Genomic DNA, 114433 nt, shown 5'->3' with positions numbered 1-114433 from the left:
GAAGGCCGCTGGACCGTCGATGCCGCCGTCGAGCAGGGCGTTGCCGTGCCGGTGCTGGCAAACGCGCTGTTCTCGCGCTTCAGCTCGCGCAAGGAAAACACCTACGCCAACCGTCTGCTGTCCGCGATGCGCTTCGGCTTCGGTGGCCATGTCGAGCCGCCCAAGCAGGACTGATCTTCCGCTGACGCGTCAGACGTGAAACGCCCCGCTCATGGTCTCCCATGAGCGGGGCGTTTCACGTCTGACTATCTGGCCGGCCTTTCCTGCCCGGCAGTCTCGTCAGCCGCCACGCCCCGCAACCGGCGTGAGTGTCATCTGCTGCCCCCGCATGTTGATATCGAACTCCCCCAGAAAGCTCATTCCCAGCAGCACCACCTCATCATGCATGCCCGGCACGATGGCCCCGCGCACCTCGCGCTGGTTGAGCCCCGCCAGACTGACGACATCCAGCGTGGTCAGTGCGCCATGGCTCACCCCATTGGCGGTGGTGAAGCGGGCATCGCGCCCGCGCGGCAACGCCAGACGCTCGGCCAGTGATTCGGACACCGAGACATAGGTGGCGCCGGTATCCAGCAGGAAGGTCACCGGCTCACCATTGATCTCGCCGGGGGCCACGAAGTGCCCTGAGCGGTTGCGCGTCAGGGTCAGCGGCTCCCCCTGGGACAATGCCTGACCGGCCAGCGAGGCATTCGGGCGGGTACGCTCCTCGAGCTGCCCCTGGAACCACCACACCAGCATGCCAAGTATCAGCCCCCAGCACAGCACCAGCATGCCGATACCGTAACGCCGGGTTGTCCCCTGGCCTTCAGAATCCTTCATTCACCCTCACCTCTGACAGCCGGTTGCCAACATGCGTCCCCCTCCATGCCACCGGCCCTCTTAATGCTACCGGTCTTATTCATGCTACCGGCCCTCTCAACAACAGACGCAGCGCCACCAGACACAGCGCGACCCCCAGCGCCAATGGGACGCCGATCAACCAGCCGCGCGTGCCAGGCAGACTGGCCTCGTGAGGCGCACTGCGTCGATAGTTCACGGCCACGGTCTCGCCGACCGCAGGTGTCGGCGTCTGTACCGCCAGCGGTGATACATATTCATGCCAACCGCCACGCCTGTCCTGGTAACGCACGATGGGCGCGTACTGGATCGACTCGACATTGAAGCGCCCCCCCGGCGGCAAGCCTGCCATCGCCAGGGCCTCGTCCTCACTCAACTCACCGCCCTTGGGCAGATGGATACGGCCGCGCCCTTCCACGTTCAGGGCGCGATCATGACTGATCACCTCTCCCATCACCTGGACGCTTTCCCGTGCGAGTGATTGTGCGTACTGCCAGCGAAGCGCACCCAGCAACAGCAGCGCCACGCCGATGATCAACAGCCCCCAGGGTAATACCATGCGCTGCCTCCTGCGTAGGTTGGCCATCATGTCTGGCGAGAACTCGCCGAGCGGGCTGCCTGAAGCGTCTCGTCCGACACGACATGCGCTACGCCCTGCTCCCGACCACCAGCCGCTTCCAGCATGTCACTCAAGGTCTCGAACTTGCGCCAGCGTGCGTGCGCCAGAGGTGTCACTCCCTCGGCATCCGCGAGATTGACGTCAGCGCCGTGATCCAGCAGCTGCTTGACCACCTGTTGATAGGCATCCCCGCCGTCCCCCAGCAATACGGCTTCGATCAGCGCCGTCCAGCCAAGGCGATTCTGATGATCAGGCGGCACGTCCGTCTGCTCCAGCAACACGCGACAGATATCCGCATGGCCGCGCTCGCTGGCGGACATCAGGGCCGTGGAGGAGAAACGATTGAGCACCGTGGCCGAGGCACCGTGCTCAAGCAGGCAGGTCAGGCAATTGCCATATCCCAGCGCCGCGGCAGCCAGCAATGGCGTGTCATGCAGGGCATCGGTCTGCTCGCTGTCAGCTCCCGCGGCCAACAGAGCCGCCACCGCTTCGGGCTGATTGGCCTGCACGGCCACCATCAACGGCGAGCGTCCGCGATAATCGACATCATTGAGGCGCTCACGCGCCCCGGGCTCGGCAAGCGCTTCCCTGAGCCCTTCCAGATCCCCACGCTGAGCGCACATCGTCATGTCCTTCATGCCCACCTCCTGACGCCTGAGAATTCACACGACTCCTGTCTGACAGCCTATGCGATCCTGAAGACGACCGTTAGCCTCCCTGCGTTCAATCTCCGCCTTGTACAGCCGTCAACCCTCTCCCGGGGTCACTGTCACGCGCGCATCTCGCTGCCGGAACAGGGAGATAGCAGGCATAAAAAAAGCGCCCCCGAAGGAGCGCCAGTTCGTCATCACCGCAGGGCGCGGCAGACGAGACTCAGAAACGAAGCCCGTCCGGCTGCCAGCCGAACCCCCTCAGAATACGGTGCGGCTGGCGTGACGCCCAATCATCTCTCGGGATCGAGGTGATAGCCAAGCCCTATGAGTTGATATCTTTCAATAGGCTAATATCAAAGGACTGCAGGACACCCCTCTTCCCATCAGGCCGTGGGCTTGGTCCCCACCAGCGGTGAGCTGGGCAGCCAGACATGCGCCGCCAGGCCGCCCAGAGCGGAGCGCTCCAGCCTCAGCTCGCCGCCATACAGCGCCATCAGGTCGTCCACGATCGCAAGCCCGAGCCCTGAACCGGAGCGCCCCTCATCGAGACGTGCACCACGCCCCAGCGCGGCGGCGCTCTGCTCGTCGCTCATGCCCGGGCCATCATCCTCGATGACCAGCAGCACACCGCCATCGCGGGACTCGCTGGTCACACGTACCTGCTGCTGCGCCCATTGCAGCGCGTTCTCGAGCAGATTGCCGACCATCTCCTGCAGGTCCTGCGGGTCGACGCGCACACCGGCATCATCCTCCAGCGCGAGACTGAGGGTGATGCCACGCCGGCTCGCCAGGCGCCCAAGGCCATCGAACACCGGCCCGGCGGCCTCGCGCAGACTGACTCGCCCACTGAGATGCGCACCGCCCGCGGCACTCGCCCGCGCCAGATGGTGACGCACGGCCTCATCGATACGTCGCAATTCGGCATCGATGCGGGCGCGGTCCTCGCCATCAAAGCGCTCGGACTGGGCCTTGAGCACACTGACTGGCGTCTTGAGCGCATGCGCCAGATTGCCCGCCGCGGCACGCCCACGCTCGATCAGGCGTTGATCTCGCTCCAGCACTGCATTGATCGCGCGCGTCAGCTCAGTCAGCTCAGGTGGCAGGCGTGTTTCCTCCAGCCTGTCCGCCTCCCCCTCCGCGACCCGCTTGAGGCGTGCCCGCAACCGCCGAAGCGGTGCCAACCCCCAGCTGATCTGCGCGGCGGAGCCACACACCAGCAACGACGCCAGCGCGACAAGCGCTCCCGCCAGCAACCACTCGAAACGCGCGACCTCGGCGTCCACCTCGCTGCGACTCGCCGCCACCATCACATGCAGTGGCTGGCTGCGGCCCGGCAGGCGAATATCACGCTCGATGGCGCGCAACGACTGATGGCGCGGCCCGTCGAGATCCCGGCTCAGGAACCCGTCGGCACTGATCTCATCGCGAATCGGCAGGCGTTGATCCCACAGCGAGCGCGAGGTCAGCACATTGCCGTGGCGATCGGAAATCTGCCAATACCAGCCGGAGTAGGCCTGATCGAAACGCGGATCACCCAACGAGCGCGTAAGCCCCGGGCGGCCCTTCTCGCGATCGAACTGGATCGCGGCGATCAACACCTTCGACAGCGACAGCAGCCGCTGGTCAAAGGCCGTCGTCACCGCATCCCGAAAGCTCCACGCCAGCCCCAGACCGGTCAACGGCATGACGATCAAGGCGATGACCAGCGAGCCACCCAGCAGTCGCCGCCCGACGGACAATGGCTTCATGCGTCGCGGCCGTCCGCTCCCGCTGCGCCGGCCCCGTCTGCGCCACCCGATTCGACATCCGGGTCGCGCAGGCGATAACCGCGGCCGCGCAGGGTCTCGATACGCTCAGCCCCCAGCTTGCGACGCAGGCGGCTGATCTGGACATCGATGACATTCGAGTCGGGTTCGTGGTCGCGATCATAGACATGCTCGACCAGCTCCGAACGGCTCACCACGCCGGGCACGGCATGCATCAGGTGCATCAGCAACCGCGTCTCCTGTGCCGTCAGTGACACGGGGCGCCCCGCCAGGCTGACGGTGCCGCCATGCGTATCACAGGCCAGATCCCCCAGCTTGAGCACCGGATGGGCATGCCCGCGCGAGCGACGCACCAGCGCGCGCAGGCGGAAGATGACCTCGGCCGTCTCGAAGGGCTTGGTCACGTAATCATCCGCACCGGCAGAGAAACCGGCCGCCTTGTCCGACCAGCGCTCGCGCGCCGTCAGCACCAGCACCGGGACTTCGATGCCGGCCTCACGCCACTGGGCCAGCCAGCGGGTGCCATCACCATCCGGCAGGCCAAGGTCCAGCACCACCGCATCATAGCGCTCGGTCTGCACCAGAAAATCGGCATCGGCACCATTGACGGCATGCTCGACCAGCACATCTGCCTCACTGAGGCGTGCCATCAGCGCTTCGGCCAACGGCATGTCATCTTCCACCAACAATATCTTCATGAATTCTGGGCACTCCTGGGCAGTCGCTATCCGGTGACGGATACCGCGTCACGGCATCACACGAGGACACTGCTGCAAGCATAACGGTCCTCAGGGGTCTTCGGCACCCTCAAGACCGCCCGTTGGCTGACGCTCGCTCAGGGATGGCGACGGGCCTGCCGGGCTCTCGGGAGCATGACGGCGCATCGCGTCCAGATTGACGCCACGCACCTCACGCAGCTCTCCATCCGCGGCCCGTACGGTGAACTTGGCCATCTGGCCCTGCGGTCCGAGCATCTCGACCTCGTAGATCAGCTCGCCATGGATGTCTTCAAGCTCCACCTCGACCACCTGCCCCAGCCAGTCACGCTCGAGACTGTCCAGCAATTCAGACAGTGAAATGACACGACCGGCAGCCACCTCATCGTGCAGGCTACGCCAGCGCTCACTGTCACACAGCGCATGCGGCGGCATGGCCAGGACACCGATCAGCAAGCCGCCCAGCCCCAGGCACAACCATCCATAGCGTTGCCGCCATTGGCTGACGCGGGATGCGCTGGCGCCTGTCTGGGCCTTGCGGGGAGTCGGCATGACGGAAAACCTCTTGAATTGCGGCGGGTCTGGTGCGCCGCGACGGGCGCTGATGCTCGACAAGCATCCTGGCAATGGAATGTGCAAGCAAACCTGCGTTGGAACAGCGCGGACGCCAGCGGATGCGCACGGATGACCGCATGCCGCAAAGACTGACAGGCAGCAATGAACCTCAGATGAATCCCCCTCTCAGTGTCATGCAAGGTCGCATGTCTCACAGTGAGGCCATGTTCCACTGCCTTGAGGAGGCATCCATGCCGTCATCTCCTGCCTCTACCAGTGTGAAGGAGGCTCGCTCTCGGGCCATCAGCATCCGGCTGGCGGGGCGCTCCATCGTGAACCTTCGCCAGCGACTGGGAGCGGGCGCTCTCGGCCTGATACTGGGCTCGGTGCCCGCCTATGCCAATGGCATCGAGGATCTCCCTCCCCAGCATCGGCTGAGCGCTTCCACGCTGGGCACGGGGTTGGATGACACTCGTCGCGAGGTGGCCGCGCTCGCCACGGCGAGCGGGCACAGTCCCGATAGCTCTGGCAGTCCTGACAGCTCTGGCAGCCCTGACAGGCGTGCTGCGGGGATGGGCGATGACAATGGCGATGCCACGTCAGGGCAAGCGGCACCGGGCTCGCAGCGCGATCACGAAAGCTCTCACGAAAGCTCTCGCCTCCTGTCCACGGGGCTGGCCCCGGAACTGCTGACCCAGCTGATGATGCGAGCCAGCCACAGTGGGATGCGTCAATTCAGTGGCATGGACATCGTGGCGAATCAGGTCCGTTTCACCGGCTGGGGGCGAGACGGCTGGGAGATGGAACTGTCCATCAATCGCGCGGATGGCGAGCTGATCGATGAGGCGCTACGCCGCCAGACCCACCAGACGGAGGAAGGGGCAATGGGGAGAAACAGCCTGCGTCAGACCTTGAATTTTGCCGCCAGCGACGGCATTGAAAGAATACGCAGTGTCGACGTGGAGGCGCATGCCATCCGAATCGTCGGACTGGACGGGCAAGGCCGACAGCAGACCCTGTCCTTGAGCCTGCCCACCCTCGCCAGCACGATGCCGGGCGGATGACGCTCGGACCTGACGGCCTCCACCGCGCCCCTGCGGACACGACAATCGCCTTGACGACAACGCTGCCAACCTCGATGCTGAGATCATGAGGCAGCCAAAGGCATGACGAATCTCGCAGGGGCCTGCAGTACCGCCCTGGCTCAGGTGCTTCAGGCGCTGACAGCCAAATGAGACACCCCACTTTCCAGACCCGATACCCCCGACCATCCACCTTCACACATCGGGTCTTCCCTGCCCGGCCCATCGGCCCGGCAACCATTGCGGAGAATCAACATGCAAGGCCAACAGCACAACACTCTCTGGAACCAGGCTCGCCAATGGCAGGCCAACGCCGGCAACCAGCGTCCTTCTCAAGGCCTGTCAGGCCTCAAGCTGGTCGCTGCCTGGCTGATCGGCGGTGTCGTCATGATCTTCAGCCTGTTCGCGGCACTGATCATGATGGTACTGGGCATCATCATGCTGCCCTTCATCCGCCGGCGCATGAAGAAGCGCATGAGCGAGATGCAACAGCGCATGCAGGAAGCCCAGGACAAGGCCAACGGCCGCCAGAACTATTCGCGGGATGCGACACGCGAAGACGGCACCAGCACCGCGACGCTGGATGGTGAGTACCAGGTCAAGGAATAAGCCCCGACACCGATGACCGATTCAGGGTCACACGACGCAAGAAGGCCGCCCCACGGGGCGGCCTTCTTCGTTTCAGCGACCTGTCGCTACACAGGCAAGCTCAGATGCCTGACCCTCACACGCGATAGACGCTGGCGGTCATCACCTTGGACATCAGCCGCATGGCGCTCTTCAGCGGCCCCGGGAAGCGATGTCCTCCGGCCTCCAGCGCCCATTGCTCATGATGCGCTTCATCGATCTCCATCTGCCGCAGCACCGCGCGTGAACGCTGATCGCCCTCGGGCAGTGTCTGCTGGTGCTTCGACAGGTGCTCGCCTACCAGCTCCTCGGTCGCGGCCACGAACCCGAGGCTGACCTTGTCGTTGATGGCGCCGGCCGCTGCCCCGAGCGCAAAGCTCGTCATGTAGAACAGTGGATTGAGCAGGCTGGTATTGGCATCCAGCTCGACGAGACGTGCATCGCACCAGGCGAGATGGTCGATCTCCTCCTGAGCGGCAAGCTCCATCTGGCTGCGCGTTTCCGGCAGACGCGCCGTGAACCCCTGGCCCTGGTACAGCGCCTGGGCGCAGACTTCACCGGTATGATTGATGCGCATCAGACCGGCAGCATGCTGACGCTCCGCATCACTGATCTCGCTGTCCACGATATCGCCTGCCGGGGTAGGTCGTGACGGCTGAGCCGCATGAGGGACCAGCGTGCGCAGAACGGTATCGAACTGATGGATCAACTGGTCGGCGCGACTGTGGTGACGTTGTGCCTGACTGGCGGTGGGGTGCGTCATGTAAGAACTCCTGCACGGCGTGAGCAATGCCACCATCTTACGCAAGGCCCCCACTCACGGTAAGGGGCAGAGTGACGCTGTCGTCGTCGGCACGTCTGAGTCTCGCATCGCTCCGACATCTCCTGCCTGCAGCCTGCAGAACAAGACCGGGCATGACGCTTTCACGTCATGCCCGGTATGCGCCCGTGTGCCGCACGCTTGTATATCGCTAGCCGCTACCTGCCCGCGAACCGCCGGTACAGGCGCCTGCTCTACGCCGGCTCAGCCAGCCGGCCAGGTGAAGCGGCGACCACCCATCAGGTGCATGTGAATATGATAGACCGTCTGGCCGCCATCTTCATTGCAGTTCATCACCACACGGTAGCCATCGTCGGCGAAGCCGTATTCCTTCGCCAGTCTGGCGGCGGTGTACTGCAGGCGTCCCACCGTAGCCAGCTGGCTTTCCTCGATATCATTGAGCGTGGCGATGTGCTGCTTGGGAATGATCAGCACATGGGTCGGCGCCTGAGGGTTGATGTCATTGAAGGCCAGCACCTCCTCATCCTCATAGACGATATCGGCGGGAATCTCGCGATTGATGATCTTGCAGAACAGACAGTCCATGACACCTTCTCCCTCGACAATGACGTCGCCGCCAACGGCAGCGCAAGGTGCAAGCGTAGCGTCAGCACCGCAATGGGCCAAGCCCCGAGACAATGATCACCAAGACAGTGATCACCGAGACGCCCCCGATACCGACAGGCTTCTGCGCATGAGACGAGTGTCGCTGGATGGGCAACAGAATGATTCACTCACGACGGTGGGCGGACTCGCTAAATGATAGGATAATCATTGTTACCTCGCTAACAAGAAGCCTGCCGTCATGCGCCTGCAAACCTCCTTGATCCCCTCCCTGCACAAGGCGACTCACGAGCTGGACGCCTCCGGCAGGGCAACCACGGGTACAGTGACACCCAAGGCATCAGTGGCCACGCCTGACGCGGACACTGCCGGGACGCTGTCACGCGAACCGGCGGCAGAGGACTTTCTGCAGCGCGCCAAGGGCTTTCTCAAGGCGGAAGTCTATCTCACGCACCTCGATGGCCAGACGGTGGTATGCAAGGACTATCGTCGTTATGCCGGCACCCCGGCGGCACTGGTCGCGCGCTGGCTGGTCCGTCGAGAACTGAAGATGCTGAGCCGCCTGGCCGGCTGGACGCATGCACCGCGCGCCATTGCACGCGTCTCCCCGCTGGCACTGGCCATGGAATACATTCCCGGCCCTCTGCTGAGCGATGCACAGCTGGATCCCGCGGCGCATCCAGGACTCTGCCAGCAGCTGATTCTCGTCGTGCAGCAGCTGCATCAGCGCCGCATGGCACACAACGACATCCGCGGCTCCAACGTCATACTGCGCGATGGCATACCGGTACTGATCGATTTCACCTCGGCGGTGCGGCTGCCGCGACTGCCGGGCACGGCCGGTGTGATGCGCATGATGCGTCGCTTCGACCTGCGCCACTCCCTCAAGCTCAAGCAACGTACGCTGGGGCTGCCGCTGCGGCCACGCGAGGCTCGCCTGCTGATGCGTAGCGGTCGCCTGAATCAGGTATTGCGCCTGTGGAAGAAACGCATCCTGCCGCGTCTCAAGGGTCGGTGACGCGTCCTGCTCTCGCCGACCTCACGTCTCAGCGGAAGCGGCGCTGGGCCAGCAGACTCCTGACCAGCGGCGTGATGATCAGCTCGATGGCCAGCGCCATCAGGGCACCCGGCACCACCAGCGTATGCGGGCGCGACATGAAGGAGCCCTGGATCATCGCCAGCAGATAGGGGAAATCGACGCTGCCCGGATCACGGAAGTGCACGACGACCATCGACTCGGCATCGGTGGGAATGTCCTGCGGCTCGAAGGGGTTGGAGGTGTCCACCGTCGGTACGCGCTGGAAGTTGATATGGGTACGCGAGAACTGGGGCTGGATATAGCGGACGTAGTCATCCATGCGGCTCAGGATGGTATCGACCACCGCTTCCTGGGAGTGCCCGCGCAGCTTGGTGTCCCGGTCGATCTTCTGGATCCACTCGAGGTTCATGGTCGGTGCCACGCCGATCAGCAGATCCACATGACGCGCGATGTCATGCTCGGGCGTCACCAGCCCGCCATGCAGGCCCTCGTAGAACAGCAGGTCCGTGCAATCCGGCAGCGACTGCCATTCGGTGAAGGTCCCGACCTTGTAGCCCGCCTCGATCATGCGCTTGTCTTCGGCATGGATGTAGTGACGGTGCGTGCCGGAGCCCTGCTCGCCATACTCCAGAAACAGCGCTTCCAGTCGATCAAGCTGGTTGGCCTCGACCGCGAAGTGAGACAGCTCGCGCTTGCGCTCCGGCGCCTCCTGGAACATGCGTACCAGTTCATCACGGGTATAGCGGTGAAAGGCATCGCCATCCACATAGGCGGCATGGATCGACTCACGCGAGAACATGCGCTCGAAGGTCCGCATGACCGTGGTCGTCCCCGCACCGGAGGAGCCCGTCACGGCGATGATCGGATACTCCCGCGACATCAGCGCGCCACCTCGCAGGCCAGCGCCGCGACCGTACGCTCGATCTCGTCACTGACACGTGCACTCGGCACGGCCAGTCCGTCGGGGCCGGCAAACACCAGCCCGACCCTGACGGTGGCCAGCACACTGCCGTCACCGACCCGCACCAGACGATGATGGACACCCAGTCCCTTGCCGGACACGGGGTCCATGGCGGTCTCCACCACCAGCGCATCGCCCAGCTTGCCTTCCCCCTGATACTGCACGGCCAGATCGGAGACGATGCTCATGAGGCCATCGACATCCCACTCCGGGAAGCCGAGTGCCTGCCAGGCCTGGCCACGTGCCTCGTGCGCCAGGCTGACCACGCTATCGTGACCGAGATGCTGGCCATAATTGATATCACTGACACGAATCGTCATCGCATGACGATGCACCAGGCGCTGCTCTGGGAACTCGAGCCGAATACGCTCCATGAGGACTCCTCGTCGGCGAGACGGAAATGGACGATGACGGCGGAGTCGCCATGCTTCCCCGATGCCATGCTCAAGGCCGGGGAGACCCATGGGCCGCCGTTCATGCGTGAACAAGTGATGATGAAGGTTATCGCACGGCCGACACCGACATGACCAGACTCTCGACACGATGGTCGTAGAATGGCCGACGCGAGAATCACGGTGCGATAACGACAAGACCCGGCCAGAGGCCGGGTCTTGCAGACAATGCGATGATGCCGGACAGGCTCAGGCGTCGCCACGCTCACGGGCGATGGCACGCCAGGCGATGTCACGTCGCACGAGCACGTCCTGCCAGTCGATGGCGTCCACACCCTCGTAGGCACGCTCGGTGGCGGCGGCCACGCTGTCGCCCAGCGCGGTGACGCACAGCACGCGACCGCCACTGGTGACCACCTGCCCGTCCTTTTCGGCGGTGCCGGCGTGGAAGACCTTGCAACCGGTCGCCTCGGCAGCATCTAACCCGGTGATGACATCGCCCTTGCGGTAGCTGGCCGGATAGCCGCCTGCCGCCAGCACCACGCCGACCGCCGCGCGGGAATCCCACTCGCAGGTCTGGGTATCGAGGCGCCCGTCTTCGGCGGCCAGACACAGCGCCACCAGATCGGACTTCAGACGTACCATGATCGGCTGGGTCTCCGGATCACCGAAGCGGCAATTGTATTCGATGATCTTCGGCGCGCCCTGGGCATCGATCATCAGGCCGGCGTACAGGAAGCCGGTGTAGGGATGTCCCTCTGCCGCCATGCCACGCACGGTGGGCAGAATGATCTCGTCCATCACGCGCTGGTGCACATCGGCGGTGACCACCGGTGCCGGAGAATAGGCCCCCATGCCACCGGTGTTGGGGCCGGTATCGCCTTCACCGACCCGCTTGTGGTCCTGACTGGTGGCCATCGGCAGCACGTTCTCGCCATCGACCATCACGATGAAGCTGGCTTCCTCGCCGTCGAGGAACTCCTCGATCACCACGCGTGCACCGGCATCACCGAAGGCGTTGTCCTCGAGCATGTCACGCACGGCGGCGCGAGCTTCCTCGTCGGTCATCGCGACCACCACTCCCTTGCCCGCCGCCAGGCCATCGGCCTTGATGACGATCGGTGCCGGGTGGGCGGCCAGATACTCAAGCGCCGCATCGACCTCGGCGAAGGTGGCGTAGTCGCCAGTCGGGATGGCGTGACGCGCCAGGAAGTCCTTGGTGAAGGCCTTGGAGCCTTCCAGCTGGGCAGCGCCGGCCGTCGGACCGAAGCACTTGAGCCCCGCCTCGCGGAAGCGATCGACCACGCCGATCACCAGCGGCGCTTCCGGGCCGACGATGGTCAGCTCGATGGCGTTGTCCCGCGCGAAGGCGACCAGAGCATCGAGATCGTCAGCGGCAATCGCCAGATTGGTCAGCTTGGACTCGCGCGCCGTGCCCGCATTGCCGGGGGCCACGAAGACCTCCTCGACACGGGAGGACTGGGCGGCTTTCCAGGCCAGCGCATGTTCGCGGCCACCGCCGCCGATGATCAGGACCTTCATCTTTTCAACCTTCATGAGCCAGTGAGGATCAAGGCTGCCCGCAAGACACGGGCGACCGAGGAAATGTCAGGCTGCGCATTATGGCAGAAAGGGGCTCCCCTCGGGACGCCCCTTTTCACATCAACGCGATTTCATGTGATTTTCATGCCGGCCGACCAGGCATCACTCAGCGTGTGCCCTCGGGGTCGTGAGCCTCGCCGTCGTCGTTCGTCCCGCCCTCCTGGGCATCATCGGCAGAGCGTGAGCTCGTCCGGCCCCGGTTGATGCCGCCCCCCATGGCCTGCTGCCAGAAGCGCAGATTCTCTTCGGCGACTTCGCGCATCATCTCCATGGGCGAGTGGCGCATGGCCTGGGACCATTGCTCCTGCATGCGCTGCTGTTGCTCCATCATCAGCCGCGTGCCCTGTTCCAGATACCCCGCCAGCGGCAATGGCTTGGCCATCGCATAGATGCGGATGAACTGCTCCAGCAGCTCGTTGGAGAAGACTTCGGCCTCACCATCGCCCTGCTCCTGCTCGATGATGATGGTCAGCAGGATGGTACGCGTGAGGTCCTCGCCGCTCTTGGCGTCCTCGACCTTGAAGACCTCTTCCGCCAGCACCAGGCTGCGCAGGTCCTCGAGGGTCACATAACGGCTCTGCTCGGTATCGTAGAGACGCCGATTGGCGTATTTGCGGATGACTCTCACGGATCAAGCTCCTGTCGATTTTTCTTCATTGTGCACTCAAGGGGGGGCACTGCAAGGAAAGCCGCTTCCACGCGGCTGATCCACTCCCGCCACGCCTCGGGCAATCGCCCCCTTCGCTGTCATTTCGCCGGAGCCGAGCCATCTGGCGTCCATGCTAGAATGCCGCCTCTTTTCCTCCTGTCTGTCTACGGTATCGCCATGAACCTTATCCTGCTCGGCGCTGATGACCTGCTCGCCTCCGACCATGCACGCGTGACGGACCCGCGCAGACTGCGCCATCTGCGCGAGGTGCATCGTGCCGCTGTCGGTGACGAGATGACCCTGGGAATCGAGGGCGGGCTGATCGGTCGTGGACGCCTGGAGCGGCTGGACACCGAGGTGGCCGAATTCAGTCTGCGTCTGGAGCGTCAGCCGCCGGCACCACTCGATGTCCATCTGCTGCTGGCGCTGCCACGCCCGCGGATGCTGGCGCGCTCGCTGGAACACGTCACGGCGCTGGGCGTGAAGCACATCACCCTGCTGCATACACGGCGCGTGGAGAAGAGCTACTGGCAGTCGCCGGAGCTGAAAGAGGAAAAGATTCACCAGCATCTGGTGCTGGGACTGGAGCAGGCGCGCGACACCATCATGCCGACGGTCACGCAGGAGACATTGTTCAAGCCATTCGTGGAGGACAGACTGCCGGGCCTGATGGCCCCGGAGAGCGCCGTGAAGCCGCGCGGCATCATCGCGCACCCGGGCATGCCGCAGGAGTGCCCGCGCGCGGTGAGTGAGCCGGTGATCCTGGCCATCGGCCCGGAGGGTGGATTCGTGGACTATGAGGTAGAGCAGTTCATGAAGGCCGGCTTCGAGGGCGTGCACCTCGGCGAGCGCATCCTGCGCGTCGAGACGGCGGTCACGGCGCTGCTGGCGCGACTGGGCTGAGACCTCACACCGGCTGACCCGCCAGATGCCGCCACTCCCCCCAGTGGACGGCGGCATCGAAATCCAGCAGACAGTGCTCGAACCAGCGCGCCCCGAGTCGCCAGTCTCCCCCGGCGGCAAGCCATGCACGGGCCAGATGCTGGCGCTCATCCCACGGCAACCAGCCTTCCCGAGTCAGCCTGTGCATGGCCCGGTCCACCCGTACGTCGCCCGTGCGCCCTTCGCGCCAGCGCTGGAATGCCACATCGCAGGCCGCCTCCTTCTCAAGCGCCTCGCCATACCAGCCCATCAGCGATTCCTCGGGCTGCGCTTGCAGGACCCGCTGCCAGTACTCGCGCTGGAGCAGCACGGCCATCAGCTGATGCGCCGCGAGAGACTCCCCCATTTCCCGTCGATGTTCCGCCAGTGCCTGCAGGATGCGCCGCGGACTGATGCAGCCCTGCGCCAACCAGGCGGACAGGCGCCAGGCAGCCTGCACCTCGGCATCCTCTGATTCCGGACGCGACCAGACGAGGGAAGACAGCTGCTCGCGCGCCGGCTCCTCTCCGCCTTGAAGCGTGGCGATCTCCCCCACCGGTTGCCAGGCGCTGGCCGTGGCGCACACTGCCTCCAGCGGCGGGAAACCGCGTGATGCCGATTCCGGCCATGGCGGCAAGGAACACGGCAGCCCCTGCAAGGGATTTCGCGAGGCATGACGCGTCCACCATTGGGCATCATCGAGACGCAGAGACATCGCCCCGCGTGACGCCAGCGCTGGCGAAAGCCGCGAGGAAGCGGGCAATTCCGGGGCGGCGAGAGACATCGCCTTCGCACCATGGGCCGGGCTTTCCATCACCTGCGGAGGCGTCCACAGGGCCGCGGGCTCCTGCGTCGCATCCCGCTCGTCCAGCGGCTCCAGCACGAGCCCTTCACGTGGGTGGCAATGCAGCCGGGTACTGGCAGGAAGTTGCGCGGCAAGACGCTGAAGATTGCCGGCATCATCCGGGGTTCGGGAATGACTGACTTCCAGGCAGTCCACGTCATGCTGGCGGACCTGGGCCAGCACCTCGCTGACGGGATCCCCCACTCGCACCAGCAGATCACTGCCGCGGCGCAGCAACATGCCACGCAGGTTCATCAGGCTCTGCCAGAGGAGGCGAAGGCGGGCAGGTCCCAGGCGAGGCAGACCCTCGACAGGCGTCAACCAGCGCTGGTCCAGCACGTACATGACCAGAAGTTGATAGGGGCGACGGACACTGGGCAGCGCGAATACCGGGTTGTCTTCCAGACGCAGGTCATGACGCAGCCAGACAAGTGACGTCTCCGGTGGGCCGCCCGAATTCGTGCTGATGGCCTCTCGCATGCGAGCTCCAAAGCGTTATCGGCGTATAATATTTGTACAATAAATAGCCCACTCTGTACAACACGCTGTCCGATCAGGGACCTCATCCGACCTGCCGCCCGTGCGCTGGCGAGGGGTGCAAGTGCGTGATACATTCGAGAGGTTAGGTCACGATCCACCAATGTTTTCAACAAGATCGCGCAAGTGTCTCTACCCGCAAACACACTTGTCATCCAGGGGCTTCAGGAGGAATACGGCCATGCTCGCAAGACATGACATGACCGCACCAACCCGGCATCTTCGCCGTCTGCCCATCGCGGGCAGCCGGGGGCGCGCTGCGGACCTCATCCCCACCTGGATGCTGGCACCTCGTGCCGTGCGCCTCCCCTTTCTGACCGATCCGCCCGCGGCGGTGACGTCTCATCCCGAGGTACCTGCGTCCCTGCCGGGCGCCTGAACCTCTGAGCCGCCATCGGCTGCCACTGCCACCCATTCCCGCCACTTGATGGCGGCACGCACCTTCCAAGCAGGCGTCGACCTGACACGGAAGCGTGATCCAGAGGTGGCAACCTCGGCAGCCTGCAATGCGCTCGCCTATCCTATCGGCACCCAGTGGCCGAAATCCGCGTCCCGACCTCGAAGCTGGTGGCCTGGCCCTGAGCCCGTGTCCGCTCCGCTGACGACAGAGGGACAACGCCCTACAACGACTGGAGCGAGTCTTCCATGACCCTGCTGTTGATCGTGCTACTGCCATTGCTCGGTGCCCTGGTGCCGTTGATGGCCAGAGACCTGCCCCGCGGCCGCCTTGCCTGGCTGACGGCGGTTGCCCCTGCCCTGGCACTTGGTATCGCCGTCTTCCATCTCGGCGATGTCTTCGCCGGCCAGATAGCCCAGTTCCACCTGCCGTGGATCACCGAACTGGGGCTGGATCTGGCGCTACGCTTCGATGGCCTGTCAGCTCTGTTCGTCCTGCTGATTCTCGGCATCGGACTGCTGATCATCCTCTATTCTCGCTACTACCTGTCGAGCGAGGACTCGCTGGCACGCCTCTACAGCTTCCTGATGCTGTTCATGACCGCGATGCTCGGCATCGTCATGGCGGACAACCTGCTGTTGATGTGGGTGTTCTGGGAACTGACCAGTCTCAGCTCCTTCCTGCTGATCGGTTACTGGTATCAGCTGAGCGAGGCGCGCAAGGGCGCCCGCATGGCGCTGACCGTCACCGGTGCGGGCGGGCTGGCGCTGCTGGCCGGCATCCTGGTCATCGGTCATATCGTCGGCAGCTACCAGTTCGATGACGTCCTCGCGGCGGCAGACCAGATCCGCTCCCACGAGCTGTATCCTGTCGCACTGGTACTGGTGCTGCTGGGCGCCTTCACCAAGTCCGCGCAGTTCCCGTTCCAGTTCTGGCTGCCCCACGCGATGTCGGCGCCGACACCGGTGTCCGCCTTCCTGCACTCCGCCACCATGGTCAAGGCCGGGGTCTTTCTGCTGGCGCGCATGCACCCGGTGCTCTCGGGGACTGATCTCTGGTTCTACATCGTCAGCCTCACGGGCCTTGCCACCCTGCTGTATGGCGCCTGGTTCGCCTTGATGAAGCAGGACCTCAAGGGTGTGCTGGCCTTCTCGACCATCAGTCATCTGGGCCTGATCACGCTGCTGTTCGGCTTCAACAGCCAGATGGCCGCCGTCGCGGGCCTGCTGCACATCATCAATCACGCGACCTTCAAGGCCTCGCTGTTCATGGCAGCCGGCATCGTCGACCACGAATGTGGCACGCGTGACATCCGCAAGCTCAACGGCCTGTACCGTTACATGCCGCATACCACGGTGCTGGCGATGGTCGCCTCGGCCTCGATGGCCGGCGTGCCGCTGCTCAACGGCTTCCTGTCCAAGGAAATGTTCTTCGCCGAGAGCCTCGATGCCCAGCTGCTGGGCGGTCTTTCCTGGCTGATTCCGGCGCTGGCGACTCTCGGTGGCATCCTGTCGGTGGCCTACTCGCTGCGCTTCATCCACGACGTCTTCTTCAATGGCGAGCCGAAGGACCTGCCCAAGACCCCGCATGAGCCGCCGCGCTACATGAAGCTGCCCATCGAGGTGCTGGTGCTGATCTGCCTGCTGGTGGGCATCCTGCCGTCACTGGTGATCAAGGACCTGCTGGTGAGCGCCTCCGCCAGCGTGCTGGCAGCGCCGGTGCCGGACTTCAGTCTCGCCATCTGGCACGGCTTCAACCTGCCGCTGCTGATGAGCGTCATCGCGCTGGGTGGCGGTGTCGCCGTCTACGCCCTGCGCCATCATCTGTACGCCTTCCAGCGCCAGTTCCGGGCCCGCAACGCCCTGCTGGTCTTCGAGGCCAACGTCCAGCGAGTCGTGAAACTGTCCGAGCGCTTCATGGACAGCTTCGAGAACGGTTCGCTGCAGCGCTACATGCTGTGGCTGCTGCTGACCGCGCTGGTCTTCGTCGGCATCGGCCTGCTGGCCGTGCCGCGTCTGGGTGGAGAGCTTGAGCAGCAGCCCTTCGATGGCATGCTGCTGACGGGTGCCGTGATCACCGGCCTGGCCGGCCTGGGCACCGCGATCACTCACCGCAAGCGCCTGATCTCCCTGCTGATGCTGTCAGTGGTCGGCCTGATGACCTCGCTGGCGTTTGCACGCTTTGCCGCCCCGGACCTGGCACTGACCCAGCTGGCGGTGGAGGTGGTGACGATGATCCTGCTGATGCTGGCACTGTTCTTCCTGCCACAGCGCACACCCAAGGAATCCAGCGCGCGACGCATCATGCGTGACGTCCTGCTCGCCAGCGCCTTCGGCGTGGTGGTCGCAAGCCTCAACTTCGCCATCCTGACCCGCCCGGTCGAATCGATCTCCGACTTCTTCATGGCCAATGCGGTCTCCGGCGGTGGGGGCCACAACGTGGTCAACGTGATTCTTGTCGACTTCCGTGGCTTCGATACGCTGGGCGAGATCACCGTACTCGGGATTGCCGGACTGGCGATCTTCAAGCTGCTCAACCGCCTGCGCCTGTTCATGCCGTCCACTGACCTGGATGGCCGCAACTGGTCGCCGGACCGCCACCCGATGATTCTGGCCACCGTGTCCCAGACCCTGCTGCCACTGGCGCTGCTGGTCTCGGTCTACATCTTCCTGCGCGGCCACAACGAACCCGGCGGCGGTTTCATCGCCGGTCTGGTGACCGCCGTGGCCATCATCCTGCTCTACATCGCGCGCGGCGTGGACTGGACACAGCGCTGGCTGCGCTTCCCCTACCAGCCGGTCGCGGCGGCCGGGGTGTTGATCGCCGGCCTGACGGGCGCGGGCAGCTGGGTCTTCGGCTATCCGTTCCTGACGTCATCGTTCGGCCACTTCACGATTCCCGTGATCGGTGAGATAGAGCTGGCCACCGCGCTGCTGTTCGACCTCGGGGTCTATCTGACCGTGGTCGGCGCGACCCTGATGATTCTCGCCAACCTCGGCAAGCTGACGACACCGCACCGCCCGACCAAGGAGAAGAGCTGATGGAAGCCCTCTACGCCACTACCACCGGCCTGCTGGCCGCCTGCGGTGTCTACCTGACCCTGCGCGGGCGCACCTTCCCTGTCGTGGTCGGACTGACGCTATTGTCCTACGCGGTCAACCTGTTCCTGTTCTCCATGGGGGGGCTTGCCATGCACGGCACCCCCGCCGTGGTCGGCTCAGGCTCGCCCACGGCGGACCCGCTGCCCCAGGCACTGGTGCTGACCGCCATCGTGATCGGCTTCGCCATGACGGCCTTCGTGGTCATCCTCGCCATGCGCGCGCGCGGTGACCTGGGCAGTGACCACGTCAACGGCAACCGTCTGGACGACTCGAAAGAGGATGGCAAGTGATGCTGCAACACCTGATTGTCCTTCCGATCGTCCTGCCGCTGCTGGTGGGCGCCTGCCTGCTGCTGAGTCGCGGCTCATCGCCGGTACTGCGCCGCAGCATCAGCCTGATCACCCAGGCCATCATGGTGGCCATCGCCATCGCGCTGGTCGTTCAGGCCAACGACGACACCATTCGCTACTACGCGCTGGGCGACTGGCAGCCTCCCTTCGGGATCGTGCTGGTGCTGGATCGCCTGTCGGCGACCATGGTGCTGCTCAGCTCGGTGCTGGGCCTGCTGGCCTGCCTGTATGCCACGGCGGGCATCGATGAGACAGGCTCCAACTTCCATGGCCTGTTCCTGCTGCAGCTGATGGGGATCAACGGCGCCTTCCTGACCGGTGACCTCTTCAACCTGTTCGTGTTCTTCGAGGTCCTGCTGATCGCCTCCTACGCCCTGCTGCTGCACGGCGGCAGCAAGGCTCGCACGCTGTCGGCCCTGCATTACGTGGTGCTGAACCTGATGGGGTCGGCGTTCTTCCTGATCGCGCTGGGCATCCTCTACGGCGTGACCGGTACGCTGAACATGGCCGACATGGCCGTCATCGTCACCACGCTGGACCCGGGACGGGCCGGCCTGATGGAAGCCGGCGGTCTGCTGCTGCTGGTGGTATTCGGCCTCAAGGCCGCGATGCTGCCGCTGTATTTCTGGCTGCCCCGCGCCTACGCCGCGGCCTCGGCGCCGGTGGCGGCGCTGTTCGCGATCATGACCAAGGTCGGCATCTATTCCATCCTGCGCGTCTACTCGCTGATCTTCACCGACAACGCCGGCACCCTGGCAGATCTTGGTCGCGACTGGCTGTGGTGGGCAGGGCTCGCCACGCTGGTCGTGTCGATGCTCGGCGTGCTCTCGGCACGTGACCTGCGCACCCTGGTGGCCTATCTGGTGATGATCTCGGTCGGTACGCTGCTGACGGCGCTGGGCATGAACAGCATCGCGGCGGACAGCGCCCTGCTGTTCTACCTGATCCACTCCACCCTGGTCACCGGCGGCCTCTTCCTGCTGGTGGATGTGATGGCAGGCCAGCGTGGCAAGGCCGGTGCCCGTATCGTGCGCTCACGGCCACTGCTGCAGGCGGGCCTGCTGGGCGGACTGTTCCTGATCGGCACGGCGGCCGCGGCGGGCCTGCCGCCCTTCTCGGGCGCCATCGGCAAGGCGCTGATCCTGTCGTCCGCCTCACTGGAGCAGCAGGTATGGCTGTGGCCAGTACTGCTGCTGGCCGGGCTATGCTCGATCGTGGCCTGTTCGCGTGCCGGTTCCAGCGTGTTCTGGCGCACCGGCAACAGTGAACCCAGCGGTGAACGACTCGGTGTCGCGCGCGGAATAGCGACCTGCGGCCTGATCTCCGCCGCACTGGCACTGGTCGTCTTCGCCGGTCCCGTCTCGCAGTGGACCAAGGCCACTGCACAGCAACTGTCGGACCCGGCACCCTATCTCGATGCCCTTCTGGGCAAGGACGCCGCACCGGAAACCGCTCTGCCGCTCAAGGGAGACGCTCAATGATCAAGTCTCGTTCTCGCGTTCTGCCCACCCCGATGCTCTCGACCCTGCTGCTGGTCGTGTGGCTGATGCTGCAGAACAGCGTCTCGCCCGGGCAGATATTGCTCGGTGCGGTGCTGGCCATCGCCATCCCGGCACTGACCTATCGTTTCTGGGAGCCGCAGCCGGACCTCCAGAAACCGTGGCGACTGATCGGCTACCTGCTGCGCGTCATCCTGGACATCATCATCGCCAACCTGCAGGTCTCGCGACTCATCCTGAATCCGCGTGCGAAATTCCGCCCGGCCTTCGTGCGCTATCCGCTGGAGCTCGAGCAGAAGTTCCCGATCACCCTGCTGTCGAGCACCATCACGCTGACACCGGGGACGGTCTCTGCCTATCTCACGCTGGATGGTCGCCATCTGATCATCCATGCACTGGATGTCGAGGATGAACAGGCATTGATCGACGAGATCCGCCAGCGCTACGAGCGCCCGCTGAAGGAGATCTACGAATGCTAGACATCGCCCTGTGGATCAGCATCGCGCTGTTCGCGGCGTCCCTGATGCTCAACGTCTTCCGGCTGGCCATCGGCCCGGACCTGCCGGACCGCATCCTCGCCGTGGACACCATGTACGTGAACTCCATCGCGCTGATCGTGCTGTTCAGCATCCAGCTCAACAGCAAGGCCTACTTCGAGGCGGCGCTGCTGATCGCCATGCTGGGCTTCGTCAGCACCGTGGCAGTCTGCAAGTATCTGCTGCGCGGCGACATCATCGAATGACCTGAGCGGAGAGTCTCCATGCCCACCTGGTTCTATCCTGTCCTGGAAGGCGTCATCGCCTTCTTCCTGATCGCCGGCGGCCTGTTCGCCTTCATCGGGTCGCTGGGGCTGACGCACCTCAAGGACTTCTACATGCGTCTGCACGGTCCCAGCAAGACCACCACCCTGGGGGTCGGCTGCGTACTGATGGCGTCGATGATCTATTTCCGTGCCACTACCGGTCACTTCAGCTTCCAGGAGATGCTGATCACCATCTTCCTGTTCATCACCGCCCCGGTGACCGCGCACCTGCTGTCCAAGGCCGCGCTGCATCAGAAGCTGGTGGCGGACATCCGTACCCGCAACGTGCCGGAACGTCTGGAAGTATCAGACGAACCGGATGAGGCAAATGCCGAGGCCTCGGAATCGCGCCTGCCCTGAGCGATCGTGTTCGCCTGACGCTCTGACCTGCCCCGGTCGGCCCCACTCCTCTCGCGAGGCGAGACGGCAGACCAACGCAAAGCGCCCCCACCAGGAGACTGGTGGGGGCGCTGTCTTTCCAGCGTTTCACTGCGCATCTGTCACTCGGACTGCGGTGCTCAGATCATTCAGGCGGGCCTCATGCCTGCCCTGCTCGTCACCAGCCCTGAGCATGCTGGCGGCACAGTGCCTCTAGCAGATCGATATGCTCACGACGGTCATTGAGCGCCGGAATGTAGCGGAACTCGCCCCCGCCGGACTCGGTGAAGTAGCCGCGATTCTCCTCTTCCAGCTCCTCCAGCGTCTCGAGACAGTCGGCCGCGAAGGCCGGCGAGATAACGTCGACGCTTTCCAAACCTTCAGCCCCCCAGGCCTTGAGCGTCTCATCGGTATACGGCTTGAGCCACTCGGCCTTGCCGAAGCGGGACTGGTAGGTCATCGCCCACTCATCGTCCCCAAGCCCCAACGCCTCGGCCAGCAGCTGGCTGGTGCGCTCGCACTGGCGTGGGTAGGGGTCGCCCGCCGTCGCATAGCGCTTGGGGATGCCGTGATAGCTCATCAACAGACGCTTGCCGCGATGCCCTGCCTTTTCCCAGTGCTCACGGACACTGGCGGCCAGCGCGGCGATGTAGTCGGGATGATCATGATAGTCACGCACGAAGCGCAGTTCCGGCAGGTGCGGACACGGCTTGAGCGCGCGCGCCAGGCGATCGAACACTGCGGCAGTCGTGGTCCGCGAGAACTGCGGATAGAGCGGCAGCACCAGGATGCGATCTGCCCCACGACTGGCCAGCTTGCGCCCCACCTCTTCCATGGTCGGCTTGCCGTAGGTCATCGCAAGCTCTACCGGAATCTCCTCGCCCAGCGATTCGGCCAGACGCGCCTCCAGCGCGGCACGCTGACGCTTGCCGATCGCCATCAGCGGCGAGCCGTCTTCCGTCCACACCGAGGCATAGGCCTCGGCGACCTTCTTGGGGCGAGTCGTCAGCACCAGGCCATGCAGGATCGGCAGCCAGAGCAGGCGCGGCAGGTCGATCACGCGTACATCACCGAGAAACTCCGCGAGGTAGCGACGCACCGCCTTGGGTGTCGGGGCTTCAGGGGTGCCGAGATTGACCAGCATGACGCCGAAACGCGGGGTGCTCATGGGCGATGAACTCCTGACAAGAGGCAAGAAAAGAGGTGAAGCGGCAACCAGCCACCCTCACCGACAGCGCAGCCATGTTACCAGCTCGCCCTGTGCGTGAGGGATGAAGTTATACTATCATCACGATTTGTACAGCTTTACGACAATTATTGTCACAACCTGACGCAAGCCGTGCTTGCGCCCCGCCGCAGGAGTCAGCGTGCCCGAAACCTCCACTCTGCAACTTGCCACCCGTCACGACTTCGCACGCCCGCTGGTGCTGATTCTCGGTGACCAGCTCAGTCACGAGCTTGCGAGCCTCAAGCAGGCACCTGCCGAGAGTCTGATCGCCTTCTGCGAGGTCGAGGAGGAAGGCCGCTACGTGCCACACCATCCGCACAAGATCGCGATGATGCTGGCCGCGATGCGCCATCACGCACAGGAGCTGCGCGACTGCGGCTGGCAGGTGCATGAAAGCCGCCTGGATGACCCGGACAATCGTCAATCGCTGATCCTGGAAGCCGAGCGGCTGGCCGCGCTCCATCAGTGTGACGGCATTCTGGTGACTCGCCCCGGGGAATGGCGACTGCTGGAGGCCTTCCTCGCACGCCGTGAGGAAGGCGAGATCCCCTGGGTGGTGCTGGAAGATCACCGCTTCTTCACCACACCGGCACAGTTCGCGACCTGGGCCGACGGACGCAAGCAATTGCGCATGGAATACTTCTACCGTGAACAGCGTCGTGACACGGACCTGTTGATGGAAGGCAGCGAGCCCGCCGGCGGCAAGTTCAATCATGATCATGACAATCGCGAACCGATTCCCGCCGACTTCCAGTCACCGCCACCACCGCAGCATGACCACCGCCAGGATGCGCTGACGCGCGAAGTGCTGACGCTGGTGGACACCCGCTTCGGCGAGGGAGCCGAGGGTGAGCTGCGTCATTTCGGCAATCTGGACAACTTCAACTGGGCCGTGACCCGCGCCCAGGCGCTCGACGATCTCGCTCACTTCCTCGCGCACTGCCTGGCAGACTTCGGCTGCCATCAGGATGCCATCGATGACAGTGACCCCTTCCTGTTCCACTCCCGACTTTCCGCGGCGCTCAATATCGGGCTTCTGAGTCCCCACGAAGTCTGTGCTGCCGTCGATGATGCCTGGCGACGTGGCGAGGTACCGGTCAACTCCGCCGAGGGCTTCATCCGGCAGATTCTCGGTTGGCGAGAGTATGTGCGTGGGATCTACTGGACACGCATGCCCGGCTACAAGCAGGAGAATCGCCTGAGTGCGACACGGGGTCTACCGGAGGTCTTCTGGCGCGGCGACAGCGGCATGCGCTGTGTGGATCAAGCCATCCTCAGTACGCGTGATCATGCCTATGCCCACCATATCCGCCGCCTGATGGTCACCGGCAATTTCGCCCTGCTGTGCGGCGTGAAGCCCGAGGCGCTATGCGACTGGTATCTGGCGGTCTACGTCGATGCCTGCGAGTGGGTGGAGCTGCCCAATACCCTGGGCATGGTGCTGCACGCCGATGGCGGCCTGATGGGCTCCAAGCCCTATTGTGCCTCGGGCAAGTACATCGATCGCATGTCCAATCACTGCGACAGGTGCCAGTACTCGCCGAAGAAGGTCACCGGCACGCATGCCTGCCCCTTCAACAGTCTCTATTGGCACTTCATCGAGCGCCATCGCGAATCACTGTCACGCAACCCGCGCATGTCGCTGGTCTATGGCAGCTGGCGACGCATGAAGGACGAAAAGCGCGAGGCATTGCTGCAACAGGCCGAGGCCTTTCTCGCCCGACTCGACAGCGCCGCTGACTATGGTAGCGGTGCCCATCGCGCGGGTTACTATCCCGCGCCCTCCAGTTCCACGACCGACAAGGAATCCTCATGAGCCGCATCTGGCAGGCCAGTGCACCGGTCACGCTCTATCACGATGGCAAGTGCCCCCTGTGCCAGCGGGAGGTCGCCTGGCTGGCGAGACACCCGAGGCGGGAACGGGTCAGGACGGTCGACATTCGTGCAAAGGACTTTTCCCCAGATGCTCTGGGGCTGAGCTTCGAGACGATGATGGGGCGCCTGCACGTGCAGGATGCGCGCGGGGAGTGGTATGTCGGCATGGACGCCAGCCGAGCCCTCTATGCGGTACTCGGCTATCGGCGCCTGGTGAGGCTGTCATTGCTGCCGGGGCTGCGTCCGATGCTGGATGTCGGCTATCGGGTCTTTGCCCGCCACCGTGAGCGTATCGGCCGCTGGGTCCCCCAGAGGAGACGCTGACTCAGAAGCTCAAGGGGATGCGCGAGCTCAACGGTTGATGGTACTGAGGCGGTCGGCCGATCATCTCGTCGTTGGCCACCTGGGATACCAGCCAGGCGCGTGACAGACCGGCGCGCCTGAGCTCGCAGTAGACATCCTCCAGCGAGCGGAACAGCATCGGCTTGCCACGCTTCATCAACAGTTCACTGCGCTCATCGTCTTCATCGGCACCCGCTTCCAGTACCAGCTGGACCTGATAGAAGCGGCTGGCGGCATGACTGATCACACGCGCCTCCAGTGCCGGATACTCGGCGATCAGCGCATTCAGGTTGCTGACCAGCAGGCCAGTAGGTGTGAAGGCAGCGGCAATTCTGGACATGGTGTCGGCTCCTGGACCTCTGTTGTCTGAGGTATCCATCATCGTGAAGGTGGCGTCAAGGCTTCACGCCAGCTTGCGGGGGGACGATGACGATTGCACGGCACCACCATGACGATTGGATGACGTCATGTTCAAGGCCGCTGACCCGGAGAGGCTCACGGACACTGAGCACGAACCGCCAGCTGACGTTCCGCGAGGATGCGCAGCAGATCCAGAGGACGCCCAAGGCCGCGATAGCATCCCCCTCGCATGATGATGAAGTCCTCGTCACGATGAATGTCCCGGCGCCCGAGCAGCTTGGCCGACAGACGCTCGAGCGGCTCATCTTCCTCGACACGCAGTGAATGGGTCTGCATGACCTCATGAATCGCCCGTCGTCCATGCAGCTCCGGTCCGAAGCGCTGATTCAGCAATCCCAGCAGTCGATGGCGGATGATCATGCCGACCGGCCGCTGCTGCGCGTCCACCACTGCCAGCGCCATCAATTCCGGCTCGGCATGCAGACGCTCGGCCACCTCCTCGAGACAGGTATCCTGCAGTACCGGCGCCACCTGCCGCAGCAGGCTGCCGGCACCGAGTGCCAGAGGCGCGGCATGCCGGCGGCGACTCAGACGACGCAGGCGCTGCTCGAGGCCGGCACGCTGGCGAGCAGGGTCCACCTCGGCGCTCGCAAACAGCCAGCCTTGCAGATACTCGGCCCCCAGCTGAGACACGCATTCCATCTCGCCTTCCTGCTCGATGCCTTCCGCGATCACCTGACTGCCACTGCCGTGGGCGATGTCGATGATCGAGCGCACGAAACGCCGCTTGAGTGAACCCTGATGAATACCGCTGATGAAGTGTCGGTCGATCTTGACGAAGTCAGGCTGAACCGCCGACCACAGCTTGAGGCTGGCGTACCCTTCACCGAGGTCATCCAGCGCGATGGCGAAGCCCATCGACTGGTAATGGCAGACGGCCTCACGCATCAGTGCCGGGTCCAGCCCCGGGGTCTGCTCAGTCAACTCGATGACGACCTGATGCGGATGCAGCCCATGGCGATGCAGGAGATGACGCGTCAGTCCCCGAGAATGCGCACTGTCCAACAGCACCTCCGGCGACACGTTCAGGAACAGGCGTTCACTCAGGCCCTGCTCAGCCCATTGCTCAAGCGCCAGCTCACGACAGAGGCCGTCCAGCTCGGCGAGGCGCCGATGCTGGCGAGCCGCCTCGAACATCGCCATCGGTGAGCGCAAGCTGCATCCCGCAGCAGCGCGCGCGAGTGCCTCGTAGGCGAAGACCTCACGGCCATCTGCCGCCACGATGGGCTGGAAATGCATCCGCAACTGGCGAAGACGCAGCAACGCCTCCAGCGCCTGGCCGGATTCGGGAGTGGATGCCTCAGCTAAAGCGGGATGCGGGGATGGCAGCATGCCAGAATCAAAGCATGCTGATATGACAGGAAAATGACACGGGGCGGTGATGTGTCAGCGAAGGGTCGGGCACATCACCGCGGTGCTGCCGTGCAAGGACGCCTTGCGACGAGCCTGCCCGGTCGCGGCTGGCCAATACGCTCATGCCACGCCGGAGGTGGACGCCTTACAGCGAGTTGGGGTCGATGGCCTTGCCGAGGGAATTGCGGTCGATCCACTTGCCGGCCTTGGTTTCCTTGTAACGGAAGACCACCATGTCGCCCGCGACGACCGGCACTTCACTGTCTTCAGTCTGATAGCTGTAGCTCTCGCCCTCCACGACCAGCGTGAAGCGATAGAGATCCGGCATGCCCAGCCATTCCTTGAAAGGCCCTTCGCGCTCAAGGCTCTCCAGCGTACCGCGTCCCTGAAGCTTGGGAGTGCGTGCGCGTCCGCGCCCAAATCCACCTGCCATGCTATCTCCTCCCCGTCAGTGCGGGTCTTGCGGGGCGACGTCGCTGCCGCCGCCCGGGTACATGTTTGATGCGCATGCGCATCACGTCATTCAGCGAAGGCCTGGCCATAACTGTCTGGCGCCAGGTCCTCGAAACGGGTGTACTTGCCGATGAAGGCCATGTGCACGGTGCCGATGGGGCCGTTACGCTGCTTGCCGATGATCAGCTCGGCCAAGCCCTTGTTGTCGGGATTGTCCTTGTTGTAGACCTCATCACGGTAGACGAAGGCGATGACATCGGCGTCCTGCTCGATGGCGCCGGATTCACGTAGATCCGACATCACGGGGCGCTTGTTGGGACGCTGCTCAAGCGAGCGGTTCAGCTGCGAGAGCGCCACCACCGGGCAAGCGAATTCCTTGGCCAGCCCCTTGAGCGAGCGCGAGATCTCGGAGATCTCGGCAGTACGGTTCTCGGACAGCCCCGGCACCTGCATCAATTGCAGGTAATCGATCATGATCAGGCCGATGCCGCCGTGTTCGCGCGCCATGCGGCGACAGCGTGAGCGCATCTCGTTGGGCGACAGGGCCGCCGTGTCATCGACGAACAGCTGCTTGTCCTTGAGCAGGTTGACCGCCGAGGTCAGCCGCGGCCAATCCTCGTCATCCAGCTGACCGGTACGCACCTTGGTCTGATCGATGCGGCCCAGCGAGGAGATCATGCGCAGCATCAGCGATTCGGCCGGCATCTCCATCGAGAACACGGCCACTGGCTTGTCGCCGGAGACCACGGCATGCTCGACCAGGTTCATGGCGAAGGTGGTCTTGCCCATCGAGGGGCGCCCCGCGATGATCACCAGGTCCGATGGCTGCAGACCGGAGGTCATGTCATCCAGGTCCCGGAAGCCGGTCGAGAGGCCGGTCATCTGGCCCTTGAGATTGAACAGCTCATCGATCCGGTCCACCGCGCCGGTCAGCAGCTGACTCATGCCCTTGGGGCCGCCGCTCTTGGGGCGTGATTCGCTGATCTGGAACACCAGACGCTCGGCCTCGTTGACCAGCTCGTCGGCGTCTCGCCCCTGAGGGCTGAAGGAGCTCTCGGCGATCTGGTTGGCCGCCTGGATCAGCTTGCGCAGCGTCGCGCGCTCGCGAACGATGTCGGCATAGGCCTTGATGTTGCTGGCCGAGGGCGTATTGCGCGCAAGCTCGGCGAGGGTCGCAAGCCCGCCGACCGACTCCAGCTGGTCACGGCTTTCCAGCAACTCGGACAACGTGACCACATCCAGCGGCCGGCTGCTGCCCACCAGCTGGGACATGGCGTTGTAGACCAGACGATGCTCGTAGCGATAGAAGTCGTCGGCCACCAGTCGCTCGGACACCGTGTCCCAAGCGCTGTTGTCCAGCATCAAACCGCCGAGGACCGATTGCTCGGCCTCCAGCGAATTGGGGGGCACCTTGAGCGCCGCCGTCTCGCGATCCTGATCCTGCATCTCGCTCATGCCTGGCTGACTCCTGCTGATGACTGACACGCCCGCGGGAACCTCCATTTTCGTGCATCGCCGCGAGCCTGCCAACCATCGCGACCGCACATGATGCTCTACCTCACGGGGGCAGGCATTCTACCGGATTTTGCCTGTCACCGCCCTGCCCGCGTGCAGAGGATTTTCCCTGTCACGCCCGACAAAGAAACGCCAGACACAAAAAAACCGCCCCCGCATCCAGGATGCGAGGGCGGTTCGAGTACCACCTGTGGTGGCAGCGCCGGATCACCGGGCAGCCACCACGGATCAGCGATTACTCGCCGACCACGACCACACGAACAGTGGCAGTCACTTCAGCGTGCAGCTGCAGCACGATGTCGTATTCGCCAGTGTTGCGCAGCGGGCCTTCCGGCATGCGGACTTCGCTCTTGGCGATGTCGATGCCGGACTGGGCGATGGCTTCGGCCAGATCACGCGGACCGATGGAACCGAACAGCTTGCCTTCTTCGCCAGCCTTGGCGACCAGGGACAGTTCGATTTCGTTCAGCTGAGCGGCACGCGCTTCAGCTTCGGCCTTGCGCTCTGCAACCTGTGCTTCCAGCTCAGCGCGCTGAGCTTCGAAAGCCGCCTGGTTTTCGGCAGTGGCCGGAACAGCCAGACCGTACGGCAGCAGATAGTTGCGACCGAAACCAGCCTTGACGGACACCTGGTCACCCAGGTTGCCCAGCTTGCCAATCTTGTCGAGCAGAATGACTTGCATCTCGTAAACCTCTTATCGATGACTGCCAGCAAGACGTGCGCGAAGATCCGCAAAGACGTCAACAAGAGCCAGCAGCAGCAAAATCAGAATCGTGGGCCAGGTCGTCAGCAGCAGAAAGTAGACGCCGACCAGCCATAACCCGCTCATCCCCTTTAACCCGATATAGCCATGCACCAGGGCAATGCCGGCCACGAACAACGGTATCCAGATCAGCAGGAGCACTGCAGGCACATCGAGGAAGACCCCGATGATGCCGCAGGCTGCCAGTATCAGGATTTCTCGCGGGCTCAGCCGGAAGGCATGAAACTCGTGACGAAATCCCCCCGGATTGTAGAGCCCGGACTGCCAGCTGCGCGCCAGGGCCAGACAGGCCGTGGCGGCCAGCAGGACCACCAACCCGGTAATACCGCCGATGACCAACCCTGCGAGCTGTTCAGTCGGCACACCTTGAGCGGCAAAGTCGCTCAAGCGTGCATCAAGCTCAGGGGCATTCTGACGAATGCTCTCAAGCAGTGGACCAGCCCCGCCTGGTGGCAGGAATATCCCGGACTGCACCATCATTGCCGCTGTCAGGCTGGCGCCAATCAGCGCCTCCCCCCATCGCATGCGAGCACGCAGCAGGGTTGCCATCAACGTGACCAGCAACACGGTCGCCAATGGCACCGGGTCGCCTTGTGTCCACCACCAGCCTGCCGGAATGGCAGCGGCGATGAACACGGGTGCGGCTGGCGCAAGGCCACGCCGAAGCGTGACCAGCGCACTGATGGAGGCACTGAACCAGAAGAACCAGGGCAGAAGACCCGTCAGCAGTGCAATCGCGATGCACTGCAACGGTCCGCGCATGGCCCAACGTGCCAATGCCAGCATCATGGTGTCGCCTTACTGGTGGCTGTCGCTGTACGGCAGCAGTGCCAGGTAGCGCGCACGCTTGATGGCAGTCGCCAGCTGACGCTGATAACGCGCCTTGGTGCCGGTGATGCGGCTCGGGACGATCTTGCCGGTCTCGGTGATGTAAGACTTCAGGACTTCGATGTCCTTGTAGTCGATCTGCTTCACGCCTTCAGCGGTGAAGCGGCAGAACTTGCGACGACGGAAAAAACGTGCCATTGCAATGACCTCCTGGGGGTGCGGTATCAGTTAGCGTCTTGAGTTTCGGCTTCGTCACGCTTGTCTTCGCGACGCGGACGCTTCTCTTCAGCCGGCTTCATCATCGGAGACGGCTCGATGGCCGCTTCCTTTGCACGCACAACCAGGTTACGGATGACGGCGTCGTTGAAACGGAAGATGGTCTCGAGTTCCTCGACCACTTCACCGGTAGTTTCGACGTTCATCAGCACGTAGTGGGCCTTGTGGATCTTGTTGATCGGGTAGGCCAGGTGACGGCGACCCCAATCTTCCAGACGATGCACAGTACCGCCGGCTTCGGTCACGATGGAGGTGTAACGCTCGATCATGGCCGGAACCTGTTCGCTCTGGTCCGGGTGGACCATGAACACGATCTCGTAGTGACGCATGGCTTGGCTCCTTTCGGTTTGACAGCCTCCACGGCGCGTCTCGGGCCGGGAAGCAAGGAGTGGAGTGATTACTACGGTTGTGTCATTCGGGCTCGAAAGCCACGTACAACGCGCGCGGGCGAGGACAGGTGCCCCCATGCCGCGCATTCACTGCAGACTGCACTTCACAGAACCGCAGTATTGTAGAGAGGTGTCAAGGGCTTGGCAAGCGACACGTCGCGAGGCACGCCTCATGCCCTGACACCCCCATTCTCGCTGTCAGCCGTTGCGGCGCTGACGAACGGCTTCAAACAGGCAGATACCGGCCGCGACCGAGACATTCAGACTCGAGACACTGCCCGCCATCGGCAGCTTGATCAGGCTGTCGCAGTGCTCGCGCGTCAGACGACGCATGCCCTTGCCCTCAGCGCCCATCACGATGGCCACCGGCCCGGTGAAATCGGCCTCGAAGGCCATGGCCTCGGCTTCGCCAGCCGTACCCAGCACCCAGACACCGGCTTCCTTCATGGCATCCAGCGTGCGGGCCAGGTTGGTGACCTGATAGACAGGCACCACTTCCGCTGCCCCACAGGCGACCTTGCGCACGGTCGCGTTCAGGGAGGCGGACTTGTCCTTGGGCACGATGACACCATGGGCACCGGCGGCATCGGCGCTGCGCAGACAGGCCCCGAGGTTGTGCGGATCCGTGACCGAATCCAGCACCAGAAACAGCGGGGCTTCCTCATGGGACCAGCCATCGAGGCGCAGCTTGAGGCCAGTCTCGTTCTCGGTGGCAAGCGGCGCGCACAGAGCGACCAGCCCCTGATGGGCACCACCGCCGGTGGACAGCGCATCCAGCTCCTCACGCGCCTTCAAGGTGACGCGTGAACCAGCGGCACGCGCCTGCTCGACGATCTCGTTCAGACGCAGCTCGGCCTCGCCTGCCTGCACCCACAGCTCGCTCGGCGCGCGGCCGCGTGCCAGCAAGGCTTCCACGGCGTGTACACCATAGACGGCTTCCAGGCCACCGGGGATCTTCGGTGCGCCAGTGCGAGCGCCACCTCTGCGGGCCCCGCCACGTTCCTGGCGCTGAGCGCCACCACGCTCCCCCCTTGAGTGCTCGCCTCGAGAGTGCTCACTTCGAGAATGGCTACCGCGCTCGCCAGCGGGCTTGCCGCGGCCGGGCTTGCGCCCCTTGTCCTGACTCATAGTGCCTTCCTGCCTGATGGCCCTGACAGGGCCCTGTCACTTGGACGGAAACTGAGCTGTCGCCATGGCGACAGCCATGAAATCCTGCGAACTCACGGCCGTGCAACGCATCAGCCCCGACCATGGCCGGGGCTGATGAATGCTGCGCGGTGAATCTTGCCGGCGGTCAGCTGCGGCCGTTGCCGCGACGCCCGCGAGAACGGGAGCCGCGCTTGCGCGACGGATCATCCTTGCCAGCGGCACCCATCGGCGCGACTGCCGCGAACGGACTGTCAGCAGATTCCGGACCGCTCGGCACCGCCGGGCGCGCCGCTGCCGGAGACTCAGGCGCGGACGGACGCTCATTGCCGGTGGAGGGCTTGCGCTCGCCGCGACCGGAACGCTCATCACGCTCGCTGCGCGGCTTGCGGGCAGGACTCTCCTGCGCAGGCGTCTCGGACGCTCCGTCCGTACCGCCACCCTGGCCTTCCTGACTGACTTCTTCCGTCAGGGACTTGAGACGCTCGCGCTCCCGCTTGCCGGGACGACCCTTGGGGGCAGATTCCTTGCCGGAGGCTGCACCGCTCTTGCCGCTTGCGGGCTTGTCAGCATCACGTTCGCTGCTGCGTGCCTTGCGCGGCTTGCGCTTGGGACGCGGCGTCGGGTCACTGAGCATGAAGTCGATCTTGCGCTCATCCATGTCGACGCGAGCCACCTGGACGGTGACGCCATCGCCGAGACCATAGCTGACGCCGGCACGCTCACCCTTGAGACGATGCTTCTCGGCCTCGTAGTGATAGTAGTCGGACGGCAGCGAGGAGATGTGCAGCAGACCTTCGACGTAGTAGGCATCCAGACGCACGAACAGGCCGAACTGGGTGACCGCCGCGACGGTACCCTCCAGCACTTCACCGACCTTGTCCTTCATGAATTCGCACTTGAGCCAGTCGTTGACGTCACGCGTCGCCTCATCGGCGCGGCGCTCAGTCATCGAGCAGTGCTCACCCAGCTCGAGCATCTGCTCGAAGGTGTACGGGCACCATTTGGTCGGACGCTCGGTCACGGCATCTTCGGCGCGCAGCACGGTGTCGGTCTTGCGCGGACCACGGATGACGGAACGGATCGCACGATGCACCAGCAGATCGGGATAACGACGGATCGGCGAGGTGAAGTGGGCGTAGGCATCGTAGGCCAGACCGAAGTGACCTTCGTTCTGCGGCGAGTAGACCGCCTGGGTCATGCTGCGCAGCATCACGGTCTGGATGATGTCGAGGTCCGGGCGCTCGGCGATCGAGGCACGCAGTGCCTGGAAGTCCTTCGGCTGTGGCTCATCGCCACCTTCCAGCGTCAGACCCAGCTCACCCAGGAAGGCGCGCAGGTTGTTGAGACGCTCAGGTGCCGGCTGCTTGTGGACACGATAGAGGGCCGGCAGATCGTGCAGATCCAGGAAGCGCGCCGTGGCGACGTTGGCCGCCAGCATGCATTCCTCGATGAGCTTGTGCGCGTCATTGCGCGTACGCGGCACGATCTGTTCGATCTTGCGCTCATCGTTGAACAGGATCTGCGTCTCGGTGGTCTCGAAGTCGATGGCACCACGCTTGTCGCGCGCCTTGCGCAACACACCGTACAGCGCGTGCAGGTTGTGCAGCGACGGCAGCAATTCGTTGTACTGCTGACACAGTGCCTGACCTTCCTCACTTTCCGGGTCCGTCAGCATGGTGCCGACCTTCTCGTAGGTCAGGCGCGCATGGGAACGGATCACGGCTTCGAAGAAGCGGTAGTCGAGCATCTCGCCATCGGCGGCGGAAATGGTCAGCTCACAGACCAGCGTCAGACGATCGACATGCGGGTTGAGCGAGCACAGACCATTGGAGAGCAGCTCCGGCAGCATCGGCACGACCTGACCCGGGAAATAGACCGAGTTGCCGCGCACGTAGCCTTCCTGATCCAGCGGACTGCCGCCACGCACGTAATGCGATACATCGGCGATGGCGACCAGCAGCTTCCAGTTGCCGTTGTCGTCCTGCCAGGCACAGACGGCGTCATCGAAGTCCTTCGCGTCTTCGCCATCGATGGTGACCAGTGGCGTCTCGCGCAGGTCGATACGCCCCTTCTTGTCCTCTTCCAGCACTTCGGCGGAGATGGTCGAGATCTGATCCTCGACTTCCGGCGGGAATTCGCTGGGGATGTCATGCGAGCGGATCGCGATGTCGATCTCCATGCCCGGGTCCATGCGCTCACCGAGCACCTCGACCACTTCCCCCACCGGCTGCACGCGTGTCGCGGGCTGCTGGGTAATGCGCACGGACACCACCTGACCGTCCTTGGCACCATTGGCCACACGGTTGGGGATGATCACTTCCTGCGCGATGCGCGAATTCTCCGGAATCAGTACCCCGAAGTCCGGCTCGGATTGGCGATAGATGCCGACGAGCGTCTGGGTATTGTGAGCCAGCACCTCGACGATGGTGACTTCATCACGACCACGGCGATCACGGCCGCTGACGCGCGCCAGCACCTGATCACCATGGAAGACGCGACGCATCTGGCGCGGCGGCACGGCAAGATCCGGCTTGACGCCATCTTCGCGCGCCAGGAAACCGAAACCATCGCGATGGCCGACGATACGGCCACGAATCAGGTCCAGCTTGTCGATCAGTGCATAGGCACCACGACGATTGCGCAGCACCTGGCCATCACGCTCCATGGCATTGAGGCGACGGCGCACGGCTTCCTGCTGCTCGTCGTCCTCGAAACCGAGCATGCGGCTCATGTTCTCGTGGGTAATGGGCTTGCCATACTCTTCCAGCTTGTCGAGAAGATACTCGCGACTGGGGATGGGCTTGTCGTACTTATGGGCTTCGCGTTCCGCGTGCGGGTCGTCGCTGAGCGTCCATTGGGTCATTAATCAGGATTCCTTGACGATGAATTCGAGACGGGCAGCGGGCGCGGCACGGAATGACTGGTTGTCTCTCATGCGCGCATTATAGCCCCTACCATTGGGCCGACCCAACCATTCCCCAACCTTCCGACTCCCGGAAGCTCGTCAGAGTGATGCAGGAGGCCTCATTTCATGGCTTTCTTTCATGGCTTTGCCAAGCGCTTGTTTTTCCATCGGGTCTTCCAAAGCTTGCACCATCTCGAAGTTCCGGCCAGCAAGGCAGACGACCGAGATGCGTCATGCAGCCCCTGACGTCATAAATAAAACAGAAACCTCTTGCATTCCCTCAGAAGATCCGTATTATTCGGCACCACTTGCCCAGATGGCGGAATTGGTAGACGCGCTAGCTTCAGGTGCTAGTGTCCGTATGGACGTGGAGGTTCAAGTCCTCTTCTGGGCACCAATTTCAGGTTTCATGTTGACGTGACACACGTTAGGATGGATACCGGAGAACGGGTAAAGCATTCAAGTTTCAACAACTTGGACTGCTGATCCGGGTCCTTGGACCAAAACGAGTTCTGATGTCTGCCCAGGTGGCGGAATTGGTAGACGCGCTAGCTTCAGGTGCTAGTATCCGTAAGGATGTGGAGGTTCAAGTCCTCTCCTGGGCACCACGGACGTCAGACTCACGATGAACGACCCCTGTATCGCGCTTCGCCCAGATGGCGGAATTGGTAGACGCGCTAGCTTCAGGTGCTAGTATCCGTAAGGATGTGGAGGTTCAAGTCCTCTTCTGGGCACCACGATGCGCACTCGAACAGGGAACATGGTATCCACTACCAAGGATGTCATGGTCGTTCCGCTGCAAGGCTCTGCTCTAGAGACTTCAGCACACAACTTGATGCCCAGATGGCGGAATTGGTAGACGCGCTAGCTTCAGGTGCTAGTGTCCGTATGGACGTGGAGGTTCAAGTCCTCTTCTGGGCACCATCAAGTTGTCATCCGATGTACTTTCTCGCAGCGCCCGCTGCTCACATCGCGATACTCTCCCCCCTGCTATCAGCTTCATTGCTTTATCCAGACCTGCAGCGCCCTGCGTTGTCTTTCGCGTGCTCCCAGAAACACAGATCCCCCCCCGACGCCTGCTGACTTGTCCACACCCGCTTCCACTGCCTGGCCTGTGGATGGATTTCCTGCGACTGCGCGACGAATATCCCCGGACGCATCCTTCTGCACGACCCATTGCCTCCCCTGCGCCATCAGAGTCATCAGACACTCAATAGCGTGACGGGATGCGGCTGAAACTCTCGACCTGCCATCCATCACGACGTACCGAGGCTTCCAGGCGCTGCTCGATATCGTCCGGCAACTCATGGAAGAAATCGAAACCGGTGAGAGATTCGATTCTATCAATGCTGACCAGAAAGCGATCCAATGGCTCATCCCCTCTTACCTGCTGAGGAAAGAGAAACGCCAGGGCGCGAGGCGCCTGCCGAGCATTGCCGGGCGAGACGATGATCTTGTAGAAACCATCCGGAATCTCGATCAGATTCGGCAGACGCTCGATCTCTCCCGTGAAGACCGGGCCTGCGGTGATCCACAGCGCCTCTTCCCGCGGCAGAATCCTGTCCATGATGGCCGCCTCGAGTCGCTGCCACAGCTTGCGATTGAGCGCCGGTGTCTGTGGCGAGATATTGGTCATGCGAAACGTCTGATGCTGGGCCTTGACCCCGTAGATCTTGCCGATGGCGTAGTTGGGCGCCAGGTGTCCGCGGTCGTAGCCACTGTTGCCATAGCTGTCCGGTGTGACGGGCCATAGCGAGCGCCAGTCGCGCTCGAACTCGTCAGGACGCTCCCCCAGCCGCGACCCCTGGGTATTCTCGAGACGCCATGTCACCCATAACGGGTTGGCGCGCAGATCCGACCACCCCACCAGATAGGCATCGCTGCGCAAGCCACGCGCCAGCGTCTTCCAGTCAAGTTCACGTGCCTCAGGCACTCCCTGCCAGGCGTAGAACTGCTGGTAATCACGCTCCTGCCACCACCACAGCCCGCCTCCCACCAGCGCGAATGCCACGCTGACGCCAAACCCTCGCCACAGCTTGCGACCGGCCGAGCGAATATCATCCATCACATCCAGCATCCCGCCATTTCCTTCTTGTCGTTGCCATTGCCTCGGCAAGGCATGCGCTCGTCATTCCGTCACGACCCGCAAGCCGCAGCAACTTCATTCACGTTCTACCGTAGCATTCCATCATGCCAGAGTTCCGTTCGCGAGGCTGACGGCCGCCCCAACTCAAGCCACAATAAGCAGGCAGCACTTGCTTCATGCACCATCAGCGAGCAGATATCCACGAGGGGGATCATCCCGACGGCGGATACCGCAGAATCTGACCGCATGATCAGCATCTGGCATGCCACCTGCATCTTCCCGTACCAGGATGCTTGCGACCAGCCGCGCCACACAGAGCGCTCATCAAGACGCCCGTGGCACGAGTGACACTGCAACGATCGACATGAAAGCGCCTCCTGACAGGCGAGCCGTGACCGCAGCACATCCCACCGGCTGTGCTCCAACGATGAGAAGGAACCTGACCATGGCTGATCAAAGCCGTCGTAACTTCATGCGCAACAGCCTGCTGGGGCTTGCCGCCCTGCCACTGGGCGCTGCCGTGCTCTCGCCGCGCGCCCTTGCCGCCGACCTGCCCCCACTGGATACCGACAACCCGCAGGCAAAGGCGCTCCACTATGTGGAAGATGCCAGCGAAGCCAGTGATCACCCCGCCTTCAAGCCCGGCTCCGACTGCACCAACTGCATGTTCTACAAGCCGGAGAACAAGGGCTGTCAGCTATTCCCCAGCAATAGCGTGGCACCCGAAGGCTGGTGCCAGTCCTGGACCAAGCGCCCGGCATGATACCGGCGGCGCCACGGACCTGATACGAGAAGACCGCCTCGGGAGCCAATCCCGAGGCGGTCTTTTTCATGGCTGTGTTACCGGGACCAGACGTCAGCTCGCAGTGGAGCCGGAAGCATCCTCCGGCAACGGCCATTGGTAGCGGCGCGCGATCTCATCCTGCTCCAATGATTCGAGATGCACCGGGAACCCCCACAACTGGTGCAGATAGCGCATCACGGGATAGACGCTGCGTGACAGCGGGCGACGATCATCCTGGACATGGCGCAGCGTCAGCGAGCGATCTCCCCGGATATTCGCGGCCCACACCTGGATGTTCGGCTCGCGATGGCTAAGCGCATATTGCACCGACAGCGCCTCTCGAATGCGCTTGTAGCCTCGACTATCGTGAATGGCATCGATGAGAAGATGCTCATCACTGTCGTCATCCACCAGCGAGAACAGCTTGAGATCACGGATCACCTTGGGCGACAGGAACTGCTGGATGAAGGACTCGTCCTTGAAGTTGCGCATTGCGAAATGCACCGTCTCCAACCAGTCACTGCCGGCGATGTCGGGGAACCACTCACGGTCCTCGTCGTCAGGATTCTCGCAGATGCGCTTGATGTCCATGAACATCGCGAAGCCCAGCGCATAGGGGTTGATGCCATTGTAATGCGGGTGATCGAAGCCCGGCTGCTGCACCACCGAGGTGTGCGACTGCAGGAACTCGAGAATCACCCCCTCGCCGATCAGCTGCTCATCATAGAGTTGATTCATGATGGTGTAGTGCCAGAAGCAGGCCCAGCCTTCGTTCATCACCTGGGTCTGGCGCTGCGGGTAGAAGTATTGCGCCAGCTTGCGCACGATACGCACCAGCTCCCGCTGCCAGGGCTCCAGCAACGGTGCATTCTTCTCGATGAAGTAGAGCAGGTTCTCCTGAGGCTCCGGCGGGTAGCGACCACGACGATGCAGACCCAGTGGGTCGTTGACCTCATCGATCAACTCATCCTCCTCCTCGGCCTGCGGAATGGTGGTCCACAGCGCATTCACCTGAGCCTGCAGATAGGCCTCACGCTCCTGCTGACGCTGGATCTCCTCTTCCGGCGAGATGGGCGAGGGACGCTTGTAGCGATCGACGCCATAATTCTGGAGCGCATGACAGGCGTCCAGCAGCTGCTCAACCGCATCGACACCATGGCGCTCCTCGCATTCGGACACGTACTTCCGGGCGAAGACGAGGTAATCGATGATCGCCGAGGCATCCGTCCAGGCACGAAACAGGTAATTGCCCTTGAAGAAGCTGTTGTGGCCATAACAGGCATGCGCCATGACCAGAATCTGCATCATCAGGGTGTTCTCTTCCATGAGATAGGCGATGCAGGGATCGGAATTGATCACCAGCTCATAGGCCAGTCCCATCTGTCCGCGCCGATAGGCCTGCTCCACCGAGAGAAACTGCTTGCCGAACGACCAATGGTGATAGCCCACCGGCATGCCGATGCTGGCATAGGCATCCATCATCTGTTCGGAAGTGATGACTTCAATCTGATTGGGGTAGATATCCAGTCGATACTGCGCAGCGATACGCGCGATCTCGTGCTCGAAATGCTCCAGAAGCTCGAAGGTCCAATCGGAGCCACTGGCCGGTTGCTGATTTTCCAGTCGATTATCACGTCTCTGGCTCATGGGGCCTCCCGGCCCGGCAGATGGCCGGGCGCGTCACATGATGCGATCAGGCGCTGATGCGGCGCTTGAACAGCTCTCGAAATACCGGGTAGATATCGCCCGCCTCGACAATCTGCTGCATGGCGAAACGATCCGGAAATTCGGCTTCGACTCGCTCATATTCTTCCCACAATGCCTGGTGTGCATGCGGGGTGATCTCCACGTAGGCGTAATATTGCAGACGCGGCATCAGCTTCTTGATCATCAGCTCGCGACAATTGGTGGAATCGTCATCCCAGTTGTCACCATCGGACGCCTGGGCCACGTAGAGATTCCATTCACCCGCCGGATAGCGGGATTCGATCACTTCATCCAGCAAGGTCAGAGCACTGGAGACGATGGTGCCGCCGGTCTCTCGGGAGTAGAAGAACTCTTCCTCATCCACCTCCTTGGCGGCGGTGTGGTGGCGAATGAACACCAGCTCGACCTTCTCGTAGTTGCGTTCCAGAAACAGATAGAGCAACAGGAAGAAGCGCTTGCCAATATCCTTGTGCGCCTGGGTCATCGACCCCGAGACATCCATCACGCAGAACATCACTGCCTTGTTGGACGGCATCGGCTGATTGATGAGGTGGTTGTAGCGCAGATCATAGGTATCGAGAAACGGCACCGCCTTGAGGCGCGCTTCAAGACGCTCGATTTCCGCCTTGAGCTCGGCAATGCGCACCTTGTTGCGCAGCACCGGATCCTTGCGCTCCTCAAGCTCCAGCGCGTCAGTGGCCTCCTTCAGCGCCCGCTTGATGGGGGATCGCATGGCGATACGCCGCGCCTGGGCTGAACGCATCGAGCGCACGATATTGATCCTGGCGGGAGTGCCATCGCGAGCGATACCCGCCCGCACCGGACGTACTTCATCCATGTCCGCGATCTGCTTGCGCTCCAGATGCGGAAGCTCCAGACCATCGAACACGAATTCGAGAAACTCCTCGCGCGACAGGGTGAAGGCAAAATCATCCTCGCCCTCGCCCTGGTTGGAGGCCTGACCTTCTCCGCTGCCGCCGCCACCGCCGCCACCACTCGGGCGGCGCATGCGATCACCTTCCACGAACTCCTTGTTGCCCGGGTTGATGACACGCCGCTTGCCGCCTTGGCCATGCTGGAAGACCGGCTCCGAGATATCGCGAGTCGGAATGGAGACTTCCTCGCCACGCTCCATGTCGGTGATGGAGCGCCGATTGACGGCATCCTCCACCGCCCGTTTGATATGGCTGCGGTAGCGCCGGATGAAGCGCTGGCGATTCACCGCACTCTTGTTGCGCGCATTGCTGCGTCGATCAATGAAGTAACTCATTCGCCCTCCTTGCCGGCCTCGCGTTCAGCGAAAGACCGGATGGCAAGTGCCGGCGGCAATCACGCCCGCCGGCAGGCCTGTCGTCAGTCGGCAGGGCTTACTGCGACTTGCGCACTCGCAGATACCACTCGGACAGCAGACGCACCTGCTTCTCGGTATATCCGCGATCCACCATGCGCGCCACGAAATCCTCATGCTTGCGCTGATCCGATGCCGATGCCTTGGCATTGAAGGAGATGACCGGCAGCAACTCTTCGGTATTCGCGAACATCTTCTTCTCGATCACCGCACGCAGCTTCTCGTAGGACTGCCAGCCCGGATTCATCCCGTTGTTCTGCGCGCGAGCGCGCAGCACGAAGTTGACCACTTCATGACGGAAGTCCTTGGGATTGGAGATGCCTGCCGGCTTCTCGATCTTCTCCAGCTCCTCATTGAGCGACTGACGATTGAGCAGCTCGCCAGTCTCGGGGTCACGGTATTCCTGATCCTGAATCCAGAAATCAGCGTAGGTCACGTAACGATCGAAGATGTTCTGGCCATACTCGGAGTAGGACTCGAGATAGGCGGTCTGGATCTCCTTGCCGATGAAATCGACATAACGTGGGGCCAGATACTCCTTGATGAAGCGCAGGTAACGCTCGTGGGTCTCCTTGGGCAGCTGCTCCTGCTCGAGGCGCTGCTCCAGCACATAGAGCAGGTGCACCGGGTTGGCAGCCACCTCGCTGGCATCGAAGTTGAAGACCTTGGAGAGGATCTTGAAGGCAAAGCGCGTGGACAGACCATCCATGCCCTCATCGACCCCCGCACTGTCACGGTACTCCTGGATCGACTTGGCGCGAGGGTCGGTATCCTTGAGGTTCTCGCCATCGTAGATGCGCATCTTGGAATAGATACTGGAGTTCTCAGGTTCCTGCAGGCGCGACAGCACGATGAACTGGGACAGCATGCGCAAGGTGTCTGGCGCACAGGGCGCATGATTGAGCGACGAGTGCTCCAGCAGCTTGGCGTAGATCTTCACCTCCTCCGAGGCTCGCAGGCAGTAGGGCACCTTGACAATGAACACGCGGTCCAGGAAGGCCTCGTTGTTGCGATTGTTGCGGAAGGCCTGCCACTCGCTCTCATTGGAGTGCGCCAGCACCACGCCATCGAAGGGAATCGCCCCCATGCCTTCGGTCGGGTTGTAGTTGCCTTCCTGAGTCGCGGTCAGCAGCGGGTGAAGCACCTTGATCGGCGCCTTGAACATCTCGACGAATTCCATCAACCCCTGGTTGGCCTTGCACAGCCCGCCGGAGAAGCTGTAGGCATCCGGATCATCCTGGGCATAGAGCTCAAGCTGACGGATATCGACCTTGCCGACCAGCGCGGAAATGTCCTGGTTGTTGTCATCGCCCGGCTCCGTCTTGGAGATGGCGATCTGGTTCAGGCGGGATGGGTAGAGCTTGACGACACGGAACTGACTGAGATCTCCGCCATATTCCTTGAGACGCTTGGCCGCCCAGGGCGACATGGCGCTGCGCATGCAGCGGCGCGGGATGCCATATTCCTTCTCGAGCACCTCGCCATCCTCTTCCAGCGAGAACAGCCCCAGCGGCGACTCGTATACCGGTGACCCCTTGATGGCATAGAAGGGAATCTGCTCCATCAACAGCTTGAGTCGTTCGGCCAGCGATGACTTGCCGCCGCCGACTGGCCCCAGCAGATAGAGAATCTGCTTGCGCTCCTCAAGCCCCTGAGCCGCATGACGGAAGTAGGACACGATCTGCTCGATGGCTTCCTCCATGCCATAGAACTCGGCGAAGCTGGGGTAGCGTCGAATCAGCTTGTTGGAAAAAATCCGGGAAAGACTGGGATCCTTGGCGGTATCGATGACCTCCGGTTCACCGATGGCCGCCAGCATTCTCTCGGCAGCGCTGGCGTAGGCAGAACGATCCTGCCGACATAACTCCAGGTACTCCTGGAGACTCATCTCTTCTTGCTGGACCCGCTCGTAGCGGCTCTGCACGTGATCGAAGATGCTCATGGAAGCCTCCTTGTCGCGACTCGGGGTCGCTGGGACCATCGCCGGGGCCACTCCTGTACGATGACAGTGGTACCAGGTCACTTGATGCCCCGCGCTGCTGGCGCTCAGGTGACTGCCTCGGCGTGTTTATCAGCATAGATCGATATAGGTAGCGAGTGTCCAATACATGGACCCACCGCATTCAACGAACTTTCGCCACCCGAATGGACAACCTCGTCCCTGCATGACAAGCGCGATCTGGAACGAGGCAGGAGTGACGCCTCCTCGAGCGCACCGTTGCGCAAGAATTGCCTCGCCTCGTGGCCGTTGAAGCCCCTCCTCCTGAAAGGCACCATGTCTGCCACGTCGCACTGCAGCACACGTTCAGAATAGGGACAGAGCGGCGAGTCTCGCCAGCCAGTCCTTGCACATATCCGGCCCCACGAGGTGTCGCCAGCGACTCGATGGCGGCCCGAAGTCGAATCGATGACATGCGAAACCGCCAGCATGGGCGGCCACGAGGCGACTGCTGACAGAAGCCTTGGCCGTAGCGATCACTGACCTTGTCACACCCCCGCAAGGGCATGGACGCATCGCAACGTCCTGAAAAATCTTCATGAAAAAAAAACCCACCGGATGGCCGATGGGCTTTTTTACACTTTCAGTACGCGCTACGAGAGTGTCACTCTCAGTCCCCTTTCTTACAGGGCGCTCTGGATATCAGAGAGCAGAGCATCCAGAAGATCCGTACTGGTATTCCAGGAACATACGAAGCGTGCGCCGCCTGCGCCGATGAAGGTGTAGAAGGTCCAGCCACGCTCACGCAGTGCCGTCAGCACATGCTCGGGGAAGCTGGCAAAGACGCTGTTGGCCTCACAGGGGAACAGCAGTTCGATGCCGTCCAATGCCTCGAGTCGCTCGGCCAGATACTGCGCCATGGTGTTGGCATGACGTGCGTTGTCCAGCCAGATGTCATTCTCGAGCAGCCCCATCCACGGCGCGGCGATGAAACGCATCTTAGAGGCAAGCTGACCGGCCTGCTTGCAGCGATAGTCGAAGTCACGGGCCTGCTCGCGATCAAAGAATATCACCGCCTCCCCCATCGCCAGCCCATTCTTGGTACCGGAGAAGCACAGCACGTCCACGCCGGCCTTCCAGGTAAGCTCGGCCGGAGAGACGCCCAGCGAGGCACAGGCATTGGCAAAGCGCGCGCCGTCCATGTGGATCTGAAGATCATGACGGTCGGCCACTTCGCGAATCGCCTGAAGCTCTTCCAGGCTATAGACGGTGCCGACTTCGGTGCACTGGGTCAGCGAGATGACACGCGGACGCGGATAATGGATATCACTGCGCTTGGTGACCAGTCGCTCGATGCCTTCAGGCGTCAGCTTGCCATTCGGACCCGGCGCATTGAGCAGCTTGGAGCCATTGGAGAAGAACTCCGGCCCTCCGCATTCGTCAGTCTCGATATGGGCCAGTTCATGGCAGATGACGCTGTGATAGGACTGACACAGATGCGCCAGCGACAGGGAATTCGCCGCCGTGCCATTGAAGACGAAGAATACCTCGCACTCGGTCTCGAACAGCTGACGGAAGCTGTCCGTCACCTGTTGAGTCCAGCGGTCGTTGCCATAGGCGAGATCATCATCCTGATTGGCTCGCATCATGTATGCCATCGCCTCGGGGCAGATACCGGACGTGTTGTCACTGGCCAGAAAACGTGATGTACAGGTGTCATCGATGTCAGTGGCCGCGGAGCGGGTCGTGGCGAGGGCGTCAGTCGTCATGGGAGTATCCAGAGCAGAGCAAGGGGTCACCTTGCCCGATGAAACGAACGCGGTACCCGGGATGGCAGGCACCACAGTAGAAATCCCATCATAACAGCGCTGCATGCCGCCGCCAGCCATGATCCGACGCGACCATCACGACGGGACGGCCATGCAGGAAAATCCCTCAGGCAGCATCGAGAGCCGGGTACCCTCTGCGCCCCTGCAGACCGCCCGTATGCAGAACCCGTACACGAGTCCCGGGGGCGATCATCCCGTTGGCGAGGTGGTGGGCCAGTGAGGCAAACAACTTGCCGGTATACACCGGCTCGACCTGCAACCCGGTCTCGGCCTCGAATCGTTGGATGAAGTCGATCAACCAGGCGGGTGCCTTGGCGAAGCCGCCCGCCTGCGCTCCCAACCACAGCCCCCACTCCGGTGTCTTCTGCTCACTGCCGCCGCTCCGGGCCAGCAGACGACGCACACGGTGATAGAGCTGATCTCCGTGATTCATGGTAGGGACGCCAATCACACGCAGACCATCACGCTCTCCCAGCGCGCTCAGAACACCCGCCAGCGTGGTCCCGCTGCCGCAGGCCATCAGTACCAGCTGGGGCGCTGGCCCTCCGTTGCAAGGTGTCACCAGCGCCTGTGCCAACGGCTCGAGCCCCGCCACCCCCTCCACGCTGCCCCCACCTTCCGGCACCCACAGCGCATCACTGAAGCGGGCGGAGAACCCGGGCTGGTCGCGCTGTTTGTATTCCGCCCGTGAGATGAAGTTCAGGTGCATACCGTTGGCCATGGCATCCTTCAGCGTCGGCGTCAGCGGAGCTTCCGGATGCCCACGCACCAAGCCATGCGTCGCCACCCCCAGACGCGCCCCGGCAGCCGCCAGAGCATGCAGGTGATTCGACCAGCCGCCGCCACAGCTGATGATGCCTCGCCCCTCGCTGAGCGCTCGCGCCAGTGGCAGGCGCAGCTTCCATGCCTTGTTGCCGGATATCTCGGCATCCAGGGTATCGGCCCGCAGGCATTCGACCACCACCCCGGCCTCGCGGGCCACGCGCCAGTCAAGACGCTCCACCCGTGGCAGGGTGAACAGCTCGAGCAGTGCTTCCAGGCCGCCCTCTGCCGATGAGGAGTCGGCCTCGAGCGAGGCGATCGGCGAGGCCGTGACCGTCGCTGAAGACGCGACAGCAGCAGGAGAGGAGAGCGCGCCTTGAGGCGCGGACAGGACCGTGGCGCCATCCGGCGGCAGAGTCTCGTCGGTGGATTGGCGAGAAGCGGCTGCGTGCGATGACATGAGCGAGTCCCATCGTGGTGATGCGCCGTGAGAACGGCAGAAGGCGGAGAGACGACAAGGCCATCACGGCCGTCATTGTCACGCAGACACGACGGCCGTGATGGCCACTCTCAGTCTAGGCAGAGCTTCGGCTCAACTCAACGCTGAATATCCCCATCTCGCCGACACTCGCTCCGCCACGAAAGGCGCCCCGGCCAGCCAAGACTCCCGGGAGCGGGCTAGAGGGCTGCGGCCGCCATGGTGCCCTGCGCGATGGCGCGCTTGGCATCCAGCTCAGCGGCTTCATCGGCGCCACCGATGATGTGCAGCTCGATCCCTGCCGCCTCCAGGGGCGCCTTGAGCTCCAGCACCGACTCCTGGCCGGCACACAGCACGATACTGTCGAGCGCCAGATGCTGGACCTTGCCATCAATGCTGACGGTCATCCCCTCGGCATCGATGGACTGATAATCGCAGCCCGCCACCATCTTGACTCCGCGCTGCTTGAGGGTGGCCCGGTGCACCCAGCCGGTCGTCTTGCCCAGATGCTTGCCCGGCTTGGAGGTCTTGCGCTGCAGCAGCCATACCTCACGAGGGCTCTCGCCGGGCGTCGGTGTCTTGAGGCCGCCGGCGGTGCTGACCGAGAGATCCACCCCCCACTCCTCGCACCACAGCTCGCCATCCAGCGAGGGTGACGGCTCACGATGCGTCATCAACTCCGCCACATCGAACCCGATGCCTCCCGCACCGACCAGCGCCACACGTCGCCCCACTCGCTCCGGAGCACGAATCGCCTCGCCATAACTGAGCACCTGGCCACGCGAGATGCCCTCCTCGATACCGGGAATCGCGGGCGTACGCGCACGCACGCCACTGGCCAGGATCACGGCATCGAACGCTGCCAGCATCTCCGCGGTGGCACGCGTATTGAGCCGAACCTCGACACCATTGCGTGCCAGCGCCTCGTTGAAGTAGCGCAGCGTCTCGTCAAACTCCTCCTTGCCCGGAATGCGGCGCGCGAAATTGAACTGCCCGCCGACTTCCGCCTGCGCCTCGAACAGCACCACCTCATGACCACGCTCTGCCGCGGTGACGGCCGCCGACAGACCTGCTGGACCACCTCCTACAACGGCGACACGCCGCACGCGGCGGGCAGGCTCGATCACCATCTCGGTCTCGTGGCAGGCTCGCGGGTTGACCAGACACGAGGTCAGCTTCATCTGGAAGGTGTGATCAAGACACGCCTGGTTGCAGGCGATGCAGGTGTTGATGATCGCGGCATCATCCGCCTGCGCCTTGCTGACCCACGCCGGGTCAGCGAGGAACGGACGCGCCATCGACACCATGTCGGCATGCCCCTCCGCCAGTACCGACTCGGCCACGTCCGGCATGTTGATGCGATTGGTGGTGATCAGCGGCAGACTGAGCTCCGCCTTCATGCGCTGGGTCAGTCCGGTGAAGACGGCACGCGGCACACTGGTGACGATGGTGGGCACTCGTGCCTCATGCCAGCCGATCCCGGTATTGATGAGGCTGGCACCGGCCGCCTCGATGGCCTTGCCCAACGCGACCACCTCGCTCCAGGTGCTGCCCTCATCGACAAGATCCAGCATCGACAGCCGATAGATGATCAGGAAATCCTCACCCAGCGCCGCGCGGATGCCCGCGACGATCTCCACCGCCAGACGGATGCGATTCTCGAAGCTGCCACCGTATTCATCCTCACGCTGGTTGGTCCGTCGACAGATGAACTGGTTGATGAAGTACCCTTCGGACCCCATCACCTCGACACCGTCATAGCCCGCTTCGCGTGCCAGGGCGGCACAGCGCACATAATCCGCGATCTGGCCTTTCACTTCCTCGGTGCTCAGCGCCCGCGGCATGAAGGGGTTGATCGGGGCCTGAATGGCAGAAGGCGCGACCTGATCCGGAGAATAGGCATAGCGACCGGCATGCAGGATCTGCAGGCATATCCGCCCGTCCTCGGCATGCACGGCATCGGTCACTTCACGATGACGCTGCGCCTCCTGCGAGGTGGTCAGCTTGGCCGCCCCCTGCATGACCGCGCCCTCCGGGTTCGGGGCGATCCCTCCCGTGACGATCAGGGCGACACCATGACGGGCACGCTCGCGATAGAAGGCCGCCAGGCGCGTGAAGCCATTGGGAGCTTCCTCGAGCCCGGTATGCATCGACCCCATCAGCACGCGATTCTTCAGCGTGATGTGTCCCAGCTTCAGCGGACGGAAGATATTCGGATAGGCAGTCATGGCGCTTGCTCCTTGCCGTCGCACTGGCGTGGCCGTCAACCGGACCCCGGGACACCAGCACGCGGAACTCATCAGGTCGTCATTGTCATCTTGTTGCCTTGCGCTACTCGTGCACGTTGGCGGTAGACACGTCAGGGCGACGCACACCCAAGGCAAACAGTCGTATGAATCTCGATACGCTCAGTGTAGTGCATCATCGCTTGCACTCAATGCGCCTGGAGGACACATTGATATCCTTGCAGGACATGCCCTGAGCAATATCCGGCCGACGGCGAGCCTCGCGCTTGTCTCCCCGACCTCTCGACACGAGCCAGCCCCATGCAATTAGGAGAAGTCTCGGTCAGCCTGGCGCACCTCGTTGCACGTGCCCTGGACGCGCGCAACGTGCACGCCGAGCCCATCATGCAGCCCTACACGGGCTGGCCGCTGCCGGACGACGGAGATGCCCGGATCGGCATCGCTCGCTACATGCGTCTGGGCCACGCCGCCATCACTGCCAGCGGTGATGAACTGTTCGGCCTGGAGATGGCCGCTCAGATTCGCCCGGGAGACTTTCTGCTCCCCGGACTTGCGTGTGCCTGCGCCCCCACTCTGGCGGCAGGGCTGACGCTGCTGTGCGAGGCTGAGGCACTTTACAGCGACAACAGTCGTGGCCATGGCCATTTCGAGCGCCAGGCCACCGGCGGCTGGCTGAACTTCTACTCCCTCGCTCCCTACAATGCCTACAACCGCTTCGTGGTCGACAGCGTGCTGGGAGGCTGGTGGCATCTGGCTCGCCAGCTGAGCGGCGATGCCTTGAGCGATGCATCGCTCGAGATCGATTACACGATCCCCCGCTCGCCGGAGGACAGCTCTCCGCTCCCCCCCTCACCAGGCGATATGCATGAGCAGACGGAGAAGCGCTGGCGCTGGCGATATGCCCGACGCCTGGGCCTGCCTGCGAGCCAGTTGCACTTCGCGACAGGGCGCAATCGGCTGTGGCTGCCAGACAGGGTATTGAACGCCCCTACCGTGCAGGCAGCACCGGTCGCCTTTGCCCAGCTTCGTCAACAGATCACGGAGCGACTGGAGAGCCGTCAGGGCCCTCATGACACGCTGTCACGCACACGACGTGCCATTGCCATGCGGCTTTCGGGGCGCGCACCCGGACGCGACGAGATCGCAGCGGCCCTCAATCTGCACCCGCGCACCCTGGCCAGACGACTCGCCGCCGAAGGCTGGCACTACGAGGGGCTGCTGGATGACACACGCCGCGCGCTGGCCGAGCGTTATCTGCGCGACACCCATCTGAGCCTGAAGGAAATCAGCTGGGTACTGGGATTTGCCGGTCCGGAAAGCTTCCAGCACGCCTGCAAGCGCTGGCACGCCAAACCACCGGGCGCATGGCGCAGACAGCACCGCGCATCCAGCCGAACGGGTAGCTCACGGACCTGAAACACGAAGAAACGTCGAACGGGGGATGATGGGACGAGGGGACGATGGGACGTCCAGAAGGAAGGCATTAACGAGGAAGGCAACAACGAGCATCTTGCTGGCCAGAAACGCGAAAACCCGAGCACGAGGGCTCGGGTTTCACGAATTCTGTAGATCGAGTGGCGGACTGGACGGGACTCGAACCCGCGACCTCCGGCGTGACAGGCCGGCATTCTAACCAACTGAACTACCAGTCCACATTGGTGGGTGATACTGGATTCGAACCAGTGACCCCAAGCATGTGAAGCTTGTGCTCTAACCAACTGAGCTAATCACCCAACACAGACGATCCTTGCTGCAAGCAGCGGTGACATCGCGTCATTCTGAATGGCGGACTGGACGGGACTCGAACCCGCGACCTCCGGCGTGACAGGCCGGCATTCTAACCAACTGAACTACCAGTCCATTCAGAACAACTCAACATCGGGCGCATGACAAACGGTAGTGGCGGACTGGACGGGACTCGAACCCGCGACCTCCGGCGTGACAGGCCGGCATTCTAACCAACTGAACTACCAGTCCACTGCAACGTTTGCTTCTGCTGACGAACCAGGCCATTTAATCAAGTAACGCTTTGATAAGCAATAACTTTTTTCAAATGGTGGGTGGTACTGGGTTCGAACCAGTGACCCCCAGCTTGTAAGGCTGGTGCTCTACCAACTGAGCTAACCACCCCTGTCTCGTTGGCGCTGCATTCTACGGAATCCGCCCCATGAGTCAATACTTTTTTTACAGGAAGTTTCAGAATACTCCTCGACAGGGTCTTGATAAGACTGGATTTTCCCAGCACCACTCACCTGTAGCCCAGCAACCATCAGCATTGTGTCAACATTCTGACATCAGGATGCCACGAGGGAGAAAATTCGTGTCGCTCATGGATTGACACCCATCAGCGCAATGCAGGGTGTGCAAGGATCGCTGCCACCGCTGAGCGAATCAGTCCCTCACGCGTCTTGCCGCTCGCCTTGCGAGGCTTGAAATCATGCTCGCCATCCTCCAGCCAATGCAGGCTGATAGTGCATGGCAATCCGTAACCTTCGACTTCCTCGCGATGACCAAAGGGATCTCGCGTGCCCTGGCAGATCACGCCCGGGGCATCAATGGCCGCCAGATGCTCGGTTCGCAGCGTGTCCGGCTTGCCGGTCGGGTGAAAGGGATAGCCCAGCGCATACCAGCCCAGGGGCGACATTCGACGTGGGCCTGATGAGGGGGCTGGCATGCCTCGCCCCTCCAGCTCCTGCATCACATGCGAGGCCACGCGACTCCCCATGGACTTGCCACCAAGCAATACCGGGCATGTCGCCAGAGACGCCCTGGCGGCAAGACTGGCGGCCAGCGCCTCATGCCAGCGCGTCATTTCCTCGATCAGCCCGGGCAGCCGCGGCGGCGGACGACGGCGTGCCTCGCAGCGCATCTTGACGAGGTAGGCGAAGTCGAATCCCAGCCATGCCGCCCCCTGGTGTGCACAGGCCTTGCCGAACTGCTGATGGAAATCGGTCTCGCGTCCGGCGCCCGCCCCATGGGCATGCAGCAGAATCACCTGCCGAGGGCTGCCATGAATCTCCAGCGGACCGAACGAGGCCACCCAGCCTCGCCAGGGGCCGCGCGCCGCCAACGCCTCCTCTGACAGCTCCAGACGCTTTTCCAGCTCATCGGCGATGGCGTCAAAGGAAGCGACCTTGAAACCTTCCTCGGCGTAGGGGGTGGGAACGGCCGCCACATTGGACGCATCCCGATCTTCGTCCGATGATGAAGTGACAAGAGACACTCAGTGTCCTCCCTGGTAGCTGAAATGAATGCTGAATCGTCTCGTGAGTCGTGCTCTCTTCAGGAGAGCACATCGCTGTTCACTGCATGATGAGGTCATGACATGGGCACAGCACCTGATGGAGCAGGCGCCTCTCACGAGGTGATTCGCCAATTTGGCACGACGGCCATTCTTTCAGGCGCCGTCAGTCTATTGCTGGCGGCATGGCTGACCGCCGTGCAGTTGTGGCCAACCCTGGCCCCGCCCATCGCCTGGCTGAGCCATGGCCGTCTCGCCATTGTGCAACAGCATCTGCTGCTCTTCGGCCTCGGCGGCTCGGCATTGATTGCCAGCCTGTATTCACTGGTCAATCATGACACGCAAGCCCGGCCAGGCCAGCGGCGTCTCCAGCGGTTCACGCTGCAGGCCTGGCAGACGATTCTCGTGCTTGGCAGCATATCGATTGCCGCGGGCTTCGCGTCGGGGCATGGCCAATCCGAATATCCCTGGCCACTCAACCTGCTGATGCTGGCAGTGTGGATCGCGGTCGCGTGGCTCTTCCATGTCAACTGGAAGGCAGGACCGACAGCGCGCCTGCCCGTGGCTGGCTGGTGCTTCATTGGCTGTCTGGTGATGATACTGATGCAGCATACCCTGCTGTCACTGGCGGTGCCCCTGGGCCCGCTGACATCGTTACCCATGTTCTCAGGCAGTCTGGACGCGCTGCTGCAGAGCTGGCAGAAGGGAATGCTGCCCGGCGGCATGCTGGCACTGGGCTTCATTGCCATGGCGTATCAGGCACTCTCGGGACTGACCCGCCAGCCCCTTCACTCTCACCGTCTGGCCATCATCAGCTTCTGGCTGCTGGTATTGCTGCTGCCCTGGAGCGGCGCGGCGCTGCTGCATGCCAGCGCCCTGCCCCAGTGGAGCCAGGCGCTGGGAATGGCGATGGGGCTCCTGCTGCTGGCGCCGGGACTGGCCATTCCTCTCAACGGCCTGCTGACCCTCAAGGCGGACTGGCCCTCCCTGCGCCATCATCCTCAGACCTGCCTGCTCGGCGCGGCCCTGCTCTTTCTGGCCATCAGCGTGATGGAGCATGTGGCACTGTCCATCGCCCCGCTCAACGACATGACCTTCAGCGCCGCCGGCAGCCTCTCGCCGGCCGGCACACTGGGCGTCATCGGTCTGGTCAGCGTGCTCATGCTCTACCGTCTGCGGCTGCCTGAAGCACCCTCGGCGCTGATCATGACCCACGCCTGGCTGGCCATCGCCGGCACGTTGCTCTGCATCGCTGCCAGCTGGACCACCACCCTGCTGCAAGGCAGCCTGTGGCATGCCGTAGACGCAGAGGGACAACCGCTGCACTCCCTCGCCGACGTCCTGGCGGTGGCTCGCCCGCCGATGCTGATGACGCTGGCGGGGCTGAGTTGCTGGGCACTCGGCCTGCTGCTGATGGCAGCGTATCTCCTGCGCGCCTCCCGCCGTCCCATCACGCGCCCCTCTACCCAGCGCGCTCATCACCACATCGGGGATTCACACGCTCGGGGGAGGACACCGGCATGAGACACGTACTGCTCGAACGGCATCCGGGCCTGATGGCCGCGCTCTGCGTGATGGCGGCAAGTGTCGGCGCGCTGGCCCAGTTGCTGCCTCTGGGGTTTCAGGAGGCAGGGCAAGAAGTGACACCGCTGGATGCGCTGGCGCTGGAGGGACAGCGCCTTTACCTGCGGGAAGGCTGCCAACAATGCCATACCCGAATGGTGCGGGATCTACCGGGAGACCAGGCACGCCATGCAAGCCGGGACGCCGCCTCCCGCCACCTCATGGAGCGACCGGCCCTGTGGGGCAACGCTCGTCATGGCCCTGACCTGAGCCGCCTCCCGGCGGAACATGATGAGGCCTGGCAACGCCTGCACCTGTACTCGCCGCGCCACAAGGTGGCGGATTCCAGCATGCCGGCCTACCCCTGGCTGTTCGAGCACGCCCTGAGCGGCGAGGGTGTCGCCGAGCGAATGCGGGCCCTGCAGGCGCTTGGCGTGCCCTACCGAGACGACGAGATCCTCGCGGCGCCCGCCCGGGTACGCGGCAAGGCCGAGGCGACCGCTCTGCTGGCCTATCTTCAACAGACGGATCCCCTTCGGCACTCATCCGCGACAGCACCCGACCCGACAGGGGAGACACTCGCCACACTGACACTGACGACAGGAGCTGCACCATGAACCTGCTGGCAAACGTCGATCTGCCACTGTTCTGGCAAGCATGGATCAGCATGCTCACGCTGGGCAGCCTGGCCTTCTGCACGCTGTTGCTTGTCGGGCTTCGCTCGCGCAGCACCTCACCCGATGATGACCTGCAGGGAGATGGGCCAGGCGACGAACACCGCATTGACGGCACCCCTCAGCCGGACAGACCGCTGCCGCTGGTCTGGAGTCTGCTGTTTCTGCTCACGCTGCTGGTCAGCATGGGGCAGATCGTCATGTCCTTGAGTGGATGATGTCACCTGGCTCTCCCGAGGCGGATGAGGCAGGGCGTCGCAACCTGCCCCTTCGGGAGGTTCTGCGTCTAGAGTCATGCAGGACATCACGACACAATCAGAATTATCTAATATAATGCGCGCGATTCACGGAGCACTTCACATCCCGCCCCACAGGACGGGAACCCGTTCTGGGAAGTGCGCCTGACAGGTATCATTGACGGACAGCACCGACAGGCAGCAGCGACTCAGTCCATGAGGATGCTGCCTCTCCGTACAGGACCATGGAATCGCCCTGTACCAGGTGTCGCACCCGGACACCCCCACCCGAAACCCGCTCCCCACGAGTTTCGGCGTAATGCCCCAGGAGAGTCACCATGACGGCCCAGACAACGGCATCCCATCGATTGCGTGCGCATGAAGCACGCTGTCAGACCTGCTCGCTCAGCTCACTGTGTCTGCCGCTGGCACTGAACATGGAAGCCATCGACCAGTTCGACTCCATCATTCGGCGCCGCGCGCCGCTCAGAAAGGGCGAGGTTCTCTTCACCCAGGGCGAGCCCTTCGACTGCGTCTTCACGGTGCGCTCGGGCAGCCTGAAACAGATCAACACCGAGAACAGTGGCACGGAGCAGCTCACCGGTTTCTTCCTGCCCAGCGAGCTGGCTGGACTGGATGCCATCGACAGCAATGCCTACCCCGGCAGCGCCGTGGCACTCGAGACCACGACCGTGTGCGAGATTCCCTTCGATCGCCTCGATGCGCTTTCCGCCCAACTGCCGGAACTGCGCACCCAGCTGTTCAAGAGCCTGAGCAAGGAGCTGCATGAGGATCGTCGGATGATGATGCTGCTGTCGCGCAAGACGGCAGATGAGCGCCTGGCCAGCTTCCTGGTCAACCTCTCTCAGCGCTTCCGTCGCCGCGGCTATTCGCCATACAGTTTCCGTCTTTCCATGTCCCGCGCCGACATCGGCAATTACCTGGGACTGGCCGTGGAAACCATCAGCCGTATCCTGACGCGTTTCCAGGCTCAGGGGCTGGTGGATATCCAGGCCCGCGAGGTCCATATCCTGCACCTGGATGGCCTGATCGAGCTGGCAGAAGGAGAGTGTCAGGGCGGTCGCTGAACGCCCGTGATGCCATCTCTCTCACCACGAAGGCCCGCCACATCCTCATGTGGCGGGCCTTCGTGTGTTCCAGACAGCGCCAGGCGGCTCGGAGACGCTCAGCGATTCTGCAGACGGTTGTAATCCAGCAACCCGGCCTCGACGGGACGATCCGCATAATTGGCACGCAGCACGCTGTCCGAGAACTGCCAGAAGCGTGGGTCGGTGCGCCGCACTCCGATATCGGCCATCAGCTGTCGATAGTCCGCCTCATCCTTGAGCACGGCGACCCGCCGTGCCAATCCCTGCAGCGACTCGGGTGTCAGATGCCAGAAGGCATTCGGATAATCCCCGGCCACGCCGCGCAGCACATCCAGCGTATCGCGCTCAGAACGCCGATTGGCTTCCTCGTCGAACAGACTGGTGATGTTGGCATGAGCCGAGTTGCGCAGCACGCTGAACAACTGTGGGTGCTCGCTTCCCTCCCGTTCCAGCGCAATGATGGTGACTTCCGGCAGCAGGCTGGCCGCCAGACCACTCACCTCGCTCAAGGCCTTCAATTCGCGGCGCACGGCATCATCCTCCAGCGTCTCCAGGCTACGCTCGTGGACAAGTTCCGGCGCCAGGCGCTCGCGCAGGCGGCGCATCAGCCCAATGCGCGCCTTCTCCGGTGAGGAAAGCTCTCCCGGTGTCCAGACGATATCGCTCGGGGCATCAAACTGGGGCGGCTTCTTGAACAGCAGCTTTTCCAGCCCCGAATCCACATCCTGATACCAGCTGTCATGCACTGCCTGACGCTCGCCGGCAGGCAGAAGCGCCAGCAGGTTGTTCTCGCCTTCCATGCGCAGGAAGTCCATGTACAGGCGCGTGGTCAGCTGGTGGCCGAGGTTGCCATAGACATCGAAGCCGGCCACCAGCAGGTAATGGATGCGCTCAAGCATCGGGTAATCGATCACCCAGGCCGTCTTGGGCACATTGCCGACCAGCCCTTTCATCACGGCAGCGTTGTCGAAGTGACGATAGACCGTCAGGGCGGCATTGGGGTTGTGATCGCCACCCTCGCCCCCTTGCCAGCCGCTGCCGTCCCACAACAGCTGCATGTCGAGACGCAGATTGCCGTCCTCGTAGGCCTGCATCATCAGCTTTTGCTTGGCCTGCAGATAGGCCTGCTGCTTGCGCTCGAACTTGATCCACGAGGAGATGGGCAATGCATTGCTGCTCTGCTCGGCAGGCAGGCTGAGATTCTCGCCCTCCCGTGCCAGGGTGCGCTCGACCTGCGGCAGGCTGAACAGTGATGGATCGGTGAAACTGACCCAGAAGTGGTCATTGATGACGTCCACGGCCACCTGGCCACGACAGACCGGCCCCTTGATGAAGCCCATGATGGTGTTCTGCGATTCATCCAGCATGAAGCGGTAACGTGACTCGGCAGGGATCGCCTCGAACGTCAGGAAGGGATTGGACGCCGTCTTGAGGTCATAGCCAGGCAGGTCATCCACCGTATAGTCCGGCGCGAGGAACAGCGACTGCCAGCGCTCCAGGCGCGCGTCACTCAGCGAATAGGGCAGATGATTCTTGGCCAGGATCGTCGAGCGCTCCTGCCATAGACGGTAATAGACGCGAGGACGCCCGGCCTCGTCATGCGGCATGACGTCACGACCATCTCCGGGATAGGCGGCGTAGGGAGCGTCATAGGGGCGGCGCGAGGAGATACGCTGGATGGGCTCGCCGGGCGGCGTACTGGAGCGCACCAGCGAGAAGAAGATCGGCCGGCCATTGGCTCCCTTCGCTTCCGGGAAATACAGGTGGGTCAGGAAGAGGTGCTCGTAGATGTAGCGACTCATCAGACGCTGCTTGAGGCTGTCACCATTGAGGAAGGCTTCCACCTGCTGAATCCGTGGCACCAGGGCCTCAGACACCGGGCGCACCTTGGTCATCGGGGAGCCCTGCGCCAACCAGTTGACCAGCGTACGGTGCTCCTCATCACTGATCTGCGGCAGCGCATACGGCATGCCCCAGTCCGGGTGATCTTCCGCGAAGGCATCATAGCGCTCGATGGGCGCGCACACCTGACTGCGATTGAGCGACAGATCGAAGCGGTCTTCCGGCAGCAGGCCTTCCTCCGTCACCGGCAGGGGTTGCTTGCGCTTCTGGCTCAGCGAGCGGAACAGCACACTGCCTTCCAGATTGGCGAGCGCCGAGTCGTTGCGCTCGTTGAGCACCGGCGAGAAGTTCATGTCACGCCATTCAGCGGTGCTGTCGGCATCCTCGAACAGACGCGTCAGATTGGCCGCCAGCAAGCGGGTGCCGTCATAGACAGGAGCGGGATTGATACCGCGGTCGATCCCGGCCGCCGAGGACATCTTGAGCTGGCACGGGGCGTCATAGCAGCCATGGCAGACCACGCAACGCGTCTCGAGGATCGGCTTGACCTCATCTTCCCAATGCCTCCCCGCCAGACTATCGCCGGACACGACGCGATCGCGTGGCTCGGGCGTCCCGAAACGCGCATCCAGCTGATGCACGGTGACGGCGCTACATCCTCCCAGCAACAGGATGACGAGGATGCTCCAGCGCCAGCGCGGGGTATGCCACAGGCGTCGAAGGGAGTTCAGCATGCAAGGCTCCATAAGCAGAATACGAGACCGATGGACGGATCGGCCATGAGGCAGGCGGGGCCCGCTGCACACTGCTTCGACAGAGCACAGAAGACATGACAGGCACACAGTATGCCACGAGCAGAATAGCGTCTTTCAGAGGGTTTTCGCGCTCCCGGTCAAATTCTCGAGCCGCGGTGCATCCACCTTCACGCCGGCGACGTAAGACTCAATGACCCGGCAACGAGACCTGACTGGCCGGGTGGATATCTGCATCGAACCTTGCTCAACAACCAGAAAAAACGGGCTCGCCCGAAAGGAAACCATCATGACCATGAAGAAGACCGTGACTGCCGCCACCTTTGCCGCTGCTGCCGCTGCACTGTTCTCCACCGCCGCCCTGACCTCCATGTCCGTGCAGGCGGCTGACAACGCCGTGAAGTGCTCCGGGATCAACTCCTGCAAGGGCACCTCCGAGTGCGCCACCGCCACCAGCGCCTGCAAGGGCCACAATGCCTGCAAGGGTCAGGGCTGGTCCTACACCGCAAGTGCCGAATCCTGTGTCGGCGCTGGCGGCGAAGTCATCTCCGGCAAGAGCTGAGCACTCGAGATGAGGGCACCGTCACCCAGGTAACGGTGTCGCCAGGAGTCCCTGGACGCAACGGGAGGACGGCATGCCGTCCTCCCGTTGTTGCATCAGGTCTACACTGCCAATGCAGGCACTGCCTGCCATGCCATGGAAAAGGAGTCACTCATGACGACAGCTTCCCGGAGTCACCAGCCTGCCACTGCCACCTCGGGTGCCGGTCAAGGGCTAGGGCTACGTCCTGAGTACTACCACGAGATTCTGACGACGCTGCCGGATATCGATTGGTTCGAGGCCATCAGCGAGAACTACATGGGCCCCGGATTCATCGACTCCGACGGCGTCAGTGCCGGCGGCAAGCCGCTGCACTTTCTTGAGCGAGTCCGCGAGCACTACCCCATCGCCCTGCATGGCGTCTCGCTATCCATCGGTGGCAGCAATCCCATCGACACCCGCTATCTGCGCGAGCTGCGCGCACTGTGTGAGCGCATCGAACCGATGTGGGTCTCCGACCACCTGTGCTGGACCCGCACCGGCGCGCATCAATTCCATGACCTGCTGCCTCTGCCCTATACCGAGGCCACCATCACGCACCTGGCCGAGCGCATCGACCAGGTCCAGAACGCGCTCGGGCGCCAGCTATTGCTGGAAAACGTCTCCAGCTACCTGACCTGGCAGCCCGACGAGATGAGCGAATGGGAGTTTCTGGCCGAGGTCAGCCGCCGCGCCGATTGCCTGATCCTGCTCGACCTGAACAACGTCATCGTCTCCAGCCACAATCATGACTTCGATCCGCTGGCCTATCTGGATGCCATGCCGGCGGAGCGTGTCTGGCAGCACCATCTCGCCGGGCACATCAGGCAGGACGTGTCTGGCGGTGAGCTGTGCATCGACACCCACGACCAACCCGTCCCGGATGCCGTGTGGTCGCTGTATGACGCCGCACGCGAGCGCTTCGGCGATGTCGCCACCATGATCGAGCGCGATGACAACTTCCCGCCATGGTCGGAGCTGATGGAAGAATATGCCGAGCTGCGTCGCCGCAGTGGTCGCCCGCTGGCCGACGATCAACCGACCCGGACTGTCGCGGCGGCAATGAATGGGGGGCTGCACGCATGACGCATGCATCGACCACAGCGACGACAGCATCACAGTTCGATCGCCGCGCCTTGACCCAGCTTCAGGACGCCACCGCCGCCTATCTGGCCGCGCCGTCACCCGACACCCGCAGCATCGCGGCACAGGCTGTCATCAGTGATGAGCTGGCCAGTGCCGAGGAGCGCCTTGGCATCTATGCCACGGCTTACCGCCTGCGCCTGTTCGATGTCTTCGGCGGTGATTTCGAGGCCGTGCACACCTTGATTGGCGATGATGCCTTCGGCTTGCTGTGTCGCGAGTACCTCAATGCCCATCCGCCGAGCCACTACTCGATCCGCTGGGCAGGCCAGCACTTTCCGGCCTTCGTGGCCGCGCGCGAACCCCGGCGTTCGCTGGTCACCGAGATGGCGGCCTTCGAATGGGCACTGGGGCTGGCACTGGATGCCGAGGAGATCGCGACGCTCAGCGTCGAGACCCTGCAAGGGCTCGCCCCGCAAGACTGGCCGACGCTGAGACTGGCAGCCCATCCGTCACTGCATCACTTCGCCTTTCATTTCGATACGCCGGCCATCTGGAAATCCATCGACAATGACGAGCCGCCACGTGCGCCGGTCGAGAGCGAGATCCCCACGCCATGGATCGTCTGGCGTCAGCCGACCGAGGGCGCACCCGAGGTGCACTATCGCTCTCTCGAGCCATTGGAAGCGCTGGTGCTCGACGCCATTCTCTCCGCCGGTGATGACGGCCTGAGCTTCGCCTCACTGGGAGAGTTGCTGGCCCCCGAAGTCGGCGCCGAGGCAGCGCCGGGCGCCGCCATCAACCTGCTGGTGCAATGGATACCGGCAGGCATGCTGATACATCCCGAAGACACCGGACGAGCCAGCCGCCATACCTCAGACCGTATTGCCTGAGGCGGCGCCCCCTCCTGCAACAGACCGGACATGACAGCCAGCCAGGAAAGCCGGACAATACACGCCGATCACCCCCTTGGTGATCGGCTTTCGTCTTCCTGCTGCCGTGATGCCCATGCCCCCTTCTTCCCATGATCTGCCCTCTTCTCCCGATGGCCTGCCCTGCGACGCGTCAGTGACGTCTCGACCACTCGTGTCGGCGCCCCTCGATGCTGACCCGGCTCACGAGGCCGAGCCCATCTTGCCACTCGACATCCTGTTTCAGGATGACGTGCTGGTGGTGGTGCAGAAGCCTTCTGGCCTGCTGGTGCATCGCAGCCCCATCGACAAGCATGAGACGGAATTTCTGCTGCAGCGCCTGCGTGACCAGATCGGCATGCACGTCTTCCCGGTGCATCGTCTCGATCGCCCGACCTCCGGGCTGATGGTCTTCGGCCTCTCACCGGAAGCCGCCCGCAAGCTGAGCGCCGCCTTCGAGGAACAGCAGGTCAGCAAACGCTATCTGGCCGTGGTGCGTGGCGTCGCTCCCGAACAGGAGCGCCTGGACTACGGCCTGCGCAAGGAAGAGGGTCGCCTGCCCAAGGCCCAGATGCCGGAGCAGGAAGCCATCACCGACATCCGCCGACTGGCGCAGGTCGAGCTGCCCGTCGCGATCGACCGCTACCCCCAGTCACGCTTCTCGCTGGTGGAGGCACGTCCCTTGACCGGCCGTCGACACCAGATTCGTCGGCACCTGTCGCGCCGTGGCTACCCCATCATCGGAGATGCCAGGCACGGCAAGGGCAACTACAATCGTTACTTCGCCTCGACCCTGGAATGTCCGCGTCTGCTGCTGGCGGCGGTCGGACTGGAACTGCCGCACCCCGAGGGTGGCTGGTTGCGTCTTTCATGCCCACCGGATGGCGCCTACGCTGCCCTGCTGGCGCGCTTTGGCTGGCTGGGGCATCTGCCGGAGCGCCATGCCATCCACCAGGCCGAACGCCCCGAAAGCGACCTGGCTGGCCGGCCCACAGACGACTTGCCCGAATGACGACCGGGCACCCGCGAACACGCTTCGCCATCTGCATTCAACGTCCCTGGAAAGCATGAGCTGCGCATGACCACTACCCCTGACGACATTCCGCTGAATGAGCCAGCGGCCCACACGGCCTCTCTCTCGGACGCCGCGCCCTCTGCCAGCGAACGCATGCTGGCGGATTTCTTCGCCACCGATGCCGAGGCACCGGCGGCGGACGATTACGACTTCCGTTTCGGCGGCATTCGTCGCCTCTACGGCGCCAGCGCCTTCGCCCACTTCCGTCACGCGCATGTCGCGGTGGTCGGGGTCGGCGGGGTCGGCAGCTGGAGCGCCGAGGCGCTGGCACGCTCCGGCATCGGCGAGATGACGCTGATCGACCTCGACGACGTCTGCGTCTCCAACGTCAATCGTCAGCTGCATGCGCTGGATGGCCAGATCGGCCGCCCCAAGGTCGAGGTGCTGGCCGAGCGCTGCCAGTTGATCGCGCCACAGATGAAGATTCACGCCATCTCGGCCTTCGTCACCCCGGACAACCTGGCCGAGCTGATCCACGATGAGCTGGATCACGTCATCGATGCCATCGACAGCGTACCCGCCAAGACGGCGCTGATCGCCTGGTGCAAGCGTCGCAAGCTGGGGCTGACCGTGACGGGCGGTGCCGGTGGCCAGCTCGACCCGACACGCATCCAGATCGCGGATCTTGCCCGTACCGAGCAGGACCCGCTGCTGGCGCGCGTTCGCTCCCTGCTGCGCCGCGACTACCATTTCAGTCGCAATCTCAAGCGCCGTTTCGATGTCGAGTGCGTCTACTCCGACGAGCAGCTGACCTACCCCGGTGCCGATGGCGAGGTCTGCGCCACCAAACCCGGCGACAGCGCCACGCGTCTGGATTGCACCGGCGGCTTCGGCGCCGCCACCTTCGTCACCGGAAGCTTCGGCTTCACCGCCAGTGCGCGCGCCCTGGCGCGCATCGCACGCCGCGGTGCCAAGGCCACGCCGGCCAACGCTCTCAAGCCCGCACCCGACGCCTGATCGCGCCGGGCGACCGCGCCAACTGTCTTGCCCATCAAGGAAATCATCATGTCAGAGCTGCCTCCCATGCCGCCGCTGCCCGAGAATCGCCCCGTGCCGGGGCTCTACCGCCACTACAAGGGCGCGCAATACGAGGTGATCGGCACCAGTCGTCATAGCGAGACGGAAGAGCTGCTGGTGGTCTACCGCGCCCTCTACGGCGAATGTGGTCTGTGGGTGCGCCCACTGAGCATGTTCATGGAGAATGTCGAGATCCAGGGCGAGCCAGTGCCGCGTTTCGCGCTGGTCACGCAATGGTCCTGCTGAGCCTCGCCGGCCGGTGGCGCCCATAAGCTGACCGACCGGACAGGTGCATGCCGCCTCTCAGGCTCGGTGCTATACTGCGCCGCTTGTTTTTCCAGACATACGCATTGAGGTGGGACTGGCCATCACGGCCCGGCCACCTCGACCACGCCCACACAGCGGGCCGCCCAGCATGCGCTGGCGGTGGCTGTGAGCTGGTTCATACCACGTCAAGAGCGGAGGAAGCATGAGCGCACTGGTTGGTGTCATCATGGGATCAAAATCGGATTGGGCGACCATGTGCCATACGGTCGAGACCCTGGAAGCCCTGGGGATCGAACACGAGGTCAAGGTCGTCTCTGCCCATCGCACGCCTGACCTGCTGTTCGATTATGCCGACACCGCTGCGGAGCGTGGTCTCGAGGTCATCATCGCCGGAGCCGGTGGCGCCGCCCACCTGCCGGGCATGTGTGCCGCCAAGACCTGGCTGCCGGTGCTGGGCGTGCCGGTGCAGTCCAGCATGCTGTCTGGCGTCGACTCTCTGCTCTCCATCGTGCAGATGCCCGCCGGCATCCCCACCGGCACCCTGGCCATCGGTCGTGCCGGTGCCGTGAATGCGGCGCTGCTGGCTGCCAGCCAGCTGGCCAACAAGTATCCGGCCATCCGCACGGCGCTCATCAACTTCCGCGCCGAGCAGACCGACCGCGTGCTGGACAATCCGGACCCGCGTCCCGATGCTCCCAGCCTGTCGCATGGAGGCCAGTGAATCATGAGCGAGCCGATCCGCTTCGGTATCGTCGGTGGTGGTCAGCTGGGTCGCATGCTGGCTCAGGCTGGTGCCGCCCTCAATGCCCGCTTCACCTTTCTTGATCCCGCCGACTCGCCCTGTGGCCGCGTGCATGGCCATCATCTGCGCGCCGACTGGCAGGATGACGCCGCTCTGACACAGCTGGTGGCGGCCTCCGATGCCATCACCTTCGAGTTCGAGAACGTGCCCGCCGACGCCGTCGAGCGCCTGGCGGCAGAGCGTCCGACCTATCCCCCGGCCGGCGCGCTGGATACCGCACGGGATCGCTGGAACGAGAAGTCGCTGTTCATGCGTCTGGGCATCGAGGTGCCGCCGCTGGCGCTGGTCGACAGCCAGGCCGATCTGGAAAGCGCGGTGGCCACCATCGGCCTGCCTGCCGTCCTCAAGACACGTACGCTGGGCTACGACGGCAAGGGTCAGAAGGTGCTGCGCGAGATGGCGGACGTGGCCGACACCTTCGCCGAACTCGGCAGCGTGCCGCTGATTCTCGAAGGCTTCATCGCCTTCGATCACGAGGTCTCGGTGATCGCGGTACGCGGTCGTGACGGTGAGACACGCGCCTGGCCGCTGTCCCGCAATGAGCACCGCAGCGGCATCCTGCACTGCGCCACACCGCTGGCCGCGCATGACCTGCAGGCCGAGGCCGAAGCGGCTGCCTTCAAGGTGATGCACGAACTCGACTACGTGGGCGTGATGGCCTTCGAGTTCTTCGTGGTCAAGGAAGCGGACGGCAGCGAGCGCCTGCTGGCCAACGAGATCGCCCCGCGCGTGCACAACTCCGGTCACTGGAGTATCGAGGGCGCGGTCACCAGCCAGTTCGAGAACCATCTGCGCGCCGTCGCCGGCCTGCCGCTGGGCGAGACAGCCCTGCTGGCCCCCTGCGCGATGCTCAACATCATCGGGCGCATGCCAGAGCGCGATGCCGTGCTGGCCATTCCCGGTGCTCGCCTGCATGACTACGGCAAGGCACCGCGAGCCGGCCGCAAGATCGGTCACATCACGGTGCTGGCCGCCGACCAGGCCAGTCTCGACGCGCGCATCGCAGCCGTCGAGGCGCTGCTGGTCAATGACCTGGGCAAGTAAGCCGGTTCTGCGCCACTGAAGACAAAACGCCCCCGCTGCCGATGGCAGCGGGGGCGTTTTCGTTCCTGTCACGACCTGGAAAGCCGCGCCTGGAATCAGTCGATCTCGTGATGGATCTGCTTCTGCAGGTAGAGCTCGATACCGACCTTCTCGATCAGACCCAGCTCGGTCTCCAGGTGATCGATATGCTCTTCCTCGTCGTCGAGGATCTTGCGGAACAGATCACGTGAGGTGTAATCGCGAACCTGCTCGGCATAGGCGATCGCTTCTTTCAGATCACCATGTGCCTGGTGCTCCAGCGCCAGATCGCACTCGAGCATTTCCTTGGTGTTCTCGCCGATACGCAGCTTGCCGAGGTCCTGCAGGTTGGGCAGGCCTTCCATGAACAGGATGCGCTCGATCAGGGTGTCCGCATGACGCATCTCTTCGATGGACTCGTCATATTCCCACTTGGCCAGGCGCTTGAGCCCCCAGTCCTTGTACATGCGCGCATGCAGGAAGTACTGATTGATGGCTACCAGCTCGTTGCCCAGTATGGTGTTGAGATGCTCGATGATCTTGGGATCGCCTTTCATGTCGCCATTCCTCTCTTGTCCGGTGCGGTCTCGTTGTCGTCGGCGACCGGCATGCATGCCGGTGTCAGGGGCCGTCGGGGGTGAGGCGTCTCAGGCACTCGCCCCGCTTCGTCAGGTCCGGCAAGTATGGCGCAAAACCATGAATTTTTCGAGACATGACAACAAGTTATCGACTTTTAGGCGCAAATGGGAAAGATTGGTATCCGCGTTGTCATATGCAGACGGACACCGGTGAGCGTACAAGCGATGAAAGCCCGGGAGAGGAAAGCACGAGAAAGGAAAGTGCGAGAAAGGAAAGTGCGAGAGAGGATAGCTGGAAAGATGAGCTCTCCCGGCAAGGAGCGGCATGCGAAAACGCCAGAGGCCCGATCATGTGATCGGGCCTCTGGCGTTTGAATGACATGGACTCGTGGCGCTGTGCTGCATCGACAGGGCAATCCAGGCCAGGAGAGGCAAGCCCCCCTGACATCAGACCGCGTAGGCGAGGTCGTCAGCCGGCATCATTTCGCGTGCCACGGCTTCACGGGTGATCGTCTTGGCCATGCAGGCACATTTTCCACATTGGGTCGCACACCCGGTCTGCTCGCGGACCTCACGGAAGCTGCGCGCCCCCTGCCCCACGACTTCACGGATCTTGTGGTCTGATACACCCTTGCACAGACAGACGTACATGGCTCACCTCGCTCACTCCAAGTGAGACAAATGTAAATGATTCGCAGAAAGATGCGCAACACCTGACTGCAAAAAATTCTCATTTGCATGACATATCAACCACTTGCATTACCCCGTCTTCCACCGTCGGCGCCATGAATTGCTGCTGCGGGATGTGAACGTCCGACCAGAGCCGCGTGACGGTTCTCGACCCGCCGTTCTCCCCGCTTTCCTCAACCCGCTGTTCTCAAACCATTGCTTTCAAATCCACTGCTCTCAAATCCGTTGCATCGATGAAAGCGCCCACCGTATAAAGAAGGGAGTCACCTGCCTAAGGCAGGGGTTGCGATTTGGGTCAGGGACGCTAAGATGTATAACGTTTTATTATGCAGACAAGAATCAAGTCGCAACAAAAAATAATGAGCCATCGACATCCAATGGTTCAGGCAGGTCACTCGCCTCCTGCTAGCGTCACTTCGCCAGAACGCTGCCGTTCATGACGATGACCCACACGCAGCAAGGCGACGGCAAATGACTGCCACGACCTGCCAGGCAATCAGGAAAAGCACATGAACAGGACACTGCAAGAGATTCCGTCGACGCCCTCCATCCTGACTCGGCCCATCGGCATGCCGATGATGGGCGACATGATGATGCCGTGACCGGCCCGAATCCGTCTGCTGTCCGTTCGTTTCGCCTACTGCCAAACTGCAAGGAGTCCTGACCCAATGTCCGCATCCATCGCTACCGCCGAACATCATGCCGCCTCCCACCTGCCGCTCAATCTCGACGCCGTTCGCGATGCCGGCAGCTGCTTCGGGGACCATCACCGCCTGCCGCTCAATCCGCTGCTGCGCAATCTCTATCGCGAGGCGCGTCGCGAGGGCCTGGTGGACGAGAGCTGCAACGCACGTGAGTTGATGAGTCACATCGCACTGCCGCACGATCACGTCGTCACCCAGGAAATCTCCGATCGTGTCTGGCGCTACAACGTCGGTTACGCCAACAGTGAAAGCAGTGCCGAACAGGGCGACCTGAATGCTGCACTGGACTCGCTCAACGAGCGTACCCTCGATGAGCCACTGCCGGGTGCGCTGCATCGCCTCACCGAGGCCTGGCTGTACCTGCCCGGCGAGCTGGAAAGTCCGCGTCAGGCCAGCGCCGACGTCCTGTGGCTGGACAAGCAGGGCCGTGCCCGCTATCGCCTGGATCAGGCCCGTCACTGGTTCGCCACCCTGCGTGACGAAGCCGTCGAAGTGGACGACTGGCTGGCATGGCGCCTGACCCACCTGCCGCTGACCAGCGCACCGGTGCTGGACACGGTCAGTGCCTTCACACGCCTGGCCCGCCTCGACCACGACGGTCAGCGCCCCATCGGCCAGCTGCCCTTCGTGCGCTATCGTGATGGCGTGCGCTTCGAGGGCATGGGCAACGCGGTACTCGACCTGCCACGTGAGCTGCCGGAAACCGCGGCACAGGAAGACAGCCTGGTCGTGTCACGCGCCACGGTCGACCGCATCATCACGCGCCTCGATGGCCTGCTGGGCGTCTGATTCACGTCCTGCACCCCTGACAGACACAACGCCCCGCCAGTCGATGACTGGCGGGGCGTTGTGTTTTCCGGCATTCGGCATGCCTTTCACGGCGATTCCTGCACGCCGCCCTTGCACGACACCCGCAAGGCGGCGCCTACCGGGCCGTCACTCTCGGCTGGGCCTCGGCACCACCACCACGCGCGTGCCTGAGGCGATGTCGTGCCAGCTGCGGTGTTCAGGGTCCCATAGCTGCCAGAGATACCCTAGCCCACCGCATCCCAGCGAGAGACCGGCAACCAGAAAACGCAGCAGACACTGAGGCAGTGTCGGTGCGCAGCCTTCCGGCGTCTGCAGCCTCAGCCGCCAGGCCTGCATGCCCAACGTCATGCCACTTCGGCTCCAGAAGTAGGCAAAGAAGGCGAACACCGCCACCAGCAGAAGCGAGCGGAACAATGGCGACTGATTGGCCTCACCGCCATTCGCGGCCACCCCCACGAACCCCAGCACGATCAACAGCGCCACTACCAGAAAGGTGTCATACACCAATCCGCCCAGACGCCGCATCAGCCCGGCTGGGCGCACGCCCTGCTGCGCGAAGCAGCGCCGGGCCACCGGGCACCGTGCCCTAGCCACTGCGACGAATCAGCAGCAGGCCGATCACGTAACAGGCGATCGTGGGGGCCAGTACTGCCCAGATGGGCGCGAACCCGAAGACCACCGAGGCCGGTGCCAGCAGGTCCTGCAGGTATTTGAACAGTAGACCGACGATGATCCCGTAGAACACGCGCGTCCCGGCTGCCACGGTGCGCAACGGCCCGAACACGAAGGACGCTGCCACCAGCACCAGCGCTGCCAGCGTCAGCGGTTGCAGGATCTTCTGCCAGAAGTACAGCAATGGCTGGTTGGCAGACAGACCCTGCCCCTTCAGATAGCTGGCGTAGCGCCACAGATCAGAGGCGGATTGCTGCTTGGGTTCGGTGATCACCAGCTTGAGCAGGTCCGGCGTCAATCGGGTGTCCCACTGGCGCGAGTCCTGCTGCTCGACACGCGTGGAGGCCACCTCGCCGCCCTCACGCTCGAAGACCGTGGTTTCCACCGCCTCCAGCGTCCAATGGTCGTCCTCCCAGACGGCACGCCGGGCGTACATGGCCTGCTTGAGCTCCTGATCATCATCGAATTGATAGCGGGTCACGTTGAGCACCACATCATCACTGCGGATCGAACCGAAGCGATAGAAGTTGTTGCCCTCACGCTGCCAGCCACCGCCTTCGGCATAGACGGCACCCGCCCCCTGCTGCTTCTCGGCGCGCCAGGCATCGGCCTGCATCTCGGTGACAGGCGCCACGTACTCTCCCACGGCCATGGTGATGGCGATCACCAGCCCGAGCGGCTTCATCACGCCCCACAGGATGCGCGTCAAGGAGCGGCCCGCCGCACGCATGATGGTCAGCTCATTGCTGGATGCCATGCTGCCCAGGCCGATCAAGGCCCCCAGCAGCACCCCTACCGGCACGAATTCGTAGAAACGTGACGGTAGCCTCATCAACAGGTAGAGCAAGACCTCAAGGGCACCGTAATCCCCCTCGACATCGCCCAGGTCATTGATATAGGTGATCATCAGGTCAAGCCCGAGGATCAGTACCTGTACCACCAGCATGGCCAGCAGCACGTTGCGCGCGATGTAACGGTCGAGACGATCAAGCAGCATCAGCGGCCACCTCCGCGGTTGTCGCGCCAGCTCAGCCAGAGGCCAAGCGCCAGATAGACGCCGTGAATGGGCCACAGGCCGATCGCGGCCGGATATTTGCCGGACGCGACGGCATTCTGAGCCGCGATCAGCAAGCTGAGGTAGGTGATATGCACGAAGATGGCCGGCAGCAGACGCGCGAAGCGGCCCTGGCGCGGATTGACGCGCGCCAGTGGCAGACCGATCAGCATCAGGATCGGCACCATCAACGGCAGGGAGATACGCCATTGCAGCTGGGCCTGGGCTTCGGGCGTCTGCGTGGCCAACAGCTCTCGGGTGGAGACGAGTTCGATGTCATCCTTGAGGCTTGCCTCGCTCTGCCCCTCGCTGACCCGCACCGCATAACGCTCGAAGCCCAGTCGCTGTGAAGCCGACTTGCCCGGCTCCACCGCGTAGCGTGAGCCATCCGCCAGCACCAGATAGCGACTGCCGGTCTCCTCGCTGACGTCCTGGAAGGCGCGCTCGGCGCGCACCACCGACTGACTCGGTTCGCTGTCATCGCGGCGGGTGGCCCCGTCATTGCCACGCTCGGCGATGAAGACGTGCTTCAGTTCGCTGTTGTCGTCACTCATGCTCTCGGCATAGACGGTGCGATCGCCGATTTGCTGAAAACGTCCCGCGCCCAGCACCGAGAAGTCGGTCTTCTGCTTCTGAAGCTCCAGCAACATCTCGTTCTTCAGCGCGCCAGCCGGCGTCAGATAGAGGCTGCAGGCCGCCACCAGCGCCGTGATCAGCAGTGCCGGCAGCAAGGTGACGCGCAGCAGGCGCTCCGGGCCGACACCGCAGGCCACCAGCACGGTGATCTCACTGTTCATGTACAGCTGACCGAAGGCCAGCAGCACGGCCAGGAAGAAGGACAGCGGCAACAGCAGCTCGAAGAACCCCGGCAGGTGATAGAGCATCAGGCTGCCGAGAATCGAGGCCGGGAAGTCCCCCTCTGCCGCGTCACTGAAATAGCGGATGAATCGGCTGCCCATGATGACAAGCATCAACACCCCGGCCACCGCGGCCATGGTGGTGAGAATCTCGCGTGTCAGGTAGCGGAAGATGATCAAATGAAACTCCTGTTTCCCACTCGCAATCGAGCGTGTTGACCAGAACGATGATAGCCGGTGAAGACACGATACGGGACACATGAAGATGCACCATCCCTCATGCATGCCGAACCGCCTTTGCGTACACTGGGCATCCGGCCTGCACTTGCGCCTCGGCCCGGTGCGATCGAGTGTCGATGACACTGGGCGTACCGAGCCCCGCAAGGGCATGCTCGAGCATTATCCAGAAAGCATGCAGCCTTGTCGCGGCCATGCCTTGCGACAGGCACATGATCTTCCGCATGATGGACGGCACCGGGGGATGCTTGCCATCAGCGGCCAGTGTCCCCATTCAAAGGTCATGCTCGGTCAGACACCGACGGACGGCAGAGCCTCTTCACATCCGCCCCTGCCGGACCTGGATGCCTGACCCCGGATATCGCGACACGTCCGACCCGCTTCGGTCTGACGCTATCCTCATTTTCGTATCCCTTACTCGCCCGCGTGGAGTTGTCATGGAATTTCCTGTTGTCACTGTCAATCCGGCCCAGCTAGAGACCGCCTGCCTGGTGGTTCCCGTCATTGAAGGCGAACTCGATGGCGCCGCGGCACGTCTGGACGATGCCAGCGAAAAGCTGATTTCCCAGCTGATCGAACGCGGCGACTTCAAGGCCGAACTGGGCAACACCCTGCTGCTGCCTTTCGCCCCGGGGCTCGGCGCACAGCGCCTGCTGCTGGCCGGGTTCGGCAAGGCCGAGAAACTCGACGAGAGCCGCTACAAGCGCGGGCTGGACGCCGCCATGGCGGCACTGCTCAAGCTGCCGGTGGAAGACGCCGCCTTCGCGGGAGTCGGCCTCGATATCGAGCTGCGCGACGCCGCATGGAAGGCACGCATGATCGCCGAGAGCGCGCTGCGCAACGCTTACCGTTTCACCGAGATGAAGAGTCAGCCGGGCGAGCCTGCCTCTCTGACCCGTCTGAGCGTGGTAAGTGCCGACAAGAGTCAGCAGGCAGAACTGGAAGCGGGTCTGCGTATTGGCGCGGCCATCGGCGAAGGGGTCAACGAAGCCCGCACCCTGGGCAATCTGCCGGGCAACATCTGCACCCCGACCTATCTGGGCGAGCGTGCCGAGCAACTGGGCAGCACCTCCGAAGGCGCACTGAAGGTGACCGTGCTGGGTGAGGAAGAACTCGAGAAGCTTGGCGCCCTGTCACTGCTCTCGGTCGGCCGTGGCAGTGAAGAGCCGAGCCGTCTGATCGTGATGGAATACCGCGGCGCGGAAGACGAGAACGAGGCACCGCACGTGCTGGTCGGCAAGGGCATCACCTTCGATACCGGTGGCATCTCGCTGAAGCCGGGCGCCGGCATGGACGAGATGAAGTACGACATGGGCGGCGCGGCGAGCGTCTTCGGCACCATGCGCACCGTGCTGACACTCAAGCCCAAGCTCAACGTGGTCGCCATCGTGGCCAGCGCCGAGAACATGCCGGACGGCCGTGCCACCAAGCCGGGCGACATCATCAAGACCCTGAAGGGCCTGACCGTCGAAGTCCTCAACACCGACGCCGAAGGCCGCCTGGTGCTGTGCGACGCCCTGACGTACGCCGAGCGCTTCGAGCCGGCCAGCGTCGTCGACATCGCCACCCTGACCGGCGCCTGCGTCATCGCGCTGGGCAATCACGCCACCGGCCTGATCTCCAACGATGATGACCTGGCGCTGGATCTGCTGGATGCCGGGGAAGAAGCCTGGGACCGCGCATGGCACATGCCGTTGTGGGACGAGTATCAGGCACAGCTGGATTCCAACTTCGCCGACATCGCCAACATCGGTGGCCGTGAAGCCGGCATGATCACCGCAGGTTGCTTCCTGTCCCGCTTCGCGGACACCTTCCCGTGGGCGCACCTGGACATCGCCGGCACCGCCTGGCAGTCCGGCAAGCAGAAAGGTGCCAGCGGCCGCCCGGTGGGCCTGCTGACCCAGTATCTGCTGGATCGCGAAGCGGAACTCAATGCCGCCCAGGAAGAGACGCTCTGAGGCTTCGCATGCTCTCGATGGCGTGCTAGCGTTGAGACACGCGGGTCGGCACGCCACTCGGCACCGCTGACCCCAGAGGTCCTATAAAAATGATTCGACCCCCGGCGTTTCGCGCCGGGGGTCTCGCTGCTACGGAGACACCCACGTGACCAAAGGCTTCGACGTCCGCGCGTCCACGCAACCGGCGGATGCTGCCATTCGCGACACCATCCTGGCCAATCCCGGCTTCGGCCGTCACTTCAGCGACCACATGGCACACGTCCGCTGGACCACCGATGGCGGCTGGCACGGCCATGAAGTCCGCCCCTATGGCCCGCTGAGCCTCGACCCCGCCGCCTCGGTACTGCACTACGCCCAGGAAATCTTCGAAGGCATCAAGGCCTATCGTCATGAAGACGGCTCGGTGTGGACCTTCCGCCCCGAGAAGAACGCGGCACGCTTCCGCAATTCCGCCCGCCGCCTGGCACTGCCGGAGCTCTCCGACGAGGACTTCGTCGGCTCGCTCAAGGCCCTGCTCGCCCAGGACAGCGCCTGGGTACCGACCCCCGCCAGCGCCAGCGATGAGTGCAGCCTCTACCTTCGCCCGTTCATGATCGCCAGCGAAGCCTTCCTCGGTGTGCGTCCGTCACGTGAAGTCGATTACTACGTGATCGCCTCGCCGGTGGCCGCCTACTTCAAGGGTGGCATCAAGCCCGTCTCCATCTGGCTGTCCTCGCATTACAACCGTGCGGCGGCCGGTGGCACCGGTTTTGCCAAGTGTGGCGGCAACTATGCCGGTTCCCTGGCGGCCCAGAGCGAAGCTACCGCCAATGGCTGCGATCAGGTCGTCTTCCTGGATGCCGCCGAGAACAAGTGGGTCGAGGAACTGGGTGGCATGAACCTGTTCTTCGTCTTCAAGGATGGTCGTCTGGTCACGCCGCGTCTGACCGGCACCATTCTGGAAGGTGTCACCCGTGACTCCATCCTGACCATGGCGGGTGATCTCGGCCTGACGCCGGAAGAGCGCCCGGTCAGCATCGACGAGTGGCGCGAAGGTATCGCCTCCGGTGAGATCACCGAGGTGTTCGCCTGCGGTACCGCCGCCGTCATCACCCCGGTGGGCGAGCTGGTCAGCGAAGACGCGCGTCTGGATCTGACTGCCAATGCCGGCGACGTGGCCATGCGTCTGCGTCGCCAGCTGCTGGACCTTCAATACGGCCGCGCCGAAGACACGCGTGGCTGGATGACCCGCCTGGCGTAAGCCCTGTGGCCCATGCCAGACGACAACATGAAGGCCCGCCTCGCAAGAGGCGGGCCTTCATGTTTGCAGACGCGAAGATATCGCGCTTTCCGATGCGTACCGAGTCCCTCCTGCATCGAAGCCGCGTGGCGAGTGCGGTATCCTGAGCGCTCGCGAACTCTTGCCACGAGCGGTGCCCATGACCCAGATCGACTTCTACATCCTGCCCGATACCACGCTGGAAGCCCGGCTGGAATTCGCCTGCCGTCTGGCCGAGACCATCCATGCCAAGGGGTTCCGCCTGCACGTGCATGTCGAGGATGAGGCGATGGCGCGTCAGTTCGATGAGCACCTGTGGCAGTTCCGCCCCGAGAGCTTCGTACCCCATGCGCTGGATATCGATCTGGATCTCGCGGCGCGCGAGGCAGAACACGCCGATGACGTGCCACGTCCGCCCGTGACCATCGGTTGGCAGGACGCGCCGGCACCGGGCATCGAGGCACTGCTCAACCTGCACCCCGAGATCCCCGAGTGGTTCTCGCGTTTCGAGCGCGTCGCCGAGATCATCAACCAGCATCAGGATGTGCTGGTCACCAAGCGCGAATGCTGGCGTACCTACAAGTCACGCGGCTATGCGGTGCGTTCGCATCAGCTCAAGGGCGTGAGCTGACGCCGGCAGGTGCCGGTGGTGCTGTCAGCCGACTCAGCGCTCGCGTTCCTCGTCTTGCTCCCGAGCCTCGAGAAACTCGCGAAAACGCACGATCAGCCACTCGATCCAGTGCTCGACGTCCAGCATGCCGGGGGGACTCTCCCCCACCGCAAAGAATTCCGGCGGCAGGCCATCGGCTTCCGCACCCGTTCGTTCGCCGATACGCACAGCCCACAACGGCGCCTCACGCGGCAGACGCTGGATCTCGCTGAACAGCGACGCCACGCTCATGTCGGCGACGTCTCCGAAGATCACCATGCAGGGACTGACATCACGCACCAGGCGCAAGGCCTGAGCCGCGCTGCTGGCAGTGATGATGTCCAGATTGGCGACATGGCTGCCGATCACTTCCAGGCGCAGTCTGTCCTCCGCGCGCGTGCTGATCACCAGCCAGCGACACGCCACTGGCAGCGCCTGATCTGCCGACCATGCCGCCTTCACGACCTGTTCATGGGCACTGACATCCGCCAACGGCAGCCATACCCGGAAACAGGCCCCCTCGCCCAGTACGCTCTGCGCGGTGATCTCCCCCTGCATCCGCCGCGCCAGCTCACGCGACAGCGCAAGCCCGAGGCCCGTGCCCTCGATTCCCGAATCCTCACGGCCCAGACGCGAGAAAGGCTGGAACAGCTGAGCCGCCTGATTCGGGTCAAACCCGAAGCCACCATCCTCGACATCCACCCAGGCCATCTCCTGGCCGTGGGAGTCGATACCGCGTCCGAGAGCGAGACGTATCCAGCCGCCCGCGCGGTTGTACTTGATGGCATTCCCCATCAGGTTGCCGAGAATCTGGTCCAGACGACGGCGATCGGCATTCAGCCACAGCGACGCCTCTTCCAGCGCCAGTGACAGCGTCAGTTCCGCCTGGTCCAGCCGCGGCTGGTACTGACTGACGAGGCGAATCAGGTGCTGGCCGATCGACAGAGGCTGGCAATCGAGGGGCAGTTCTCCCGCTTCAAGGCTCGACATCTGCAGCACGTCCTCGATCAGCGCCGAGAGCTGGCTTGCCGCGTGGCCCGCTTCATCCACATAGCGACGCTGTTCGCGCGTCAGGGACGATTCGTCCGCCAGCAGGTCAGTGAAGCCCAGGATGGCATTGAGGGGCGTGCGGATCTCGTGACTGAAGCTCGAGAAGAACCGCGACTTGGACTGACTTGCCTCGGTGGCGCTGTCACGTGCCGCTTCCAGCACCTGCAGCGTCTGCTTGTGACGCTGGATGTCCAGCACCACCCCCGTGGCACGCAGCGGTCGTCCGTCACCATCGCGGCGGGTCACCTGACCTCGCACCTGCATCCACACCCAGCTGCCGTCGGCATGGCGGTAACGCACGTCACGCGCCTCGGCCCAGCTGTCGCCATGCAACACGCGCCAGCGGGATTCCAGCATCCCCGCCAGATCCTCCGGGTGAGTCATGGCATCGAGATCGGCCAGATGCATGCTGGCCTGGATGGGGAGCCCCATCATCAGGAAGAAGTTCTCGTGGAAGTGGAGATCATCACGCTCGAAGTCATACCGCCAGGTCGCATCACCGGAGGCCGCCATCACCATCTCGACATGCCGGGCATCCTCGGCGCGTTCGAGCTCGATCTGATCACGCCGCAATGCGGCTTCCCGCAGGGCTTCCCCCGCCTGGTCAAGCTCTTGCAAGGCAAAACGCTGACGCACCACCGGCTGTCCGCGACCGATGCGCAGCGCCATGTCACTCAAGCGTTCCAGGGCTTCGGAAAGCGTGGTGGCCATGGACTCCGCCCGCCAGCGCATCACCACCAGCAGGACCAGGAAGAAGGCGATCAGGCCGACCAGCATCACGTAACCCAACTGATTGAAACGCGTATTCCAGTGCTGGATGCCGCTTTCCACCTGCTGCGGGTCCACCACGGCCAGCAGCCGCCAGTCCGTCCCCTCCACCGGATACCACGCCACCAGCCGCTCACCGGCGAGCAGCGGTATCTTGCGCATGCCATGGGGAGCATCGTCGATACCATGCAGCAGGCGCACCATCTCCGGCGACTTGCTCTGATCACGTGCCGTTTCCAGGAAGCGGTCATGCGTCAACGGGGTCGGCTCGATCCGCGGAGTGACATGCACCCCGAAATCCTTCTGACCGGCCTCGGGCATGGCCAGTACGCTGTTGCCACTCACCAGCACCAGATAGGCGTTCCAGGGAAGTCGCGTGCTCTCGAGATGCTTCGCCAGCGCATCGAGCGTGACATCGATACCGACGACCCCCTCAAGGAAGTCCCCACGATGCACCGGCATCAGGGTCGAGATCAGCCAGCCTCCCCCGACGGGGTCCTGATAGGCCGGCGTCACGACCGGCTCACGCGTGGGATTGTTGCGATCATCGGCCAGGTAATAGAAGCCGTAGCTGGTGAGATCCACCCCGGGGGTGAAGATGCCGTGGGTGTCGATCCACGGCTTGATACGGAAATAGCCGTCGTAGCTGGAGAACCACGCCTGACGCAGCTCGGGACGGATCTCGAGCATGTCCTGCATGACCGTATCCAGCCGCGACAGCCGTGCCACCTTGCCGTAGTCCTGCAGATAACTGGGGGCCAGCGACGAATAATAGGAGCCGGCCTCCCCGTCATCCTCGGCCACGTAGAGGGTGCCATCCTCACTGAAGACATGACGCGCCATCTCTCGGACACGCTCGCCCGGCGCGATGGGAGCATCCATCTCACGGAGTGCCGAGTGTGCCAGCTGCTGCACTTCCCTGCGCCAATCCTCCACCACCATGCCGGCATGCTCCGCCTCATAACGGCTCAGCTGCTCAAGCTGGGTGCGGATCAGGTCTTCACGGGTCGCTTCCTGCTGCTGCGCGACCAGCCAGTGCAAGCCCAGATAACCGCCCAGCAGTGCCACCTCCATCACCAGCAGTGGCACCAGGGCATGACGCAGCAGTTCATGCCAGACCCAGCGACGGGTCGGACGAGGTGCACCATCCGTGGGGCGAGGCTTGGACATTGCGGCTCCGCGAGCAGGAACAGGAGGGAGACTACGAGGCGAGGCACCTCGGCGTCAGCAGGTTGCGACAGGATACGGCATCATTGCGTGGATGTTGCCTGCTTTGTGAAACCGTCCCCTTGGCGAGGGCCACAAGAGCCTGCACGCCAAGACCGAATGACGCCTGACATCAGCGGCGCTATAATCGAGCCCATTTTCTGCCTGCGCTGCCCCGCTCACTGAGCCGGCGCGGGACGTCCCGCCCAACCGGATCATTTGCAGACCCATGGACAAGACCTACCAACCGAACGCCATCGAGACGCGCTGGTACGAGCGCTGGGAATCCGAGAATCGCTTTGCGCCGTCAGGCCAGGGCGAGAGCTTCTCACTGGTCATCCCGCCGCCCAACGTCACCGGCTCCCTGCACATGGGCCATGCCTTCCAGGATTCCATCATGGACACCCTGGTGCGCTGGCGTCGCATGCAGGGTCGCAACACCCTGTGGCAGGTAGGCACCGACCACGCCGGTATCGCCACGCAGATGCTGGTGGAGCGCAAGGTCGCCGCCGAAGAAGGCAAGACGCGTCATGATCTGGGTCGCGAAGCCTTCACCGACAAGATCTGGGAGTGGAAGGAAGAGTCCGGCGGCAACATCACGCGTCAGCTGCGTCGCATGGGCACCAGCATCGACTGGAGCCGCGAGCGCTTCACCATGGACGATGGCTTCTACAAGGCCGTGCAGGAAGTCTTCGTGCGTCTGCACAAGGAAGACCTCATCTACCGTGGCAAGCGTCTGGTCAATTGGGACCCGACCCTGCACACCGCGATCTCCGATCTCGAAGTCGAGAACCGTGATCAGCAAGGCAGCTTCTGGCACTTCCGCTATCCGCTCGCCGATGGCGTCAAGACCGCCGATGGCAAGGACTACGTCGTGGTCGCCACCACGCGCCCGGAAACCCTGTTGGGTGACACCGGCGTGGCCGTCAATCCCAAGGATGAACGCTACGCAAGCCTGGTCGGCAAGTTCATCGAACTGCCGCTGGTCGGCCGTCGCATCCCCATCGTCGCCGATGAACACGCCGACATGGAAAAGGGCTCCGGTTGCGTCAAGATCACTCCGGCACACGACTTCAATGACTACGAAGTCGGCAAGCGTCAGGGCCATCTGCTGATCAACGTGATGAGCCAGGATGCCACCATCCTGGAGCGCGCCGAGATCTACGACCTGCAGGGACGTCCGCAGCCCCAGGAAGACGCCAGCCTGCCGGCCGCCTACGCCGGTCTGGATCGCTTCGTCGCGCGCGAGAAGCTGGTCGCCGACATGGACGCGCGGGGTCTGCTGGAGCAGGTCGAGACCATCAACAACACCCTGCCCCACGGTGACCGCTCCGGCGACGTCATCGAGCCGCTGCTGACGGACCAGTGGTTCGTGGCCGTCGAGGAGCTGGCACGCCCGGCCATCGAGGCGGTCGAGAACGGCGACATCGAGTTCGTGCCCAAGAACTACGAGAACATGTACTTCGCGTGGATGCGCGACCTGCAGGATTGGTGCATCTCGCGTCAGCTGTGGTGGGGCCACCGCATTCCGGCCTGGTATGACAACGACGGCAACGTCTATGTCGGCCGCAACGAGGAAGAAGTCCGCGCCGAGAACCAGCTGGGTGCCGACATCGAACTGCGTCAGGACGAAGACGTCCTCGACACCTGGTTCAGCTCTGCGCTGTGGACCTTCGGCACCCTCGGCTGGCCGGCGGACACCGAAGAACTCAAGACCTTCCACTCCACCGACGTGCTGGTCACCGGCTTCGACATCATCTTCTTCTGGGTGGCGCGGATGATCATGTTCACCCTGAAGTTCAAGGGTGAAGTGCCGTTCCGCAAGGTCTACGTGCATGGTCTGGTGCGCGACAGCCTCGGGCAGAAGATGTCCAAGTCCAAGGGCAACGTCCTCGATCCCATCGACCTGATCGACGGCATCGGCCTGGATGAGCTGGTCGAGAAGCGTACCGGCAACATGATGCAGCCCAAGAAGGCCAAGGCGATCGCCAAGGCCACGCGCAACGAGTTCCCGGAAGGCATCGAGCCGCACGGTACCGATGCGCTGCGCTACACCCTGCTGTCACTGGCTTCCACCGGGCGTGACGTGAAGTTCGACATGGGCCGTCTCGATGGCTATCGCAACTTCTGCAACAAGCTGTGGAATGCGGCGCGCTACGTGCTGATGAATGCCGAGGACCAGGATTGCGGCGTCAACGGCGAAGCCGTCGAGCTGTCACTGGCCGATCGCTGGATCATCGCGCGCCTGCAGCAGACCGAGCAGCAGGTCACCCGCGCGCTGGAAGAGTTCCGCTTCGACCACGCCTCCCAGGCGCTCTATGAGTTCATCTGGAACGAGTACTGCGACTGGTATCTGGAGCTGTCCAAGCCGGTGTTGTGGGACGAGAACGCCAGCGCGGAAGCCAAGCGCGGCACGCGTCGCACCCTGGTGCGCGCGCTCGAGACCATCCTGCGCCTGATCCACCCGATGATGCCGTTCATCTCCGAGGAGATCTGGCAGCGCATCGCGCCTCACGCCGGCAAGCCGGTGGAAGGCGAGAGCATCATGAGCCAGGCGTGGCCGCAGGCCGACGCCGAGCGGATCGATGAGCAGGCCATCCGTGACATCGAGTGGCTCAAGGGCATCATCATCGCGGTGCGCAATATCCGCAACGAGCTGAACCTGTCCCCGGGCAAGCCGCTGGAGGTCTACCTGCAGAACGGGGCCGACGGCGACGCCGAGCGTCTGGAAGCCAATCGTCTGTTCCTGTCCAAGCTGGCCCGTCTGGAAAGCATCACCTTCCTGGCAGCGGGCGATGAAGCGCCGATGTCCGCCATCCAGCGCGTCGGTGAGCTGGAAGTGCTGGTGCCGATGGCCGGCCTGATCGACAAGGATGCCGAGCTCAAGCGCATCGACAAGGAACACGAGAAGCAGCAGAAGGTCATCACCGGTCTCGAGAACAAGCTCGGCAACGAGAAGTTCGTCGGTCGCGCACCGGCCGATGTGGTCGAGAAGGAGCGCGCCAAGCTGGCCGATGCCCAGGCGGAGCTTGCACTGCTGGAAAGTCAGCGCGCCAAGATCGAAGCGCTGTAAGCCACACTCGTCTTGATCGCAGGCAAAAGCCCCCGGCACCGAAAGGTGCCGGGGGCTTTCTTCATTCCGCGCATGTCACGGGAGTCGGCGCAGGTGCTCAATCGTCGCTAGCGCTCAGTCGTCGCTGGCCGCGACAGGCATGAAGGTCGCCAGCAGGTAGCCGGTGTCATCCATCACACGCAGGCGAGCGCTCTCGCCACTGCCGACGATCTGATAGCGAGCCACCTCCTCCAGCATGCGATTGAAGGCATTGGACTGCTCCGGATTGGGGCACATCTTCATGGTCGAGGCCAGCGGGCCAATCTCCAGGGTCTGGCGAGACTCATCCAGTACCACCGGCCCCATCAGACGATTGCAGCCATTGCTGCCCACCAGACGCAGGCGGTCATCCTCTTCATCCGCCAGCTGCTCCGGTGTCGGGGCCTGCAACAGGAAATTGGGCGCCTCACCGGTCTCCTCGGTCTTCGAGAAGCTCCAGGGGGTACCGACCAGCGCGGGGCTCGCACTGCCGGCACCGCTCCCGCCGCCCTGCCCGGCGTCCGTCGCGCCTGAGTGACTGACCGCGCAGCCGGCCAGCAGGGAAGTCGCGATCGCCAGCGAAGTGGCAAGTGATAGACGGCGCAAGATGACGCTCATGAAGAGATCCCCCGTGATGAGCCTGCCCTCGATGTCAGGCATTGATGAAACGATCGGGCGCGAGCATGCAGACCCGTCGCGTAAACCACAAGCCCCTTGATGCCCTGCGCCATCCCGGTCCCGACAGGCCGACTGGCTTGCGAGACGATAGCCCGCCAGATCGCGTCTGACGCAACGATGCTTCTCTCCTGGAACATTCGAAAACAGTGTTTCTTGAAGAGCCTTTGAAATTACCATACGCCGTGAAGGCAGCGATAGGGATCGCTTGCTGATGCTTGATGATACCTCGCACCATCTGCACCAGGAGGGACGGAGATGCTGACCAGACGACTACTGGCACACAATGCCACAGGATTCGCCTTGCTGATCAGCTGGTGGATACCGGCACTGGATTTCTGGCCCGATCTGGACGGCCGGGTATTCTGGGCATTCAATCACCTCATCTCGCCACTCAATCCGCACTGGGATACCCTGCTGGGGCTTCTCAACACGCGGTTCTTCGATGCTGCGGCCTTCGGCCTGATGGGTGTCCTGTTCTGCTGGGCGATGCTTGAGGATTCGCGCCCCGACCGCTACCGGCGCTGGACCAGCCTCGGCATCACCATGTTGCTGACCGCCGGTATCATCTCGCTGTTCGTGCTGCGCGCCATCAGCTACGGCCATGCCAGTCCGACTCGCGTCTTCCAGCACGCACAGCATCTCTCCGACCTGGTGTCCTTCAAGACCAAGGACTCGGCCTCGAACAGCTTCCCGGGGGATCACGGCTTGATGCTGATGGTCTTCGCCGGTTACATGTGGGCCTTCGCCCCACGACGCATCGCGCTGTGGAGTCTGGCATTCGTGGTGATATTGAGTGCCCCACGCATCATGGTGGGTGCCCATTGGTTCAGTGATGTCTATCTGGGCTCGCTCAGCATTGCACTGATCATTCTGCCCTGGGTGCTGTGTACGCCCGTGGCGTGCCGTCTGGCGAGAGCCATCGAGCGCTGCCTGTCAGGCCTGGGCCGGCACACGCTCGAGAACTGAAGAGCGACTCGAGAGCGCAAGACAGCCTCGAATCACCCCACGAGTGTCCTGTCGGCAAAGTGCCCATGTTCTGCCGGGGGCTCACCCTGATCCCCCTGGCGCGCCGTCTCAGGGGCAGCCAAGAGGCTGCGTGGCTCGCCTTCCCTTTCCTGCTGCCGCTCACCCCCCGCTACCACCCGGTCGCGCCCCTGATGTTTGGCGTGGTACAGGCGACGATCCGCCAGCTGCAGCAGGTCATCCAGTGATTCACACTCATGACTGACGGCGACCCCTATCGAGACGGTGACCGGCACGGCGCTTCCCGCAAACTGTGGCGGCGAGCTGGCCAGCAGGGAACGTATCCGTCCCGCCACGGAAATCGCCTCGCCGCGCCCGCTGCGCGGCAACAGCACCAGAAACTCCTCACCACCGATACGCCCTGCTCTATCCCCCTGGCGCAGTGTGGCATTGAGCAGGCGCCCGATCTGTCTCAGGGCCTCATCACCTGCCGCATGCCCCCGCAGATCATTGATCTGCTTGAAGTGATCCACATCCATCATCAATACCGAGCAGGGCACGGCGTCCTGCCACCATTTTTCCGCCTGGCGCAGGGCCTGGCGCCGATTGAACAGCCCGGTCAGCTCATCGCGACTGGCATCCTGGCGGTACTGGCGTTCGAAGTGTTCGGTGAGTGCCAGCATGCGCCACAGGAAGGTGACCATCAGCATGAAGACGGCAAACAGGTTGAATGACTGCATGATCCAGACAGGGATGAAGCCATCGGAAACATGCTGAGAGGCCACCATCAGCGACAGCACTGCAGCGACGAAGAGAGACAGCGTGCTGATGACACGCACCTTGCCTGACAGGGGTGCAAGATGGATACCGGCCATCACGATGAAGAAGTAATACTCGTAGCCGGCGGCATTGCCGAAGCAGTAGGAGGCAAGCCAGGTCATCAACGTCAGACTGCCCAGTACCAGCACCAGGGCCATCAGCATGTGATGCTGACGATGCAACAGCACTCCCAGCAGCCCCACCAGCACCATGATCCCGCTGGCGAACGCCAGGCGTGGTGCCTTGAGCACCATGAAGACAGGCAGCCAGGCCACATAAAGGCCCAGCACCATCAGATAGACCCACAGATAGGCATGATAGAAACGGCGATGCTCGACAGCGAGCAGACGCGGTTCTTGACGCAACCAGGCACGAGCAACACTCAACATCAGGCAGTCCTTGCCATTCGGCAGTCATCACGTGGGCGAAACTCTCATGACACGGACACGGCCAGCGCGCGACAGGGGGAGTGTCATGGAGCCTGCACCTGTCTGGACGGCAGGGGTAGCCCTGCACAACACCAGAAAGCCACCGCATGACGTGTCATGTCTCATGCGGCGAGCATTATCGTTCTGATCACAGCATAAGCCCAAATGCCGGTTCCGCCAGCCCCGCACCGACATTGCGTCACCATTGTGCGACGCTTGCCCGCGCCTGAGCGCTGTCGGGCATCGCGACCCCCGGCGTGAGCGTTACCAGCTGCCGGTATTGGCCATCGAGACCCACGGTTCCTGCGGCGCAAGGGGTTCGCCGGCCTGCAGCAACTCCAGCGAGATGCCATCCGGGCTCTTAACGAACGCCATGTGGCCGTCACGCGGTGGGCGATTGAGGGTCACGCCATTGTCCATCAGATGCTGACAGGTGGCGTAGATGTCCTCGACACGATAGGCCAGATGGCCGAAGTTGCGCCCACCTTCATAGTCTTCCGGGTCCCAGTTATGGGTCAGTTCCAGCATCGGCGCCTGCATCTCACGGGCACGTTCGGCATCCTGCGGGGCTGCCAGGAAGATCAGCGTGAAGCGGCCCTTCTCGGAATCCTTGCGCGAGATCTCGACCATGCCGAGCAGGTCACGGAAGAAATGCAGTGAAGCGTCGACATCACGGATACGCAGCATGGTGTGCAGATATTGCATGGATCACTCTCTTGAACGATGGATGAGCCGGCACTGAAGACGGGAAAGGACGTACGCCGAGCGAAGCGGGCTCGGCGTACGGGAATATTCTAGACACACGACTGCCGCGCGACGAGTCTCCTCGCCACGCGGCAATGTGGTGATGCTTGCATCCTGCTGCTGGCGCCTCGCGCCGTCAGGCGATGCGTGAACTGCGCTCCAGCCGCACGGGGACCGCCTTGGAGGCAGGTGTGCCGGTATCGCTGCCATGGCTTTCCAATGCGACCAGCACATTGGTTTCCGGATAATAGGCACCGATGCAACCGGCCGGGATATCGTATTCCACCAGCTTGAACTGAGGCGCACGCCGCTCACTGCCATCCGGGCGCGGCTCACCGACCATGTCGACCCAGTCACCATCGGCCAGCCCCAGGCGGGCAAGGTCCTGCGCATTGATGAAGACCACTCGACGCTGACCCGACACGCCACGATAGCGGTCGTTGTAGCCATAGACGGTGGTGTTGTACTGATCATGGCTACGCATGGTCTGCAGGGTCAACCAGCCTTCCCGACGCGCGAGCTGCTGATGCAGCACGGACCCCGGCAGCGCCGCCGCCGAGAACTCCGCCTGGCCACTGGTGGTGGGGAAGCGCAGCTCACGCACCGGGTTGGCGAGATGGAAACCGCGCTTGTGGGCCAGACGGGCATTGAAATCGGCAAAGCCGGGAATCACCGCCGCGATCTCGTCGCGGATGAGATCATAGTTCTCGCTCAGCGCCTCCCAGTTGACCGGGTCACTCACGCCGCGCCGTGGCAGCACCCGGGCAAGCGTGGCGCGCGCGATACCCGCGATGATGCCGGGTTCCGAGCGCAGCTCGTCACTGGCCGGCGCCTTGATGCCAGCGCTTGAGTGCACCATCGACATCGAGTCCTCGACGCTGATGTGCTGGGAGGCCACCTGTGCGGAGCGGTCGATCTCGCTGCGCCCCAGACACGGCAGAATCAGCGCTTGCGTCGTCTTGCCGATCACCAGATGACTGCGGTTGAGCTTGGTGCTGATCTGGACGTTGAGCTTGAGGTTGCGCATGGCCGCCTCGGTGCGCTCGCTGTCCGGCGTGGCGCGCGTGAAGTTGCCGCCCAGCGCGATGAAGGTCTTCGCCCTGCCCTGTTCCAGCGCCGCCAGACTCTCCACGGTGTTGAAGCCCTGGCCACGCGGCATGCTCACGCCATAGCGGGCTTCGAGTGCATCGATCAACGCGGCCGGCGCCTTCTCGTCGATGCCCATGGTGCGGTCTCCCTGGACATTGGAATGTCCGCGAACGGGGCAGGCACCGGCACCGGGACGCCCGAAATGGCCCCCGAGCAGCAGCAGATTGACGATCTCCCGGACGCTGTCCACGGCGTGCAGATGTTGCGTGATGCCCATCGCCCAGGTGCAGATGACGTTGTCGGCCCCGGCGAAGATCATCGCGGCCTCCTCGAGCTGCGCACGGGTCAGCCCGGACTGATCCTCGAGCGTGGCCCAGTCCGTCGCCTCGACCACGTCCTGCCAGGCCGTCGCTCCCCGCGTGTGGCGCTCGATGAAGGAAGCAGCGCGCGTGAATTCGCCGCGCGCCTCCATGGCGAAGAGTGCCTTGGCCATGCCACGCACCGCCGCCATGTCACCCCCCATCCGCGGCTGGTAATAACGATGGCTGATGGGCTGACTGGAGAGGGTCATCATCTCCAGCGGCGACTGCGGGTCGGCGAAGCGCTCCAGCCCCCGTTCACGCAACGGATTGAAGCTGACGATGCGCGCCCCACGTCGAGAGGCACGTCGCAGGTCCCCCAGCATGCGGGGATGGTTGGTGCCGGGGTTCTGACCGAACACGAAGATGGCATCCGCGTGCTCGAAATCCTCCAGCAGTACCGTGCCCTTGCCGACACCGAGACTCGCCTTCATGCCGACGCCACTGGCCTCATGACACATGTTGGAGCAGTCGGGGAAGTTGTTGGTGCCGAACAGACGCACGAACAGCTGATACAGATAGGCCGCCTCGTTGCTGGCGCGTCCGGAGGTATAGAACAGCGCCTCATCCGGTGACGTCAGCGCATCGAGGTGCTCGGCGATGATCGCGAAGGCCGCCTCCCAGCTGATCGGCTCGTAGCGGTCACTGGCCGCGTCATAGCGCATCGGCTCGGTCAGGCGGCCCTGATCCTCGAGCATGAAGTCGTCCCAGCCCAGCAGCTCCGTGACGGTGTGCTGAGCGAAGAAGCGCGGCGTGACACGCTTGGCGGTCACTTCCCAGGCCACTGCCTTGGCGCCGTTCTCGCAGAATTCGAAGGAGGAGCCGTGCTCCGGATCGCCCCAGGCGCAGCCGGGGCAGTCAAAGCCCTTGTCCTGATTGGCCTTGAGCAGGGAGCGCACGCTCTTCCATGGCGCCCTGGAGTGGCTGACATGCTGACCGACACTCTTGAGCGCCCCCCAGCCGCCCGCCGGACCGGAGTAGGCAGCGATGCGGGGATGGCGCGTCATCCTCTCATCCTCACGTGGCAGGCGAGCCGATGCGTGCTCAGGCGTCTCGGGGGCGGCAATATCAGTCATGTCAGGGTCCACAGGCAAAAGGGGAAGGCGGGAAAGGATCAGACAGGCGTGAGTACGCGCCAGGGGCCGTCAGTCGGCCTGCCCACTGAGCAGCTCGAGTCGACGCCCGCGATGGGCACAGATCAGGTTGAGATCACAGGCACGCGCGGTCTCCACCGCTAGGCGTGAAGGCACGGCAAGGGTGGCAAGCGTCGGAATGCGGGCACGGATGGTCTTCTGGACCAGCTCCAGACTGCAGCGACTGGAGACCAGCAGTGCCTCGGGCCAGACGCCGCTGTCGAGACTCATGCCGATCACGCGGTCCAGCGCATTGTGGCGACCGATATCGGCCCCCTGCGAGATCAAGCCGCCCTCGGCGTCCAGCCCCAGCGCCAGGTGCATGCCGCGCCGTGTCGCGCGCTCCAGGCGCTCCAGCCCACGCATCAACGCCTCAGGTGAGAGCGCTGCCCGTGGCGGCAGTCGTGTCAGGCCAGCCATCAGCTCGGCCTCATCCTGCACGCCACAGGCGCCACAGCTGGACACGCTGCTCTCGCGCCGCTGATGGCCCTCGGCCTTGCGCGCCAGCGCCTCGCTGACGTCCAGACGCACCGCCAGCCCATGGCGCAGCCGCGAGAGATGGATGGCAGTGACCTCCTCACGCCGCGTGATCCAGCCTGCGGTGAAGGCGTGCCCCAGCGCCAGTGGCTCCAGCGCCTCGGGGCTCGCCAGCAGCGTGCCCATCGGGATCTCATTGAGCACCAGACTCACGGGTAGCTCGGAGGGCCCATCCAGCTCTCGCAAGGGCCGCTCACGCGCATCCTGATAACGCAGTCCCTCGGTCGCTGCTTGATAGAGTGAATCACTCATTCCGACACCCCGTTGTGCGCGACATCACTGTGCAGATTCGCGAATGTACGCAAGCCGTCATGGCGATACGATAGCGTCATCATCGATCGCTCACCAATTGAACTCGCCCGTACCTTGATAGACACCATCAATGAAATTGCCAGCATGAGGCGACCCCTTGATCCTGCGCAGGAAATTCGTGCGCGAGTCACGTAAAATATGCCGCCGAACCACGAAGGCTCGCCTGGACGACGCGGCACTCACGCGCTGTCGCACGCCTTCCCTTCTGATCATCCTGCTCCGGATTTACGTTCCGGCCCGCATGAGGACTCCTGCATGACCGATACCCCCACGACCGTCGCACCGGCTGCCGACACCGCTCGTCCCAGCCCGCTGGCGCCGCAGCATGTCGTCTGCGCGCTCTACAAGTTCGTCACCCTCGAGGACTTCGAGTCGCTGCGCGAACCGCTGCTGGCAGTGATGGACGAGCATGGCATCCGCGGCACCCTGCTGCTGGCACGCGAAGGCATCAATGGCACCGTCTCCGGCTCTCGCGCCGGCATCGATGCCCTGCTGGCCTGGCTGACGGCAGACCCGCGCCTGGCGGAACTGGACACCAAGCAGTCTCTGGCAGAGCAGTCCCCCTTCCTGCGTGCCAAGGTCAAGCTCAAGCGCGAGATCGTCACCATGGGCGTGGAAGGGATCGACCCGCGCCATACCGTCGGTACCTACGTGGAGCCGAAGGACTGGAACGCGCTGATCTCCGACCCTGACGTGCTGCTGATCGACACCCGCAACGACTATGAAGTGGAAGTGGGGACCTTCAAGGGTGCCGTCAACCCGAACACGGCCGCTTTCCGTGATTTCCCGGACTATGTCTCCCGTGAGCTGGACCCGCAGCAGCACCGCAAGGTGGCGATGTTCTGCACCGGAGGCATTCGCTGCGAAAAATCCACCGCCTATCTGAAGGAGCAGGGGTTTGAGGAGGTCTATCACCTCAAGGGCGGCATTCTGAAGTATCTGGAAGAGGTGCCCCAAGAAGAGACGCTGTGGCAGGGCGAATGTTTCGTGTTCGATGACCGTGTCACCGTCGACCACAAGTTGCGCCCCGGTCAGTTCGACCAATGTCACGCCTGCCGTCTGCCGATCACGCAAGCGGACAAGCAGAGCGACAAGTACCAGAAGGGTGTCAGCTGCCCGCGCTGCTACGACAAGCTCAGCGATGCCCAGAAGGCACGCTTTGCCGAGCGCGAGAATCAGATTCGTCTCGCCGAGCAACGGGGTGAGGCGCACCTGGGCAAGGACGCGCTCGCCCAGATGCAGGCGCGTCGTGACGCCAAGCAGCGTCAGCGCGAAGCGGCTCGTCTGGCCGCGCTCAAGGCGCAGACGAAGGACGCCGACAAGGGCTGACCCCGACCTCGTGCGTGGCTGAAGACTGATCAAGACACCCCGTTTTCACGGGGTGTCTTGCGTTGCCCCCTCCATCATCCGTCCACGTCTGCCGACCGAGGGAGCGAGCGCAACAGCTCCAGCACGGCATTCAGCCGACGGCTATGCTGTTGGCCGCTACGCCACAGCAGCCCCACCGTCTCGCCCTCCCCGGGCAGGCGTCGCGCCACCAGCCCCGTACCGAGACGCGAGTCGGCAAGGTATTCCGCCAGCACGCTCACCCCCAGGCCCGCCTCCAGCATCACGCCCAGCGCCGCGATGGAATTGGCTTCCAGCAACGGCGACGGCTGATGGTTCAGCTGAGCCAGTTGCTGATTGAGCCGGCGTCGCTGCTGCATCTCCGGCGTCAGCAGCACCAGCGGATACTCCCGCAGACACTCCCATGCGGGTGTCTCGGGCAGCAGGAAATGCGCCTGACTGGCAATCAGCGCCGAATGCTCCTGATAGAGCGGTCGGCAGGCGAAGCCGCTCATGGCGGGGGCCGCCGGATAGCCGACCGCGAGATCCAGCTCACCATCCTCCAGCCCCTGAGCCAGCGAGGAGGTGGACAGCTCCCGCATGCGCAGGGAGAGCTGGGGAAAGGCCTCACGCAGACGCGGCAGGAATTCCCCCACCGCCGCCAGCGCGGACGGCACGACACCCAGCGTCAGCCGACCGGTCAGCACGGCCTCGGGTGACAGATCTCCCTTGAGCTCATCCAGCTCGGCGATGATGCGCCGCGCATGCGTCAGCACCCGCTCCCCCTCCGGCGTGAAGCCTTCGAAACGATGCCCTCTGAGAATCAGCGCCGTGCCCAGCTCCTCCTCGAGCTGCTTGAGACGCGCCGAGAGCGTCGGCTGGGTGACATGGCAGACTCGCGCCGCCCGTCCGAAATGGCGTTCATTGGCCAGCGCGACCAGAAAGCCCAACTGCCGATGATCCATGACGGGGTCCTTGCGAGGGGGAGAGTAGAGAAAGTGAATGGCACGCAGAGCAGATGCACGCGACGACGGAAGGCTGGACACGACGACGCCCGGCGGAAATCACCGGGCGTCATCATCGGCGCAGGGCCGCTCTTGCATCACGCCTCATGCCTCACGTCTCGTGCTGACAGTGAAGCGGCGTGCCTGGCGACCTGCTTACTGGGCAGCGTCCTGAACGGCTTCACCTGCGTGTTCGACATCCTGGCCGGCACCGTCAACGGTGTTGCAGCCGGAGAGTGCCGCCACAGTGAAGAAAGAGGCGAACAGCAGTGCAATGGTACGGGACATGGTCATGCTCCTTGTGGTGATGGATATCATGGATCCTGCCATTCAACGCGTCATGCCTGCGCTGATACCCATTACCTTGGGCCACCCTGCGGGGTTTCAAGGGAGAAATTCATGTTTCGTTCATTGCCTGAATCCGCTGCCACCTCACTCGCTCAGCTGGCCGACTCCTCGATGGAGCCCCCCAGATGCTCAAGATCTTCCCCGAAGCCTTCCACGGTGTTGCAGCCTCCCAGCATCAGGCCGAACAGCAGAGCCGTACCGGTCATCATCATGAAGCGTCGCATGGGTATTCCTCTCTCAAGTGCCTGATCGCACGCAAGGTGTCGATCAGGCCGTCAGGCTCAGCTGGCTGCGTTGTCGATCTTGCCACCCAGGTGTTCAAGATCCTTGCCAAAGCCGGCCACCGTGTTGCAGCCCGTCAGGGCCACGCTGGCCACCAGCAAGGCGGCCATCATCAAGCGAGTCACTCGCATGTCATGCATTCCTGATCAATCGTCTCTGCCACTCTGACCTTCGTGACACTGGAAAGTGCCAATTCTCAGCGATTCACCAGCAGGATCTTGCCCAGTGCCTCGCCGGATTCGATCAATTCATGTGCCTTGGCGATATCTCGGAAGCTGAACTGATGCTCGTCCAGCAGCGGGCGAACCGCCCCGGCCTCCAGCATCTCGCTCAAGGCGTTGAGCAGCTCCGGCTGCTCATCCATGCCGATACCGGTCAGCAGCGGCACCGAGCGGAAGATGACATGCAGCGACAGGTTCTTGGCGTGCAGCTGGGTCAGGTCGTGGGTCGAGCGGGTGTTGATGGAGCACAGACGACCGGAGATCGCCGTGGCCTCGATGGAGCGATCCAGATTGTCACCACCGACGGTGTCGAAGACGAGATCGAAGCCACGCCCGGAGGTCAGGCGTGCCACATAGTCACTGACCGCTTCCTCGCGATAGTTGATGATCTCGTCGGCGCCCAGCTGACGCGCCAGATCGGCCTTGGCCTCGCTGGACACGGTGGTGGTGACATGTGCGCCGAGATACTTGGCGATCTGCACCGCGACATGACCGACCCCTCCGGTACCGGCGTGGATCAGCACGTGCTCGCCTTCCTTGATCTGACCGCGCGAGACCAGCGCCGTCCAGGCCGTCAGGAACACCAGTGGCAAGGCCGCGCATTCTTCCAGGGTCAGCGCCGCCAGACTCGGGCGTTTCACGATCACACGGGTATCAGCGATCATGTAATCCGCCAGTGCGCCCTGCCAGCCCTTCACGCCACCGGCGCAGCCCAGCACTTCATCGCCGACCGAGAAATCCGTCACGCCCTCGCCCACGGCGTCGATCACCCCCGCGACATCGCCATTGAGGATGGCCGGGAAGTCGGGGTGCGACTTGACCAGGCCACTGCGCAGCTTGGTCTCGATGGGATTGACGCTGGAGGCGGATACCTTGATGCGCACCTGACCTCGTGCCGGGGTCGGCGTGTCCAGCTCGCGCTCGACGAACACATCCGGGGCGCCGTATTGCTCGATGACCATGGCCTGCATGTGGGAAGACTCCTGAACAATGAGAAAGAAGCGACGCCCTGCCCGCACGGCGTCGTCATGAAAGTTGGGTGACACCGCGCCACGAAGGTGGCGCCATGTCGGCAATGACCCGAGCTTACTCCGTGTCATGCCTCAAATCAGCATCAGGTCAGCACCAGCTTGAGCACGATGAGGAAGATCACCGCCACCGTCAGCCACTTGACCCAACGCGCACCGGCAGGGCTCATGTTGACCCGCGCACCGAGGAAGGCGCCGCTCATGTTGCCGACCGCCAGTACCAGGCCATAGGCCCAGCGCACCTGACCATCGAACACGAAGACCGCCAGCGCCGGCAGGGTATACATCAACACGATGAAGACCTTGAAGACGTTGACCTGGGTCAGATCGATCTTGAGCAACCGGTAGAGCACCACGATGAACAGCACGCCGACGCCCACCTGAATGAAGCCACCATAGAGACCGATGCCGAACATCGCCAGCAGCACGATGGGAGTGATGCGTTCCGGGGTCAGCTCACGGGTGTCGATGCGCGGCGTCGGCAGCAGCATCATGATCGAGCACACCACCATCACCACGATCAGCACACCCTCGAAGGCCTCGGCACTGATCCGGGTCGCCAGCCAGGCCCCCAGCATCGCGCCCAGCACGGCAGGCACGGCCAGTCGCCAGGCCACCCCCATGTTGTGCGCCCCCGCCTTGAGGAAGGTGCTGGTGGCAGTCGCACTCTGCAACGCGATCGCCACGCGGTTGGTGGCATTGGCCTGCGCGGGGGGCAGGCCGAGAAACATCAACAAGGGCAGCGTCAGCATCGAACCACCCGCCGAGAGCACATTGATGAAGCCGGCCACGCCACCCAGCGCGATCAGCGCCACCACGCTGATCAGATCAAGGCCGCCTGCCAGCCCTGCCACATCACTTGTCATGCCGACATTCCTTGTCTTGCCGTAAAAGGGGGACACGCTGCCCGCACTTCGTCATTCAGAGCGCGCGATGCCCGACACACCCTCCTCGCAGGAACCTCGCGAAGGCAGGGATGCCGGGCATCGTGGATGATGCATTGCGTCACGTCATGCAGGATTCAGGCACGTCTGCCGGAACCTGCCGGAACTCAGGAAGCCAGGGCTTCCTGACGGCCACTCTGGCGCACGCTGTAGGTCAGCACGCCCAAGAAGATGGCCAGCCCGGCGATATCATAGGTCAGCTGACCATGCGGCCACAGCATCAGCGCTCCCAGCGGGAACATCGCCAGACGCAGCCACCAGGGCAGTTCGTGCTCCAGATAGCCTTCCATGCCCGCCACGATAGCGTAGATCCCGAACAGCGCGAACACGAAGACCGTCAGCATCTCACCGATGTCACCGGAGATCAGCGGACTCCAGGCGAACAGCAGCGGCACGATGTAGAGCCCCTTGGCGATCTTCCACGCCATCAGGCCTGTCTTCATCGGCGGTGTCTTGGCGATGGCGGCAGCCGCGAAGGCGGTCAGGCAGACCGGCGGCGTGACGTTGGAGTCCTGGGACAGCCAGAAGATGATCATGTGGGCACTCACCAGTGCCATGGTCAGCACGTGCGGCGACAGCGCCTGCTCATACAGCTGGCTCTGGAAGGTATCCGGCACCAGGGCCAGCAGTTCACGTGCGGCGTCCATGCTCATCGGCGCGCCCAGCAGGTCCAGCTTGTCAGGTGCCGCCAGCATGAAGATGGCCTTGGCCTGCTCCGGCAGGTTGCCCGCCGCCAGCAGATCCACCAGCTGGGAGTGCGCGATCAGGTTGTAGAGCGCCGGGGCGGATAGCGTGCCCAGCACGATATAGGACGCCGTCACCGGCAGCCCCATGCCCAGGATCAAGGACGCCAGCGCGACCAGGATGATGGTGATCAGCAGGCTGCCACCCGCCCAGTCGGTGATCATCAGCGAGAAGGTGTTGCCGATCCCCGTGGTGGAGACGACATTGACGATCAGCCCGACGGTGATCAGCAGAATCGCCGTGGTGGTCATGTTGCGCACCCCGGCCAGCATCGCCTCGATGATGTCGCCGAGCTTCATCGGGTTCTTCGACAGCCACGAGGCCGCGATGACGGACAGGATCGCGATGCCGGCGGCGTAGGTCGGCGTGAAGCCGTAGATCAGTGCACCGACCAGCACGAACAGCGGTGCCAGATAGTGCCAGCCATCCTTGAGCACGTCCTTGAGGCGCGGGCCCTGCGGGTCATCCAGCGCCGTGGCGTCGGAGCGCTTGGCCTCGATGCGCACGAACATGGCGACAGACAGGAAGTAGAGCAGCGCCGGCAAGGCGGCCACGCCGACGATGGTCAGGTACGGCACCTGGGTATAGGACGCCATGATGAAGGCGCCCGCGCCCATCACCGGCGGCATCAGCTGGCCACCGGTGGAGGCGGCGGCCTCCACGCCTGCCGCGAAGCGCGCCGGGAAGCCGGCACGCCGCATCAGCGGGATCGTGATCACGCCGGTGGAGACGGTGTTGGCGACACTGGAGCCGGAGACCGAGCCCATCAGGCCGGAGGCGAACACGGCCACGAAGCCCGGCCCACCCTTGAAGCGACCCGCCGCGCAGCGCGCCAGATCGATGATGAAGTCACCCGCGCCGGACTTGACCAGGAAGGCGCCGAACAGGATGAACATGAACACGTAGGACCAGGAAATGCGCGCGATGGAGCCCAGCATCCCTTCGCCGCCGATGAAGCTTCTGAACAGCACCGTCTCCCAGGTCAGGCCCGGGAAGTTGAACACGCCACCGACATACTTGCCCCACCAGGCCACATAGGTCAGCGCGATCAGACACAGCACCGGGATGAACCAGCCGGTGGTGCGCCGCGCGAACTCGAGAATCAGCCCCACCGCGACGATGGAGACCACCCAGTCCGCGGGGGAGAACACGACCCCACGATCATAGAGCGCATCCTCGAAGCCGATCAGATAGAGACCGCAACCCAGTGCCGCCAGCCCCAGCATGACATCCACACCCAGCACCCAGCGCTTGGCACCATCACTGGACGGCGTCAGCATCGGGATGGTCAGCGCGCACAGCAGGCCGAACAGCCCGAAGTGCAACGCGCTCACCCACAGCTCCGACAGGGTCGAGATGGTGTTGAAGTACAGATGCGCCAGACAGATGACGATGGAAATCACGAACACGGCCCGCCCTAGCCAGGGCAGTTCCATGCGCCATGGCGCGGCTTCGACGGATTCATCGCGCACACCGGACAGGTCCGGCGCATCCGGCACGGCTTCAGTGGGACGAGAGGGCTCTGGCGAGCGGGAATCATGCATGGCGGTGCCTCAAGACGGGATCAGACAGCGATGGCGCGGCGGCGACGTGTGGCGTCAACCTGCGCCCGGGCTTGCGAGGAAATGCGGACTTGCTTCATCAATGACGTCGGTGACATCAGTGATGCATGGGCAGGCTTTGGCCTGGCAGAGGCTGGCTTGCGAAACGAAGGCGCAGCATGACGCCGGACCGGCACTGTCTTGTTGGACTGCACAGCCCTCACCGCGGCCATGGGCGCGCGATGAGGGCAGCGATGGAGCGGACTCAGGGGTGGGTCAGTCGGCGATCAGACGCTCAGGGATCTCGATGCCCTGCTCCTTGAAGTAACGCACGGCACCCGGGTGCAGCGGCAGCGGCAGACCAGCGATGGCCTTGTCGAGTGCCATGGCCTTGGTGGCCGGGTGGATGTTGTTCAAGAACGGCAGGTTCTCGTACATGGTCTTGGTGATCTGGTAGACGTCTTCTTCGGAGACGTCATCACGTACCACGAGGATGTTCGGCTGGGCGATGGTGTTGATCGCCTTGTCCTGGCCCGGATAGGTGCCAGCGGCGATTTCATACGGTGTCCACAGCTCGAACTGGGAATTGACCTTGGCCAGCTGCTCTTCGGTGAAGTCCAGCGTGGTGATCTCGTCACCGAGGTTGGCGTAGGCACGCGTCACGGCGGAAGCCGGTGCGCCTGCCGGAATGTTCATGCCGTCGATGTTGCCGTTCTGCATCGCGTCGGCACTCGGGCCATAGCCCATGTAGGCCAGATTCATCTTGTCGGCATCGATGCCCAGCTGCTCGAGAATGAAGCGACCCGAGCCCTCGGTGCCGGAGTTCTTCTTGCCGATGGAGAAGCTCTTGCCATAGAAGTTGGTCATGTCCTCGATGGTGCCGGTCTTGACCTCATCGTTGCGTGCCACGAAGTGCTCGACGTTCTGCCACAGCATCGAGATGCTGCGCAGGTCCTTGTGCGCCTTGTTGACCGGCGGAGTGCCATTCCATGCCCAGGCGCCATAGAGGCCCTGGATGATGCCGAACTGGGCCTGGTTCTCTTCCATCAGCTTGAGGTTCTCGCCGGAGCCGGCGGAGGAGATCGCGGACACCGAGATGCCGGCGGTCGGCTCGAGCTTGACCTTGATCAGCGTGGAAAGCGCCACGCCGACGGGATAGAAAGTACCGCCGGTGGTCGCGGTACCCATGATGTACTTGCCTTCCGCCTGGGCTGCGGCACTGAGGCCCAGAGAGGCAGCGATGGCGAGACCGAGGCCGGCCTTGAGGAACTGGCGCTTTTGCATGGAATGACTCCTTGGCGGGCCTGCCGGAACGCAGGCGAACCCTTATTGTTGGAATAGGCGAGACGTGGCGATAGCGGACGGGACAGCGAAGGTCAGGTCGTACTGCCCAGCCTTGAGTGAAGACTAGCAAGTGTCGAGCAGGGGCGGTATTTGGCGATGGGGGCATTGCGCCAACGGCCGGCCGGCATGGCGCAAACCGAAAAGTGGCAGGATTCTGCCGATCTGGTCACACTGGAGACATTCAGACACCTGGCCTGGGGACACCCGTGACGGCCCCGCCGGCAGACGGACCGGCAGACCAGCCGAGGCCATTCGGGCGCGCCAGCCCCGCGACGACGAGGAACGACAATGAATGATTTCACCCTGCACCCGCAGCTGGAGGCAGACACTCACTTCGTGGCCGACCTGGCATTGTGCAGCGTGCGCCTCATGAACGATGCGCGCTATCCCTGGTTGATGCTGGTGCCACGCCGTGCGGACATTCGCGAAGTCTATGAGCTGGACAGCCATTCCCAGCACCAGCTGTGGCACGAGACCACCCTGCTCGGCGAGCTGTTGATGCAGCTCAGTGACGGCGAAAAGCTCAATATCGGCACCCTGGGCAATGTCGTGTCACAGCTGCATGTACACGTGATCGCCCGCAGCAGCGATGATGCCACCTGGCCCGGGCCGGTCTGGGGAGTGGGACGCCCGAAGGCCTATGACAATGAAGCGCTCACCACGCTGATTGACACGCTACGCATGAAGATCGCCGAGCTGCCGACCTATTCCTTCTAGCGCCCTGTTCAGGCGCCAACGACAACGGGGCCCAGCGGGCCCCGTTGTCGTGATGGGAAGGAAAGCCAGTCAGCATGACATCAGTCGGACGCCGAGTGCCGGACGCTGGATCGCCAAGCACCTGTCATGTGCCTGCTTCTAGTGTCTCGACGGCGGGGCGCGGAGCCACCAGAGACGCGGCGGGAGCGGCACGCAACGGGGACGGCGCGCCCTGTGCCGCGCGCCCGAACGGCGAGGCACCGCGTCCGGTGGGGGATTCCAGCGCATTGAGACTGCTGGCGACCAGCAAGGCCCCGAACACGCTGATGACGATCCCGCCGAGCAGCCCGATCACCGCGGCCCATGGCCACTGACGAAGCACTCCGCCCGCTTCGCGCTTGCCGGTCAGGCGCGCCGTGCCCGCCGCCAGACGCCCGCTGGCCTTCATCAGCAGCGTGGCCATCGCCACGCTGCCCACCGTCAGCGCGGTGCCCAGTGACATCGCCAGCACCGCCAGTACCCCGCTGCCGACCAGATTCAGCGCCAGCGCGGCCAGCAATACCAGAATCGCGCCGGAACACGGCCGCAAGCCGATCGCCAGCACCGCCATGCCCATGGTGCGCCAGTCGCCGCTAGCCTGCTCCGCCGTCACGCCATGCGCATGGCCGCAACCGCAGTCATGCCCGTGTGAATGATCGTGGCCGTGAGAGTGGTCGCGACCATGCGACGGCTCGAACGCCAGCTCCTGCATCGCTGGCGCTTCCTGTGTCGTCACGCTCTCTTCCATGCCAGTGGTGGCGGGTGCCCTGAGTGCCCGCCACAACGCACGCGCGGCACGCCACAGCAGCAGCAGGCCCAACGCCAGTACGCCGACATGGCTGAGCAGAGTGACCTTCTCGACCTGCCCGAGCACCTCACGCCCGGCCCAGTCCAGCAGTCCCGCCCCGAGGCCGACCAGCACCAGCGCACTCACGCCCTGCAGCAAGGCCGCCAGCAGCGAGAGCCATAGCGCACGTCGCCGCGCGATGGGCTGGCTGGCCAGCAGCGTACTGATCACCACCTTGCCATGGCCGGGGCCCGCCGCATGCAGCACTCCGTAAGTGAAGGACAGCCCGATCAGCGCCCAGGGGGTGCCGGGGTGCGCGGCAAGCTCGCTCATGGCGCGCCCGAGCGAGCGCTGAAAACGCGACTGTTCAGCGAAGATCCAGCCCAGCGCCTCACCCCAGGCCTGTACCAGGCTCGGCCACAGGGCCATGCCCAGCACGATCAGTCCGAATCCGAGGGCCAGCCACCCGGCCAGGCGTCGCCCTCGCGAAGAGGCCGGCTTGAGCAGGCCATCACGCATGCCCTTGAGGCTTTTGACATCCCCAAGCCCGGTGGTGTCCTTGTGCACATCGCTCATCGAGACGCCTCACAATGGACACTGCCGACATCGGCGAAATACTGGCCAAGATCCATCGGCGCGGTGGCATTGATATCCAGCATCGAGGCCTCGGCGACCTTCTGGGGATCCGGGTCTGCCTTGGCGATCTTCGCCGTACAGTCCATCGGCACCTGCTGCGAGGACAACCCCTTGATCACCAGCCCTTCCTGGACGGCAATCGCGTCCGGGTCATGCAGGATCTCGATGTAATAGGTGGGATCATAGATGCGATAACTGAGCGTATGGCCGGCCATCGGCACGGGTTCGGCCAGAGGCAGTTCCATCTGGAAGGCGACGCGCTCCCCCTTGAGCCAGGTGGTCTGGCGTGTCGCCTCTCCCAGCGCCACCGGCGCTCCGTCACGCTGAACATGGGTGTAATAATCGAACTGGGAAAGATTGGCGAGGATCTCGCTGCCCAGCGCATCCAGGCGCTGCTCCATGCTGGTATCGTCCTGCAGGGCGGCCAGCTCCTGCCGCAGCGTCAGGCTATAGAAGGGGTCCAGCAACCAGTACTGACGCAATGCCACCGCCCGCCCCTGATCATCCAGGCGCAGGGTCACGCGCAGATCCACCCAGCCATGCGGATGGGCAAGCGCCGGTTGACTGACCATCAACGACGCGATGGCCAACATGCCGACCCACGCCCCCGTCAGCAAGCGCAGGCAACGACGCCAGGCGCGCGGAAACGATCGCGCATCATCGCGATGATCAACAGCAAGGGGCATGCAGACACTCCGGAAAGGCGGATACGAAGAAAAGCGAATGCCAGGCGTGGCACATCGTCGTTACCTTATAACATTCGGGGGCACGAACCACCCCTTCGACGCCAGACCGACAATTTGATTCCCGAGCAGGCGCTCATTCCGATGCCCCGTCCGCACCATGACGAAAGTCATCACGCCGCAGTCCGTACTTGTGCATCTTGAGGTTGAGCGTCCGGCGCGGAAGGGCCAGTTCCTCCAGCACCTGGGCAATGTTGCCTCGGGCACGTGTCAGGGCCGCTCGAATCAGCGTCGCCTCGAACAACGCCACCTGCGCGGCAAGCCCGTCCGGGTCCTCCTCTCCCGCTTCCTGCCCGGTCGCCGGCGGCTCCTGCCCCTGTTCACCCAGCACGGTCCGCTGGCTGGCCAGCTGACGCAGCTGGGCAAGATTTCCGGGCCAGTCGGCCGCCATGAGGGTCGTCAGCTCGCCCCGGACGAAGGGCAGTTCAGGAACCTGATGAACCTCGGCGGCCTGGCGGCTGAAATGCGCCATCAACAACGGGATATCCTCGCGCCGCTCACGCAGTGACGGCGTGACCAGCTCGATCTCCGCCAGCGCATGCCCCCGCGTCAGCCCCAGCGTGCCGGAGGCCACCAAGGCCTGGACGCTGCACTCGGCGCTGAAGACCACCCGCGGCGCGCGACGTCCGCCCTCGGGCTGAGCGTTCAGCCAGGCATCCAGCCACTGCCACTGCTCACGGCTCAGGACGTCGACGTCATGCAGCAACAGGGTATTCATCTCGGGAGCGGCCTGAAGAGCCTCATCAATCGCCTCGGACAATGCCGCGCCGCTCGACGCCTTGGTGCTCGACGCCATACCGACCAGGGCACGACATTCGACCTTCGCCAGCAACGCGGAGGCCGGCGATGTGCCGACGCGCTGGGCCTCTCCCTCCGCCGGCGCATGCTCGGCGAGTGCCAGCGCCGTGGTGGTCCGCCCGCTGCCCGACTCCCCCGTGATCCAGACGCGTGCCGGATGCCCCTTGAGCTCCAGTATCTGCTCGCGCAACTGACGTATCTTCGCGCTTTCACCACGTAGCAGACCGGCAAGCCCCCGCACGCTCAGGCGACGACGCAGCCGCTGGTTCTCATCGTTCAGCCGCCGGCCTGCCAGCGCCTGACGCAGCTTGAGCTCGAGCGCTTCCGGGTCAAAGGGCTTCTCGATGAAATCGCGCGCTCCGCCCTGCATGGCCGAGACCGCAGTGGCCACATCGCCATGCCCTGTCATCATCAGCACCGGCAGCTCCGGCGCCTCGAGCGTGAGCCGTGACAGCAGCGTCAGTCCATCCATGCCCGGCATGCGAATGTCACTGATCACCACACTGACCGGCTCGCCGGCGGCCAGCGCTTCCAGCAAGGCCTCGGCCCTCGGGAAGCATCGCAGGTTGAGGTCCGCAAGTTCCAGCCACTGAGACAGCGATTCCCGCACGGCCGGGTCGTCGTCCACCAGCCAGATGGGCGCCTCGCGGGTCAGCTCATGATCCTGAGTCAGGCGCTCATCGCCCGTCTCGAAGGCAGCATCACTCATGGTCAGGTGCCTCCGGGGTCAGTCGAGTGGGTGTCGGGCTGCCCGCGTCATCAGGGGGCGTGCACAGCCACAGTTCGAAGTTGGCACCGCCCAGCGCACCCGGCGGGGCATCGTCCGAAAGCCGCAGGACACCGCCCAGGTCACGTGCCATGCCATAGCTCAGAAAGAGCCCCATGCCCATGCCGTCACCCACTTCGCGGGTGGTGGTGAAGGGGTCGAACAGGGTGGCCCGCAATGCCGGGTCGATCCCGGGGCCATTGTCCTCGATGCGCAGGCAACCGCCGGGCCGCCCCTCGAGCCAGGCAACCTCAGGCCAGGCCTGCCAGCTCAGCCGGATACGGGCGCGCCCGCCCAGGGTGCCATCGCGCTGCTGACCCTCCAGCGCATCCACGGCATTGCGGATCAGGTTGGTGAGCAGCTGCTCGAGGCGCGCCTGCTCTCCCATCACCCGCACCTCTGGCATCAGTCCCTGCCGCTCGATCACGAGCCCCAGAAGCTCGCACCGCTCATCAAGCAGTTCCAGGGCGTACTCGATGCGAGGCACCAGTGCCAGCGGCGCTGGCGGCTGCTGACTGGCCGGCCGCACGAACACCCGCAACTGGCGGATCATGTCGCCCAGACGCTCGGCCAGTTCCGCGATACGCGTGAAATTGCCGCTCGCCGCTTCGGCGGCACGTGGCAGCAGCTCCGGGCGGGTCGTCGCCTGAGACACGCCACGCGTCAGCAACTTCCCGCCACTGGCGGCATAGGTGCGAATGCCGACCAGCGGCTGATTGAGTTCATGGGCAATGCCGGCAGCCATGGTGCCCAACGCCGCCAGCTTGCCCGCCTGCACCAGCTCGTCACGGGTGGCCTCAAGCTCGCGGGAGCGCTCGGCGACACGCTCCTCGAGACGCTCGTTGATCTCACGCATGACCACCGCCTCACGCCGGATGAGCCGCAGGCGCGCCTGACGCTCGCGCATCCACAGCGCCAGCATGCCCAGCCCCAGCAGTACCGCCAGCCCGGCCAGCATGGTGTTGCGCGCCTGTATATAGAGAGGCCGCAGCGGCATCAGAAAGTGCAGCTGCCAGGCCAGCGGACCACTGAACAGCGACTCATCCAGATAGCGCTGGCCGACGGAAGTCGAGGAGCGGGAAGACGCCTCACCCGCCCCCAGCACCAGACTGCCGTCTTCCAGCGAGCGCGCTAGCGGGGAGAGCGGCGCCCCACGAAATTGCTGCTGCGCCCGGATGTCGTCGAGAGCGGCGGGCGCGAGGGGTTCGAGAGTGCGGTATTTCCAGCTCCGCCGTGAGGCCAGCAGCACGACACGATTGGCATCGGCCAGCAGTACCGTTTCGCCGGCCTGGCGCCAGGTATCCTCCAGCGCCTCCAGCGAGACCTTGACCACCAGCACGCCCAGCGGCTGGCCGCCCGCCCCCGCCACGGGCGCGGACACGAAGTAGCCGGGGCGCCCCGTGGTATTGCCCACCGCAAAGAATTCCCCGCGCCCGCCCGCCATCGCATCCAGGAAATAGGGCCGGTAGGCGTAGCGATGGCCCACGAAGCTGTCAGATTCATCGAAGTTGCTCGCGGCCAGCGTCACGCCGGAGGCATCCGTCAGGAAGATCGCGGCGGCGCCGGATTCCCGGGCCACACGCTGCAGGTGCCAGTCGAGACGATTGCCGGACTCGGCGACATCGGCCGTGTCATCGAAGGCGGCACGCACGCGCGGTTGTCGCGCCAGCATGGCGGGCAGCCACTGAAAGCGCGACAACTCCGCATTGAGGGTGCTGGCATAGAAGTGCAGCCGAGTGGCCGCATGCTGGCGTGCCTCACGCTCGCTGCGGGCGAACTCCCACTGCCAGAGCGCGAACAGCACCAGTACGCCGGCCAACAGGCTGGCGCCCAGTGCCAGCCAGGCCAGGCGCCGTCGTCGGTGCAGACTCAATCCCTCCGGGCGCAAGCGATCGGAAGATGCCCGACCACGCCCCGGGGCATGGCGCGATGTCATGGGGTGCTGGCGATCATGGCGTGCCGATCACCGGCACGGTACGTGCGTTCAGCGCCACTGCCACGTCCACCAGCAGGTTGTCGAGACGCCCCGGCGCGATCTCGGCGCCATTGCTGTCACCCGTCACGCTCAGACGAATCTGGCCGTTCACCTCACTCACCCAGGCGTCGAGGGTCAGCGGTGGTCTGGCGGCGTAGCTGGCATCCAGCCGCTCGAGATCCGGGTCTGCCCGCTCGATGATGAAGCCGCGCTCCGCAAGCGTGGTCATCAGCGTGACGAAGACCTGCCGGGAGGTCAGCGTGCCGCTGTCGGGCGCGATCACCGCGGTACGGGAGTCCGGGGCATGGGTCGGCTGTGTCATGCAGCCGCCCAGCGACAGCAGGGCGAGACAGGCCACCAGACGCAGGCAGCGAGAAAGGGAAGGATTCATCAGCGCACCTCTCGAGGGTCACGGCCCGCCAGCGCGGCTTCCAGCTGACGTTCGATCTGTTGACAGCTCTCGCTGAGATTCTGTGGTCGGGCATCGATGACATACCCGCCCTGGTTGATGACCTGCTCATCACGGATCACGCGCACTCGCTCGTCCGGTGCCACCAGCGAGATGCGCTCGAAGCTGATCGGGTCGTCCCGATAGACGTCATTGCCCACCCCGACACCGATGCCACGCCCGGCGGCCACGCCGTAGCCCACCGAGAACCCGATGCGAGAGCCGAAGGGCCCCTCGATGGCCCCGAGTCCCGGTTGGTCGACCTTGCGCTCCCCGGTCACCAGGCCCAGCGACAGCTCACTTTCGCGCACCTTGTAGCCACGGGCCTCCACGACCTCGGCGGCGGCGCGCAGCCACTGATCGGCATCGCCCTGACGCGGGAAAATGCAGGCCGCAGGCAGCGCTTCGCTGTCATGGGCAGATAGCGGGTCCTGACTCGTCAGCGTGGAACAGCCGCTCAACAGCAGCAGGCCCGAGATGAGCAGCCCCGTGCGAGACACCGCTCCGGCCTGCGGCGTTCGAGCACTTGCCTCGGTCCGAGAGGGAGCTAAGGGAAGTCGAGAGAACATGCGAACGTCTCCGGTCAGCCATCTGACTTGGCGATCCATCACGATTTTCATCCGCGAGATGGCGCAAAGCCACTAGACTGACACTTAAGCCTTGTAGGATTTGTGCATAACTATAGTATCAAGCAGTAAAGGGGCCTGAATGCAGACGGTCTCATCTTAGCTCGCCACCACGCCAACGCCTACCTCATGCATGTTCCCGGGCGACGGCCAGTACCGGCTGGCACGACGCCTGACCCGCGATGCGCCAAGGCATCAGCGTGCCGTAGCGCTTTCGTCCCCATCGCATTTCCATGGCCTCATCATCGGTTACACATGGAAACGATATGGCGCGGACAACTCACGACGCCACAGGTTCAATAAGTTACCATTATCGTCGAACAGGCAATCAGGGAGAGAAATTTATGTCAGAAAATGCCGACCAACCTACGGTCGCGAAGATCAATCCGCCAGTCTTCTTCGGCTCCGCCGTGGTGATACTGGCGTTCGTGATCTTCACCGTATCCATGCCCGAGACGGCGAACGTGGTCTTCGGCCACGTCCAGACCTGGATCATCGATACCGTCGGCTGGTTCTACCTGCTGGCCATGGGGCTGTTCGTGGTCTTCACGCTGGGGCTCGCCTTCTCGAAATCCGGTGACATCAAGCTGGGGCCGGACCACTCCGAGCCGGACTTCAGCTACGGCTCCTGGTTCGCGATGCTGTTTTCCGCGGGCATGGGTATCGGCCTGATGTTCTATGGTGTCGCCGAGCCGGTCTTCCACTTCACCGCACCGCCCGTGGGCGATGCCGGTACCGTGGAAGCCGCTCGCGAGGCCATGAAGACCACCTTCTTCCATTGGGGCATCCACGCCTGGGGCGTCTATGCCGTCGTAGCACTGGCGCTGGCCTACTTCAGCTTCCGCCACAACCTGCCGCTGCGCATCAGCTCCGCGCTGTACCCGCTGATCGGCAAGCGCATCCACGGCCCGATCGGTCATGCCGTCGACATCTTCGCCGTCTTCGGCACCATGTTCGGGGTGGCCACCTCGCTGGGTCTGGGGGTGCTGCAGGTCAGCTCCGGTCTGCATTATCTGTTCGATATCGACAACAGCCTGACCACCCAGGTCATCCTGATCGCCATCATCACCGGCCTGGCGACCATCTCCGTGGTCATGGGGCTGGACGGCGGCATCCGTCGTCTCTCCGAGCTGAACCTCGGTCTTGCGCTGGCATTGATGCTGTTCGTGCTGTGCGTTGGCCCGACCATCTTCCTGCTGCAGACCCTGATCCAGAACATCGGTGGCTACCTCAGCGAAGTGGTCGACAAGACCTTCAACATGTTCGCCTACATCCCGGAAGACGGCCCGTCCGAGTGGCTGGGTGGCTGGACCCTGTTCTACTGGGGCTGGTGGATCGCGTGGTCCCCGTTCGTCGGCATGTTCATCGCACGCGTCTCGCGTGGTCGTACCATCCGTGAATTCGTCTATGGCGTGCTGTTCGTGCCGATGGGCTTCACCTTCATGTGGCTGACCTTCTTCGGCGACAGTGCACTGCACCTGTTGATGACCGACGCCGCTGGCAATCTGGCCGAAGCCGTCTCCGCGGATGCCTCCGTGGCACTGTTCAAGTTCCTGGAACTGTTCCCGTTCGGTAGCGTGACCTCCCTGCTGGCCACGGTGCTGGTGGTGACCTTCTTCGTCACCTCCTCCGACTCCGGCTCATTGGTCATCGACATGCTGACCTCGAAGGAAGGCGATGAATCTCCGGTCTGGCAGCGCATCTTCTGGGCCGTGTCCGAAGGTTTCGTGGCCGTGGCGCTGCTGATGGCCGGGGGTCTCGGCGCACTGCAGACCGCCTCGCTGGCCTCTGCTCTGCCCTTCGCCATCATCCTGATGTTCGTCTGCTACGGCCTGCTCAAGGCGCTGCGTCTTGAAGGCGTCAAGCAGCGCTCCATGCAGCATCTCAGCAACACGCCGGGGCATACCGCCGGTGGTGCACGCAGCTGGCAGAAGCGCGTCCAGACCCTGGTCGAGACGCCGCAGCAGAAGAATGTCGAGCAGTATCTGTCGGATGTCGTGACGCCGGCGCTGTCGGATGTCGCCAAGGAGTTCGAGGCGCAGGGGCTGGATGTGCGCGTCAACGACGAAGATGACCGCAGCTATCTGCAGGTCAGCCATGGCGACGAGATCGACTTCATCTATGGCGTACGTGTCCGCGAGTATGCAGCACCGGCCTTCGCGCTGCGCAACGTCAAGCGCAAGGGCACCAGTGACGTGGAGCGCCAGTACCGGGCCGAGGTCTTCCTGCGCGAAGGCGGCCAGACCTATGACCTGATGGGCTACACCAAGGAGCAGGTCATCGGTGATGTACTGGATCAGTACGAGAAGCACATGCACTTCCTGCACATGGCGCGCAACTGACGCCTGAGCGTTGCTGAAGTGATGACAGCTGCTGGTCTGGCTGTCGCAAAGGCCCCGCCCCGTGCGGGGCCTTTGCGTTTCTCACGGTCATGCCCCGGCAATGAACCGCGTGCTACCTTGCCGTGCCACCTTGAAAAGCGTCATCCTGAGCCGCATGTACCAGAAAGACGCTTGATCACGGATTCATCGTGAGGCACTGGATGGCTCAGTCATCCGATCATTCGCACCGGAACACGTCATAGCACCAGACGATCACGACGATGCAGCGAATTCGTTACTGCGCGGCACCGTCACCCTCTACACTGGTGTCATCGACCCGGTTGCTCGGGCCTGGTGCCATGGGCTTGGCTTCATGAACCTGAGGCACTCGAAGGTAAGGGATATCGCCTGCTTGTCCTCAGTGCCCGCGCCCTGCCTCACCACGTATTCCAACCACATTTCACGTCGCCCATTCTCAAGGAGAGTCTTCATGTCCACCGATACCAATGCCATTGGCCTGCACACTTCCAGCGCAACCCAGCTGGCGGAGCACCTCAATGTGCTGCTGGCCAACTACCAGACCTTCTACATGAACGCGCGTGGCTATCACTGGAACGTGAAGGGCAACCAGTTCTTCGAGCTGCACGTGAAGTTCGAGGAAACCTACACCGACCTGCTGACCAAGGTCGACGAGATCGCCGAGCGCATCCTGACCCTGGGTCACGAGCCGATGCACGCCTACAGCGATTACGCTCGCGTGGCGACCATCAAGGAAGACACCCACGTCAGCGATGGCACCGCTTGCGTCAAGGGTCTGCTCACCGGCTACAAGTCCCTGATCGAGCTGCAGCGTGAAATCCTCTCCGTCGCCTCCGATGCCGACGATGAAGGGACTGCCTCGCTGGTCGGCGACTACATCCGCGAGCAGGAAAAGACGGTCTGGATGCTGTCCGCCTACCTGGGCGAGTGATTCTGACCAGGACACCATCGCGTGTCTGACACTGCGGCCAGCGTGATCGGCAGGCCGTGAACGCCGCCTTCTGTCCCGTGCTTGCGCGGTGTCCGGAAGGCGGCGTTTTCGTGGGTCGGACACCATTCGAGGGGCAGACTCGAGAAGAACTTGAGCTCGAGAAGGACTTGAGCCCGAGAAGAACTTGAGCTCGAGAAGAACTTGAGCAAGAGGCGCAGGACCATGCTCGGAAGCGCATCATCACGCGACACGCAGGGTGGCTGCCAATCAGGCAGGTTGATCAGGCGTCATACCAGGAGGGTTGCATGTCACTGCCGCTGACACGTCTGCTACGCAAGTTGCTGCATGTGGCTGCCAAGCCCATGCGCCATGCCCAGGGCAAGGATGGTTGCGTCATCCATGCCTATCGTGGCTATGGCTCACACAATGAAGCCTTTCTGATGGGCCGCATCTTCCAGCAGCCCGGTTCGCGCAGTCAGCTGGCGCCCGGGGCCGGGCGCGACCTGATGGATGTCGGCCGCCGTCTGCTGCGCTGGGGCAAGGGCGGCGTGGAGGTGGACGTCAGCCTTGGCGGTAACCAGACCACGGTCGTCACCGACCGCGATGGCTACTTCAGCGTCCACCTGCCTCTGCTGTCGCCCTTGGCAGATCAAGGCCAATGGCAGACGGCACGGATCACCGCCCGGCCGCCGAAGCAGGCCGCTGTCGAGGGCGAGGCCCAGGTCTACCTGCCACCGGCCAGTACCCGACTGGGCGTGATCAGCGATATCGACGACACCGTGATGTACACCGGTGTCGCCAACAAGCTCAAGATGCTCTATCGGCTGTTCATCGAATCCGCCGAGCGACGCACTGCCTTCCCGGGAGTCGCCGCGCTCTATCAGGCGCTCCACGAGGGCAGCGACGGTCAGCAGAGTCGCCCGCTGCTCTACGTCTCACGCGGCCCCTGGAGCATCTATGAGATGCTGGAGGTGTTCTTCCAGCACAACCGCATCCCGGTCGGCCCCATCCTGTTCCTGCGCGAATGGGGGCTGACGCTGCAGCGCCCCCTGCCCAAGCGCTCGGAAGACCACAAGCAGGCGCTGATCGAGAAGATGCTCGACCTGTATGACGAGATGCAGTTCCTGCTCATCGGAGACAGCGGTCAGCATGATCCGGAGGTCTATGCCGATGTCGTGCGCCGTTACCCGGGCCGCATCTGCGCCATCTACATTCGCCAGATCGGTGACTCCGAATCGCGCAAGGCAGAGCTGGCCACGCTGGGCGAGGAGCTCTCCGCACTGGGCTGCGACATGCTGTTGAGCACCGACAGCCTCGACATGGCGCATCATGCACACGCCAATGACTACATCGATGCCGCCAGTGTCGAGATGGTACGTGCCGAGATCGAGCATCAGCGCGCCGAAGAGCCTGTCTGACCCACGACGACCCACGATACGCACGATACGCACAACGCAAGACGGAGACCCTGAGGTCTCCGTCTTGCGTTGTGGCCAGCGGGCAAGATCAGGCGATACGTGAGCGAATCAGGTGATCCAGTGACAGACGCCCCGGGCCCTGCAGCACCAGTACCAGCAGACTGGACAGCCACAGACCGTGCGTCACCCAGGCTTCCGGGTAGACGAACAGCTGAATGGTCAATGTCATGCCGGCCAGACCCAGCGCGGCAAGGCGGGAGCCCAGGCCCAGCCACAGCATCAGCGGGAAGAGATGCTCGGCAATCGTGGCCAGATAGGCGGCCAGTACCGGCGGGACCAGCGGCAACGCGTATTCGTACTCGAACAGGAAGAAGGTACTTTCCTTGAGCGCGAAGCCGTCGACCTTGGTCTGCGCTGACATGAAGAACACGGCGCCAATGACGATGCGCATCAGGATCAGCACGGCATCCATGCGCAGATTTTCCAGCCAGACGAACACGTTCAGGACTTGCCCCGCCACACCGGTACGGACCGCGGGCGTCGTGGATGACTCAAGGCTCATGATGAGGCCTCCTCAAGGATGCGCCAGTGCGCGAGAAAAAGGGGATGCGCCAGCTCGGCCCGGATAGGTCGGCAGGAGACTGGCATGGACGAAAGATCATGGGGCAACACTAGTCCGGCGCGAGAAACACGCCACTTGCCAGCAGAGGGGCCAGCAGCTGCCCCAGGTCCTGCTCGGGATGGACATCCGCCAGCATGGCGGCCGCATCCGCGAGCGATTCACCCGCCAACAGCAGGTCGAGCAACCAGGCAGCCGCCTCTGACAGCACCGTCACCTGAACCTCCAGGGCCGGACGGGTGATCAGCAGGTTCTCGGGCCGCGCGACATCCAGGCCTGCAAGGCTGGCTCCCTCATGCTGGTGGCGTTGCCAGACCTCGAAGATCGCATGCTCCAGGCGCAGCAGACCTGCCGCGGGATGAGGCAGGAAGGTCAGCGCCATCACCGCCTCAGGTGACAGCTGCGCCAGCCTGGCCGGTGCCAGCACTTCAGCGTCGGCGGCGTGATAGGCCGTGAGACGCGCGGCCTCGAACCGCGCCAGATCCACCGCGTAGAACGGCAGCTGAGCGACCGATGCCTGTCGATGCTCGACCAGCGTCGTCAGAGTCGTGTGCAAGGTCTCGGCAAGCCCCGCCCCGTACTCCATCATCAAGGGCGATTCCGGCAGGTGACGGCGTGAGTGATCATGCGCCAGCGCCGCGAAGAAGCGCTCGCCCACGACCTGACGCGTCACGGGATAGGCGTCCTGCAGCGCGGAGACCAGGCTGGCCCAGACATTGTTGCGATAGACGTCAAGACGCCCCTGATGTGCCGCCTCGATGCCCGGCAGATGACGGTCAGGCTGCTCAAGCGCCGTGATGAAGGCCCGCTGCCAGGTGAGAAGATCATGGTCAGTCATGGGGGCCGTTGGCGTGCTCATCGCGGACTCTCCACCTGAGGGCCAGAGGTCTGCGGAACCCGAGAGCCCTGTTGAACCAAGGCGCTCTGCAGAATCTGCTCGGCCCGAGCCGTCTGCCCCAGCAACACCTCCAGCGCCGGCACCTGGGTATCCCACTCGATCAGGGTCGGGCGCGGCCCGACTCGCTGGATGAAGCCGGCATACAGGGCCCATACCGCCTCGCAGACCGGCGCACCGTGATTGTCGATCAGCAGGCCTTCGCGCTCATCGACGACATGACCCGCCAGATGGATCTCGCCGACGGCCGCGGCCGGGATCGACTCAAGCCATGCCGCAGGATCGACACCGATGTTGTGCGCCGAGACGAAAACATTGTTGACGTCGATCAACAGTCCACAGCCGCTGCGCTCGACCAGTCGGGTCAGGAAATTCGTCTCGGGAATCAACTCCGCGCCCAGAGCCTGCGCATCAAAGCGCAGATAGTGTGCGGGATTCTCGATCAATACCTGGCGGCCCAGGCAGTCCTGCAGCCGCATCAGGTTATCGCTGACCCGTGCCAGCATCGCGTCGGTCAATGGCACCGGCAGCAGGTCGTTGTAGAAGTGGCCGCTATGGCCGGCCCAGGCCAGATGCTCTGACACACTGGTAGGCGGGTGACGCTCGCAGAGCGCTCGAAGGCGCGCCAGATGCGCGGCCTCCAGCGGACGATCCGATGCCAGCGACAGGCCGACACCATGGATCGACAGCGGATACTCCTGCAGCGCATCCAGCCGCGCATGGGGGGCTCCGCCTGCGCCCATGTAGTTCTCGGCATGAATCTCGAGGAACCCCAGCGCCGGCCGTGATGACATCAGCTCCCTGACATGCTGCGCCTTGAGGCTGATTCCCGTGGCCATGTCATCGAACGACGGCAAGGCCGTACCGAAATCCGGGCTGCGGGAGGTGGGGGATGACTCGTGCATGACGACCTCTCGATTCTGCGAGCGTCCGGCGGAGGGGTGAGACACCCGCCCACCGGACGTCAGGTTCGGGGGAGACCCGAGGCGTGATGCTTACTTGATCTCTTCCAGGCTGCCGGTGCCAGTGGGCGTTTCGATGGAGGTGCAGGTGCCTTCCGGGACCAGCTTCCAGGCATTGCCCTGATAATCGACGGTCGAAGTGCCGGCACAGGAGGTGCCCGGGCCTGCAGCGCAGTCATTCTCACCGGCCAGCGACACGCCATAGCACTTTTCCATGCCTGCGGCATGCGCCGGAATGGAGACCACGGCGGCAGACAGCGCTACGGCGGTACCGAGGGCGGAAGCCAGGGCGAAAGCGGTCTTGGCGGACTTATTGGACTTGGTAGACATGGGCACATCTCCTGAGAAAACGCTCATTCATGAGCTGAAAGTTGTTCATTTGTCATTTTCGCCCCATTACCGCAGGCTCAAACCAACTTACGGGGAGGTCCGGAGAACGGATGCAGAAGATGTCGAATTTTTTGCATCACTCACGATATTTCCTTCCTCGCCGCGTCAGAACACGATAGTCCGAGCTTGCGTTGACCCTGCATCTCAAGAAAAACGGCCCTGCTGGAGGGCCGTCGAGAAAGAACAGGGAATACGAGAGATGGCATGCCACCGAGTGTCAGCCGGCAATGAGCGAGATGTGCCAGTTCACGGGGTGCCCCCTTGCCACTTGCGCTCCAGATGTTCCCAGCGCGATAGCGTGGCACCTTGAGCCTTGTCCGCCGTCGAGCCAGAGGCAGTCTCAGTCTCAGTCTCAGTCTCAGTCTCAGTCTCAGTCTCAGGATCAGATTCAATAGCAGCATCGGACTGCGATGTCGGGCCAGAGACCGGCCCCTGGTGATGCAGGGAGTCACGGGATTGACGCACCAGGGTCTCGGGCAACGGCTTCTTCATGCGCGCACCGAGCTCCAGCAGCTCCTCGGCACGGCTGATCAGGTTGCCGCGCCCGCTGGCCAGACGCTTCATGGCGGTATCGTGCGCCTCGCGGGTACGGCCCAGCTGGCTACCAAGCTCCTCGAGGGATTCGGCAAGTCCGCGGAACTTGTCGAGCAGCGCCCCGGCACGCTCACCGATCACGCGCGCATTGTCGTTCTGGCGCTCCAGACTCCACAGACTGGCCACGGTGCGCAGACTGGCCAGCAAGGTGGTCGGCGTCACCATCACCACGCCCTGGGTGAAGGCGTCCTGGAACAGGCTGTCGTCATGCTCGAAGGCCAGCGCGAAGGCGGGCTCCATCGGCAGGAACAGGAACACGAAATCCGGTGACCCCAGCCCCTCGATGGCGGGATAGTTGCGCCGCGCCAGTCCCGTGACGTGGCCGCGCACCGAGGTCAGATGCGCCCTCAGGGCTCGCGCCCGCGCCGTCTCATCCGCGGCATTGACGTAGTCGGTGTAGGCGCTCAACGAGACCTTGGCATCGATGATCAGATGCTTGTTGTCCGGCAGATAGACGATGGCATCCGGGCGCTGGCGCCCGCCTTCACCGCTGAAGGACACCTCACGCTTGAACTCGATCCCCTCTCGCAGGCCGGAGCGCTCGAGCACGGTCTCCAGAATCATCTCGCCCCAGTTGCCCTGCATCTTGCTGTCGCCCTTGAGCGCACGTGACAGATTGGCCGCTTCCTCGGTGATCTGGCGATTGAGTCCCGCCAGCTGGTCGAGCTGACTCTTGAGGCTGGTGCGTTCGCGCACCTCCTCGCCATGCAGCTGCTCGAGGCGCTGACGAAAGTCCCCGACCTGCTCGCGAAACGGCTTGAGCAACTGTTCGAGCTGGGCACCACTGGCGGCGGTGAAACGCTGCTGGCGCTCCTCGAACACCTTGCCTGCCAGCTGCTCGAATTCCTGACTCAGGCGTTCGCGGGAGTCGTTGAGCAGTGCCAGCTGCTCGGCGTGATGAGTGGCCTCCTGACGCTGACGCGTGACCAGCGAGGCATGCGTCTCGCGCAGCTCGGCGTAGCGCTCGGTCAATGTCTCGAGACGCTCCTCGCGCTCCAGCAGCTGGGCCTCCAGCACTTCCTGCTGGCGGGTCAGGCTGCGTGCCAGCGTCTGCTGTTCACTCAGCGCACGCGACTGTTCATCAAGCCGCCCCTGCAGCGATTCGCGCAGCGTGGCGAGCTGTTCCGTCAGCGCATCGCGCGCCTGGCGCGCCTCCTCCAGCGACTGGCTCAGATGGCGTTGCTGCTGCTCCGCCTGCTGCCCATCCAGTGCGGCACGCTGCTCGACCAGGGCCGCCCGCTGCTCGGCCTGTTGCTGTAGATCCCGCGCCTCTTCAAGCGTCTGCTGCAACGCCTGCCGGGTTTCGTCACTGCTCTCTTCGAGAGCGTGAAGCTGCTCGCGGGTTCGCCGCCAGCCCAACCCCAGGATCAACGACAGCATCAACAGCACGCCGACCAGCAACCACATCACGGCGGAAGATTCAGAAAGCAGAGGCATCGGGCACTCCATGGCCGGTGAAAACGCAGTGGGGTCACCCCCTTGAAAGTCAGTATCGCGCATCCATGTCTTGAGTGTCAGGGCACGAAAGGACGGGAATTCGCTGCATCAACGTGGGGCGCTCACCTCAGTGAGTAACGCATGCTGAGAGCAGAATTTTTCCCTTCTCTGCCCAACACGCTCGCAAGAGCCGAAGCACGGAAAGGAGATTTGCATGACACAGCAGACCGATCAGCAGACACGTCAACAACTGCAAGGTAAGCGCGTGGCCATTCTCGCGACCCATGGCTTCGAGGAATCCGAGCTCGCGGTGCCGCGCGCCGCACTGCAGGAGGCGGGCGTCGAGGTACACATCGTCTCGCCGGAGAAAGACGGCATTCGTGCCTGGGCCGAAACCGACTGGGGCGAGACCTACCAGGTCGACACCTCGCTCAGCGATGCCAGCGAACACGACTATCATGGCCTGGTGCTACCGGGTGGCCTGTTCAATCCCGATACCCTGCGCCAGGACGAGACCGCACTGAACTTCGTGCGCAGCTTCTTCCAGGCCCACAAGCCGGTGGCCGCCATCTGTCACGCGCCGTGGATCCTGATCAACGCCGGGGTGGTCGAAGGCCGCAAGATGACCTCCTTCCCCTCCGTCGCCCAAGACCTGCGAAACGCCGGTGCCGAGTGGCAGGACAGCGACGTCGTGTGTGACAGCGCGCTGGTCACCAGCCGCAAGCCGGATGACCTCGATGCCTTCAATGCCAAGCTGCTCGAGGAGCTCGCCGAGGGCAAGCATCAGCATCAACACGCCTGATCTCGTCCCCGACGACAGCACCCGAAAACGCCCCTGCCCCCGCGGCAGGGGCGTTTTTTTGCGCTCTGCACCGCAGACTGACGCTCATCGCGGGAAAAGCATTTGCGAGCAAGCACTTACCTTGAGCGCCATAGGGCATGAAGGCCAGAAGATCACGACATGGACTCAGGGAGACGCCGGCACATCAGAGAACGCTGTTCGTCAAAGTGTCCGCGACACGGTATCGTGTGAACAGGGATCAAGAAGGGTGACTATCCGACAACACGGGAGACCACCCCATGCACACCATCACAATGGCACCAGTCCTGCTGAGCCTGGGACTCATGCTGAGCCTTGCCATCCCCGGTGTCGTTGCCGCGGATGATCGTCATCGCTCACAGGGTCAGCAGCATCACGGCCGACAGACCATCGAGCGTCACAGCACGCCGCAAAGCCGCCATGAGGCGATCAAGCGCCGCCATCTGAGGATGTTCGACGAGCCGCGG

The 114433-nt window shown here is 63.5% G+C and carries 103 protein-coding genes and 9 tRNA genes (2 of these 112 only partly in view); 44 read left to right on the top strand and 68 right to left on the bottom strand.

The features are described 5' to 3' along the window. A protein-coding gene (gene gnd, locus QD172_RS12420; RefSeq protein ID WP_077378886.1) for a phosphogluconate dehydrogenase (NAD(+)-dependent, decarboxylating) crosses the window boundary here: on the top strand, positions 1 to 174 show its end. Its footprint begins 810 nt before the window's first position; only the last 174 of its 984 coding nucleotides appear in the window; its start codon lies off the left edge, out of view; it ends in the stop codon at positions 172 to 174. 105 nt (positions 175 to 279) lie between these two features. Here the strand turns inward: gnd and QD172_RS12415 are convergent, their stop codons facing one another. From QD172_RS12415 to QD172_RS12390, 6 genes are all read right to left on the bottom strand, one after another. Then, positions 280 to 819, bottom strand: coding sequence for a retropepsin-like aspartic protease (locus tag QD172_RS12415; protein ID WP_077378883.1), 540 nt, complete (start codon positions 817 to 819; stop codon positions 280 to 282). A 79-nt stretch (positions 820 to 898) separates the two neighbouring features. After that, a complete protein-coding gene (locus QD172_RS12410) occupies positions 899 to 1396 on the bottom strand; it encodes a DUF3592 domain-containing protein (protein WP_077378881.1) in 498 nt (165 codons plus the stop codon). Between the two features lie 26 nt (positions 1397 to 1422). Next, positions 1423 to 2094: an ankyrin repeat domain-containing protein gene (locus QD172_RS12405; RefSeq protein WP_084209395.1), complete on the bottom strand. Its 672-nt coding sequence runs from the start codon at positions 2092 to 2094 to the stop codon at positions 1423 to 1425. Between the two features lie 398 nt (positions 2095 to 2492). Beyond that, positions 2493 to 3857, bottom strand: coding sequence for a HAMP domain-containing sensor histidine kinase (locus tag QD172_RS12400; RefSeq protein ID WP_077378875.1), 1365 nt, complete (start codon positions 3855 to 3857; stop codon positions 2493 to 2495). Then, positions 3854 to 4573: a response regulator transcription factor gene (locus QD172_RS12395; RefSeq protein ID WP_279855873.1), complete on the bottom strand. Its 720-nt coding sequence runs from the start codon at positions 4571 to 4573 to the stop codon at positions 3854 to 3856. Before QD172_RS12395 ends, QD172_RS12400 begins: the two co-directional genes overlap by 4 nt. A 90-nt stretch (positions 4574 to 4663) precedes the next feature. Then, positions 4664 to 5143 (bottom strand): hypothetical protein, encoded by a 480-nt coding sequence (locus tag QD172_RS12390; RefSeq protein ID WP_191236523.1) that lies wholly within the window; start codon positions 5141 to 5143, stop codon positions 4664 to 4666. Between the two features lie 254 nt (positions 5144 to 5397). Between QD172_RS12390 and QD172_RS12385 the strand changes: the two genes are divergently transcribed. Then, on the top strand, positions 5398 to 6210 hold the full coding sequence (locus tag QD172_RS12385; protein WP_279855872.1) for a hypothetical protein: 813 nt from the start codon (positions 5398 to 5400) through the stop codon (positions 6208 to 6210). Positions 6211 to 6483: 273 nt separating this feature from the next. Beyond that, on the top strand, positions 6484 to 6837 hold the full coding sequence (locus QD172_RS12380; RefSeq protein WP_084209397.1) for a hypothetical protein: 354 nt from the start codon (positions 6484 to 6486) through the stop codon (positions 6835 to 6837). Between the two features lie 115 nt (positions 6838 to 6952). On the opposite strand, the gene coq7 is transcribed toward QD172_RS12380, so the two are convergent. Together coq7 and QD172_RS12370 are read right to left on the bottom strand one after the other, a co-directional pair. Beyond that, the gene (gene coq7 / locus QD172_RS12375) at positions 6953 to 7618 is read right to left on the bottom strand and encodes a 2-polyprenyl-3-methyl-6-methoxy-1,4-benzoquinone monooxygenase (RefSeq protein ID WP_084209398.1); all 666 of its coding nucleotides are present in this window, start codon (positions 7616 to 7618) and stop codon (positions 6953 to 6955) included. A 261-nt stretch (positions 7619 to 7879) separates the two neighbouring features. Beyond that, entirely contained in the window at positions 7880 to 8221 is a 342-nt protein-coding gene (locus QD172_RS12370; protein ID WP_084209399.1) for a histidine triad nucleotide-binding protein, read from the bottom strand. A 259-nt stretch (positions 8222 to 8480) separates the two neighbouring features. Between QD172_RS12370 and QD172_RS12365 the strand changes: the two genes are divergently transcribed. Then, entirely contained in the window at positions 8481 to 9257 is a 777-nt protein-coding gene (locus QD172_RS12365; RefSeq protein ID WP_077378859.1) for an RIO1 family regulatory kinase/ATPase, read from the top strand. A 28-nt stretch (positions 9258 to 9285) separates the two neighbouring features. Here the strand turns inward: QD172_RS12365 and QD172_RS12360 are convergent, their stop codons facing one another. The 4 genes from QD172_RS12360 to phaR form a co-directional block, all read right to left on the bottom strand. Beyond that, complete coding sequence (locus tag QD172_RS12360; protein ID WP_077378856.1) at positions 9286 to 10158, bottom strand: phosphoribulokinase; 873 nt, start codon at positions 10156 to 10158, stop codon at positions 9286 to 9288. Then, on the bottom strand, positions 10158 to 10613 hold the full coding sequence (locus QD172_RS12355) for an acyl-CoA thioesterase (protein WP_077378853.1): 456 nt from the start codon (positions 10611 to 10613) through the stop codon (positions 10158 to 10160). Before QD172_RS12355 ends, QD172_RS12360 begins: the two co-directional genes overlap by 1 nt. 267 nt (positions 10614 to 10880) lie before the next feature. Beyond that, positions 10881 to 12173, bottom strand: a complete 1293-nt coding sequence (purD, locus tag QD172_RS12350) for a phosphoribosylamine--glycine ligase (protein ID WP_279855871.1) — start codon at positions 12171 to 12173, stop codon at positions 10881 to 10883. Between the two features lie 166 nt (positions 12174 to 12339). Further along, positions 12340 to 12861 (bottom strand): polyhydroxyalkanoate synthesis repressor PhaR, encoded by a 522-nt coding sequence (phaR, locus tag QD172_RS12345; RefSeq protein WP_077378848.1) that lies wholly within the window; start codon positions 12859 to 12861, stop codon positions 12340 to 12342. A 198-nt stretch (positions 12862 to 13059) separates the two neighbouring features. Between phaR and QD172_RS12340 the strand changes: the two genes are divergently transcribed. Further along, positions 13060 to 13785: a 16S rRNA (uracil(1498)-N(3))-methyltransferase gene (locus QD172_RS12340; RefSeq protein ID WP_077379362.1), complete on the top strand. Its 726-nt coding sequence runs from the start codon at positions 13060 to 13062 to the stop codon at positions 13783 to 13785. Positions 13786 to 13789: 4 nt separating this feature from the next. Here QD172_RS12340 and QD172_RS12335 read toward each other — a convergent pair whose 3' ends face one another. Further along, positions 13790 to 15127, bottom strand: a complete 1338-nt coding sequence (locus QD172_RS12335) for a deoxyribodipyrimidine photo-lyase (protein ID WP_077378845.1) — start codon at positions 15125 to 15127, stop codon at positions 13790 to 13792. 702 nt (positions 15128 to 15829) lie between these two features. Here QD172_RS12335 and QD172_RS12330 point away from each other — a divergent pair. From QD172_RS12330 to QD172_RS12305, 6 genes are read left to right on the top strand one after another with little or no spacing between them, the layout of a single operon-like run. Further along, positions 15830 to 18622, top strand: a complete 2793-nt coding sequence (locus QD172_RS12330) for a monovalent cation/H+ antiporter subunit A (RefSeq protein WP_136939080.1) — start codon at positions 15830 to 15832, stop codon at positions 18620 to 18622. Further along, positions 18622 to 18972 (top strand): Na+/H+ antiporter subunit C, encoded by a 351-nt coding sequence (locus QD172_RS12325; protein WP_077378839.1) that lies wholly within the window; start codon positions 18622 to 18624, stop codon positions 18970 to 18972. Before QD172_RS12330 ends, QD172_RS12325 begins: the two co-directional genes overlap by 1 nt. Further along, positions 18972 to 20513 (top strand): monovalent cation/H+ antiporter subunit D, encoded by a 1542-nt coding sequence (locus tag QD172_RS12320; RefSeq protein WP_136939081.1) that lies wholly within the window; start codon positions 18972 to 18974, stop codon positions 20511 to 20513. Before QD172_RS12325 ends, QD172_RS12320 begins: the two co-directional genes overlap by 1 nt. Further along, on the top strand, positions 20510 to 21010 hold the full coding sequence (locus tag QD172_RS12315) for a Na+/H+ antiporter subunit E (protein WP_077378833.1): 501 nt from the start codon (positions 20510 to 20512) through the stop codon (positions 21008 to 21010). Before QD172_RS12320 ends, QD172_RS12315 begins: the two co-directional genes overlap by 4 nt. Continuing rightward, positions 21004 to 21273, top strand: a complete 270-nt coding sequence (locus QD172_RS12310) for a K+/H+ antiporter subunit F (protein ID WP_077378830.1) — start codon at positions 21004 to 21006, stop codon at positions 21271 to 21273. The genes QD172_RS12315 and QD172_RS12310 overlap by 7 nt, the downstream gene beginning before the upstream one ends. Before the next feature lie 18 nt (positions 21274 to 21291). Beyond that, complete coding sequence (locus QD172_RS12305) at positions 21292 to 21693, top strand: Na+/H+ antiporter subunit G (RefSeq protein WP_077378827.1); 402 nt, start codon at positions 21292 to 21294, stop codon at positions 21691 to 21693. A gap of 196 nt (positions 21694 to 21889) precedes the next feature. Here the strand turns inward: QD172_RS12305 and hemH are convergent, their stop codons facing one another. Further along, positions 21890 to 22879, bottom strand: a complete 990-nt coding sequence (gene hemH / locus QD172_RS12300) for a ferrochelatase (RefSeq protein ID WP_077378824.1) — start codon at positions 22877 to 22879, stop codon at positions 21890 to 21892. A 199-nt stretch (positions 22880 to 23078) separates the two neighbouring features. Here hemH and QD172_RS12295 point away from each other — a divergent pair, with 199 nt between their 5' ends. After that, positions 23079 to 24755, top strand: a complete 1677-nt coding sequence (locus QD172_RS12295; protein WP_279855869.1) for a cryptochrome/photolyase family protein — start codon at positions 23079 to 23081, stop codon at positions 24753 to 24755. Continuing rightward, entirely contained in the window at positions 24752 to 25138 is a 387-nt protein-coding gene (locus QD172_RS12290) for a DUF393 domain-containing protein (protein ID WP_077378818.1), read from the top strand. Before QD172_RS12295 ends, QD172_RS12290 begins: the two co-directional genes overlap by 4 nt. Position 25139: 1 nt before the next feature. Here QD172_RS12290 and QD172_RS12285 read toward each other — a convergent pair whose 3' ends face one another. The 10 genes from QD172_RS12285 to rnr all read right to left on the bottom strand — a co-directional run bounded on the left by QD172_RS12285 (position 25140) and on the right by rnr (position 35165). Then, the gene (locus tag QD172_RS12285) at positions 25140 to 25496 is read right to left on the bottom strand and encodes a DUF6482 family protein (RefSeq protein ID WP_279855868.1); all 357 of its coding nucleotides are present in this window, start codon (positions 25494 to 25496) and stop codon (positions 25140 to 25142) included. Between the two features lie 155 nt (positions 25497 to 25651). Then, a complete protein-coding gene (locus QD172_RS12280) occupies positions 25652 to 26908 on the bottom strand; it encodes an EAL domain-containing protein (protein WP_279855867.1) in 1257 nt (418 codons plus the stop codon). A 166-nt stretch (positions 26909 to 27074) separates the two neighbouring features. After that, positions 27075 to 27362 (bottom strand): hypothetical protein, encoded by a 288-nt coding sequence (locus QD172_RS12275; RefSeq protein WP_043334752.1) that lies wholly within the window; start codon positions 27360 to 27362, stop codon positions 27075 to 27077. Positions 27363 to 27448: 86 nt separating this feature from the next. After that, on the bottom strand, positions 27449 to 28828 hold the full coding sequence (dnaB, locus tag QD172_RS12270; RefSeq protein WP_077379359.1) for a replicative DNA helicase: 1380 nt from the start codon (positions 28826 to 28828) through the stop codon (positions 27449 to 27451). 304 nt (positions 28829 to 29132) lie between these two features. Continuing rightward, positions 29133 to 29579 (bottom strand): 50S ribosomal protein L9, encoded by a 447-nt coding sequence (rplI, locus tag QD172_RS12265; protein WP_065392637.1) that lies wholly within the window; start codon positions 29577 to 29579, stop codon positions 29133 to 29135. Positions 29580 to 29591: 12 nt separating this feature from the next. Beyond that, entirely contained in the window at positions 29592 to 30446 is an 855-nt protein-coding gene (locus tag QD172_RS12260) for a hypothetical protein (RefSeq protein WP_136939159.1), read from the bottom strand. Between the two features lie 12 nt (positions 30447 to 30458). Further along, positions 30459 to 30686: a 30S ribosomal protein S18 gene (gene rpsR, locus QD172_RS12255; RefSeq protein ID WP_024952281.1), complete on the bottom strand. Its 228-nt coding sequence runs from the start codon at positions 30684 to 30686 to the stop codon at positions 30459 to 30461. A 26-nt stretch (positions 30687 to 30712) separates the two neighbouring features. Continuing rightward, positions 30713 to 31093 carry a 30S ribosomal protein S6 gene (gene rpsF, locus QD172_RS12250; RefSeq protein ID WP_065392636.1) on the bottom strand — a complete coding sequence of 127 codons (381 nt, stop codon included), beginning with the start codon at positions 31091 to 31093 and terminating at the stop codon, positions 30713 to 30715. A 258-nt stretch (positions 31094 to 31351) separates the two neighbouring features. Continuing rightward, positions 31352 to 32107, bottom strand: a complete 756-nt coding sequence (gene rlmB / locus QD172_RS12245; RefSeq protein WP_240704295.1) for a 23S rRNA (guanosine(2251)-2'-O)-methyltransferase RlmB — start codon at positions 32105 to 32107, stop codon at positions 31352 to 31354. A gap of 340 nt (positions 32108 to 32447) precedes the next feature. Further along, positions 32448 to 35165, bottom strand: coding sequence for a ribonuclease R (gene rnr / locus QD172_RS12240; RefSeq protein ID WP_084209409.1), 2718 nt, complete (start codon positions 35163 to 35165; stop codon positions 32448 to 32450). A 352-nt stretch (positions 35166 to 35517) separates the two neighbouring features. Here rnr and QD172_RS12235 point away from each other — a divergent pair. The 4 genes from QD172_RS12235 to QD172_RS12220 all read left to right on the top strand — a co-directional run bounded on the left by QD172_RS12235 (position 35518) and on the right by QD172_RS12220 (position 36131). Beyond that, positions 35518 to 35604, top strand: a tRNA-Leu gene (locus QD172_RS12235). 124 nt (positions 35605 to 35728) lie between these two features. Beyond that, positions 35729 to 35815 (top strand) — tRNA-Leu (locus QD172_RS12230). A gap of 42 nt (positions 35816 to 35857) precedes the next feature. Continuing rightward, a tRNA-Leu gene (locus tag QD172_RS12225) sits at positions 35858 to 35944 on the top strand. 100 nt (positions 35945 to 36044) lie between these two features. Further along, positions 36045 to 36131 (top strand) — tRNA-Leu (locus tag QD172_RS12220). A 286-nt stretch (positions 36132 to 36417) separates the two neighbouring features. Here QD172_RS12220 and QD172_RS12215 read toward each other — a convergent pair. Beyond that, entirely contained in the window at positions 36418 to 37284 is an 867-nt protein-coding gene (locus QD172_RS12215) for a DNA/RNA non-specific endonuclease (RefSeq protein ID WP_279855866.1), read from the bottom strand. A 454-nt stretch (positions 37285 to 37738) separates the two neighbouring features. On the opposite strand from QD172_RS12215, the gene QD172_RS12210 reads away from it, so the two are divergent. After that, a complete protein-coding gene (locus tag QD172_RS12210) occupies positions 37739 to 38056 on the top strand; it encodes a high-potential iron-sulfur protein (protein WP_077378804.1) in 318 nt (105 codons plus the stop codon). Between the two features lie 93 nt (positions 38057 to 38149). Here the strand turns inward: QD172_RS12210 and QD172_RS12205 are convergent, their stop codons facing one another. From QD172_RS12205 to QD172_RS12180, 6 genes are all read right to left on the bottom strand, one after another. Further along, entirely contained in the window at positions 38150 to 39724 is a 1575-nt protein-coding gene (locus QD172_RS12205; protein ID WP_077378801.1) for a SpoVR family protein, read from the bottom strand. 46 nt (positions 39725 to 39770) lie between these two features. Next, a complete protein-coding gene (locus QD172_RS12200) occupies positions 39771 to 41054 on the bottom strand; it encodes a YeaH/YhbH family protein (RefSeq protein ID WP_084209411.1) in 1284 nt (427 codons plus the stop codon). 97 nt (positions 41055 to 41151) lie between these two features. Next, positions 41152 to 43074 carry a PrkA family serine protein kinase gene (locus QD172_RS12195; RefSeq protein ID WP_077378796.1) on the bottom strand — a complete coding sequence of 641 codons (1923 nt, stop codon included), beginning with the start codon at positions 43072 to 43074 and terminating at the stop codon, positions 41152 to 41154. Between the two features lie 680 nt (positions 43075 to 43754). Then, positions 43755 to 44795, bottom strand: a complete 1041-nt coding sequence (locus QD172_RS12190) for a low specificity L-threonine aldolase (protein WP_279855934.1) — start codon at positions 44793 to 44795, stop codon at positions 43755 to 43757. 211 nt (positions 44796 to 45006) lie between these two features. Beyond that, entirely contained in the window at positions 45007 to 46122 is a 1116-nt protein-coding gene (locus QD172_RS12185; protein ID WP_279855864.1) for a pyridoxal-phosphate dependent enzyme, read from the bottom strand. Between the two features lie 218 nt (positions 46123 to 46340). Next, complete coding sequence (locus tag QD172_RS12180; protein WP_279855863.1) at positions 46341 to 48368, bottom strand: NADPH-dependent 2,4-dienoyl-CoA reductase; 2028 nt, start codon at positions 48366 to 48368, stop codon at positions 46341 to 46343. A gap of 318 nt (positions 48369 to 48686) precedes the next feature. On the opposite strand from QD172_RS12180, the gene QD172_RS12175 reads away from it, so the two are divergent. Next, on the top strand, positions 48687 to 49802 hold the full coding sequence (locus QD172_RS12175; RefSeq protein WP_279855862.1) for an AraC family transcriptional regulator: 1116 nt from the start codon (positions 48687 to 48689) through the stop codon (positions 49800 to 49802). Positions 49803 to 49961: 159 nt separating this feature from the next. Here the strand turns inward: QD172_RS12175 and QD172_RS12170 are convergent. The 6 genes from QD172_RS12170 to QD172_RS12145 form a co-directional block, all read right to left on the bottom strand. Beyond that, positions 49962 to 50038: transfer RNA gene (locus QD172_RS12170), tRNA-Asp, on the bottom strand. A gap of 4 nt (positions 50039 to 50042) precedes the next feature. Continuing rightward, positions 50043 to 50119 (bottom strand) — tRNA-Val (locus tag QD172_RS12165). 50 nt (positions 50120 to 50169) lie between these two features. Next, positions 50170 to 50246: transfer RNA gene (locus QD172_RS12160), tRNA-Asp, on the bottom strand. Positions 50247 to 50286: 40 nt separating this feature from the next. Further along, positions 50287 to 50363: transfer RNA gene (locus tag QD172_RS12155), tRNA-Asp, on the bottom strand. A 77-nt stretch (positions 50364 to 50440) separates the two neighbouring features. Then, positions 50441 to 50516 (bottom strand) — tRNA-Val (locus tag QD172_RS12150). Between the two features lie 214 nt (positions 50517 to 50730). Then, entirely contained in the window at positions 50731 to 51609 is an 879-nt protein-coding gene (locus QD172_RS12145; protein WP_279855861.1) for an alpha/beta family hydrolase, read from the bottom strand. Between the two features lie 102 nt (positions 51610 to 51711). Between QD172_RS12145 and QD172_RS12140 the strand changes: the two genes are divergently transcribed. The 4 genes from QD172_RS12140 to fnr all read left to right on the top strand — a co-directional run bounded on the left by QD172_RS12140 (position 51712) and on the right by fnr (position 55188). Continuing rightward, positions 51712 to 53151: a cbb3-type cytochrome c oxidase subunit I gene (locus QD172_RS12140; RefSeq protein ID WP_279855860.1), complete on the top strand. Its 1440-nt coding sequence runs from the start codon at positions 51712 to 51714 to the stop codon at positions 53149 to 53151. Beyond that, positions 53148 to 53807: a cbb3-type cytochrome c oxidase subunit II gene (locus tag QD172_RS12135; protein WP_279855859.1), complete on the top strand. Its 660-nt coding sequence runs from the start codon at positions 53148 to 53150 to the stop codon at positions 53805 to 53807. The genes QD172_RS12140 and QD172_RS12135 overlap by 4 nt, the downstream gene beginning before the upstream one ends. After that, positions 53804 to 54082 carry a hypothetical protein gene (locus QD172_RS12130; protein ID WP_084209417.1) on the top strand — a complete coding sequence of 93 codons (279 nt, stop codon included), beginning with the start codon at positions 53804 to 53806 and terminating at the stop codon, positions 54080 to 54082. The genes QD172_RS12135 and QD172_RS12130 overlap by 4 nt, the downstream gene beginning before the upstream one ends. A 356-nt stretch (positions 54083 to 54438) precedes the next feature. Continuing rightward, entirely contained in the window at positions 54439 to 55188 is a 750-nt protein-coding gene (gene fnr / locus QD172_RS12125; protein WP_077378772.1) for a fumarate/nitrate reduction transcriptional regulator Fnr, read from the top strand. A 98-nt stretch (positions 55189 to 55286) separates the two neighbouring features. On the opposite strand, the gene QD172_RS12120 is transcribed toward fnr, so the two are convergent. Then, positions 55287 to 57785 carry a fatty acid cis/trans isomerase gene (locus QD172_RS12120; protein WP_279855858.1) on the bottom strand — a complete coding sequence of 833 codons (2499 nt, stop codon included), beginning with the start codon at positions 57783 to 57785 and terminating at the stop codon, positions 55287 to 55289. Between the two features lie 307 nt (positions 57786 to 58092). Between QD172_RS12120 and QD172_RS12115 the strand changes: the two genes are divergently transcribed. The 8 genes from QD172_RS12115 (at position 58093) to QD172_RS12080 (ending at position 64582) form a co-directional block, all read left to right on the top strand. Beyond that, complete coding sequence (locus tag QD172_RS12115) at positions 58093 to 58365, top strand: hypothetical protein (RefSeq protein ID WP_240499614.1); 273 nt, start codon at positions 58093 to 58095, stop codon at positions 58363 to 58365. A 153-nt stretch (positions 58366 to 58518) separates the two neighbouring features. Further along, positions 58519 to 59469: a DUF692 domain-containing protein gene (locus tag QD172_RS12110; protein ID WP_136939091.1), complete on the top strand. Its 951-nt coding sequence runs from the start codon at positions 58519 to 58521 to the stop codon at positions 59467 to 59469. Then, positions 59466 to 60359, top strand: coding sequence for a DNA-binding domain-containing protein (locus QD172_RS12105; RefSeq protein ID WP_279855857.1), 894 nt, complete (start codon positions 59466 to 59468; stop codon positions 60357 to 60359). The genes QD172_RS12110 and QD172_RS12105 overlap by 4 nt, the downstream gene beginning before the upstream one ends. A gap of 238 nt (positions 60360 to 60597) precedes the next feature. Continuing rightward, a complete protein-coding gene (locus tag QD172_RS12100; RefSeq protein ID WP_077379350.1) occupies positions 60598 to 61389 on the top strand; it encodes a pseudouridine synthase in 792 nt (263 codons plus the stop codon). Positions 61390 to 61545: 156 nt separating this feature from the next. Continuing rightward, complete coding sequence (gene tcdA / locus QD172_RS12095) at positions 61546 to 62409, top strand: tRNA cyclic N6-threonylcarbamoyladenosine(37) synthase TcdA (RefSeq protein ID WP_279855931.1); 864 nt, start codon at positions 61546 to 61548, stop codon at positions 62407 to 62409. A gap of 48 nt (positions 62410 to 62457) precedes the next feature. Beyond that, on the top strand, positions 62458 to 62715 hold the full coding sequence (locus QD172_RS12090; protein ID WP_240499615.1) for a DUF1653 domain-containing protein: 258 nt from the start codon (positions 62458 to 62460) through the stop codon (positions 62713 to 62715). A gap of 223 nt (positions 62716 to 62938) precedes the next feature. Then, a complete protein-coding gene (purE, locus tag QD172_RS12085) occupies positions 62939 to 63457 on the top strand; it encodes a 5-(carboxyamino)imidazole ribonucleotide mutase (protein WP_077378762.1) in 519 nt (172 codons plus the stop codon). A 3-nt stretch (positions 63458 to 63460) separates the two neighbouring features. Continuing rightward, a complete protein-coding gene (locus tag QD172_RS12080) occupies positions 63461 to 64582 on the top strand; it encodes a 5-(carboxyamino)imidazole ribonucleotide synthase (protein ID WP_240704287.1) in 1122 nt (373 codons plus the stop codon). A 95-nt stretch (positions 64583 to 64677) separates the two neighbouring features. Here the strand turns inward: QD172_RS12080 and bfr are convergent, their stop codons facing one another. Together bfr and QD172_RS12070 are read right to left on the bottom strand one after the other, a co-directional pair. Next, entirely contained in the window at positions 64678 to 65157 is a 480-nt protein-coding gene (gene bfr, locus QD172_RS12075; RefSeq protein WP_077378759.1) for a bacterioferritin, read from the bottom strand. Positions 65158 to 65625: 468 nt separating this feature from the next. Then, positions 65626 to 65829: a bacterioferritin-associated ferredoxin gene (locus QD172_RS12070; RefSeq protein WP_279855856.1), complete on the bottom strand. Its 204-nt coding sequence runs from the start codon at positions 65827 to 65829 to the stop codon at positions 65626 to 65628. Positions 65830 to 66536: 707 nt separating this feature from the next. Between QD172_RS12070 and QD172_RS12065 the strand changes: the two genes are divergently transcribed. Continuing rightward, positions 66537 to 67361: a hypothetical protein gene (locus tag QD172_RS12065; protein WP_077378753.1), complete on the top strand. Its 825-nt coding sequence runs from the start codon at positions 66537 to 66539 to the stop codon at positions 67359 to 67361. A 147-nt stretch (positions 67362 to 67508) separates the two neighbouring features. On the opposite strand, the gene QD172_RS12060 is transcribed toward QD172_RS12065, so the two are convergent. From QD172_RS12060 to lptF, 3 genes are read right to left on the bottom strand one after another with little or no spacing between them, the layout of a single operon-like run. Further along, positions 67509 to 67976, bottom strand: coding sequence for an RDD family protein (locus QD172_RS12060; RefSeq protein ID WP_279855855.1), 468 nt, complete (start codon positions 67974 to 67976; stop codon positions 67509 to 67511). After that, positions 67969 to 69051 (bottom strand): LPS export ABC transporter permease LptG, encoded by a 1083-nt coding sequence (gene lptG / locus QD172_RS12055; protein WP_077378750.1) that lies wholly within the window; start codon positions 69049 to 69051, stop codon positions 67969 to 67971. The genes QD172_RS12060 and lptG overlap by 8 nt, the downstream gene beginning before the upstream one ends. After that, complete coding sequence (gene lptF, locus QD172_RS12050) at positions 69051 to 70145, bottom strand: LPS export ABC transporter permease LptF (protein WP_169477242.1); 1095 nt, start codon at positions 70143 to 70145, stop codon at positions 69051 to 69053. The genes lptG and lptF overlap by 1 nt, the downstream gene beginning before the upstream one ends. Before the next feature lie 494 nt (positions 70146 to 70639). On the opposite strand from lptF, the gene QD172_RS12045 reads away from it, so the two are divergent. The 3 genes from QD172_RS12045 (at position 70640) to QD172_RS12035 (ending at position 74049) form a co-directional block, all read left to right on the top strand. Beyond that, positions 70640 to 72160: a leucyl aminopeptidase gene (locus QD172_RS12045; protein WP_279855854.1), complete on the top strand. Its 1521-nt coding sequence runs from the start codon at positions 70640 to 70642 to the stop codon at positions 72158 to 72160. Between the two features lie 145 nt (positions 72161 to 72305). Continuing rightward, positions 72306 to 73400 carry a branched-chain amino acid aminotransferase gene (locus QD172_RS12040; protein ID WP_279855853.1) on the top strand — a complete coding sequence of 365 codons (1095 nt, stop codon included), beginning with the start codon at positions 72306 to 72308 and terminating at the stop codon, positions 73398 to 73400. 178 nt (positions 73401 to 73578) lie between these two features. Then, positions 73579 to 74049 carry a DNA polymerase III subunit chi gene (locus tag QD172_RS12035; protein ID WP_077378736.1) on the top strand — a complete coding sequence of 157 codons (471 nt, stop codon included), beginning with the start codon at positions 73579 to 73581 and terminating at the stop codon, positions 74047 to 74049. A gap of 33 nt (positions 74050 to 74082) precedes the next feature. Here the strand turns inward: QD172_RS12035 and QD172_RS12030 are convergent, their stop codons facing one another. Beyond that, positions 74083 to 77055 carry an ATP-binding protein gene (locus QD172_RS12030; RefSeq protein WP_279855852.1) on the bottom strand — a complete coding sequence of 991 codons (2973 nt, stop codon included), beginning with the start codon at positions 77053 to 77055 and terminating at the stop codon, positions 74083 to 74085. Between the two features lie 265 nt (positions 77056 to 77320). On the opposite strand from QD172_RS12030, the gene QD172_RS12025 reads away from it, so the two are divergent. After that, on the top strand, positions 77321 to 80164 hold the full coding sequence (locus QD172_RS12025) for a valine--tRNA ligase (protein WP_279855851.1): 2844 nt from the start codon (positions 77321 to 77323) through the stop codon (positions 80162 to 80164). Between the two features lie 114 nt (positions 80165 to 80278). Here the strand turns inward: QD172_RS12025 and QD172_RS12020 are convergent, their stop codons facing one another. Then, positions 80279 to 80800, bottom strand: a complete 522-nt coding sequence (locus tag QD172_RS12020; RefSeq protein WP_077378721.1) for an META domain-containing protein — start codon at positions 80798 to 80800, stop codon at positions 80279 to 80281. A gap of 315 nt (positions 80801 to 81115) precedes the next feature. Between QD172_RS12020 and QD172_RS12015 the strand changes: the two genes are divergently transcribed. Next, the gene (locus QD172_RS12015; protein ID WP_279855850.1) at positions 81116 to 81826 is read left to right on the top strand and encodes a phosphatase PAP2 family protein; all 711 of its coding nucleotides are present in this window, start codon (positions 81116 to 81118) and stop codon (positions 81824 to 81826) included. Positions 81827 to 81858: 32 nt separating this feature from the next. Here the strand turns inward: QD172_RS12015 and QD172_RS12010 are convergent, their stop codons facing one another. From QD172_RS12010 to QD172_RS11995, 4 genes are all read right to left on the bottom strand, one after another. Further along, a complete protein-coding gene (locus QD172_RS12010) occupies positions 81859 to 83031 on the bottom strand; it encodes a GGDEF domain-containing protein (RefSeq protein WP_279855849.1) in 1173 nt (390 codons plus the stop codon). Positions 83032 to 83334: 303 nt separating this feature from the next. After that, positions 83335 to 83775: a VOC family protein gene (locus QD172_RS12005; protein WP_084209428.1), complete on the bottom strand. Its 441-nt coding sequence runs from the start codon at positions 83773 to 83775 to the stop codon at positions 83335 to 83337. Between the two features lie 175 nt (positions 83776 to 83950). After that, positions 83951 to 86269 (bottom strand): FdhF/YdeP family oxidoreductase, encoded by a 2319-nt coding sequence (locus QD172_RS12000; RefSeq protein WP_136939164.1) that lies wholly within the window; start codon positions 86267 to 86269, stop codon positions 83951 to 83953. 138 nt (positions 86270 to 86407) lie between these two features. Next, entirely contained in the window at positions 86408 to 87184 is a 777-nt protein-coding gene (locus QD172_RS11995; protein WP_077378706.1) for a formate dehydrogenase accessory sulfurtransferase FdhD, read from the bottom strand. Between the two features lie 315 nt (positions 87185 to 87499). On the opposite strand from QD172_RS11995, the gene QD172_RS11990 reads away from it, so the two are divergent. Further along, entirely contained in the window at positions 87500 to 88573 is a 1074-nt protein-coding gene (locus tag QD172_RS11990; protein ID WP_279855848.1) for a rhodanese-related sulfurtransferase, read from the top strand. Positions 88574 to 88647: 74 nt separating this feature from the next. Here the strand turns inward: QD172_RS11990 and QD172_RS11985 are convergent, their stop codons facing one another. The 8 genes from QD172_RS11985 to QD172_RS11950 form a co-directional block, all read right to left on the bottom strand. Further along, positions 88648 to 89535: a LysR family transcriptional regulator gene (locus QD172_RS11985; RefSeq protein ID WP_176493709.1), complete on the bottom strand. Its 888-nt coding sequence runs from the start codon at positions 89533 to 89535 to the stop codon at positions 88648 to 88650. A 195-nt stretch (positions 89536 to 89730) separates the two neighbouring features. Continuing rightward, complete coding sequence (locus QD172_RS11980; RefSeq protein ID WP_077378697.1) at positions 89731 to 89862, bottom strand: entericidin A/B family lipoprotein; 132 nt, start codon at positions 89860 to 89862, stop codon at positions 89731 to 89733. Between the two features lie 152 nt (positions 89863 to 90014). Then, the gene (locus QD172_RS11975) at positions 90015 to 90146 is read right to left on the bottom strand and encodes an entericidin A/B family lipoprotein (RefSeq protein WP_077378694.1); all 132 of its coding nucleotides are present in this window, start codon (positions 90144 to 90146) and stop codon (positions 90015 to 90017) included. Between the two features lie 57 nt (positions 90147 to 90203). Further along, positions 90204 to 90335: an entericidin A/B family lipoprotein gene (locus tag QD172_RS11970; RefSeq protein ID WP_077378691.1), complete on the bottom strand. Its 132-nt coding sequence runs from the start codon at positions 90333 to 90335 to the stop codon at positions 90204 to 90206. A 65-nt stretch (positions 90336 to 90400) separates the two neighbouring features. Then, on the bottom strand, positions 90401 to 91396 hold the full coding sequence (locus tag QD172_RS11965) for a zinc-dependent alcohol dehydrogenase family protein (protein ID WP_084209433.1): 996 nt from the start codon (positions 91394 to 91396) through the stop codon (positions 90401 to 90403). Between the two features lie 143 nt (positions 91397 to 91539). Further along, positions 91540 to 92319: a TSUP family transporter gene (locus QD172_RS11960; RefSeq protein WP_077378685.1), complete on the bottom strand. Its 780-nt coding sequence runs from the start codon at positions 92317 to 92319 to the stop codon at positions 91540 to 91542. A gap of 185 nt (positions 92320 to 92504) precedes the next feature. Continuing rightward, positions 92505 to 94577 (bottom strand): TRAP transporter permease, encoded by a 2073-nt coding sequence (locus QD172_RS11955; protein WP_205632796.1) that lies wholly within the window; start codon positions 94575 to 94577, stop codon positions 92505 to 92507. Positions 94578 to 94958: 381 nt separating this feature from the next. Continuing rightward, positions 94959 to 95966 carry a TAXI family TRAP transporter solute-binding subunit gene (locus QD172_RS11950; RefSeq protein WP_077378679.1) on the bottom strand — a complete coding sequence of 336 codons (1008 nt, stop codon included), beginning with the start codon at positions 95964 to 95966 and terminating at the stop codon, positions 94959 to 94961. Between the two features lie 348 nt (positions 95967 to 96314). Between QD172_RS11950 and QD172_RS11945 the strand changes: the two genes are divergently transcribed. Next, complete coding sequence (locus tag QD172_RS11945; RefSeq protein ID WP_077378676.1) at positions 96315 to 96743, top strand: HIT family protein; 429 nt, start codon at positions 96315 to 96317, stop codon at positions 96741 to 96743. A 124-nt stretch (positions 96744 to 96867) separates the two neighbouring features. On the opposite strand, the gene QD172_RS11940 is transcribed toward QD172_RS11945, so the two are convergent. From QD172_RS11940 to QD172_RS11915, 6 genes are all read right to left on the bottom strand, one after another. Further along, positions 96868 to 98124, bottom strand: coding sequence for a sodium:proton antiporter (locus QD172_RS11940; protein WP_279855846.1), 1257 nt, complete (start codon positions 98122 to 98124; stop codon positions 96868 to 96870). Then, on the bottom strand, positions 98121 to 98870 hold the full coding sequence (locus QD172_RS11935; protein WP_077378670.1) for a DUF1007 family protein: 750 nt from the start codon (positions 98868 to 98870) through the stop codon (positions 98121 to 98123). The genes QD172_RS11940 and QD172_RS11935 overlap by 4 nt, the downstream gene beginning before the upstream one ends. A 133-nt stretch (positions 98871 to 99003) precedes the next feature. Beyond that, positions 99004 to 100434 carry a response regulator gene (locus QD172_RS11930; RefSeq protein WP_279855845.1) on the bottom strand — a complete coding sequence of 477 codons (1431 nt, stop codon included), beginning with the start codon at positions 100432 to 100434 and terminating at the stop codon, positions 99004 to 99006. Next, complete coding sequence (locus tag QD172_RS11925; RefSeq protein WP_279855844.1) at positions 100427 to 102427, bottom strand: cache domain-containing protein; 2001 nt, start codon at positions 102425 to 102427, stop codon at positions 100427 to 100429. The genes QD172_RS11930 and QD172_RS11925 overlap by 8 nt, the downstream gene beginning before the upstream one ends. A 13-nt stretch (positions 102428 to 102440) precedes the next feature. After that, a complete protein-coding gene (locus QD172_RS11920; protein ID WP_136939104.1) occupies positions 102441 to 102857 on the bottom strand; it encodes a glycerate kinase in 417 nt (138 codons plus the stop codon). Then, positions 102857 to 103483 carry a hypothetical protein gene (locus QD172_RS11915; RefSeq protein ID WP_136939105.1) on the bottom strand — a complete coding sequence of 209 codons (627 nt, stop codon included), beginning with the start codon at positions 103481 to 103483 and terminating at the stop codon, positions 102857 to 102859. The genes QD172_RS11920 and QD172_RS11915 overlap by 1 nt, the downstream gene beginning before the upstream one ends. Before the next feature lie 401 nt (positions 103484 to 103884). Between QD172_RS11915 and betT the strand changes: the two genes are divergently transcribed. From betT to QD172_RS11900, 3 genes are all read left to right on the top strand, one after another. Next, entirely contained in the window at positions 103885 to 105882 is a 1998-nt protein-coding gene (gene betT / locus QD172_RS11910; RefSeq protein ID WP_077378655.1) for a choline BCCT transporter BetT, read from the top strand. A gap of 469 nt (positions 105883 to 106351) precedes the next feature. Beyond that, positions 106352 to 106831, top strand: coding sequence for a Dps family protein (locus tag QD172_RS11905; protein WP_065392451.1), 480 nt, complete (start codon positions 106352 to 106354; stop codon positions 106829 to 106831). A gap of 305 nt (positions 106832 to 107136) precedes the next feature. Then, entirely contained in the window at positions 107137 to 108249 is a 1113-nt protein-coding gene (locus QD172_RS11900; protein WP_077378652.1) for a phosphatase domain-containing protein, read from the top strand. 88 nt (positions 108250 to 108337) lie between these two features. On the opposite strand, the gene QD172_RS11895 is transcribed toward QD172_RS11900, so the two are convergent. From QD172_RS11895 to rmuC, 5 genes are all read right to left on the bottom strand, one after another. After that, a complete protein-coding gene (locus tag QD172_RS11895) occupies positions 108338 to 108811 on the bottom strand; it encodes a DoxX family protein (protein WP_077378649.1) in 474 nt (157 codons plus the stop codon). Positions 108812 to 108920: 109 nt separating this feature from the next. Continuing rightward, on the bottom strand, positions 108921 to 109727 hold the full coding sequence (locus tag QD172_RS11890) for a DNA-binding domain-containing protein (RefSeq protein ID WP_176502941.1): 807 nt from the start codon (positions 109725 to 109727) through the stop codon (positions 108921 to 108923). Then, positions 109724 to 110668, bottom strand: a complete 945-nt coding sequence (locus QD172_RS11885) for a DUF692 domain-containing protein (RefSeq protein WP_176493716.1) — start codon at positions 110666 to 110668, stop codon at positions 109724 to 109726. Before QD172_RS11885 ends, QD172_RS11890 begins: the two co-directional genes overlap by 4 nt. A 90-nt stretch (positions 110669 to 110758) precedes the next feature. After that, entirely contained in the window at positions 110759 to 111055 is a 297-nt protein-coding gene (locus QD172_RS11880; protein ID WP_084209440.1) for a DUF2282 domain-containing protein, read from the bottom strand. 306 nt (positions 111056 to 111361) lie between these two features. Then, positions 111362 to 113146, bottom strand: coding sequence for a DNA recombination protein RmuC (gene rmuC / locus QD172_RS11875; RefSeq protein WP_279855843.1), 1785 nt, complete (start codon positions 113144 to 113146; stop codon positions 111362 to 111364). A 214-nt stretch (positions 113147 to 113360) separates the two neighbouring features. On the opposite strand from rmuC, the gene QD172_RS11870 reads away from it, so the two are divergent. Then, positions 113361 to 113948, top strand: coding sequence for a type 1 glutamine amidotransferase domain-containing protein (locus QD172_RS11870; RefSeq protein WP_084209441.1), 588 nt, complete (start codon positions 113361 to 113363; stop codon positions 113946 to 113948). 278 nt (positions 113949 to 114226) lie between these two features. Beyond that, positions 114227 to 114433: the 5' portion of a hypothetical protein gene (locus tag QD172_RS11865; protein WP_279855842.1), read on the top strand. Its footprint extends 180 nt past the window's final position; 207 of the gene's 387 nt are visible here — the first part of the coding sequence; its start codon is at positions 114227 to 114229; the stop codon falls past the right edge of the window.

Origin of the sequence: Cobetia sp. 10Alg 146, from assembly GCF_029846385.1 — a bacterium.
GTDB classification, from domain to species: domain Bacteria; phylum Pseudomonadota; class Gammaproteobacteria; order Pseudomonadales; family Halomonadaceae; genus Cobetia; species Cobetia marina.
Note: the sequence above shows the minus strand (reverse complement) of the source record. Positions and strands in the feature narration are given on the sequence as shown.

What these genes read in the sequence shown, in the direction of transcription:
- QD172_RS12405 (WP_084209395.1), bottom strand. Translation starts at nt 2,094, where the DNA reads ATGAAGGACATGACGATGTGCGCTCAGCGTGGGGATCTGGAAGGGCTC.
- QD172_RS12205 (WP_077378801.1), bottom strand. Translation starts at nt 39,724, where the DNA reads ATGAGCCAGAGACGTGATAATCGACTGGAAAATCAGCAACCGGCCAGT.
- QD172_RS12415 (WP_077378883.1), bottom strand. Translation starts at nt 819, where the DNA reads ATGAAGGATTCTGAAGGCCAGGGGACAACCCGGCGTTACGGTATCGGC.
- dnaB (WP_077379359.1), bottom strand. Translation starts at nt 28,828, where the DNA reads ATGCAGGATCAGGATCGCGAGACGGCGGCGCTCAAGGTGCCCCCCAAT.
- QD172_RS11985 (WP_176493709.1), bottom strand. Translation starts at nt 89,535, where the DNA reads ATGGATCATCGGCAGTTGGGCTTTCTGGTCGCGCTGGCCAATGAACGC.
- QD172_RS12035 (WP_077378736.1), top strand. Translation starts at nt 73,579, where the DNA reads ATGACCCAGATCGACTTCTACATCCTGCCCGATACCACGCTGGAAGCC.
- QD172_RS12115 (WP_240499614.1), top strand. Translation starts at nt 58,093, where the DNA reads ATGACCATGAAGAAGACCGTGACTGCCGCCACCTTTGCCGCTGCTGCC.
- fnr (WP_077378772.1), top strand. Translation starts at nt 54,439, where the DNA reads ATGACGGCCCAGACAACGGCATCCCATCGATTGCGTGCGCATGAAGCA.
- QD172_RS12285 (WP_279855868.1), bottom strand. Translation starts at nt 25,496, where the DNA reads ATGTCCAGAATTGCCGCTGCCTTCACACCTACTGGCCTGCTGGTCAGC.
- QD172_RS12020 (WP_077378721.1), bottom strand. Translation starts at nt 80,800, where the DNA reads ATGAGCGTCATCTTGCGCCGTCTATCACTTGCCACTTCGCTGGCGATC.
- QD172_RS12175 (WP_279855862.1), top strand. Translation starts at nt 48,687, where the DNA reads ATGCAATTAGGAGAAGTCTCGGTCAGCCTGGCGCACCTCGTTGCACGT.
- rnr (WP_084209409.1), bottom strand. Translation starts at nt 35,165, where the DNA reads ATGACCCAATGGACGCTCAGCGACGACCCGCACGCGGAACGCGAAGCC.
- QD172_RS11955 (WP_205632796.1), bottom strand. Translation starts at nt 94,577, where the DNA reads ATGGAACTGCCCTGGCTAGGGCGGGCCGTGTTCGTGATTTCCATCGTC.
- QD172_RS11880 (WP_084209440.1), bottom strand. Translation starts at nt 111,055, where the DNA reads ATGTCTACCAAGTCCAATAAGTCCGCCAAGACCGCTTTCGCCCTGGCT.
- QD172_RS12025 (WP_279855851.1), top strand. Translation starts at nt 77,321, where the DNA reads ATGGACAAGACCTACCAACCGAACGCCATCGAGACGCGCTGGTACGAG.
- QD172_RS12185 (WP_279855864.1), bottom strand. Translation starts at nt 46,122, where the DNA reads ATGTCATCGCACGCAGCCGCTTCTCGCCAATCCACCGACGAGACTCTG.
- hemH (WP_077378824.1), bottom strand. Translation starts at nt 22,879, where the DNA reads ATGAGCACCCCGCGTTTCGGCGTCATGCTGGTCAATCTCGGCACCCCT.
- QD172_RS12325 (WP_077378839.1), top strand. Translation starts at nt 18,622, where the DNA reads ATGGAAGCCCTCTACGCCACTACCACCGGCCTGCTGGCCGCCTGCGGT.
- QD172_RS11925 (WP_279855844.1), bottom strand. Translation starts at nt 102,427, where the DNA reads ATGACATCGCGCCATGCCCCGGGGCGTGGTCGGGCATCTTCCGATCGC.
- QD172_RS12310 (WP_077378830.1), top strand. Translation starts at nt 21,004, where the DNA reads ATGCTAGACATCGCCCTGTGGATCAGCATCGCGCTGTTCGCGGCGTCC.
- purE (WP_077378762.1), top strand. Translation starts at nt 62,939, where the DNA reads ATGAGCGCACTGGTTGGTGTCATCATGGGATCAAAATCGGATTGGGCG.
- QD172_RS12110 (WP_136939091.1), top strand. Translation starts at nt 58,519, where the DNA reads ATGACGACAGCTTCCCGGAGTCACCAGCCTGCCACTGCCACCTCGGGT.
- QD172_RS11900 (WP_077378652.1), top strand. Translation starts at nt 107,137, where the DNA reads ATGTCACTGCCGCTGACACGTCTGCTACGCAAGTTGCTGCATGTGGCT.
- QD172_RS11935 (WP_077378670.1), bottom strand. Translation starts at nt 98,870, where the DNA reads ATGCCCCTTGCTGTTGATCATCGCGATGATGCGCGATCGTTTCCGCGC.
- QD172_RS12215 (WP_279855866.1), bottom strand. Translation starts at nt 37,284, where the DNA reads ATGCTGGATGTGATGGATGATATTCGCTCGGCCGGTCGCAAGCTGTGG.
- QD172_RS12135 (WP_279855859.1), top strand. Translation starts at nt 53,148, where the DNA reads ATGAGACACGTACTGCTCGAACGGCATCCGGGCCTGATGGCCGCGCTC.
- coq7 (WP_084209398.1), bottom strand. Translation starts at nt 7,618, where the DNA reads ATGACGCACCCCACCGCCAGTCAGGCACAACGTCACCACAGTCGCGCC.
- QD172_RS12005 (WP_084209428.1), bottom strand. Translation starts at nt 83,775, where the DNA reads ATGCAATATCTGCACACCATGCTGCGTATCCGTGATGTCGACGCTTCA.
- QD172_RS12260 (WP_136939159.1), bottom strand. Translation starts at nt 30,446, where the DNA reads ATGCTGGCATTGGCACGTTGGGCCATGCGCGGACCGTTGCAGTGCATC.
- QD172_RS11975 (WP_077378694.1), bottom strand. Translation starts at nt 90,146, where the DNA reads ATGCGACGCTTCATGATGATGACCGGTACGGCTCTGCTGTTCGGCCTG.
- QD172_RS12390 (WP_191236523.1), bottom strand. Translation starts at nt 5,143, where the DNA reads ATGCCGACTCCCCGCAAGGCCCAGACAGGCGCCAGCGCATCCCGCGTC.
- QD172_RS11885 (WP_176493716.1), bottom strand. Translation starts at nt 110,668, where the DNA reads ATGCACGAGTCATCCCCCACCTCCCGCAGCCCGGATTTCGGTACGGCC.
- QD172_RS12105 (WP_279855857.1), top strand. Translation starts at nt 59,466, where the DNA reads ATGACGCATGCATCGACCACAGCGACGACAGCATCACAGTTCGATCGC.
- QD172_RS11930 (WP_279855845.1), bottom strand. Translation starts at nt 100,434, where the DNA reads ATGAGTGATGCTGCCTTCGAGACGGGCGATGAGCGCCTGACTCAGGAT.
- QD172_RS12010 (WP_279855849.1), bottom strand. Translation starts at nt 83,031, where the DNA reads ATGTTGAGTGTTGCTCGTGCCTGGTTGCGTCAAGAACCGCGTCTGCTC.
- QD172_RS12180 (WP_279855863.1), bottom strand. Translation starts at nt 48,368, where the DNA reads ATGACTGCCTATCCGAATATCTTCCGTCCGCTGAAGCTGGGACACATC.
- QD172_RS12400 (WP_077378875.1), bottom strand. Translation starts at nt 3,857, where the DNA reads ATGAAGCCATTGTCCGTCGGGCGGCGACTGCTGGGTGGCTCGCTGGTC.
- QD172_RS12410 (WP_077378881.1), bottom strand. Translation starts at nt 1,396, where the DNA reads ATGGTATTACCCTGGGGGCTGTTGATCATCGGCGTGGCGCTGCTGTTG.
- QD172_RS12395 (WP_279855873.1), bottom strand. Translation starts at nt 4,573, where the DNA reads ATGAAGATATTGTTGGTGGAAGATGACATGCCGTTGGCCGAAGCGCTG.
- QD172_RS12355 (WP_077378853.1), bottom strand. Translation starts at nt 10,613, where the DNA reads ATGGAGCGTATTCGGCTCGAGTTCCCAGAGCAGCGCCTGGTGCATCGT.
- QD172_RS11940 (WP_279855846.1), bottom strand. Translation starts at nt 98,124, where the DNA reads ATGAGCGATGTGCACAAGGACACCACCGGGCTTGGGGATGTCAAAAGC.
- rmuC (WP_279855843.1), bottom strand. Translation starts at nt 113,146, where the DNA reads ATGCCTCTGCTTTCTGAATCTTCCGCCGTGATGTGGTTGCTGGTCGGC.
- purD (WP_279855871.1), bottom strand. Translation starts at nt 12,173, where the DNA reads ATGAAGGTCCTGATCATCGGCGGCGGTGGCCGCGAACATGCGCTGGCC.
- rpsF (WP_065392636.1), bottom strand. Translation starts at nt 31,093, where the DNA reads ATGCGTCACTACGAGATCGTGTTCATGGTCCACCCGGACCAGAGCGAA.
- QD172_RS12210 (WP_077378804.1), top strand. Translation starts at nt 37,739, where the DNA reads ATGGCTGATCAAAGCCGTCGTAACTTCATGCGCAACAGCCTGCTGGGG.
- QD172_RS12330 (WP_136939080.1), top strand. Translation starts at nt 15,830, where the DNA reads ATGACCCTGCTGTTGATCGTGCTACTGCCATTGCTCGGTGCCCTGGTG.
- QD172_RS12275 (WP_043334752.1), bottom strand. Translation starts at nt 27,362, where the DNA reads ATGGCAGGTGGATTTGGGCGCGGACGCGCACGCACTCCCAAGCTTCAG.
- tcdA (WP_279855931.1), top strand. Translation starts at nt 61,546, where the DNA reads ATGCTGGCGGATTTCTTCGCCACCGATGCCGAGGCACCGGCGGCGGAC.
- QD172_RS11895 (WP_077378649.1), bottom strand. Translation starts at nt 108,811, where the DNA reads ATGAGCCTTGAGTCATCCACGACGCCCGCGGTCCGTACCGGTGTGGCG.
- QD172_RS12090 (WP_240499615.1), top strand. Translation starts at nt 62,458, where the DNA reads ATGTCAGAGCTGCCTCCCATGCCGCCGCTGCCCGAGAATCGCCCCGTG.
- QD172_RS12120 (WP_279855858.1), bottom strand. Translation starts at nt 57,785, where the DNA reads ATGCTGAACTCCCTTCGACGCCTGTGGCATACCCCGCGCTGGCGCTGG.
- QD172_RS11995 (WP_077378706.1), bottom strand. Translation starts at nt 87,184, where the DNA reads ATGAGTGATTCACTCTATCAAGCAGCGACCGAGGGACTGCGTTATCAG.
- QD172_RS11890 (WP_176502941.1), bottom strand. Translation starts at nt 109,727, where the DNA reads ATGAGCACGCCAACGGCCCCCATGACTGACCATGATCTTCTCACCTGG.
- QD172_RS12070 (WP_279855856.1), bottom strand. Translation starts at nt 65,829, where the DNA reads ATGTACGTCTGTCTGTGCAAGGGTGTATCAGACCACAAGATCCGTGAA.
- QD172_RS11965 (WP_084209433.1), bottom strand. Translation starts at nt 91,396, where the DNA reads ATGCAGGCCATGGTCATCGAGCAATACGGCGCCCCGGATGTGTTCGTC.
- QD172_RS12080 (WP_240704287.1), top strand. Translation starts at nt 63,461, where the DNA reads ATGAGCGAGCCGATCCGCTTCGGTATCGTCGGTGGTGGTCAGCTGGGT.
- QD172_RS12280 (WP_279855867.1), bottom strand. Translation starts at nt 26,908, where the DNA reads ATGCTGCCATCCCCGCATCCCGCTTTAGCTGAGGCATCCACTCCCGAA.
- QD172_RS11905 (WP_065392451.1), top strand. Translation starts at nt 106,352, where the DNA reads ATGTCCACCGATACCAATGCCATTGGCCTGCACACTTCCAGCGCAACC.
- QD172_RS11920 (WP_136939104.1), bottom strand. Translation starts at nt 102,857, where the DNA reads ATGAATCCTTCCCTTTCTCGCTGCCTGCGTCTGGTGGCCTGTCTCGCC.
- lptG (WP_077378750.1), bottom strand. Translation starts at nt 69,051, where the DNA reads ATGCTGCTTGATCGTCTCGACCGTTACATCGCGCGCAACGTGCTGCTG.
- QD172_RS11950 (WP_077378679.1), bottom strand. Translation starts at nt 95,966, where the DNA reads ATGCAAAAGCGCCAGTTCCTCAAGGCCGGCCTCGGTCTCGCCATCGCT.
- QD172_RS11870 (WP_084209441.1), top strand. Translation starts at nt 113,361, where the DNA reads ATGACACAGCAGACCGATCAGCAGACACGTCAACAACTGCAAGGTAAG.
- bfr (WP_077378759.1), bottom strand. Translation starts at nt 65,157, where the DNA reads ATGAAAGGCGATCCCAAGATCATCGAGCATCTCAACACCATACTGGGC.
- QD172_RS12065 (WP_077378753.1), top strand. Translation starts at nt 66,537, where the DNA reads ATGTCCGCATCCATCGCTACCGCCGAACATCATGCCGCCTCCCACCTG.
- rplI (WP_065392637.1), bottom strand. Translation starts at nt 29,579, where the DNA reads ATGCAAGTCATTCTGCTCGACAAGATTGGCAAGCTGGGCAACCTGGGT.
- QD172_RS12200 (WP_084209411.1), bottom strand. Translation starts at nt 41,054, where the DNA reads ATGAGTTACTTCATTGATCGACGCAGCAATGCGCGCAACAAGAGTGCG.
- QD172_RS12045 (WP_279855854.1), top strand. Translation starts at nt 70,640, where the DNA reads ATGGAATTTCCTGTTGTCACTGTCAATCCGGCCCAGCTAGAGACCGCC.
- QD172_RS12000 (WP_136939164.1), bottom strand. Translation starts at nt 86,269, where the DNA reads ATGACGCGCCATCCCCGCATCGCTGCCTACTCCGGTCCGGCGGGCGGC.
- QD172_RS12195 (WP_077378796.1), bottom strand. Translation starts at nt 43,074, where the DNA reads ATGAGCATCTTCGATCACGTGCAGAGCCGCTACGAGCGGGTCCAGCAA.
- QD172_RS12335 (WP_077378845.1), bottom strand. Translation starts at nt 15,127, where the DNA reads ATGCGAGAGGCCATCAGCACGAATTCGGGCGGCCCACCGGAGACGTCA.
- QD172_RS11945 (WP_077378676.1), top strand. Translation starts at nt 96,315, where the DNA reads ATGAATGATTTCACCCTGCACCCGCAGCTGGAGGCAGACACTCACTTC.
- QD172_RS12320 (WP_136939081.1), top strand. Translation starts at nt 18,972, where the DNA reads ATGCTGCAACACCTGATTGTCCTTCCGATCGTCCTGCCGCTGCTGGTG.
- QD172_RS12340 (WP_077379362.1), top strand. Translation starts at nt 13,060, where the DNA reads ATGAACCTTATCCTGCTCGGCGCTGATGACCTGCTCGCCTCCGACCAT.
- QD172_RS12305 (WP_077378827.1), top strand. Translation starts at nt 21,292, where the DNA reads ATGCCCACCTGGTTCTATCCTGTCCTGGAAGGCGTCATCGCCTTCTTC.
- QD172_RS12360 (WP_077378856.1), bottom strand. Translation starts at nt 10,158, where the DNA reads ATGTCGCGGGAGTATCCGATCATCGCCGTGACGGGCTCCTCCGGTGCG.
- QD172_RS12130 (WP_084209417.1), top strand. Translation starts at nt 53,804, where the DNA reads ATGAACCTGCTGGCAAACGTCGATCTGCCACTGTTCTGGCAAGCATGG.
- QD172_RS12380 (WP_084209397.1), top strand. Translation starts at nt 6,484, where the DNA reads ATGCAAGGCCAACAGCACAACACTCTCTGGAACCAGGCTCGCCAATGG.
- QD172_RS12140 (WP_279855860.1), top strand. Translation starts at nt 51,712, where the DNA reads ATGGGCACAGCACCTGATGGAGCAGGCGCCTCTCACGAGGTGATTCGC.
- QD172_RS12385 (WP_279855872.1), top strand. Translation starts at nt 5,398, where the DNA reads ATGCCGTCATCTCCTGCCTCTACCAGTGTGAAGGAGGCTCGCTCTCGG.
- QD172_RS11990 (WP_279855848.1), top strand. Translation starts at nt 87,500, where the DNA reads ATGACCGATACCCCCACGACCGTCGCACCGGCTGCCGACACCGCTCGT.
- QD172_RS12015 (WP_279855850.1), top strand. Translation starts at nt 81,116, where the DNA reads ATGCTGACCAGACGACTACTGGCACACAATGCCACAGGATTCGCCTTG.
- QD172_RS12290 (WP_077378818.1), top strand. Translation starts at nt 24,752, where the DNA reads ATGAGCCGCATCTGGCAGGCCAGTGCACCGGTCACGCTCTATCACGAT.
- QD172_RS12365 (WP_077378859.1), top strand. Translation starts at nt 8,481, where the DNA reads ATGCGCCTGCAAACCTCCTTGATCCCCTCCCTGCACAAGGCGACTCAC.
- QD172_RS11970 (WP_077378691.1), bottom strand. Translation starts at nt 90,335, where the DNA reads ATGCGAGTGACTCGCTTGATGATGGCCGCCTTGCTGGTGGCCAGCGTG.
- QD172_RS11960 (WP_077378685.1), bottom strand. Translation starts at nt 92,319, where the DNA reads ATGACAAGTGATGTGGCAGGGCTGGCAGGCGGCCTTGATCTGATCAGC.
- rpsR (WP_024952281.1), bottom strand. Translation starts at nt 30,686, where the DNA reads ATGGCACGTTTTTTCCGTCGTCGCAAGTTCTGCCGCTTCACCGCTGAA.
- QD172_RS12315 (WP_077378833.1), top strand. Translation starts at nt 20,510, where the DNA reads ATGATCAAGTCTCGTTCTCGCGTTCTGCCCACCCCGATGCTCTCGACC.
- QD172_RS12370 (WP_084209399.1), bottom strand. Translation starts at nt 8,221, where the DNA reads ATGGACTGTCTGTTCTGCAAGATCATCAATCGCGAGATTCCCGCCGAT.
- QD172_RS12030 (WP_279855852.1), bottom strand. Translation starts at nt 77,055, where the DNA reads ATGTCCAAGCCTCGCCCCACGGATGGTGCACCTCGTCCGACCCGTCGC.
- QD172_RS11915 (WP_136939105.1), bottom strand. Translation starts at nt 103,483, where the DNA reads ATGTTCTCTCGACTTCCCTTAGCTCCCTCTCGGACCGAGGCAAGTGCT.
- QD172_RS11980 (WP_077378697.1), bottom strand. Translation starts at nt 89,862, where the DNA reads ATGTCCCGTACCATTGCACTGCTGTTCGCCTCTTTCTTCACTGTGGCG.
- betT (WP_077378655.1), top strand. Translation starts at nt 103,885, where the DNA reads ATGTCAGAAAATGCCGACCAACCTACGGTCGCGAAGATCAATCCGCCA.